We start from the raw sequence: 114,741 nt of genomic DNA, 5'->3' as shown, positions 1-114,741 counted from the left end.
TGCGCGGATTTTCCCATACCAGAGCGGTGGGTGTGGGCTGCGCGGGGGCGGGCGGTGATTTGCTGGTGGGGCTGGATTATGTCGGCGCGCCCGAACTGGCCCGGATGGATAAATCCAGCGAACGCGCCGCGCCGGGTTTTTATCATTTGCGCTATGGCGGCGGGATCGCGGCCGATCTGGTCGCCACGCGCGGAGGCGGCGTGGCGCGCTTCACCCTGCCGCGTTCCGGGCGGGTGCGGCTCCGCCTTGACCCCAACCATGCCTATGCCAAACGGATCAGCGCCACTTGGCAGACCCGTTCAACACAAGATCTGCGCGCCGAACTGGTGGCGGGGACAGTGTGCGATGCGGGACGCTATCGTCTGTTCACGGCCTCGACCTTGCGGCGCAACGGACGGCGATTGGCGATGCCGGTGCAGATCGGGCCGGACCGGCGCGCTTTTGTGGAACTGGACGTGCGCACGGGCGATGTGATCGAATGGCGCACGGGCCTGTCCTCGGTCGATGGTGATGGCGCGGCCCTTGCGCGCGATACCGAACTTGGCACGCGCAGTTTTGCCGCCTTGCTTTCGCAAACGCGGCTACGTTGGCAGGTCTTGCTGGACCATTGGCGCCCCAGTGGGCCTGAGCCGCGCCGCGCTCTGTTTGCCACTTCCCTGTTTCGCGCGCTGCAAACGCCGGTGGCGGTGGCCGACGGCGATGGCCGCTATCGCGGCGCGGATGGGATCATCCGCCATGCGGCTGCCGGGCATCAGCGCTATGCCAACTGGGCGATGTGGGACAATTACCGCACGCTGATGCCCTTGCTGGCCCTGTCCTATCCGCAACAGGCGCAGGATATCGCCGCCTCTTTGGTCGAACTCTATCAGACGGGCAAACAGCGCTGGGCCACCCAGCAGGAGCCTTTCCTGACTGTGCGGACCGAGCATAGCGGGGTGGCGTTGCTCGATTTCCATCGCAAAGGGATCACTTTTGACGCCAAGGCCGCGCTGACCGGCATGGCAGCGGAAAGCGCTACCCTGGCTCGCACCACGCCGGATGAGCAGATCGAGGCGGCCTATGACGACTGGGCGACCGGGCAACTGGCGCGGGATCTGGGCGATGGGACGATGGCGGCGCGCTATGGCGAGAAAGCGCTGGCCTATCGCGCCATGTGGGCGGATGTGTTTAAGAACCTTGGCGCCGATGCCGATGTGGTCAAAGCGCGCGGCCTTTATCAGGGAACGCTGTGGCAATATCGCTGGGCGCCGGTGTTTGATCTGCCGTGGCTGGTGGCGCAATTGGGTCCGGCGCGCTTTGATGCCGAACTGAGGCGCTTCTTTGCCGACGATCTCTATAACATGACCAACCAGCCCGATATTCAGACGCCCTTTCTCTTCGCATGGCGCGGGCATCGGGCGCAGAGCGACGTCTTGGTCCACCGCCTTCTCGATCAACCGGTCAACCACCCCTATACCAATGCGGGCAAGCGCCCCATCCCATGGCGCGGGCCCAGTTTTGCGCTGGCGCCGCAGGGTTTTGCCGATGGGATGGATGATGATGCGGGCGGCATGACCAGTTGGTATGTTTGGGCATCGCTGGGCCTTTATCCGCTGGTGCCGGGGGAACCGCAGTATGTGGTGACCTGCCCTTCCTTTGATCGGATGCAGGTTCGCGTTTCGGATGGCTGGGTTGATATTCGGCGGGAAATTGCCGCACATTCCGCTGCTCGCTGGACCGACAGCGCTGGTTTGTCGCGCGCCTTAGGGGCGATTTTGCCCCATGGCGATCTGGCCAAGGGTGGTGTGTTGAACGTGGGTTGCGCGCAGGGGGCGGTGACCGCCCTTTAAGATGCCTTAGCCAATTTCCATTATTGATCTGGCTTTTTGTAAGAATTGGCCCTACCAATGATTCCACCCAACAGAGAAAACATAGTGGGAGTGGACAGGCATGGCACGGAAATGGAACAGCCGATGGGCCTATGGCGCGGCGATGACGGTGATCGCAACAGCGGGCGCCCAATCGGCGCAGGCGCAGACCGCCAACCCTTGGATGACGGCGACCATTATTGCCGAACAGCAGAGCGCCCCCGATGACGCCACGCGCGAGGCGGTGGCAAGGCGGCGCGCGAAATTGCTGATTTCGGCCATGACGCTGGATCAGAAGCTGCAGCAGCTGACCGGGGCCAAGCCCGAGATCCTGCCTGACCTGCCCGCATGCCTTGGCGGGCGCCATGTCACGGGTATTGCCGCGCTCGACATTCCCACCTTTCGCGTAACCAACGGCCCGGTGGGTCTGGGCCAGAACGATTGCGTCTCGCCTGATGCCGGCAAGACCATGCTGCATATGCCCGGTTTCGGTGATATCTCTGCCGCCTATACCCATCCCAGCTCGGCCAAAGCGACTGCTTTGCCTTCGGCCATTGGCGCGGCTGCTTCGTTCGATCCGGCGGTCGCGGGCATGTATGGCGAGGTGATCGCCACGGAAATGCTCGATCTGGGCCTGCATGTGTTCGAGGCCCCCGGCGTCAATCTTGCCCGCCTGCCGATTCTTGGCCGCAACATGGAATATTTCGGCGAGGACCCCTATCTGAGCGGCTCCATGGCCGTGGCCGAAATCAAGGCGATCCAGTCGCGCGGGCTGATCGCCATGGTCAAACATTATGCGGCCAATGAACAGGAAACCAATCGTCAGACCATTCAGGAGACAGTGGACAGACAGACCCTGCGCGAACTGTACTTGCTGCCGTTCGAAATGGCGGTCAAGGACGGCAAGGTTGCGGCGGTGATGTGCGCCTATAATTACGTCAACGGTCAGTCCTCCTGCGAAAATCGCACGATGCTCGACGATGTGTTGCGCAAGGATTGGGGCTTTACCGGCTATGTCCAATCCGACTTTTTCGCGATGAAAAGCACGGTGGCAACACTCGCCAATGGCGCGGACCATGAAATGCCCCTGCCCCTGCACTGGGCGCCCGCCAAGATCCGCGCCGCGCTTGACAAGGGCGAGTTGACGCAGGCGCGTGTCGATGAGGCGCTGGAGCGGCGTTATACCCAGACCTTCAAGCTGGGCATTTTCGACCGCAAGCTGGAACGCCGCCCGATCGACTTTGCCGCAGGCGGCCACAAGGCGCGCGAGATTGGCGGGCGGGCCACCGTATTGCTGCAAAACAACGGCGCGCTGCCGCTGCGCAAGGATCTGCACAAGCTGGTGCTGATTGGCAAGGCCAGTCAGGTCTATGCCCAGCAGGCCGTGGCGGGCGGCGCGGTGGTGGGCGAGCCGATGGGCGCGGGCGGCGGCAGTTCAGACGTTGTGCCCAATTACACCGTCACCCCGCTGGCGGGCCTGCGCGCGGCGCTGGCGGATCTGGGCAATGGCGGCGCTTCAGTCCGGCTGATCCTTGTCGATGACGCCAACACATCGGCCACCATCGACGGCCAAAGCGCCACTTTCGCGCAGGTGCAGGCCGAAGCCGCCGGCGCCGATGCCGTGGTGATGATGGCGGGCACGATTTCGGAGGAAGGCGCCGACCGCGCTACCTTCACCGACCAGACCGGCCACCAGCTTGCCGCCCCGGCCTCGGCGGGCAGCAGCCTTGACTGGTATGCGGGCCGCTCAAACAAGATCGCCACCGGCGATGGCGACAATCGTGCCAAAAACAGCGGCACCGTGGCGATGATCGAAGCCTTGGTGTCCAACCCCAAGGTTGCGGCCAAATCGGTGCTGGTGCTGAAAGACAATGCAGGCGTTGCCCTGCCCGCCTCGTTGGTGGGCGCCAAGGGGCCTGCGATTGTCGAGGCGTGGTTTCCGGGACAAGAGGACGGCAATATCGTGGCCGATGTCCTGTTCGGTCGGATCAACCCCTCGGGCAAGTTGCCGGTCAGCCTGCCTTTCACCGGCAACGGTTTCCTCGATCATGTCAGCCCCACACAGTTCCCCGGCACGATGTCGGCCGATGGCAAACTGCAAACGGTGACCTACAGCGAGCAACTGGCGATCGGCTATCGCTGGTATGATGCCAATATCGGCGGGGCTTGCCCGGTCAGCAACGGGGCGAACGCCTGCCTCGCCTTCCCCTTCGGCCATGGCCTGTCCTATACCAGCTTTGCGGTGGGCAAGCCGGTGGTGGCCCGTGCGGGCGGCGGTTGGCAGGTTTCCGCCAGCGTCACCAATACCGGCAAGCGTGAGGGCGCGCAGGTGGTTCAGGTCTATGTCGGCCTGCCCGCCAGCGCCGACAAGTTGGGCGCCAAGCAGCCGCCGCGCCGCATGATCGGCTATCAGCGCATCGCTCTGGCGCTGGGCGAGACGAAGCAGGTTGCCATCTCCATTGATCCGGCGGCCAGCCACCATCCGCTGGGCGTCTGGGATGAAAAGGCCCATGGCTGGGTGATCCCCAAGGGTGACTTCACGGTCTGGATCGGGACGTCTTCGGCGCCGGGCGATCTGAAAAAGGCAGGGATTATCGCGCCTTGACGCGATAAGGGGCAGGCGGCCGTGATGGCTGGCGGCCTGCCCCCACCTCTTACTGCGCCGCGCCCTTGCCCGCGCCGCGATAGCGTTGCAGCCAATAGCCATAGGGGTTGGGCAGCAGCGATGCAGGCTTTTCCTCACCCAGCGCGATGGCCAGTTCATAGGGGTAATGCGGATTGGCCAGCATCGCGCGCCCCATCATCACCACATCCATCTGGCCATGGGCCACGGCATGTTCGGCATCATGGGCCGCATCGATGCACCATGCCGAACCCACCGGCATGGCCAGCGCCGAACGCACCCGTTCGACCACCGGGGCAAAGAAGGCCGGGCCCCATGGCACTTTGGCCTCGATGGTGGAAAAACCCATGGAAACGCTGAGGAAATCCAGCCCACCATCGCGCATTTTGGCCGACAGGTCGATGGCATCGCTCAGCGTTTCCTCATCATGGCCATCATATTCCACCACGCCGAAACGCGCCGTCAGCGGCAGGTTCTCCGGCCATATGGCGCGCACCGCCGCCAGCGTTTCGAGCATGAAGCGCCCCCGTCCCGCCGCATCGCCGCCATAGGCGTCGGTGCGCTGATTGGCGTGGCGCGAAAAGAAGCTCTGCGCCAGATAGCCATGGGCGAAATGCAGTTCGAGCCATTCGAAACCGGCGGCGCGGGCGCGGCGGGCGGCGGCGGCGAAATCGGCCTGAACGCGGGCAATATCGGCCAGCGTCATTTCACGCGGCACGCGCGGCAGCCCCCCGCCAAAGGCGATGGCCGAGGGCGAGATGGTTTCCCAATAACGCGGATCTTCGGGGGCGATATGATCGTCGCCATCCCACGGGCGGTTGGCATTGGCCTTGCGACCTGCATGGGCGATCTGGATGCCCGGCACGGCGCCGGCAGCCTTGATCGCGGCGGCAATCCGGGCAAGGCCCGCGATATGCTCGTCGCTCCACAGGCCAAGGCAATCGGGGCTGATCCGGCCATCGGGCGAAACACCGCTGGCCTCGACAATAACCAGACCCGCGCCGCCGCGGGCAAGGCCCGCGTAATGCGCCAGATGCCAGTCGGAAACGAAGCCCGCCGTGGCGCTGTACTGGCACATGGGCGGCACCCCGATGCGGTTGCGCAGGGTCACGTCTTTGAGGGTAAAGGGGGTAAACAGGGCAGACATTGGGGGCTTCCTTATGCGGGGATCTTGCGATTTTCGCGGGCGGCGGCGATCATGCCTTTGATCCAGTCCTGATGGCCGTTGATCATCGGATCGGGTCGCGCGGCGGCCAAAGCCCGCGCGGGGCCGCCATTCTGGGTTTCCTGCGTCAACACGCGGACGCGGCCTTGGTCCAGATCCTCGATCGGCCATGCGTGGTGAACGTCGAGGCGCTCCTCGCCCTGTCCGCACCAGCCATGCCAGGCCACGCGGCCCGGAGTGGTTGCGGTCGACACGATATATTCGGTGACTTCAGCCTCGACGCCAAAGCCGAAGGTGGTGAAGGAAAAGCGCGCGCCTTGGCTCAGCACCGGGCCGTGGGTGTTTTGAAAGGCGATGTCCGCGCAATTTTCGTAATAGGTCGGCCACGCTTTGGTGTTGGCCAGAAAGGGCCAGACCTGCGCGGCGGTCAATCCGACGACGATGAGTTCGTTCGATACGAAATTGTCAGTAAATCCGGGCGTATAACCCGCAGGCCAATGGATGGAATTCTGCATTTGGGGGGGCAAGCCTTGTTGTTCAATCGAGGCTCGCCATCTGAGGGCTGCACCTTTATAAGGCAAATCGTGGTTTGAAATGTGGTCCATCAGCATGAATGATATCAGGCAGCTCGACTTTAATCTTCTCAAGGCTTTCGATGCCCTGCTGGTCGAACGCAGCGTCACCCGCGCGGCTCATCGGCTCAGCCTGACCCAGCCCGCAGTCAGCGGGATGCTGGGGCGGCTGCGCGTGGCGCTGGACGATCCGCTGTTTGTGCGCTCCAGCCATGGCATCGTGCCCACGCCGCGCGCGCTGGCGCTGGCGCAGCCCCTGCGGCGGATGATGAGCGAGGTGGAATGCATGCTCACCCGTCCGCAATTCGATCCGGCCAGCAGCACGGCCAGCTTCTCCATCGCGGCCACCGATTATGCGCAGCTGGCGGTGCTGGTGCCTTGGCTGGAAGGGCTGCGGCGCGCGGCGCCGGGCATCCGCATCGCGATCCACTCCCACGATGATGCGCGGCTGATGGCGGGGTTTGAACAGGGACAGATCGATCTTGCGCTGGTCACCCCCGAAGCCGCCCTGCCCGATCTTCACGCGGTGCGGCTCTATGAGGAAACCTATTCGCTGGCCCTGCGCGAAGGTCATCCGGCGGCGGAGCGGGACATCACTCTCGACGAATTCTGCGCGCTCGATCATGGGCTGGTTTCGCTGCGCGGCGATGCGTTTCTCGGCGTGGTGGACCGCGCGCTGACCGCCATGGGGCGTGAGCGGCGCGTCAGCTTTTCGGCCAGTTGTTTTCTCGTGCTGGTGCAGGTGTTGGCGCGCACCGATCTGGTAGCCACCGTGCCCACGCGGCTGCTCGACGGGGTGGCCGGGCTGGTGCGGCGGCCTTTGCCGCTGGCGGTGCCCGGCTTTACCAAACTGGCCGTATGGCATGAACGCAGCCACCGCGACCCGGCGCATCAATGGCTGCGCGCCGACCTGATCGCCAGCATCCAGGCCGGCGATCAGGAGGCATAGGGCTTAGCGCCGCCCTTATGTGCTGAGCTGGCCCAGCAAGCGCCCAATCCGGGCAAGGCTGGCGCGCACAGCGTCAATATTGGCCGGATTGGGGTCGGCCGGGTCCTCGCCCACCCGCATATAGGCATGGTCGGCGCCTTTGTAGATTTCGGGATAGAAGCGGTTGTTCGCCTGCCTCATTGCCTCTACCGTGGCGGGCAATGCCTTCATCACGCGCGTGTCCTGATCCGGATAGAAGCCATAGACGGGCACCGAAAAATGCTTGACCGGAAAGGTGCCGGGTTCAGGCGTGATGTGGTACTGACCCTGATGCGTGGTGGGCGGGCCGACGTCATAGAACACGAAAACGCCGCGCAGCGCCGGGCTCACATGCGGCCCCGCCACATAGCGAAAGGCCGCCCCGCCGCTCCATGACAGGCCGACAATCGCGAAGGTGCCGTTCGACCGGCCGAGTTTCAGCCCGTAATCGGCCCAGGCGTTGATGTCGGCATCGACCTCGGCATCGGCCAGCGCGGTGGAGGTTTCGCTTGCGCGCGTGCCCATCGAGGATGTGCCGCCGCCATCGGGGGCATAGGCCGAGAGATAATCAGGCGTGATGGTGACATAGCCCATCGCGGCAATCTCAACCGCGGTGTTGAGCGTGGAATCGGTCAGGCCGAACACCTCATGGCCCGCCAGCACGACAGGCCCTTTGCGCGCGGTGGTTGGATAGGTAACCATCGCGCGCAGGGTGCGATTGCCGCGCCGGATCGTCACCCATTCCTTGCGCAGGGGGGAAAGCGCGATCTTGCGGGTGGCCCATGCCTGATTGTGCTGTTGCTGTTCATAGGACTGGGGCCCGCGCTGTTGCGGTCCCGGCTGTTGAGCCAGGACGGGCATGGCCAGCGCCATGAGGCCCGCCATCAACATTCTGCATTTCATCACTATATCGGTCCTCCCGCACAGGTGGGCTGGCCTGCCTTTGCGGTCTTGTGGCCGGGCATTAACAGGCTCGGGCAAACCCAAACCAAACAGGTCTGGGCTGTCCCGTTCCGTGGCCACAGTCAGGCCGGGACAGGCAGGATTGATGTCCACAATTGCGATTCCTTGCCGACCGGCGTGTCGATCTTGCGCAGGAAGGCGAGGGTGCCGTCGGGTCGGATGCGAAACAGGCTGAGGCCCGCCGGGGTCACACCGCCTTCGCGCAGCGGCATGTCGACCATGCTGGCCGCCGCCAGCATCCGCCCATCAGGCGAGATGGCGAAACTGCGCACATGAAAGCCGCGCGGGTCGATCCGCTGCACCAGCTTGGGCAGGCCGGTACGCGGATGGAGTGCAAAGACCGCGATGGAATTGTCGCCCCCCGCAAAGACCTTGCGCCCATCGACTTCAACCGTCGAACTGGCGCGGTTGGATACATAGAGTGTATGGCCGCGCGGATGGACATGGATCGCGCCCACAAGGGTCGTGGCGCCATTAGCATCTTGGGGCGGCTGGTCGGTGGTCGAGGTGATCAGTTCGGGTTCGGGCGCCAGATGAGCGCCGATGATGCGATGCGTGTGCAACTGGTTCTGCCGCTCGATGGCGACATAGGCAATTGGCAGATACGGGTGGAAATCGGCATGGCGCGGGCCATACCCCAGACCGCCCCGCCCCCCCACGGCAATGCTTTGCGCATTGTGCAAATGACCATGGTCGAAATCGAAGGTTTTTAGCGCGCCGGGATCTTCCGGCTTTGTGGCCGAGGCATTGTTGCCCCGCGTCACCAGAAGTACCGATTTGCCCCCCGGCATCATACGGATCTGATGGGCGTAAATCCCAAGGTCGAGCTTCTCGACCTGCGCCACCATTTCGCCCAATGTGCCGTCCGGGCGGATCGTATGGACCGACAGATTGGCGGGCGCATTATAGGCGCAAAGCGCATAATGGCCGCTGGAGTCCACGCTCATATGCACCGGGCGCTGGCTGAGCAGCACCGGTTCGCCATGGGGTGAAAGCGCGCCGCCCCGTCCGATCTTCAGCGCGACCAGCCGATGGATCGATCCGCCCCCCACCGACCCGCCCGGCGCATCCGATGTGGCCACATAGAGAAACCGGCTATCGGGATGGGGCCATGCATACTGGATCGGCGAAGGCAGGGTGATCGAGCCGACCTCACCGCTCGCGCCGGTGGCCGTGTTCAGGCTGCGCCATGCCATCACGCTGCCCGTGGCGGCATAAAGCGCATAGGCGCGGCGCGGCGCGGCGGCGATGGCGGGCGCGCTGGCCAGAGCGGCGACGGCGGCCAGCCCTTTGGAAAAATCGCGGCGTTGGATGGTCATGGCTCTCTCTCTTCCCGAATTGGTCTTACCGTCTGTTTCCCTGCGGAAATCGGCGTGAGGCGGGGATGCCACAGGCGCCGGGCACAGCAAAGCCCGGAGACGCGCCTTGGTGATTGGCTTACATCGCGGGCCGGCGAAAAAGAGCGAGAGCACGCCATTGGCATTGAAAGTCATGTGGTTAAGCGGATTGGGGGCCGGGTAAATTCCAATCGGACTACAATCGCCGACCATTCCATCAAACAGAACGATATTCCTTTTTATTGACATGGGCGACGAGTTCCGCCAGTTTCCTTTTGCAAGCTGCCATCGCCAGACAGAGGAAAATCCATGAACTTCACACGATTGAACCCGATGACGGGCGATGTAGCCTCGTCGGCGGTGGCGATGCAGGCGGGCGATATGGCGGCGATTGCGGCGCGTGCTGCGGCGGCGCAGCCTGCTTGGGGCGCCATGGGCCCGAATGCCCGCCGCGCGGTGTTGCAGAAGGCGGCGGACGCACTGGCGGCCAAGAAGGACGATTTCGTCGCCGCGATGATGGGCGAGATCGGCGCGACCGCCGGTTGGGCGATGTTTAACCTTGGCCTGGCCGTGTCGATGGTGCGTGAAGCGGCCAGCCTGACCACCCAGATTTCGGGCGAAGTGATCCCCTCGGACAAGCCCGGCTGCCTTGCCATGGCGCTGCGTGAGCCGGTGGGCGTGATCCTTGGCATTGCGCCTTGGAATGCGCCGATCATCCTTGGCGTGCGCGCAATTGCAACGCCTTTGGCTTGCGGCAATGCGGTGATCCTGAAGGCTTCCGAGCAATGCCCGCGCACCCATGCGCTGATCATCGAGGCTTTTGCCGAGGCCGGTTTCCCCGAGGGCGTGGTCAATGTCGTGACCAACGCACCTGCGGACGCCGCCGATGTGGTGGGCGCACTGATCGACGCGCCCGAGGTCAAGCGCATCAATTTCACCGGCAGCACGGCGGTCGGCCGCATCATCGCCACCCGCGCGGCGCAGCAGTTGAAGCCCTGCCTGCTCGAACTGGGCGGCAAGGCGCCTTTGGTGATCTGCGCTGACGCTGATCTGGACGAGGCGGTCAAGGCGGCAGCGTTCGGCGCCTATATGAACCAGGGCCAGATCTGCATGAGCACCGAGCGGATCATCGTGGTCGAAGCCGTTGCCGATGTTTTCGCTGCGAAATTCGCCGCCAAGGTCAAGACCCTGACGGCGGGCGATCCGCGTCTGGGCAACACGCCGCTGGGCGGGGTGGTCGATGCCAAGACGGTGGCGCATTGCCTGTCGCTGGTCGATGATGCGGTAGCCAAGGGTGCTGAACTGCTGACGGGCGGGGAAACCACGCTCAACGTCGTCATGCCCGCGCATCTGGTGGACAAGGTGACGCCGGACATGAAGCTGTTCCGCGATGAAAGCTTTGGCCCGGTGGTCGGCATCATCCGCGCGCGCGACGAAGCGCACGCGATCGAACTGGCCAATGACACCGAATATGGCCTGTCTGCTGCGGTCTTCACCAAGGACATCGCCAAGGGCCTGCGCCTTGCCAAGCAGATCAAGAGCGGCATCTGCCACGTCAACGGCCCGACCGTCCATGACGAGGCCCAAATGCCCTTCGGGGGCGTCGGCGCTTCGGGCTACGGCCGCTTCGGCGGTCGTCAGGGCATCGACAGCTTCACCGAAACGCGCTGGATCACCGTCGAAACGCAAGACGGGCATTTCCCCATCTGACCGCCCGCATCATATTCAAAACAAAATCAGAGGATTCCATGCCCCATTACCCCGAACTCGCCATGGTCATCGCCGGACAGAGGGTCGGCATCGACCATCGCGCGACCTTCACCGTCCGCAACCCCGCCACCGGCGAGGCGCTGGGCCAATTGCCCCTTGCCGACACCGCCGATCTTGATCGCGCGCTGGAGGCCGCCGCGCGTGGCTTTGCCCTGTGGCGGCATTCCAGCGCGGCGCAACGCGCCGATGTGCTGCAAGGGGCCGCCGCCCTCATGCTGGAGCGCAAAGAGGCGCTGGCATGGGTCGCAACGCAGGAACAGGGCAAGACATTGGCCGAAGCCCGGGTTGAGGTGATGATGAATGTCGAACTCTTCCGCTTCTACGCGGGCGAGGTGCATCGCCTCTATGGCCGCCAACTGGTGCGCCCCGCCGGCATGCGCTCGACCGTAGCGCATGAACCCGTAGGGCCGGTGGCCGCGTTTGCTCCGTGGAATTTTCCGCTGGGCAATCCGGGGCGCAAACTGGCCGCGCCGATTGCAGCCGGTTGCAGCGTCATTCTGAAAGCTGCCGAAGAAACGCCTGCCTCGGCGCTGGGCGTGCTGCAATGCCTTTATGATGCGGGCCTGCCTGGCGATGTGGCGCAGGCGGTGTTTGGAGATCCGGCGCAGGTGTCCGACTATCTCCTCGCATCGCCCGTTATCCGCAAGCTCAGCTTCACCGGATCGACCGCCATCGGCAAACATCTGATGAAACTGGCCGCCAATGATCTGAAGCGGACGACGATGGAACTGGGCGGGCATGGGCCGGTGCTGGTCTTTGGCGATGTCGATCTGGAAGAAGTCCTCGACAAGGTGGTGCCTCATAAATTTCGCAATGCAGGGCAAGTCTGCGTCGCGCCCACGCGTTTTATCGTCGAGGATGCGATCTATGACCACTTTGTCGCCGGTTTCGCGCAAAGGGCCGCGGCGATTCCGGTCGGGCCGGGTTGGCAGGATGGCGTGCAAATGGGGCCGATGGCCAATCCGCGCCGCCCCGAAGCGATGGAAAAGCTGGTGGCCGATGCGATTGCGCGCGGCGGGCGGTTGATGACCGGCGGGGCAAGGATCGGCAATCAGGGCTGCTTCTTTGCCCCCACCGTGCTGGCCGACACGCCGCTGGACGCGGAAATCATGCAGGAGGAGCCCTTTGGCCCGGTCGCGCTGATCAACCGTTATGCCGATGAGGCGGCGATGATCGCCGAGGCCAACCGTCTGCCCTATGGCCTTGCCGCCTATGCCTGGACTCAGGACTATCGCCGCCAGCGCCGTCTGGCCGCCGAGTTGGAAACCGGGATGCTGGCGATCAACACGACCACCATCGGCGCGGCCGATGCGCCCTTTGGCGGGGTCAAATGGTCGGGCCATGGCCATGAGGACGGGCCGGAGGGCTTGCAGGCTTGCCTCGTTACCAAGACCATCCACGAGGGATGAGGCAGGACGTTGCCGGGAGGGACTACCTGCCCGGCAACGTATCCATCAACCGAAACGCCGCGCGAATCGCGCGAACAGACCGCCCTCGCGCAGCAGCGCTATCTGTCCCGCCGAGCCTACATCGGCCCGCGCGAGAAAGCGGCGCGTCCCTTCGCCCGGCGTGTTGATTTCGATAATCAGATCGCGCTGATCCGGACTCAGCCCTTCGATGCCAAGGATCGCGATCCGACTGTCGGCGCGAACCAGCACCGCCGCATCCTGATCCCACACCACCGGCAGCACACCCATCGCCACCAGATTGGCGCGGTGGATGCGTTCAAAGCTGCGCGCGATCACCGCGCCTATGCCCAGCAGCGCGGTTCCCTTGGCCGCCCAGTCGCGCGCCGATCCGGTGCCGTAACGCTCCCCGGCAAAGACCAGCAGCGGGATGCCCTGCGCAGCAAAGGCCTGCGCCGCCTCGAACACGGACTTCTCCACACCATCCGGCCCCAGCGCCCGATTGCCCGGCCCGCCCGCCAGATGGTTGACCAGCCGCGCATTGTCGAAAGTCCCGCGCAGCATCACGCGGTCATTGGCGCGCCGCTCGCCATAGCTGCCCGGATTGCCCTGTCCATGCGCGCGCAGCCATGCGGCGGCGGGCGACGAGGCTGCGATCCTGCCGATGGGCGAGATATGATCGGTGGTTACATTGTCGCCCAGCACCAGCAGCGCCCGCGCGCCAAGCAGATCACCCGTCAACCCCTGCGCCGCACGCGCGAAAAAGGGCGGGGGCAGGACCATGGTCGAGGCCAGGGTCCACGGGAATTGCGCGCCATCAGGAGCTTCAAGGTCGGCCCATGTCCGATCCGCTGATGGCATCTCCATCCTATCGGGCAGGCCTTGCAGAATCTCCGTCACCTCCGCCGCATCGGGCCAGAGATCACGCAGAAACACGGACAGGCCATTGCGATCCGCGCCCAAGGCATCCTGCGCCAGATTGACGCCCATCCGCCCGGCAAGCGCAGCGGCCACCACCAACGGGGGCGAGGCAAGGTAATTGGCCCGGATGGCGGGATGGATGCGGTTTTCAAAATTGCGATTGCCCGACAGGATCGCCGCCAACAGCCCCTTCCCCGCCTCAGGTTTAAGATCGCCCGAATTGCCGACGCATGTGGTGCAGCCAAAGCCCACCAGATGAAAGCCCAGCGCATCAAGGCTTTCCTGCAATCCGGCATGCTCCAGCATGGCCGCGATGCGCGGCGATCCGGGGGCCAGCGAGGTTTTGACCCATGGCGGCACCGACAGGCCGCGCGCCACTGCCCTTTGCGCGATCAGGCCCGCGGCCACCATCAGCGCGGGATTGGCGGTGTTGGTGCAACTGGTAATGGCGGCAATGGCGATCAGGGCATCATCCTCCTGCGGGAAAGACTTACGCAGATTGTCCGGGACCGCTGCGAGAGGGACGATCTGTTGCGGCCTGCTGGGCCCGGCCATCACCGGCTCCACCACGCCCAGATCGAGGATCAGGCGCCGCGAATAGAGCCGGGGCGGGCCGGCGTCGCGCCACAATCCGGTCTGGCGCGCATAGGCCTCATAATCATCCACCGGGCGCCCCATCGCCGCCATATAGGCAAGCGTGGCCTCATCCACCGGGAACAGCGCGGCGGTGGCGCCATATTCGGGGCACATATTGGCCACCGCCGCCCGGTCGGGCAGCGTCAGATGATCGAACGCGGGGCCGGAAAATTCGACGATCTGATCCACCACATCGGCGCGACGTAAATGGGCGGTGATGAACAGCGCGGCATCGGTGGCCGTCACACCCGGCGCCAATCGCCCTTCCAATCGCACCTCAACCACGCGCGGCAGGGCAATCGGCACCGGCGCGCCCAGCGCGGCCAGCTCCGCCTCGATCCCGCCCACGCCCCAGCCCAGCACGCCCAGCGCATTGACCATCGTAGTGTGGCTGTCGGTGCCGATCACGGTTTCGGCCATCCATCGGCCCTCGCGGCGGACGCAACCGCTGGTCAGCCGCTCAAGATTGATTTGATGGCAAATGCCTTGTCCCGGCGGCACGATATTCAGCCGGTCAAAGGCGCGCTCGGCCCATTTGAAGAACCGGTAGCGTTCGCCGTTGCGGGCATATTCCAGCGCCAAATTGCGCGCGGCAGCATCGGGCGAGCCGCTGTGATCGACATGGACCGAATGGTCGATCACCAGATCGATGGGGATGGCGGCATCGACCGTTTCCGGGGCAAAACCATGCGCGGCAGCATGATCACGGAGCGCCGCCAGATCGGCCAGTGCGGCAACCCCCGCCGTGTCCTGCATCAATATGCGCGAGGGGCGAAAGGGGATTTCCGCCTCCACCGCGCCATGATCAAGCCATTGACGAAAATGGGCGATATAGGGCGCGGGATCGGTCTCATGGGCCAGAATGTTTTCCAGCAGGATGCCCAGCGAGCGCGGCAAGGCGGCCAGTGCCGCACGGTCCGCCGCATTCAGACGCGACAGCATGGGATCAGGCCGCCGCCATCCGGGCGCGCAGCCTGCGCAGGCTGCCCCCGGTCTTGATCTTGCCCGGCAAGGGATGACCCACGATGTTTTCGGCAAGCCGCGCGCATTCCGCCAGCTTTTCCAGATCGATCCCGGTCTCGATACCCAGTTCCTCGCACAGGAACACGAAATCCTCGGTGGCGATATTGCCCGCCGCCCCGCCATGGGCGGCAAAGGGGCATCCGCCCAGCCCGCCCACCGCCGCATCATAATGGCGCACACCCATCTCCAGCCCCGCCATCGCATTGGCGATCCCCAACCCGCGCGTGTCATGCAGATGGAGAGAGAGTTCGAGATCGGGCCATTTTGCCCGCACCGCACCCACCACCCGGCGGATGCGCTCGGGCGTGGCCCATGCCATCGTGTCGCCAAGGCCCATCAGGCTCAGGTTCTCGCCATGATCGGCGGCGATGGAAAGCATGTCGCCCACCAGCCCCACCACGCGAGCCGGATCTACATCGCCTTCGAAATTGCAGCCAAAGGCGGCGGTAACAAAGCCGGTGCGCACCGGGATGCCATGGGCCTGATACATGGCGATCAGGGCTGGCTGGGCCTCGCGCTGTTGCTCGGGCGTGCGGTTCTGATTGCGCTTGAGGAAGACGTTGGATGCATAAAGCGTCAGCTTGCCTTCCAGATAGAGACGGCCGGTGGCAATCGCCCGTTCCAGCCCGCGCTGGTTCAGCCACAGGCCGCTGTAGCGCACCCCCGCGCGCGGGGTCATGCCCGCCACCACGGCTTCGGCATCGGCCATGCCCGGCACCTTTTGCGGATGGACAAAGGAGGTCACCTGAATAAGGCCAACCCCGGTGTCGGAGAGCGCATCGACCAGCCGGATCTTGTCGGCGGTGGGAATAGGCGCACGCTCGATCTGGAAACCTTCGCGCGGGCCTTCCTCCTTAATGAAGACGCGGGGGGGCAGGTTGGTCATCTTTCTTCTCCCGAAACGGAAATGGGCAAAATTGGGCGGGGCCATTGACATTTCGCATCTTTGTTCTGCTATACAGAACATCGAGACAAATGAGTGCAAGGCGAAACCGGAACATGAATTCAAAGCCTGGGGTGGCGGCGGTTGATCGCGCGCTGGACATTCTCGAAGCCTTTCGCGCCGGCAAACCGGTGCTGACGCTGGCCGAGATCGCGCGCATCACCGGGCTTTATAAAAGCACGATCCTGCGCCTGCTGGGCAGTCTGGAGCGCTATGGCTTTGTCTGGCAGCGCGCGGACGGCACCTATCAACTGGGCGCCAGCCTGCTCTCCTTCGCCTCGGTGTTTCAGGATTCGTTCGATCTGCGCCAATTTGTCGAGCCGGTGCTTGAACAACTGGTGGCCGACACCTCGGAGAGCGCGACCTTCTATATCCGCGACGGCGAGGATCTGGTCTGCCTGTTCCGCGCCGATGGCAGCAATGTGGTGCGCGATTACAGCGTGCGCCCCGGATCGCGCCGCGAATTGAACAAGGGCGCGGCCAGCGCCACCTTGCTGCAATTTGACGCCGGATTGCGTGCGCCCATCACGCGCGATGCGATGCTGGTGGTGTCGGTAGGCAATGTCGATCTGGACATGGCGGCCATCGGCGCGCCGGTGTTCGGCGCCAATGGCGTGCTGCAAGGGGCGATTACCCTGTCCGGCCCAAGCCTGCGCTTTACGCCGGAACATGTCGCGCGTCTGGCCCCGGTGGCGGTGGAGGCCGCGATTGGCCTGTCGCTGCGGCTGGGGGCAGCGCCGGGTCTGCTGCCCCTTCCTCTGGCCGCCGAATAAGGCCGCCATCGTTCAAACCGCCCCGCCGGCCCTGAGGCGGTCGAGCGCGGCCTGATCGCGGCCCAATTCGCCATAGATCCGCGCGTTATGCTCGCCCAGCCATGGCGGGGGGCAACGCGCTGCGGGCTGGCTGTCGGCAAGGTCGAAGCCTGCACGCACCACGCGCACACCGCCGAAATCAGCCTCAGGCATGGCGATATCCTGCAACAGATCGCGCGCGGCGATTTGCGGATGGGCCAGAATTTCGGGCACGCTCAGGATGCGCCCCGCCGGAATGCCATGCGCGTTGAACAGGCTTTCCCATTCCTGCGCGCTTTTGGCGGCCAGCGCCTGCTCCAGCTCGGCATTGATCGCCGCGCGGTTGGCCTTGCGCGTCTCGCGCTCGGCAAAGCGCGGGTCGGTGGCCAGATCGGGGCGCCCGATCAACCCGCACAGGGTCTCGAACTGCTCCTGCTTGTTGGCGGCAATGTTGATCGGCCCGTCGGCGCAGCGGAAGGCGCCCGATGGCGCGGCGGTCGCGTTCTGATTGCCGATGGGCTGCGCCTCTACCCCGGCGATCAGGTAATTCGACACAGCCCAGCCCATGGCCGACAGCGTGGCGTCCAGCATCGAAAGGTCGATGAAGGCCCCCTCGCCCGTCCGCTCCCGTTTGACCAGCGCGCTGACCACCGCAAAGGCGGCCGCCATCCCGCCCAGCGTGTCGCACAGCGGATAGCCCACGCGCAAGGGCGCGGTATCGGCGTCGCCGGTAATACTCATCACCCCCGACATGCCCTGCACGATCTGGTCATAGGCCGGATTGCCCGCCAGCGGCCCGTTCTGACCAAAGCCGGAAATCGCGCAATAGATCAGCGCCGGATTGGCCGCGCGCAGGGCTTCATGGCCAAAGCCCAGCCGGTCCATCACGCCGGGGCGGAAATTTTCCACCAGAACATCGGCGCTCGCCACCAGATCGCGGAACAGCGCCTTGCCCTCGGGGTGTTTCAGATCGACCGTCACCGACAACTTCCCCGCGTTCTGCGCGAGGAAGCTGGTGCCCATCAGCTGCGCGTTGAGCGCGGGCGAAGCGCCCAGCTTGCGCGCCAGATCGCCATCCTTCGGGTTCTCGACCTTGATGACCTCCGCCCCCAGCAGCCCCATCTGATAGGTGGCATAGGGGCCGGAGAGGATATTGGTCAGATCAAGAACCCGAAGCCCTGAGAGCAGATCGGCGGGGGGCCGCTGCGAATGGTCCGCCACGTGTCAGATCTCCGCCGTGTTCACGTCATAGCGATAGAGCCAGTCATAGCGGTCGCGGATCGGATCGCGGCTCCATTCGCTCTCCATATAGGCCATCGCGCCTTCCTCGGTGGCCAGCGCCGATTCATGGAAGCGTGAGGTATTTTCCTTGGCCCCGCGCACCATCGCGCTGGTCCGCTCGACGCGGGCCTGTTCATAGCGGTGCAGCGCCTCGACCGGATCGGCATATTTGTCGAGGCAGCGGCCCAGCACCACCCCGTCCTCGATCGACATGACCGCGCCCTGCGCCAGAAAGGGCAGCGTGGCATGGCAGGCATCGCCCAGCAAAGTGGCCCGACCCACGCTCCACGTCTGGCGCGGCGCGCGCTCCATAAAGGCCCATTTCATCACCGAGGGCGCGGCGCGGATCAGCGTCTGGACATCCTCGTGCCATCCGGCGAAATCGCGGGCGCATTCCTCGTTGGAGCCTTGCGTGTACCAGCTTTCCACCTGCCAGTCGTCGCGCTCGATCGTGCCGATCATGTTCATCAGCTTGCCCCCGCGCAGGGGATAGTTGACGAGATGCCCGCCCGGGCCGATCCACGTCCAGCCCAGCATGTCGCGCAGCCTTTCAGGCAGGCGGTCCATCGGGATCACGCCGCGCCATGCGATCATGCCGGTGAACTGCGCCTCGTCATCGCCGAAGAGGCAGCGGCGCACGGTGGATTTCACCCCGTCCGCGCCCACCAGCAGGTCGCCCTCGGCATGGGTGCCATCGGCGAAATGCAGGGTCACGCCATCCTCGCGCACGTCGATATTGCTGACCGCTTTGGCCAGATGGACCGCGTCGTGCTTGATCGCCCGCACCGCGTCGATCAACGTGGCGAGCAGATCAGGACGATAGACCGTCAGATAGGGATAGCCGTATTTCTCAATCGCCTCCGGGCCAAGGTCGAACATCGGCCATGCGCGGCCCGTGTTCCACAGGCGGAATTCCTTGCGGCGCGGTGCGCAGGAGGCCGCTTTGAGCGTTTCAAACACGCCCAGCGCATCCAGGGCGCGCGATCCGTTGGGGCTGATCTGGACGCCCGCGCCCACTTCGCCCAGTTCGGGGGCCTGTTCATAGACCTCGACATCATAGCCCCGGCGCAGCAGCGACAGGGCCGCCGCCATGCCTCCGATACCGCCGCCCGCAATCAGCACTTTGAGAGATTGTGTCATATATGCTCCCCAAACTTATGAATTTCTTGAAAGGAATGATGGCGGATCAATCTGCCTCGCAGCGCAGCCAGTCGAAGGCGGCCATCACCGGCGCATCCGAAACCTTGAGCAACAGCGCGTCGCTTTGGGCGCGGTGGCGATAGGGTCGCCATGCCGGGATCGCGATCGTGTCGCCAAAGCTCCAGTCAAAGGTCTGACCGTCGATCTCTGTGCGGCCATGGCCTTCGACCACGGCGTAGATGATGTTGGCCGTGGTGCGGCATCGCGCGGTTTCCCGTCCGGCGATCAGCCTTTGCATATCCAGCCGGATGGTCTTGAGCGCCGGATCGCCCAATTGCACCGAGGCATGGGCATCATCCACCGCCGACGCCGTTTCAAGCCGCGCCAGTGTATCTTCACGCCGAAAGGCCAGCGGCGAACTGTCGACCGGCACGGGATCGGACTCGACCCCATCGGGATGGGGCTGATAGAACATCGGTTCGAGCAGATGGACCAGCGGAACGTCGAGAAAATCCATCCAGTAGCAATCGTCCGGCCCGACATTGTCATGCGAATGCCATGTCCATGCAGGCGTCAGCAGCACGTCGCCCGGCCGCATTTCTACCCGGTGCCCATCGACCACCGTATAGGTTCCCCGCCCCTCCAGAATGAGACGCAGGGCGTTGGGTGTGTGGCGATGGGCGCGGGCCATCTCGCCGGGGCGGATCATCTGATAGGCCGCCACCATCGAGCGCAGCGTCGAATAGACATTGCCCTCCACCGGGTTGAACATGGTCAGATTGCGACGCTCGGCCTTGTCGGTACCGATCAACTCGCCAGCGCGGGCAAGGATCGGCTTGGCATCCGCATAGCGCCACTGGTGCGGCAGGAAATTGGCGCGCGGCTGCGGCCAAAGCGCGGGGAACCGGCGGTGCCAGCCCCCCTCCATGTTAAGCTCGGTGAAGGCGGCGTAGAGATCATCCAGCGTGGCAATGTCGGCCATGATGTCCTCAATTCTGCTTGATGATGGGCGGGACATAGGCCGCCGCGAAAACCTCGCTGGCCCCTTCTTTGCCCTGCACGACATCGACCGTCATTTCGCCAAGGCGGGTGATCGTTATGCGCACTTTGTCGCCATCCGTGATCGGCCCCACGCCCTGCGGCGTCCCGGTGGCGATGATGTCGCCTGGCTGCAGCGTCATCACCGCCGAGGCCGTCTCGATCATGCCGGGAATGTCCAGCACCAGATCGCGCGTATTGGCATGCTGACGCAGCTCGTCATTGACCCAGAGGTTCATTTCAAGCTGGTCGGGATCAGGCACGTCATCGGCCGTGGTGATCCACGGGCCGACAGGGCAAAACGTGTCATAAGCCTTGCGGAACACGCGCTCCTCGCGGCCGCGCACCACCATGTCCATCAGGCAGGCATAGCCGAACACCGCCTCGCGCCAGTTTTCACGCGGGACCGAGCGGCAGGTCTTGCCGATGATGATACCCAGTTCGGCCTCGTGATGAACCTCGCGCCCCGGCACATGGGGCAGGACGACCGGATCGTTCGGGCCAGACACCGAAGAGGACGGCTTGAGGAAGAAGCCCTGATTGGTGGCGCGATAGGTGGCCTGCATTTCACGGCCATGGGCATGATAATTCACCGGATAGGCGATGACCTTATTGGGCCAGGGCACCGGCGTTTCCAGCCGCACATCGGCCAGCGCCTTACGCGGGGCCGTGGCCAGCGCGGCCTCGATCCGGGGGCGCAGAATGACGAAATCGCGGATCAGCACCAGCGGGCCGACCGGGGGCCATTGCGCGGGATTGATCCCGCAAACCTCTGTCACATCGGCGATTTCATCACCCACACAGACCCCGATCCGGCCACCATCAAATCTTGCGAGACGCATTGGTCGTCTTCCTGTTCTATTTAACGGAACGATGTTCTTTTTATAAACGAGTCGACGATGAAATCAACTGTATTCATGGGTGCGGAAAGGTGATTTTCTCCGCTCGCCCTATCGGGCACAGCCAAACAAAAGGGCGCGCGAAAGCCGATCGCGCGCCCCTTCCCATCACCCCTTTATCGAGGCTTTAGACTTTAGAATTTGGCGCGCAGACGGGCGCCCCATGTGCGCGGCGGCGCAATGTCATGGCCATTGTAATTGGCGATGAAGGGGTATTGCTGGGTGCCGGTGTAAACGGCGGTATTGCCGATGTTGCGGACAAAGGCCTGAATCGAGAAACGATCACCTGGCGCGTAATAGGTCAGGCTGGCGTTGAACAGGGCATAGGCATCGGCCCGCGCATTCTCGACAAATTCGGCCGAAAGCCAGCGCGAGGAGGCAAAGCTCATATCCGGCGTGAATTCCACCCGCGCGCCATCCTTCAGGTCAAACGTGTGGGTGTAATTGACATTGCCCGAGAACTTGGGCGTGCGCGGCAACTGGAAGCCGTTGCAATTGACGGTCCAGTAACCGATCCGCGCATTGCCGCCCGGAATGGCCGTCACGCCGCAGGTGGTCGTCGGATCGGGGCTGGCCGCGCGATAGACCTGATAGGAGAAGTCCTTGTACTTGCTCTCGGTATATTCGACGCCGACATGGAAGGAGTCATTCATCGTCGGGCGCAACGTGGCCTCCAGCGTGATGCCCTTGGCCACGGCCTTGCCCGCGTTGAACAGCGAGGACACCTGCGCGCCGCCGCGATCAAGCTGCGAGAAATTCTCCTGCCGGTTTTTGTAGTCCATATAGAACAATTCGGCGTTAATCAGCAGCAGACGGCCAAAGAAGCGGTTCTTTGAACCGATCGTATAGGCGGTCACGTCCTCGGGCTTATACGGGTCGATGTCGGCGTTGGACTGACCACCCGATTTGAAACCGGTGACGACGCTGGCATAGAGCATGTTTTGAGGGGCCACGTCGAATTCGACGCCCGCCTTGTAATTCAGCCGCTTGGCCGAATAGGTGCCCTTAACCCATGTGCCCGAGGACGTCAGGATCTCGCAGGAACCGCCAATCGCCGTGCCGCCCGCCGGACAGGCAAGGCTGCCCGCGATGGCATAACGGTGGCCGTCGACCGACTTGGTTTCGTCGGTATAGCGCAGGCCCGCCGTGGCGCGGAAACGGCTGGTCAGCGAATAGGTCGCCTCGCCAAAGGCGGCATAGGCGCGGGTGTTCAGCTTGGCGATAAAGGCGGTGTCGGAAGCGCGGCCAAGACGGACGGCATTATAGCTGTCCTGATCCTCGTTGAAATAATAGCCGCCCAGCACCCATTTGACGCGGTTGTCGGCATGGCCAAGGCGCACTTCCAGCGTCTGGCCTTCCGAGACGGACGGCGCTCCGGTGAAATAGTTGTTCGTGCCGAAATAGAGCGCGGGCATGACCAGCGAGTCCTGCGTAACGCGCTGATAGGCGGGGATCACGGTCAGCACGGCCGGGCCAAGGTTCCAGTCGATATGGCCATTGATGCCCAGCACGTCGACGTTCTGATAGACCTTGCTGGTATCCAGCGGATAAATGCCCGGAGGCGCCGTCACGCTGCCGATCAGGCTGTTAAGCGACTGGTTGATCGAGGTCCAGCGGTTGGCCGGGGTGATCGGCTGGGGATTGGTGATACCCGGCGCGTTGGGGGCGGTCGGCTCATAAACCACCTTGCCCGGACCGCGCCCGCCCAGATGCTGATAATTGACGCCAAGGCGCAGGGTCAGCGCTTCGGTCGGCTGGGCCTTCACCTGAAGGCGCAGCGCGTGGTGCTTGTCGTCATCGGTGCCGTCGGTGATATAGCCGTCGCGCGAAACGCCCTGGAACGAGGCGCGCACCGCCACCTTGTCGCCCAGCGGGATGTTGACCGCACCTTCGGCATTATAGCCGTTGTAATTCTGGAAACCCGCGCTGACATAGCCCTCGAACTGGCCCAGCTTGGGCTGAACCGGGATGATGTTGAGCGCGCCGCCCGTGGCATTGCGGCCATAGAGCGTGCCTTGCGGACCCTTCAGCACTTCGACGCGCTCGAGGTCATAGAAAGTGGCCGCGACAAACTGGCTGCGCGCGGCGAACACGCCGTCATAGGCCTGCGCCACAGCGGGGTTGGAATAGCCGGTGGTCGAAAAATCGCCTGCGCCGCGGATATAGACCTGAATCGCGCTGCCGCCCTGAGTGATCTGAACGCCGGGTGAGAGGCGGGCCAGATCGGTCGCCTGGGCCACACCCGCGCGGGCCAGCGTTTCGGCGGACAGCACGTCGATGGAAACGGCGGTTTTTTGCGCGCTTTCCTTGCGGAACTGGGCGGTGACGACGATTTCCTCGCTGGAGGGCGCCGGAGCCTTTTCATCGGCGCGGGCCAGCGCGGGCAACAGGGCGCTGGCCGCAACGCCCAGCAGGAACATCGCCGCGCGATCGCAACGTTTCATCTCAATCCTCCCCAATCATTTCATGGTTATCACAGTTTGGCTTCACCAGAAGGAGCGGCTTTAGTCGCGTTCTTTCTAGTGGAATGCCATTCTTATAAAATGCGATTCTTGCCCTGTCAATCAAAGATGATTACAGATGTATTCAATCATATTCCACTGATTTCCGCCATTTTCGCGCTTTCGATCACCCGTCTGGACAGCTCGCCCGACTCTCGATAGAATGGTGTTCTATTTTCAGCGCGACTCCCCCCAACGCGCCTTTGGGAGACGATGACATGACAACATTCCCCGACGTTCCGGCCTTCACCGGCTTCAACACCCCCTCGCGGGTGGAGGCGAACGTCCATGACCTTGATGTACGCGGCACGATCCCGCCCGAAATGGACGGCTGCTTCTATCGCGTTCAGCCTGAGCATCAGTTTCCGCCCCTGCTGGGCAATGACATCGCGTTTAACGGCGATGGCATGATATCGATGTTCCGTTTCAAGGACGGCCGGGTCGATTTCACACAGCGCTGGGCGAAAACCGACAAGTGGAAGCTGGAAAATGAGGCGGGACGGGCGCTGTTCGGCGCCTATCGCAATCCGTTGACCGATGATGAAAGCGTCAAGGGCAAGATCCGGGGCACCGCCAACACCAACGCCTATATCCATGGCGGGCGGCTCTATGCGCTCAAGGAAGACAGCCCCGCGCTGGTGATGGATCCGGTCAGCCTTGAGACACAGGGCTACACCGATTTTGACGGGCGGATGAAGGGTGAAACCTTTACCGCTCATCCCAAGACCGACCCGGCCACGGGCAATATGTGCGGCTTTGGCTATGCTTCCAAGGGCCTGCTGACCCGCGACATGACCTATTACGAGATCAGCCCCGAAGGCGAGCTGCTCTATGACGTGTGGTTCGAGGTGCCCTATTACTGCATGATGCATGACTTCGCGATCACACCCGATTATGCGCTGTTCTCGGTGATGCCGATGACCAGCAGTTGGGAACGCCTGAAGGCGGGCAAGCCCCATTTCGGCTTTGACACAGCCCAGCCCACCTATCTGGCCGTGATGCCGCGCAAGGCGGGAACCACCGCGCAGGACATCCGCTGGTTCAAGGGCGGCAATTGCTTCACCGCCCATGTGATGAACGCGCATCAGGATGGCACCAAGCTACATCTCGATCTGCCCGTGGCCGCCAATAACATGATGCCCTTCTTTCCGGACATCAACGATGCACCCTTCGATCCGGCGGCTGGAGCGACCTATCTGACGCGCTGGAGCGTCGATCTGGCGCAGAACGAGGAGGAGTACCGTTCGCAGCGGCTGTCCGACATGATCGGTGAATTTCCCCGCATCGACGACCGCTTTACGGGGCAAAAGAACCGCTACGGCTGGATGGTCGTGATCGATCCTTCGCAGCCGGTCGAAGCCAAGGGCGGCAGCGCGGGCGGCTGGGTGATGAACACGCTGGGCTTTGTCGATCTGGAAAGCGGCACCGAGCAGAAATGGTGGTGCGGCCCGGTCTCCTCGATCCAGGAGCCCTGCTTCGTCCCCCGTCCAGGCTCTGAGCGCGAAGGCGACGGCTGGATCGTGATGGTCTGCAACCGTCTGGAAAACCGCAGCAGCGACCTGCTGATCTTTGAGGCCACCGATATCGCGGCAGGGCCTGTCGCTACTATAGCCATCCCGGTGCGCCTGCGTTTCGGCCTGCACGGCAATTGGGCCGAGGCCAGTGCGGTCAAGGCTTTGGAAGAAGCGTGAAAGAAGGAAAGGGCGAGGGCTTGGCTCTCGCTCTTTTTCTTGAGGAACGATGCCTCCGGCGGGCAAAGGGTCGAAACCCTTTGCAATCCCATTACTGTCTATGGCGCGTCCATTGGCAACCTGTGGCCGATTAACGCTATGCCTGAAAATTGAAAGCCTGCGGCGCAGACAAGCATAAGTTGGCCGCGCCGCAGGCTTTAATTATTTCAACGAGGCAGCCAACCAAGCACCACCCCATTAACGGGTTTGCAAAGGGTCGAGACCCTTTGCCCGCCGGAGGCATTCTTTACCCCTCGATCCCCCGACAAACCATATCGGCCAACATGCCCACCGCCTCATTCCAATCAAGCGAGGCCAGATCAAAGCCCATCACCCCGGCCAGACGCTCACCGCGCGCGAGGGGGTAGATATAGACGCCCAGCACCACATTCATGGCCAGGAAGAAGCGTGCCTCGTTCAGATCAGGCAGACATTGGCGCAGCAGGCCGATCAGCCGCCGTCGCACCGGCTCGGCCAGTTGGCGGGTGATGACGCGGGCCTCCTCGGAAGGGTCAACCAGCGCGAGGCTGTAGATACGGTGGCTTTTTTGCACATCGGCCCCCTCGCCCAGCATGGCCGAGCCGAAGAAGGCGGCAATCACCGCGCGGGCCGAGAGTTCGCCCGAGGCCTCCAACGCATCAAAACCGGCGTTTTGCGCGGCGTGGATCGGGTCGAAATGGCGACGAAACACCTCGGCGAACAATTCCTGCTTGCCGCTCCAGTTGCGGCTGAGCGAGGCAAGGCTGGTGCCCGCCCGCGCGGCGATGGCGCGGATGGTGCAGCGGTCATAGCCGCTTTCGATAAATTGGTCGTCAGCCGCGATCAGGAACCGATCGCGGCTGCTGCCTTCGGGCGTTTCAGCCATCCACGCCCACCCGGCCATAGCGCCCGTCGACATAGACCAGCGGTTCACCCCCGCCCACGATCACTCTTTCCACCAAACCCGTCACCACCCTATGGCTCCCGAAATCCGCTGCTTGTTCAACGCGGCACAGGATAGTGGCAACGCAGGATTCCACAAGCGGCAGCCCGCCTTCGATCCGCCAGTCCAGCGTATCAAAGCGCCGATCGGGCGGTGTGGTGACGAAGGCCTGACAGGCGGCGGCCTGATCGGCGGCCAGAATATTGACCATGAACCGCCCATTTCCCTGCAACGGCGCCAGCAAGGACGCGGTGCGGTTGATCGCCAGCAACAGCGAGGGCGGCTCCATGCTGAGCGACATGAAAGCCGTCATCGCAATGCCGCAGGGCGCGCCCGCTTCGTCCAGCGTGGTGACAAGCGCCACCCCGCTGGCCAGCAGGCGCATGGCGGCGCGGAAGTCTCCTTCCAGCGCCGCGACCATCTGCCCGCTCATTTCCAGTCCACATTGGGCATCGCGCCCGACTTGGCCAGAAATTCGCGTACCTGACCCCATTCGCCGTCGCGCTGGGCCACCATGTGGTCGCCGATGCGGGCTCGGCCCTGGCTGGTCAGATAGAACATCTCGTAAAGCTCGATACGGCTGCCCAGCGCCGATCCGGCAAAATCCCATGCCGTGCGCATGATGCTGGTGCGCTGTTCAGCGCTCATCCCCGCCGCGCCGGGCAGGTATTTGCGCAATACATCCCCGATTTCCGGGTTTTCGAACAAGGCCAGCGAGGGCGTGCAGAGCAGGTTATGCGAACCTATGGCCCGGATGATCTGGTTCACACGCGTCATCCAGCCCGGCATCACGCACCGCAGCACCGAAAGGTCGCGATGCGGGAAGAAGGCCCCCGCGCCCCAGTCATGCGCCCGCGCCTCGGCCGCCACGATGGCCGAACGGGTGAGCGTGAGATAGGCATGGATTTCGCCCAGCATTTCGGCCGCATCGGGGCGGGCGAGGCTGTTCGACACCTTCAGGATGCTGGAACACAGGTCATAGGCGAATTCCAGCTTCACCATCGCGCGGATCGCGGTCTGTTGCAGCGTGTTGCCCGGCGAAACGCCCTGATTGAGGTTGTTGTAGACGTTAAGGTCGCCTTCGCAGAACACGCGTTCATAGGGCACTTCCACATCGTCAAAGATGACAAAAGCATCCTGCTCGTCAAAACGCGACGAGAAAGGCGCGTCCTGCACGCTGGCCCCGGTGCCGTAATGGTCGCGGCAAATCTGGATTACGCCCTTGGTCTTGACCGGGATCGAGAAGATCAGCGCATAATCTTCCCCGCCCGACGGGATCGGCGCCGAGGAATAGACGTAGAGCTCATCGGCCAGCGGCCCCAGCGTGGCGAGAACCTTGCCTCCGCGCACGATGATGCCGTTTTCATTGCGGCCCACCACGCGCAGCGTCAGATCGGTGTTCATCCCCGCCAGATCGCCCACACTCTTGTCGATATTGGCATGGACGATAGTGTGGGTCATCGAAAGGTCGCCCTCGATCACCTCGCGGTGGAATTTTTTGAGGCGTTCATAGCCTTCCGGCTTGCCCCGCGCCCAGATGTCGGCGCGTGCTGTATGGCCCGACAGCACGACATTGACGTAATCGGGCGTGCGCCCCAGCATGCCGTTGGAATAGCGCGACAGCCGCTCCAGCCCGCGATGGCGGATCGCCAGATCTTCCGCGCTTTTGGGCAGCATCAGGCTGACATTCATCTTTTCGCCTGATCGCTCCGGATCGGGGATCAGGCATTCCTCGGCATAGGTGTGCTGCCAGTCGAAATAACCCGCCATGCCGTCAATCGAACCGGCAAGGCGCGGATCATTTGCCACATCCACCTTGCCATCGCCCAGATAGACCACCCGGTCATCCTTCAGTCCTGCCTTATATTCGGCCCCTGTGCGAGCAGCCATTGCATCTTCTCCCAAGACGTGGAAACAAGTGTATTCACGAATCGTCAAATGCTCAATGAAACACCATTCTGTCAAGTGGAACTTTGGGCATTGACGGCAAGGAGCCCCATTCATAGAATGGTGTTCTGTTTTCAAAGCCTCCGGTTATGAGGGGCGCAAAGACTTGGGAGAAGCGTTTCATGTCAGCCGCGATTGCGCCCGCTGCGCCGGACCTTGCCACGCTGTCCTCGGCGTGGGAATGTTTTGCCGCCCTGCTGGGGACCGAAGGCGTGCTGGATGATCAGAGCGGCCTGCGCGCCTTTCATGATCCGTTTGAAGGCCCCGCCCCGCATGGCCATCAACCCGCGCTGGTCGTCCAACCGGCCAATGTCGAGCAGGTTCAGGCCGCCCTGCGCGTGGCCACCGAAAGGGGGCTCCATGTGTGGACCTCGTCCAAGGGGCGCAATTACGGCTATGGCGGTTCGGCGCCGGTTTCCGATGGCGCGGTGGTAATCAACCTGTCGCGGATGAACCGTATTCTGGACATTGACGCCACCCATGGCACTGCCGTGATCGAACCGGGCGTCAGCTTTGCCGACCTCTATGCCGCGCTGCGCAAGGACGACATTCCGCTGATGATGTCCGTGCCCGATCTGGGTTGGGGAAGCATCATCGGCAATGCGCTGGAGCATGGCATCGGCTATAATGTGATGGGCGATCATGCCTCGGCCCTGTGCGGACTGGAGGTGGTGCTGCCCGATGGGTCGCTGCTGCGTACGGGACAAGGCGCCCTGCCCGACAGCCCGCTGTGGCACCGGCACAGGCGGGGCTTTGGCCCGGCGGTCGATGATCTGTTCAAACAGTCCAATCTGGGCATCGTCACCAAGGCCGGGCTGCATCTGATGCCCCGGCCCGAAGTGATGGCCACCGGAACGATCCGCTGCGAGACCGAGGAGGACATCGTGCCCCTGATCGGCATGGTGCGCCGCCTGCTGCAATCAGGTGTGCTTCAAGGCGTGCCGATGCTGGTTTCCTCGCCGCCCATGGCCACGGGATCGGGCGCAGGGCGCTTTACCGCCGAAAATCTGCGTCAGGTGCTGCGGCCGGGTCGCTGGAATTTGCGTTTTGGCCTTTATGGCCATGAAGCGCTGGTTTCGGCCCGCCGCTCTGTGCTGGAGCGTGAAGTGGCCGCCATTCCCGGCGCGGTGATGGAACTGCGCCAATATCCGGGCGATGCCGGGCCCGAGGATGTCGAACCGCGCGACCTTATCGCTGCGGGAATCCCCAATCAGGTGCTGCTCGACCGGCTGAAAGGCGTGTTTGGCGACAGTTTCGGCCATATGGATTTTTCGCCGGTGCTGCCCATTGATGCCGATTATGCCCGCCGCACGGAAACCCTGCTGGGCGAGACCATGGCGCGCCATGGACTGATCGGCGCCTTTGGCCTGCTATGCTTTCCGCGCAGCATGGTCAGCGCCAGTCTGGTGATGTTTGACGCGACCGATCAGGCCCGAGTCGATGCCGCCCGCGCGGCGGTGCGCCATCTGTGCGACGAAGTGGCGAAATGGGGCTGCGCGCCCTATCGCGCCCATGTTGCGCTGGTCGATCATGTGCAGGACAAATTCGCCTTTGGCCAAAACGCGATGGCCCGTTTCTACACCAGGCTCAAGGATGCGCTGGACCCGGCCGGCCTGTTGGCGCCGGGCAACCACGGCATCTGGGCCGGCGGGCAGCGCGCAGCGCAATGACCTTGGGCCGGATTCGAAAATCATTCGATTATAAAAACATATGGGATGGGCCGCAGACATGCTCCACCCCGCGAGGAGAAAGACCATGAGTGGAGAGCGTATCTCCGTTGCCCAGGCGCACCGTCTGGCGCGCATGAATATAGTCGCCGGATTCCTCGTGTGGGGCATTGCTCTGGCGGGGGTCTCGATGATGATGCCGGTGATGTACAATTCCATTCTGGAATCAATGCATTGGACGATCGGCGAGACCACCCGATTCATGGCGATCAAGTCGGCCACATCGGCGCTGGGCGGTCTGGTGGCGGGCTCCTTGTTGGTGCGCGTAGGGGCCAAGCGGGTGCTGGTGCCCTCGATCTTTGTGATCGGCATTGCCACCAGCCTGCTTTATTTCGCCAAAAGCCTGCCCTTCTATTACGCGCTGGCGGCGGTTTCGGGCGTCTGTTCGGTGTGGAGCGTGATCGCCATTCAGGTGACGCTGGCGCGCTGGTATTCGGCCAGTCTGGGGCGGATGACGGGCTTTGCCATGCTGGGCGGGGCCTTGGCCGGTTTCATAGTGCCGATGAGCACGCGCATGGGCGTCACCCATTGGGGATGGCATGCCACAGCGGGCGTGGCCGGGCTGGTGGTGCTGGTTCTGGTGGGCCTTTCCATCTCGCTGCTGGTGCATGAAACGCCCGAGGCCTATGGCTATACCGCCGACGAATTGGACCCCGGCAAGGCCCGCCCCGGCGGCGCCCCGGCCGATCCGGGCGAGGATTTCGCCTCTTTCCGCAAGACGCCGCAATTCTGGATGCTGATTCTGGCCACCGCACTGTCGGGCGTCATCAGTAACGGGATCAACGAATATATCCCGCTGTTTATCGAAAAGCACACCGCGCTGGGCGCGACGGCCGCGGCGCTGGGCTTTACCATCGTCATGCTGATTTCGGGGCTGGGCAAGATCCTCTTTGGCTGGGTGTTCGACCGGCTCTCAACGCGGGGGGTGGCCTTGTGCTGGGCTCTGTGCGGGGTAGCGGCGCTGGCAACCTTTCCGATGGGGATTAAAGGGGCGCTGCCGTTGGTGGGTTATGCCACTTTCCTTGCCTTCACCATCCTGCGCGGCGTGTCGCATGGCGGGGTGATCGTTCAGGCGCCGGTGCTGGCGCGCCACATCTATGGCGTGCGGGCGCTGCCTCAGGTGATCTCGCTGTTGACGGCGGCCTTCCACCTTGGCGCGGCGGCCGGGATTGTGGCCATCGGTGCGGGCGTGGACAAGACCGGCGGCTTTACCCTGCCCTTCATCGTGGTGGCCTGCGTGGCCTTCGTCGCGGCGGGCATCGGTTGGCAATTCCATCCGCGCCACTGGGCCGGTCAGCAAGCCGCCGCCAAGGCCTGAGGGAGGATCTATGTCGATCTTGCTGCCTGCGGGCATGAATGGCGCGGCTTTTGACCGGGCGCTGGGCGATTTCCGCCGCGCGATTGGCGATCCATGGGTGCTCTCGGGCGAGGAGGACCGCCAGACCTATATCGACCCTTATGCGATGGGCGACGGGCTGGACCATGATTGCAGCGCGATCCTGGCCCCCGGCTCGGTCGAGGAAGTGCAGGCGATCATCCGCATCGCCAATCAGCACAAGACCCCGCTCTGGCCGGTCAGCCGCGGCAAAAATCTGGGCTATGGAGCAGCCTCGCCCAAGGAAAAGGGTAATCTCATCCTCGACCTTTCGCGGATGAACCGCATTCTGGATGTGAACGAGAAGCAGGCCTCCTGCCTGATCGAGCCGGGCGTGGGCTATTTCGACTTGTTCCGCCATCTGCGCGAACGCAATCTGCCGCTGTGGATGAGCGTGCCGGGCAATTCATGGGGCAGCGTGATCGGCAATGCGCTGGATCGCGGCATCGGCTACACCCCCTATGGCGACCATTGCGAGACATTGTGCGGGCTGGAAGTGGTGCTGCCCGATGGATCGCTGCTGCGCACCGGCATGGGCGCGATGATGGGGGCAAAGGGCTGGCAGAGCTATAAATATGGCTATGGCCCCGGATGGGACCAGATGTTCATGCAATCGAACCTTGGCGTGGTGGTCAAGGCGGGCCTGTGGTTGCAACCCGAGCCGGAGATGACGGCCAAGATCACGCTGGCCCTGCCCCGCTTCGACGATGCAGGCTGGGCGCTCGACATCCTGTGCGATCTGCGCCGCCGGGATATTATCCAGCACAATATCGTGTTCGGCTCGCCTGTGCGCGCGGCCTCCACCATGTCGCAGCGCGCCGATTGGTACACCGGCCCCGGCGCCCTGCCTGACAGCATCTCCGAACAGATGATGGCCAAGTTGGGGCTTGGCTGGTGGAATGCCAAGATCAGCCTGTTTGGCGATGAGGGCAGCGTGATGGCGCAGGTCGCGCTGATCCGCCGCCTGTTCGAACCGCGTCTGGGCGGTCCCTTGCAATTCGAGGTCTGGAAACGCGGCGAGCCGCTGGAAAAATCGGCCACCGGCATCCCCACCACGATGGGTCTGCAATCGGTCAACTGGTATGGCGGGCGCGGCGGGCATCTCAGCTTTGCCCCGGTCCTGCCGCAGGATGGCGACATGGCGCTGGCCTATGCCAAAAAGATCAAGGCCTATTACGAGGAGGTGGGGCAGGACTATTACGCCAGCTTCACCATCGGGCGGCGCCATATCAACAATGTCAGCCTGATCCTGTATAACCGCGACGAGCCCGAAGCCGTCACGCGGGTGGACAAGCTCTATCGCCACCTGCTGAAGGAAGCCGCCGCCAGCGGTTTTGGCGAATATCGCGGCCATATCTCCTATATGGACGAGGTGGCCGCCACCTATGACTTCGCCGATGGTGCGCTGGCGCGCCTCAACAGCCGCGTCAAGGCGGCGCTCGACCCCAACAATATCCTCGCGCCGGGCCGCAACGGTATCGGCAGCCGCACCCATGGGGGAGACAGGACATGATCCGCATCCTTGCCTTTGTGCTTGGGCTGATCCTCGCCCTGGCGCTGATCGCCATGCCCGCCGATGCGCAAGGCCCGGCGGCCCCGAAATCGGTTAATGCCACGCCCATCGCCACCACCGCGCTGGGGGCGATCTCTTACGGCGCGCAATCGGCCAATCCGGGCGAAAAGCTGTTCGGCCGCAAATGCGCCTTTTGCCATATCGGCCCCAGCACCGGCAAATTCATGCTGGCCCGCCGAGTGCCCAAGGGACAGGCTGAATTGCCTGATCGGCGCGACCTGACCGCCGATTATGTCAAGGCGGTGGTGCGCAATGGTCTGGTCAACATGCCCACATTTACCCGCGTGGAATTGACCGACCGCGAACTGGCGCAGGTTGCCGACTGGCTGGCGCGAAAGGGCCGCAAATGAGCGGGCCAAACATATCGCGCCGCGCCATGCTGGGGGCCATGGCGGTGTTGCCGGGGATGGGCATGGCGCCGCGCGCGTGGGCTGCGGGAGCGTGTCATTTCATCCTCGACGCGCGCCTGCCCGAAGCCGCCGCGATCCGGGCAAAGGCCGAAGCTGCAGGGCATCGCAGCGCTGATCCCGAAGGCGAGATCGTCCGCCTCTTGCTGAGCGACGAAGGCCGCCAAATGGCGGGCACGATCATCGGCCTGACGACCTACAGCGATTACATTCTGGCCCGCGACATACTGCGCATGCGGCATCGTCAGGTGGATCGACCCCATGCTCTGCCGGACGGCGATGCAGGCGATCTCCGCCTTGCCTCTCTGCGCGATGCCTGTGCGCGCCGCTGCGCCTCGCGGGCGACCTCCTTTCTCTGGCTGGCCTGAACCGGCGCCGACCCAAGGAATCCCAAAGTGTCCAAGTTAGAATTCGACTATATCATCGTGGGCGCCGGATCGGCAGGCAGCGTGCTGGCCAACCGGCTGAGCGCTGACCCGCAAAACCGCGTCCTCCTGGTCGAGGCCGGCGGCAAGGCGGACCATCCCTATATCCGCATGCCGCTCGGCTTTCTTCAGGCGCTGCGCAATCCGACGCTGACCTGGCAATTCGCCTCCGAGCCTGAGCCGCATCTGGAGGGCAAGGTTTTCCCTCTGCCGCGCGGGCGGGTGCTGGGCGGCTCGTCCTCGATCAATGGCACCGTGCATTTCCGGGGCCATCCCTTCGATTTCGACGATTGGGCCGAACTGGGCTGCACCGGCTGGGATTACAAAAGCGTCCTGCCCTATTTCAAACGCAGCGAGGACCACTGGACCGGCGGCAATCCATGGCGCGGCAAGGGCGGACCGATCGGCGTAAAGCCGGTCGATGTATCGCGCCTGATGGCCGGTGAATTGCGCGCCTCGGCGGCTTTGCAGGGCTATGCCTATAATCCCGATTATGACGGCATCGCCAACGAGGGCTGCGCCGATGTTCAGGTCGCGCTGAAAAATGGCGAGCGTTGCGGTGGGGCCAAAGCCTATATCGAGCCTATCCGTGGCCGTGCCAATCTCCATATCCTCACCCATGCGCAGGTCAGCCGCATCCTGTTTTCCGGCAAACGCGCCACCGGCATCGCCTTTGAACGCCATGGCGTGAACCAGACCGCCATCGCCCGACGCGAGATCGTGCTGTGCGGGGGGGCCTATGGCTCGCCCCAATTGCTGATGCTTTCGGGCATCGGCCGGGCGCCGGATCTGGCCCGACATGGCGTGGGCGTGGTGCATGAACTGCCGGGCGTCGGGCAAAATCTGCAGGAGCACGTGCGTCTTGCCCACCAATATGACGCCGCCCCGCCCCACAGCTTTGCCCAGCAATTGCGCTTTGACCGCGCCGCTTTGGCTTTTCTGCGCTGGTATTTCCTGCGTTCCGGCCCCTTTGCCAACCAGATCGCGGCGGCCTGCATCCTCGCCCGTTCTCAGGATGGGCTTGACCGCCCCGACCTTCAGATCATGTCCAGCCCGGTGCGGGTGGACGCCAATATCTGGTTCCCCGGTTTCGCCAGGCCCAAACAGGATTGCTTCTACAATTCGATCTGCCTGCTGCGCCCGAAAAGCCGGGGCAGCGTAACCTTGCAGGACAGCGATTTCCGCTCGGCCCCGCGCATTCATCTCAACCTGCTGGGCGATGAACGGGACTGGGATGTGCTGAAAAAGGGGCTGGGCATTTCGCGACGGATTTTCTCGAATGGGCCGATTGCCGATTACATCATCGAGGAAACCCTGCCTGGCGCCCATATTACCAGCGACGAGGCGCTTGATGCGATGAAGGCGCAATTGTCGGGCGTGGTGCATCATCCGGTGGGCACATGCGCGATGGGCATTGAGACCGATGCGGTCGTCGATCCGCAATTGCGGGTGCATGGCATTGGAAGCCTGCGCGTGGCCGATGCCTCGATCATGCCGCTGCTGGTGGGGGCCAACACCAATGCCGCCGCCGTGATGATCGGCGAGAAAGCCAGTGACCTCATTCTGCAATCCGCGCGTCAGGAGCAACAAGCATGAACCCGATTTTCGACACCGCCCGCGCGCGCATCGCCGCCCTGTCGGGCCATTTCATCAACGGCGCATGGCACGAAGGGACGGGGGCGACGATCCCGGTCCTCGACCCGGCCACCGAAACGGCCATCGGTGCGATTGCCGCAGGCGGGGCGCAGGAGGTCGATAAGGCCGTCCGCGCCGCTCGCCGCGCCTTTGACGCACCATCATGGTCCGCCATGCCCGCCGCCGAGCGCGAACGCCTCCTGCTGCGCCTTGCCGATCTGGTGGAGGAGAACCGCGACGAACTGGCCGCGATGGAAACCATCGACAATGGCATGCCCTATGGCGTGTCGCGGATGATGGCTGTGGGCAGCGCGATCAGCGCGATCCGTTATCACGCAGGCTGGCCCCGGCGATTGACGGGGGAAACGGTGCCCATGTCGGTGCCGGGCAACTGGCATGGCTATACCACACATGAAGCACTGGGCGTCGCGGCGCTGATCGTGCCGTGGAACGCGCCCTTTGCCATCACCTGCACCAAGGTTTCGGCGGCGCTGGCGGCGGGATGCACGGTGGTGCTCAAGCCTGCTGAACTGGCGCCCATGTCGGGGCTGCGTCTGGCCGAGCTGGTGACGCAAGCGGGCTTTCCCGAAGGCGTGGTCAATGTGGTGACCGGGACCGGCGCGGAGGCGGGTGCGGCGCTGGTTGGCCACCCCGGCATCGACAAGATCAGCTTTACCGGATCGACCGCCACCGGCAAGGCCATCCTGCATCAGAGCGTGGGTGATCTCAAACGCGTCAGCCTCGAACTGGGCGGCAAATCGGCCAGCATTGTTTTTCCCGATGCCGATCTGGCGCGCGCCATTCCCGCCGTGGCCATGGGCATTTTCGGCAATAGCGGGCAGGTTTGCGCGGCGGGATCGCGCCTTTTCCTGCACGATACGATCTTTGATCGTTTCATTGAGGGGCTGGTTGCCTTTACGCAAAATCTGCGCGTTGGCCCCGGCACGCAGGATGGCGTGGCGCTCGGCCCGCTGATCTCCGGGCCGCAGCGCGACAAGGTGATGGCCTATATCGAGGCGGGCCGCGCCGAAGGGGCCACGTTGATTGCCGGAGGCGATGCGCCATCGGGGCCGGGCTATTTCGTCAATCCCACGATCTTTGTCGATGCCGATCCGTCCATGTCCATCGTGCGCGAGGAGATCTTTGGCCCCGTCCTGTCGGTCATGAAATTTGGCGATGATGATCTCGACGATCTGGCCGCGCGCGCCAATGACAGCATCTATGGCCTGTCGGCCTATGTCTGGACCGCCAATCTGGGCCATGCCCATGCGATGGCGAAAAAGCTGCGGTCGGGATCGGTCAAGATCAATGGTTCGGGCATGGAATTCGCCCTGCCCTTTGGCGGCTTCCGGCAATCGGGGCTGGGCCGCGAACATGGGCGGCATGGGGTCGAGGCCTTTACCGAGGTGAAATCGGTGATGGTGGGCTGGTAAGGGATCGGGGCCGTTCAATCCGGCCCCACCTTCACCTCTCGAACAGGCGGTCGGCCAAAGGCTCGCGCGCCTGCCAGCCTTTCTGCTCCAGTTCGGGCGTGTCCGAGGCTTCCTGAGGGTAGCCGATGCACAGCAGCGCGATCAGCGACCAGTGATCGGGCACATCGAGCATCACCCCCACCGCATGAGGATCGAGGATAGACACCCAGCCCAGCCCGATACCGCGTATCCGCGCCGCCAGCCACAAGATCTGGATCGCCCCGACGCAGGAATAGCGCAGCATTTCGGGCATGGTGGCAATGCCCAGGCCATGCCCCGCGCTGGCCTGTTCATCGCAGAATACGGCCAGCAACTCAGGCGCCTCGCGGATGCCATGCAGTTTGAGCGCAAGATAGTCGTCATGGCGCGCCTCGCCCGCATAGCGCTGGGCGGCGCGCAGGTTTTCGGCATCGACATGGTGGGCCAGCCTATCGCGCAGTTCCGGCGAACGCAGGCGGACAAACCGCCACGGCTGGGAATGGCCGACCGAGGGCGAGAGCGCCGCCTGTTCGAGCAATTCGGCCATATCCCGTTCGGGCAGAGGATCGGGCGCGAAATGACGCACATCGCGCCGCCAGCGCAGCAGCGTATCGAATTTCTGCGCAAATTCCGCGTCAAACCGTGGCTGCGTCACGAGGCAAGGCACTCCCTTCGCATCACTATATGTCGATGATCAGCCCCTGTCTTGCGGATAATGCCCCGCTCAGTCCTGATCCTCTTCGCCCACCACCCAGTCGTGCAGATCCGGCGCATTGCCGATCAGGGCAAGACCATGGGCAATCGAGGTCAACTCATTGCCGGCGGCCAGACGGCCTTCGCCAAAGCGGCGCTCGAACAGGCGCCGCACCGCCGGAATCAGCGAGGAGCCGCCCGTCAGAAAGATATGATCGACCTGATCCGCGCTCAACCCCGCGCGCTCCAGCACCGTATCGACCGTTTCGCCGATCCGGCGCAGGTCAGGTTCGATCCACGCCTCAAACTCTTCGCGGCTGACATCGGCCTCAATGGTCAGATCGGCATCGGCAAAGCGGAAATTGGCATGGGTCTGGCTGGAAAGCGCCCGTTTAAGCTGGCCCACCGCTTCATACAGGGCATAGCCCAATTCCTGTTCGACGATGGTAATCATGCGCCCAATCGCGGCCGGATCGCTGGCGCTGCGCTTCAGCTTGGCCAGTTGTTCGAGCGTGCGCCGGTTGCGCATCAGCGCCAGACGCGACCAATCGCCGAAATCGGCGAAATGACCGGCAGGGATCTCCAGCACCTTGTCGAAGGAGCGATAGGTGCCGCCTTTGCCCAAAAGGGGCAGCACCAGATGATCCATGATGCGATAGTCAAAGCGGTCGCCCGCAATGCCAATGCCCGCCGAAGCCAGCGGTATGCAGCGCCGCGCAGCGCCCGGCGCCTCAACCCGGACAAGCGAGAAATCGCTGGTGCCCCCGCCGAAATCGGCCACCAGCAAGGTCGCCGGATCGCTCAACCGCGAGGCGAAGCTATAGGCCGCGCCCAGCGGTTCATAGACATAATGCACCGGCCGTCCCAGCATGGCGAACATCGCATCATAACGCTTGCGCGCCAACGCCACATCGGGCCGCCCCCCTACATAGCGCACCGGGCGCCCCACCACGACGCATTCAGGCGCATCCTTCATCGGATCGCCGCCATGCTGCATCAGATGGCTCAGGAAAATCTGCCCAAGTTCCTCAAACTTCAGCCGCTTTTCAAACAGATTGGCATGTTCGAACGAGGCGCTGGCCGCCACCGATTTGAACGATTGCAGGAACCGGCTGCCCTGAGGAAAATCGAGATATTCGGCAATTGCCCAAGGCCCCGCCTCATGCGCCAGCCCGCCGCGAAACGCCTCGTCCTGCCAGAAACACAGGGCCGAGCGGAACACCGTGCTGGGCCCATCGGGGGCGGCATATTCGATCATCTCGGCATGGTCCGTGCCCGATGCACGGGCGATGACCGAATTGGTCGTGCCGAAATCGATCCCGATGGCGCGCGTACCGTTCATCTCAGCGCTGCTTCTTCGCAATGGTCGCGGTGAAATCGGGATCTTTATTGGCCACCCAATCAACAAATTTGCGCACCGCCGGATTGGCCAGCAAGGCTTCGACATCCATCCCGTAGCGCTGCAATTCGGAATTGGTGAAATTGGTGATCAGCGTCTGCTGGCAAATGCCATGCATCGGCACGACATCGCGCCCGCCCCGGCTCTTGGGCACAGGATGGTGCCAGACGATCGTCGATCCGGTGGGCCGCCCGCAAAGCCAACAAGGGACGACCTCGACAGGGGCCTCCTCTTCCTGATGCATGTCGCCATAGGGGTCACGTTTTGAATGTTTGCGGGCCATGTCTGCTTCCAACTGGTTTGCCTCCCCTATACCGGCCCGGCCCGGCAAGGCAAATCGCTGAACAGGCGGATCAACAGGAACCCAGCGCCCCGCGCTCGCACAGCGCACACATCGCATGGATCACGCCCGAGATGACCGGATCCTTCAGCCGATACCAGCGTGTCTGGGCCTCGATGCGGACATGGACGACATCCTCGGCGCGCAGCAGGGCCAGATGCTGCGACACGCCCGATTGCGACAGGCCGGTGATCGCCACCAGTTCGTTGACGCTCACCTCGCCCTCATCCATTCGGCACAGCATCAGCAGGCGTTCGGGATGGCTCATCACTTTCAGGCGGCCCGCCATATGGTTGGCATGGACCTTCAGTTGGGAAAGATCGGATGGTTTCATACCGTCTCCTCGCCCAGAGGAACGCCGTCATCGCGCAGCACGACATAGATCGCCGGGATCACCAGCAGCGTCAGCAGCGTCGAGGATGCCAGCCCAAACAGCAGCGAGATCGCCAGCCCCTGAAAGATCGGATCGGTCAGGATCACGCCGGCCCCGATCATCGCCGCCGCCGCCGTCAGGGCGATGGGTTTGACGCGGATGCGCCCGGCCTCGATCAGCACTTGGCGCAGACTCTTGCCGGGCGATGCCGTATGGCGGATGAAATCGACCAGCAGGATCGAATTGCGTACGATGATCCCGGCCAGCGCGATAAAGCCAATCATCGAGGTGGCCGTAAAGGGCGCGCCAAACAGCATATGCCCCGCCACGATCCCGATCAGTGTCAGCGGCACGGGCGTGAGGATCACCAGCGGCAGTTTGAAGCTGCCGAACTGCCCCACCACCAGCACATAGATCGCCAGCAGCGCCACCATAAAGGCCGCGCCCATGTCGCGGAAAGTCACCCATGTGATCTCCCACTCGCCGTCCCAAAGGATCGAGGGGCGGCTTTCATCCTCAGGCTGGCCATGCATCAGGATCGCAGGTTTCACCATGCCACGCCCGGCCCAGTCATAGGCCTCCACCGCCCGGTCCACAGCGATCAGACCATAGATCGGCGCTTCATAGCGGCCCGCCATATCAGCCATCACCATGGTCGCGCCTCGGCCATCGCGGCGGAAAATCGCCTGCCCGCCCGCCTCGCGCCGCGCGTCCACCACTTCGCCAAGGCTGAGCAATTGGCCCGAGGGCGTGGCGGCCACCGGCGTTGCCGCCAACGCTCCCGACCAACTCCGCTGCGCCTGATCCAACCCGATTTCGACCGGCAAGGGATCGCGGTCGGCCCCGCGCGGCACATAGGCCAATGTCTGCCCGCCCATCAGCGCGCCGATGGAATCCAGCACCTGGCCGCTGGACACGCCGTAATGGTCGATCCGGTCGCGGTCGGGCACCAGCCGCAAAGTGGGCCGTGCCTCGCCAAAGCTGTTGTCGGTATCGACGATGAAGGGCACCGAGCGGAAGATCTGTTCCAGCACCAGCGCGGTCTTTTGCCGCGTGGCCTCATCCGGCCCGTAAACCTCGGCCAGCAAGGTGGCCAGCACCGGCGGTCCGGGGGGCGTTTCAACCACTTTGATGACGCCGCCCCTGGGCAGGGCCACCGCGCCCAGTCGCTCGCGCAGGTCCACGGCAATGGCATGGCTTGACCGGCTGCGCTCGCCCTTGGGGGCCAGCGTGACCATCACATCGCCCATTTCGGGTCGCGCGCGCAGGAAATAGTGGCGCACCAATCCGTTGAAATTAAAGGGCGCGGCGGTCCCGGCATAGACTTCCATCGCGGAAACCTCGGGGATCTGGCGGGCGACGGCGGCGGCCTGTTCGGCCATGCGCCCGGTCGTCTCCAGCGATGTGCCCTCAGGCATATCGAGGACCAATTGCACCTCGCTCTTATTGTCAAAGGGCAGCAGCTTGACCGTCACCGCCTTGAAATAGAACATCGAGCAGGCGATCAGCGTGGCCACCCCTACCCCGATCAGGAAACGCTTTGCACTGGCCCGTGTGGCGATGACGCGCGTGGCATAGCGGGCATAGATCGCCCCCAGACGCCCACCGCCCCCCTCATGGTCATGGCCATGGGCCAGCGCCTCGCGGGCAAAGCGGATCATCAACCATGGCGCGATCACCACGGCGACAAAGAAAGAGAACACCATCGCCGCGCTGGCATTGATCGGGATCGGCGCCATATACGGCCCCATCAGCCCCGAGACGAACAGCATCGGCAACAGCGCAGCCACCACCGTCAGCGTGGCGATGATCGTGGGATTGCCCACCTCGGCCACGGCGTCGATGGCGGCCTGCTGGCGAGATCGGCCACCGTCCATAGACCAATGCCGGGCGATATTTTCGATCATCACAATCGCGTCATCGACCAGAATGCCGATGGAAAAGATCAACGCAAACAGGCTGACCCGGTTGATCGAGAAGCCCATGATGCGGCTTGCAAACATGGTCAGCATGATCGTGGTGGGAATAACAATCGCCGTCACTCCCGCCTCGCGCCAGCCAATGGCAAAACCGATCAGGATGACGATGGAAACCGTGGCCAGTGCCAGATGGAAGATCAGTTCATTGGCCTTTTCATCCGCGCTCTCGCCATAATTGCGCGTGACATTGACCGCCACGCCCGCCGGGATCAACCCGCCCTCCAGCGCCTCCACCCGCGCCACTACGGCTTGCGAGACATTGACCGCATTGGCCCCGCCCCGCTTGGCAATGGCGATGGAAACCGCAGGCGCCATCGACCATGCGCCGCCCTCGCGCGCCCAGCGCCAGCTATGCGCCTGGTCCTGCGCCCCGCCTTGCTCCACCCGGGCCACATCGCCCAGCAACACCGGCGCCCCGCCCGCCGCGCGTACCGTCAAACGGCGCAGTTCATCAACGCTGGTCAAAGGCGCGCCTGCGGTAACGGCCAGCGCCGCCCCATCCTCGCGCACTGCGCCCGCCGGGAAGGACCGCCCGCCCTGCCGCACCGCCTCCATGACCGAGGACAGAGGCGCATGGGCCGCCGCCAGCCTTGCCGGATCGGGGATCACGCGGATCGCCTCGCGCTGGCCCCCGGTGATGAAGGTCAGCCCCACGTCGTCCACCTTGGCCACCTCGCTCCGCAGCTTGGCAGCCAGCGTATAGAGGCTGCGCTCATCCCATCCCGCGCCCTTGGGGGTCAGGGTCAGCACGAGGATCGGCACGTCAGAAATGCCGCGCACCGTGATCTGCGGCGGCAGGACGCCTGCGGGAATCTTGTCGATATTGGCCTTGATCTTTTCATCCACACGGGTCGCCGCCGCCTCGGGGTCCTGCCCCACGGCAAAGCGTGCCGTGACCATCACGCCATGATCCTCGGCTTGCGTATAGACATGCTCGACGCCGTCGATGCTCTTGACGATCTGCTCCAGCGGCTTGCCCGCCAGTTCCACCCCGTCCGCCGCCGAAAGCCCCGGTGCGGCCACGCGAATATCGACCATCGGCACCTTGATCTGCGGCTCTTCCTCTCGCGGGATCGTCACCGTGGCGATCAGCCCGACAAGGATCGCGGCCAGCAGAAACAGAGGGGTCAGGGGCGAGGCAATGGTGGCTTTCGTGATGCGACCCGAAAGACCCGGATTCATCGCCCCGCTCCCTGATCGACGCCGACCAGCACATCGCCATCCCGGACGCCGGAAAGAATTTCAACCATACCATCGGCGGCAGGCGTGATCTGCACCGGCACTTGCGAAGCGGCGCCTTTTGGCCCGATCACCGTGGCATAATCCAGCCCATAGCGCGTGGAAATGAAGCCGCGCGGCACGATGATCGCGCGATGGGTGCCCACCTCTAGCTGCGCGGCCACCCGCCGCCCGATCAGGGCGGCGTCAAGCCCTGGGAGCGCCACATCGGCGCTGACCTGACCGGCCTGAACCGCCGGATAAATGCGCGTGACGGTGCCGTTCATCCCTTCAGCGCGGACTTTGGCGCCGGGGCGGATTTTGGCGGCCAGCGCTTCGGGCATATCCAGCCGCAGGACCATCGGGCCGGATGTGACCACCGCCACCACCATGCCCGGCGCCACCGGCGCGCCCGCCGGCACATCGGCGCGCAGCACGCGGCCATTTGCGGGGGCGATCACTGCACCATTGCCTGCCATGGCACGGATGCCGGCCTGCTGGGCGCGGGCGGCCTGTGTCTGGGCGCTGGCGGCCTGCGCGCCCGCCTCGGCCTGTTCCAGCCGCGCCTTGGCATAGACGCCATTGGCGGCAAGGAATTTCACCCTTTCCAGTTCGGCATGGGCCTGCGCTGCCTGCGCCTGCGCGGCGGCGGCCTGCGCGCCATAGGCGGCGGATTGGTAGGAGAGCTGATTGTCGATGATGCGGCCGATTACCTGCCCTTTATGCACACTGTCGCCCGCCCGCACGGAAAGGGTGGACAGGACGCCGGGAATACGCGCCAGCACCTGCGCCTGATCCTGACTGGTCACTTCGGCCGACACGCTTTGCCAATCGGGCGTATCGCCGGCTTTGACGGTCAGGCGCGGCCCGGCGGCGGCCCTGGCCGTTTCAGGCGCAGGCTGATCCGAACCGCATCCCGCCAAAGCAGCCGCCATCGGCAATGCCATCGCCAGCCATCCACGCATCCGCCCTCTCCCCTTTTATGCTTCAGCGCTCGACCGGCAGACCAGCCTTGGTCCATGCGCCGAAACCGCCCGCCAGATGGGTATCCACACTGGCCTGCGCGGCGGCGCATTTATCCAGCGCCATGCCCGAACGCTTGCCGCCAAGGCAGGTCAGCACCAGTTGGCGCCCTTCTGGCGCGGGCAGGCGGCCGGGCTGAAAGGTGGACAGCGGCATGTTGATCGAACCGGGAATATGGCCGCCTGCAAATTCGTCCGGCTCGCGCACATCGACCACCACCGCCTGATTCGCGGCCAGCATATTGGCCAGTTCATGGGCGTTGATTTCGCGGTGCTGGGCCGAATTTCCAAAGCCGAAGATCATGACATTGCATCCTTATGCCCCGGGCAGAACGGCCCGACAAAAACACCACTTGCTTATATGCCTTAAATATAATATTAGTCAAGCAGGATTGAAAGCGGCTACATTCCCTTGCCGCCGCCAAAATCCACAAATCGCTGGGCCCGCACAGCATTGGGAGAGCAGAACCATGTCCTTGCCCGGAACCACTTTGCCCCGAATCGTTGTGCTGGGAGCCGGCCTTGGCGGCACGGTCGCGGCCTATGAAATCCGCGACGCCACAAGGGGTCGCGCTGAAGTCACCGTTATTTCCGACAGCGACGATTACTGGTTCGTGCCATCCAACCCATGGGTGGCGGTGCGCTGGCGTGAACCCGATGCGATCCGGGTGCCGCTGGCCCCGGTGATGAAGAAAAAGGGCATTGGCTTTACGAGTGTCGGCGCGTTGCGCGTGCATCCGGCCGATCAGCGCATCGACCTGCGCGACGGGACCAGCATGACCTATGACTGGCTGGTAATCGCCACCGGACCGGAACTGGCCTTTGACGAGATCCCCGGTTTCGGGCCCGAAGGCCACACCGTTTCGGTATGCCGCACCGATCACGCGGCCGATGCCGCCGACGCTTTCGATGCCTTTTGCGCCGATCCCAAGCCCATCGTGGTGGGCGCGGCGCAGGGGGCGTCCTGTTTCGGCCCGGCCTATGAATTTGCTTTGATCCTCGACACCGAATTGCGCCGCCGCAAAATCCGAGACCGCGTGCCGATGACCTTTGTCACCAGCGAGCCCTATATCGGCCACCTTGGCCTTGACGGCGTGGGCGACACCAAAGGCCTGCTGGAAAGCGAGATGCGCGAGCGGCATATCAAATGGATCACCAATGCCCGCGTCACCGCGGTCGAACCGGGCATGATGCATGTCGAGGAATTGGGCGAGGACGGCGCGGTCAAAAAGACACATGATCTGCCCTTCGGCTATTCGATGCTGTTACCCGCGTTTCGGGGCGTCAAGGCGGTCTATGGCATCGAGGGCCTGACCAATCCGCGCGGCTTCATTCTGGCCGACCGACATCAGCGCAACCCGACCTTCAAAAACATCTATTCGCTGGGCGTCTGCGTGGCGATCCCGCCCATCGGGCCGACCCCGGTGCCGGTGGGTGTGCCCAAGACCGGCTTTATGATCGAGAGCATGGTAGCGGCGGTGGCCCATAATATCGCCGCCGAACTGGACGGGCGCGAACCCGACGAGGTGCCAAGCTGGAACGCGGTCTGTCTGGCCGATTTCGGCGACGGCGGCGTCGCCTTTGTCGCCCAGCCCCAGATCCCGCCGCGCAACGTCAACTGGGCGTCCCATGGCAAATGGGTCCATCTGGCCAAGGTCGGTTTCGAGAAATACTTCCTCCACAAAGTCCGCTCCGGAACCAGCGAGCCGCTTTACGAGAAGCTCGCGCTAAACATGCTGGGGATCAGCAAATTGAAAGAAACAACCAAGGAGAGCCTGCGATGACACTTGATACCGCTGTAATGCGTTTTGCCGGTACCGTCGTTCTGGCCAGCGCGCTGGCCGCCCATTTCATCCACCCGGCATGGATTTACCTGACCATGTTTGCCGGAGCCAATATGCTTCAGGCCAGCGTGACCGGTTTTTGCCCCGCCGCGATCCTGTTTCGGGCCATGGGCGTCAAGCCGGGCACGACGTTCAAGTAAGAAGGGTTGGGTATGCGCCGCTTACTCATACTGCTGCCGCTGGTGGCGGCGGTTCCGGCATGGGCCAATGCGGCGCAGGCCAATGATCTGAACACAGCAATCGCCGATGCTCTGGCCCATGCCCCCGCCCTTGCCGAAGCGCAGGCGGGGCAGGCCGAGGCCAAGGCGCGGCTGGACGGAGCGCGGGCGCAGAGCAATCCCATGTTCAGCGTTGATGGACAGATCGGCGCGGGCCGCATCGACAATGGTGGTTTCTTTGGCTTTACCGCGCGCAATGTGACGCCTCTGGCGCTGCGGGCGGGGGCGGAAATGCCGCTCTATGCCGGGGGCCGCGTATCTGCCGCCATCGATCAGGCGAAGGGGGGTAAGGCCATGGCCGACCTCGCTCTGGCCGATGCGCGATCGCGCGTGGTGGTGGGAGCGGTGGCCGCCTATGCCGAGGTCTTGACCGCACGGCGGATCGAGGCGCGGTTTCAGCAACTGACCACCGAGCTGGCCGAGGTTGAGCGGCAGGCCCAATTGCGCTTTCACGCGGGCGAGATCCCCGCCTCCGACCTTGCCGCCGCCACCGCGCGCCGGGCCGAGGGCGAGGCGGGCCTTGCCGCCATGCAGGGCCGCCGCATCACCGCCGAGGCCCAATTTGCGCGGGCCACCGGGCATGAGGCGGGCAATCTGGCCCCGCTGCCGCCCCTGCCCGCCACGCCGCCGACATTGGACGAGGCGACGGAGAGCGCGCACCGCGCCAATCCCGCGCTGGCGCAGGCGGAAAAAGGCATCGACATCGCGCGAGCCGGTGCCCGAGGCGCAAGGGCCGAAAGCCTGCCCACCCTCGGCGCCTTTGCCGAGGCGACGCGCACGCGCGACCAGTTCTTTCCCGATTACCGCGCGGATGCGATGGCCGTGGGCGTCCGGGGCCGCTGGACCATCTGGGCAGGCGGGCGCACGGCGGCGAAGATCCATGAGGCCGACGCCGGAGTGGACGCCAGCGAAGCCCGCGCCCGCGAGGCCCGCGAACAGATCGACACCGCCGTCATTTCGGCATGGACCGGCCTGAAAACCGCCCAGCGCATGGTCGAGGCCAGCGCCGCCCGTGCGATCGCCGCCGCCGAGGCGCTGCGCAGCGTGCAGTTGGAGGCCAAGGTCGGGGCCAAACCCACGCTGGCCGTGCTGGACGCCGAGCGCGAGGCCACCGCCGCCGAGGCGGGCAGGATCGAGGCCGAGGGGCAACGCCTGCTCGCGGCATGGCAGCTTAACGCATTGGCGGGCGCGCTGGCGCCGTAAAGGAGGTTTACCATGAACAAGGACTGGCCGCAGATGGCCAAGGATCTGTCGGGAGCAATCAAGGAAGTGCGCATCGGCGCGCCCGATGTGATGAAGAACTTCTCCGCCATGGCCAGCGCCGCCACCGCCAATGGCGCGCTGGACAGCAAGACCAAGGAGCTGATCGCGCTGGGCATTGCCGTGGCGATCCGCTGCGATGGCTGCGTGGCCTTTCATGCGCAGGCCGCGCTCAAACATGGCGCCACGCGGGACGAGGTGATGGATGCCATGGGCCTTGCCGTTTATATGGGCGCCGGCCCCAGCCTGATGTATGCCGCGCAGGCGGTGGAGGCCTATGATCAGTTCGCGGCCGCCAAGGCCTAACGGGCGCGGTAATCCAGAGTGAAGCGCCGCAGCATTGCGTCGTGTTCTTCCTGCGGCTCGGCCTGATCGTTTTTGTCGCCTTGTGCAAAAAGGATCAGATGCTCAACGATCCATGCCAGCGCCTTGTCGCTGTTGTTCGCGCAATGCCATTGCACCACCTGTCGGATGGCGGGCATGGTAAAGGGCAATTCGGCGATCTGCAGCGGAAAGATCCGCACCATGCGCTCGGCCTGACGGCGGTGCATCGTGGCTACGCGATCAGTGTCCAGCACCAGCAGCGGCAGCGAAAGGAAATTGGGCGCGACCACCTCGACCCGGCGGGTCTGGCGTTGGCGGCGGGTGAACCATTCGTCGAAGGCGGGCATATGGCCGCGCCCCAACCGCGCGGTGACATGGCCAAGGCCGAAATAGATCTCGGGCGTGAGGGGGCGCGACAGGGTGCGGTTGGAGCGACAGCCCACCACCACATAATCATCCTCGAACAGGAACCGGCTGGGATGATCGGGCGAGACGGCGAAGTCGATAGTGATGAGAAGGTCGGCAAAGCCGCGATCCACCGCCTCGACCGGCTTGCGCCCCATCGGCTGCAATTCGAACCGCAGTCCGGGCGCCAGTCTGGCAAAATCGGCCAAGGCATCGGCCAGCAACACCTGCGTCGTATAATCCGAAGCCATGATGCGCACCTGCCGATCGGCGCTGGCCGGGTCGAAGGGTTGGGATACGGTGATGGTGGAACGGATCTGATCCAGCACCGCGCGCACCGGCTCGATCAGATTTTCCGCGCGCACAGTCAGCGTCATTTGCCGCCCCTTGGTAATCAGCAGTTCGTCGCCGAAATATTCGCGCAGCCGGGCCAGCGCGCTTGAGGCCGCCGATTGCGACAGAAACAACCGCTCGGCGGCCAGTGAGACGCTGCGTTCGGCCAGCAGCACATCGAGCGCCACCAAAAGATTGAGATCAAGCCTTTCAAAACGCATCGCTTTCCCCCGACTTCCAAGCTCCGTATTGCCGTCTGACGCAGCATTCAGGCCCCAGTTTCCTCGCCCAATCGCCAGCAAAGCGGGCCCGCTGTCAATCCTATCCGATCTCTCATGCCGATCCGAACCTATCGGTTTGCCGCAAAGGCGGGCGCCGCGCTAGGAAACTCGAACCCCTGCAGCGCAACGGACGGACGCCGCAGGAACAGCCAAAAAACAAGCCGAGCCGGGCCGTTGCGCCTGATGCCGGGAGGGAGACGATCATGCTGCGCCGGCACCGCCTTTGCGCCTTTGCAACCTTGCCTGTGATGGCGTTTATCGTCGCGACGGGGGCGGGCATAGAAGCCGCCGACATGACTGCCATTCTGGGCCATGCGCCCGAAACCGGGGCGGACATGCGCAAGATCCGCGAGCATATCTATGGCCCGCCCAATTATGCCGTGGTTTCGGCCACCGATTATGACAGCCCTGCCCTGCCCGCCGGGCTGGATTATGCGCAAGGGATTGCCCGCACCGCCGCGCTGGCGCGCAAGGCGATGCCCGATGCCGGGTTGCAACTGGTGGAAATTCGCGGGTTTGCGGGGCAGGTGGCGGGCCATGCAAAGATGGACGGGCGCGACCTGATCTTCGACCTGGCCGATGGTCGCCCGCTGCCCGATGCCGCCTTGCCATGGGATCAGCCGCCGCCCGACATGCGATCCACCCGCAGCGATTTAAAGGAGTGGCACCGGTTAGGGCATTTCGGCCTGCTGGCGGCCTCGGTCAATGCGCTGGCGGGGCTGGCCATCGCGGTGATGATGGTTACGGGGCTGGCGCAATATGTTCGGCTCTATCGGGCGCGGGCGAAGATCGGGCGTCATGCGCCTTTCTGGGGCGGCGGATCGCGCTGGCGGGTGCTGCATCGCGCGGTCGCGCTGACCGCTGCCCTGCCGGTGCTGTGGCTGGTGGCCAGCGGATTGGCGCTGGCGGTGGACAATGTGGCAGCGGGGGTTGAGCTTATGATGGCCCCGCCCGCCGCCCGTGGTCCCGATCCCTTTGCCGGGGATTTCAGCACGCCGATGCGCGATGATGAATTGGCCGGGATGAGCGCGGCCACCTTGCGCGCTTTTGGGGCGGATCATCCCGGTGTGGGGATCAAGGTGCTGCGGCTGCGCTATTTCGCTGGCTATCGGCAGGGGATCGTTATCGCCGCCGACGCCGACACTTCGCAAAACATCTATGACACCAACACCGGCCGCACGCTCTCCATGAACGAGCCGGGCTATCCACGCCTGATCTTTCCCACCGGATGGGAATGGCATCAACGGCTCAAGCGCATCCATCGCGGCGATTTTCTGGGGATGCCGGGGCGCGTGATGGCGGGGCTGGCGGCGCTGGGGCTGCTCTATCTGATGATCTCGGGCGCGGTCATGTACGCCCAATTGTGGACGCGGCGGCGCAAGGCAGGCCGGACCGAATGGGTCTGGAAATAAAATCAACCATAAGGGAGGGGAATATGAGAATACATCTGATCCGCACATCGGGTCTGGCCGCGATGGCCTTCATGCTGATGACGAGCGGGGCGCGGGCCGCTGAAACGTCCGCCGCCAAGACAGACAATGGCATTCAGGAAATTCTGGTCACCGCCGAGCGCCACGTTTCCTCGGTCCAGAAGACGCCGCTCTCGATCACTGTGCTGGGCGAGGATGCGTTGCGGCAGAAGGGCATCACCACCGGACAGGATGTGGCCGATGTCGTGCCCGGCGTGAAGGTGATGCACGAAATGGGCGTGACCAATGTCTATATTCGCGGGGTCGGCAACACCGCCTCCAACCCCTATGCCGACAGCGGGGTGACCTTCAACCTCGACGGCGTGGCGCTGACGCTGCCCTCGGGCGCGGGCGGGCAGATGTATGATCTGGCGCGGATGGAGGTACTGAAAGGTCCGCAAGGCACGCTCTATGGCCGCAACGCCACGGCAGGCGTGATGAATATCGTGACCCGCGATCCCGATTTCGTGCGGGGCGGCTATGCCAATGTCACTTTCGGCAATTACGACAATGTCGAGACCGAGGGCGCTTTCAACCTGCCCTTGTCCGATACGCTGGCGGCGCGCGTGGCGTTTCACACCTCGAACCACAAGGGCTATCTGACCAATGGCAACAATGACGAGGACGGACGCGGGGCGCGTCTCAAGCTGCTGTGGAAGCCTTCGTCGGGCACGCGCCTGTTGCTGGGCGTGGATTTCGACAATCAGAGCGGCAAGGGCGCCCAGCGCGTTCCGGTCAAGAGCAGCGACGGCAGCTTCTATTTCAACGCCGCGCTGGGCATCAACAACCCGTGGTATATGCAGAACACCATGCCCTCGCCGGTGGGCGGCAACACCCAGATTGTGCCTTCTGACGCCCATGTCATCAACCGCAACTGGGGCATCTTTGCCCAATTGGATCAGGATGTCGGCATTGGCGTGCTGACCGTTCTGCCCAGCTATCGCGAATATAAACAGGACTGGAAAAGCGCCGACGACGGCTTTGCCTTTCAGCAGAATGTCAGCGACAAATCGAAGAGCATCGAGGTCCGTCTGGGATCGCATGATGATCGCGGCAGCCGGTTGAAATGGGTGCTGGGCGCCTATGGACTGAGCGAGAGCCTGCCCAATATCGTCAGCGTGCAGCAAAGCTTCCCGATTATCGGCGCGACCTCGCCCGAACAGGCGAACATGTATCTGCAGACCACCGGTACGCCCTATGACAAGACCGATTCCTATGCTTTCTTTGCCCAGGCCACCTATCGCGTGCTGCCGGTGCTGAGGATCACCGGCGGCATCCGCTATACCCATGATTCCAAGCATGAAACCGGCTATACCAGCAATGACATCAGCTATTCGCCCTACAGCCAGTACACATTCAAGCTGGACTGGCGCGCGGTCAGCCAGAAGGCGACATGGCGGGTGGGCTTCGATCTCGATCTGGCGCCCCAGTCGATGCTCTATGGCAATATCGCCACCGGTTACAAGGCGGGCGGCTTCGGCGCGGGGCCGACGCCCGGCCTGACGCCGGGGTTGAGCGTGGACCCGACGCTGGTGCCCTTGCTGACCTATAAGCCCGAGGAGCTGACCTCCTACGAATTGGGGATCAAGAACAGTTTCCTTGACCGGAAACTTCAGGTCAATCTTCAGGGTTTCTACTGGAATTACAAGAACCAGCAGATCCAGACCATCTTCCTCTTCCCCCTGCCCTCGCTGCCGCCGGTGATCGTGCCCTCGGTGGTCAATGCGGGCGCAGGCAAGACCTATGGCGCGGATCTGGACATCACCTATCGCTTTTCGCCACATGACCAGATCGGCGTTTCGATGGAAGTGCTGGGGTCGAAATATGACAATTTCAACTATCCCTTCCTCTTCACCAGCGGCCTCAATCAGGACAAGAGCGGTCGTCCCTTCAACTATGCGCCATCCCTGTCCGGGGCGGTCGATTATTCGCATGTCTGGGATCTGGCCAATGGCGGCAATGTCACGCTGCGCGCCGGGGTGCGCTTCAGCGCCAGCTATTGGATGAGCTATAATTACGACGGCGCCTCGCGGCAGGGGGCCTACAGCAAGACCGACCTGAGCCTTGAATATGCCGCGCCCGATCATGCATGGTTTGCGCGGGCCTGGGTGCGCAATCTGGAGAACAGCGCGGTGCTCAGCTATGTCGGCGGGTCGGTCCCCGGCACGTCTCTTGCCCCTGCGCCATCGGGCGTATCATGGGCCACGATCCAGCCGCCCCGCACCTTTGGCGCCAGTTTCGGGGTCAAATTCTGATGGTAAAGGCTTCCATCCGCGCGCTGCACACATCAGTCCTCCCAAAGGCCTGAGCGGATGGAAGGCGGGCGCAGCCGACGGCTGCGCCCGTCATCATGCAGGCAGCGTTTCATCGGCGCGCACGGCCTGACGGGCCTTTAACAGATCGTGGCGAGTCACCATGCCGATCACGCGGCCATCGGCGGGAGACAGCACAGGAATGCGCCCTTTGCCGGTTTCCAGAATAAGATCGGCCAGCACGCCGATAGGCGTCTGCGGCCAGACATAAGGCTCCGAAGCATCCGAGAGGACATCGCGCAGGCACAGGTCCGCCTCCCTCCCGCCGCTTTGCCAGCTCAGCGCATCCCCGCGTGAAACCATGCCCACAAGCCCCCCCGCCGCATTGACCACCGGATAGGAGCGATGCCACGCACCATCGGCAAAGAAGGCCAGCGCATCGGACACCAGCATCGTGTCGGCCATGGTCTGGGGCGCGGGGGTCATGATCCGCTCCACCTGAAACAGCTCCAGCGGATCGACGCTATATTCCTGCCGGATATGACGGCCGCGCCGGGCAATCTTTTCGGTCAGAATCGAGCGGCGCATGACCAGTACACTGACCCCATAGGCGCCGATCGCGCAGGCCAGCGTAAGGGGCAGAGCCTCGAAATGCCCGGTCAGTTCGGCGGCGAACAAGGCCCCCGTCAGCGGCGCGCGCATCGCCCCGCTCATGATCCCGGCCATGCCGATCATCGCCCAGACGCCCTCGTCCCCCGGCAGCCACAGGCCCGCCAGCGCGCCCAGCGCCCCACCCAACATCAGCAAAGGCGCCAGCACCCCGCCCGATGTGCCAGACCCCAGCGCCATCAGCCAGACGGTGGCCTTGACCGCCAAGAGCAGCGCGATCGCCCGCGCGCCCATCGCGCCATCCAGCAGCGCCTGAATATTGGCATAGCCCGCCCCCAGCACACGCGGATCGATCAGCGCGCCCAGCCCCACCACCAGACCGCCGATCGCGGGCCACCACATCCAATGAACCGGCAGCCGGTGGAAACCATCCTCCACCCGATAAAGCGCGCTGGAAAGCAGCGCCGCCATCCCCCCTTGCAACAGCCCAAGCCCAAGCGCCGCCGCCAGCGCCCAGAACCCGGCAGGCATCGTCAGGCTGGCCGGAAACATCGGCCCTGCGCCAAGCCAAACTCCGCGCAGCACATGGGCGACCAGACAGGCCAGCACCACGGGGACAAAGCTGCGCGGTTTCCATTCGAACAGCAGCACCTCGACCGCCAGCAGGACCGCCGCCAGTGGAGTGCCGAAGATCGCCGTCATCCCGGCTGCCGCGCCCGATACCAGCAGCGTTTTACGCTCGGCGGCGCTGAGGTGAAAACGCTGGGCAAAGAGGGAGCCGATGGTCCCGCCGGTCATGATGATGGGGCCTTCGGCGCCAAAAGGTCCGCCGCTGCCGATGGAAATGGCCGAGGACAGGGGCTTGAGAATGGCCACTTTCAGCGACAATCGGCTCTCGCCATAGAGGATGGTTTCGATAGCTTCGGGAATGCCATGCCCCCGAATCTTTTCCGAACCATAGCGCGCCATCAGTCCGACGATCAGGCTGCCCAGAACAGGCATCAGCACGATCATCGCCGGATTGGCCCCCGCCGCCATGGGCGGGGCATCCACCGACAGGCGCCCATACCAGAACAGATTGGTGGCCAACGCGATCAGCCGCAGCAGCACCCACGCCCCGGCAGCGCCCCCTGCGCCCACCGCCAGCGCGGCAAGGGCCAGCAACACCATGCGATGATCGGCGGTATGATCGCGCAGGTTTGGCAAGTCTGGGGCGAAATGGGATGGCGGCAAGGGGGCAACGGACATAGATGGCTCCGAATTGTGCATCGCGCAACTATATCGCAGTACGATATAAATCAAGAAGAGGAAATGCCGTGTCTCAACTGGAGGAAGCCGATTATGCCCTGCTGGCGCAATTCCGGCATACGCTGCGCCAGTTTCTGGTGTTCAGCGAGGACAAGGCGGCAAGCTTTGGTCTGACGCCGCAACAGCATCAGGCCTTGCTGGCAATTCGCGCCGCGCCCGAAGGCGGGGCGACCATCGGCTATGTGGCCGAAAGGCTTATCCTGAAGCCGCACAGCGCCAGCGGGCTTGTCGACCGGCTGGAAACGCAGGGTTGGTTGACGCGCGCGCCCTCGGCGCAGGATCGGCGTCAGGCCATGCTGCTCCTGACCGACAAGGCGCGTGTGGCGCTGGAGGGGCTGAGCGCCACCCACCGCGAAGAAATCCGCCGCCTGCGCCCGATGCTGTCCGATCTGCTGGAGCGTCTGGGATAGGCTGTGCCGCAAAAGCTCCAAGATGAATATCTTACGACAATTACATTCAGCTTGTCGGAAGTTCACCCACGCTAAAACCGTCTCATCGGCACGTTGCCGATACGGGAGAAGTGACATGCGGCATTGGATCGGAGCAATGGCCATCGGGGCGGCGGGTCTGGTGATGGCGGGGAGCGCGCAGGCGCAAAGCTGGGGCGTTTATGTCGGCAATGGGGCGCCTGCCCCCTATGCGGCAGGCTGGCACGACGAAGGCGCGGACCGGATGATGCGCTTCATCTGTTCGGGTCAGCGCGCCCATGGGCTGGAAAACCGGCTGGATCATGAGGTGGACGAAGGCGATATCGACCCCGGCACCGCCAATCGCATCCATGCCGCCATCGACGGCCTTGAAGACCGCCAGCGCCATGAATGCGCCGAGGGCGACGTCCGCTCGGTGCGCGAGATCGGCTGGCGCTATGACCGGATCGGCCAGTGGATGGAGAGCGCCGCCCATGGCGATGACGGCCCGCGCTGGCGTCCTCGCTGGTAAAAGGCCCGCCGGTAAGTCTCAAAGATATTTGGCGAGTTCCGACAGTTGCGCCAGTTTCTCGCGCAGTTCCGGCGTCAGTTCGCCCAGCGTATCGGTCAGGTGATGTTCGATATGATGGGCCACCAGCCGCGTCTTGGCTTTGTCCAGCGCGGCCACCACAGCGGCCAGTTGCTGGGCCACATCAAGCGCGCTGCGGTTATCCTCGATCATCGTGATGATGCTGGCGAGGTGACCGTTGGCGCGCTTGAGGCGGTTGGTCAGGTCCTTGTCGGTGGCGTGGCTCATCGCGCCGGTTCAGAGCAGATGGCGCGCGCCGTCAAGCGCAATCACCGCCCCCACGATCAGGATCACCGCGCCCGAGATCAGCGGGGCCCTGCGCACCGCATCGCCAAATCCGCTCCAGCGCTTTTCCAGATGGCGCAGCGAAAGCGCCGCCAGCACGCCTGAAGCCACCATCGTCAGCGCCAGCCCCACCGAGAAGCCCGCCACCAGCACCGCACCCAGCGCCACCCGGTGCAATTGCAGACAAAGCATCAGCACCGTGATCGCGCCGGGGCAAGGCACCAGTCCGCCCGTCAGGCCGAAGATCACAATCTGACCCGTGGTGACCGAGCGACCCGAAAAGCGGCGGCGGATGTCCTCGGCATGGGCGGCCTCATGGGCATCGACATAGCCGCCGGTGGCCAGTTCCAGTTCGTGAATTTCTTCCTCGGTGGGTTCGTGGTGGTGGTGGCCATGCCCGTGGTGATGATCGTGGTGATGGCCATGATGATGATCGTGATGATCGTGTCCGTGATGATGGTCATGCGCATGGGCCGCGCGCAGGTCGGCGCGTGCGCGCCAGATCATCCAGATCGCCATGGCCACAATCACCGCGCCCGAGGCCAACTGGAAATAGGGTTCGGTGTCCTCGGCCCGGAATGAGCCGAAAGCCCACATTCCCCCCATCGCCACCAGCCAAACCACCAGCGTATGCGACAGCGTGGCCGCCAGCCCCAGCAGCACCGCCTGACGCACTGTGCCTTTTACGGCGATGATGAAGGCGGCCATCATCGTCTTGGAATGGCCCGGCTCCAGCCCGTGCAGCGCGCCCAGCACGATAGCGCTGGGAATGAAGAGCCAGCCATGGGCGGCATCCTGGGCGATAAGGGCGGTGAGATCGGTCATGGGCGGGGCAAATATCCCCCCTGGGGGGATATGGCAAGAGCGATAATGCAGATCCCGGACCATCGCCTGAACGATCACGGATCCTGCACAGGACGATTGCGACAGGGCGCCTTTGTCGTTATAGGAAACATATTGGCATTGAGCATCGGCACTGGGCCGGCATGCCTGCAGGAGGATAAAATGGACCGGAAGGCGCGCTGATCAAGCCCGTCCTGTTTTGCAATTTTCCGGTGTCATTATGCCTGCGTTTCTCACTCTTGATGGCGTTTCCATCGCCACGCCCGCCGGGCGCGTGCTGTTTTCCGATCTCTCTCTCAGCCTGAATCGTGAATGCATCGGCCTTGTCGGACGCAATGGTTCGGGCAAATCCAGCTTGCTGCGCGCGATCATGGGCGAAATCTCGCCTCTGTCGGGCCATATCACGCGGATGGGCACCATCGGCATGGTGCGACAGAACCCCGCGTCGGAAAGCCTGACAGCAGGCGAAGCGCTGGGGATTTGCGATGCGCTGGCCCGGCTGGAACGGATCGAGGCCGGGAAGGGCAGCGAAGCGGATTTTGCCGAAGCAGACTGGACCCTGCCTGCGAGGCTCGACGAGGCTTTGGCCGCATCCGGCCTTGGCCCGGTGGACCATGCCCGCGCCCTGTCGACTTTCAGCGGCGGAGAACGGACCCGGCTGAGCATAGCGCGCCTGTGGCTCGATGGGCCCGACCTGTTGCTTCTGGACGAGCCGACCAACAATCTTGATGCCGACGGGCGTGAGGCGATGGCGGGCCTGTTGGCCGACTGGCGCGGCGGGGCGCTGATCGCCAGCCATGATCGCGCCTTGCTGGATCATGTCGATGGTATCCTGGCCCTATCGCCCACCGGCACGACATGGCATGGCGGCGGATGGTCCTCCTATGTCGAGGCGCGCGATGCAGCGCAGGCCCGGATGGAGGCCGATGTCGAACAGGCCGAGCGCGAAAGGAGCGCCGCCGCGCGGCAGGCGCAACAGGTCCGCGAACGTCAGGCCCGCCGCGACCGCCGCGGCGAGGCCTATGCCGCCAGCGGCAGCGCGCCCAAAATCCTGCTGGGCCGTCAGCGCGAGAGGGCGCAAAACACAGGCGGACGGGGCCGGGTGTTGTCCGATCAACAGGTTGTCGAGGCTTCGGCCCTGCTCGCCAATGCCAAGGCACGGCTGGACATCGCGACACCGCTGAAAATCGAACTGCCTTCCTCGCTTTTTCCCGCCCATCGACAGTTGCTGTCCTTTGACCATGTTTCATGGCATGCGGCGGGGCGGAAGGTGGTGGATGACCTCTCCTTCACTCTGCAAGGCCCCGAGCGGGTCGCTCTGACCGGGCGCAATGGGGCGGGCAAGAGTACGGTGTTCAAGCTGGCCTGCGGGCAATTGGCGCCGCATTCGGGGGCGATCAGGCGGCCCGATGAGCCGCTGGCCATCCTCGATCAGCATGTCGACATTCTCGACCATGGCGCCACGATCCTCGACAATATGCGACGGCTCAATACTGCTCTTACCGAAAATGAGGCGCGAGCGGCATTGGCCCGATTTGCCTTTCGCAATGTTGAGGCGGACCGCATCGTGGCCGGATTGAGCGGCGGGGAATGTCTGCGCGCGGGTCTGGCCTGCATCCTTTCGGCGCGTTCCATGCCGCCTCTGCTGTTGCTGGATGAACCGACCAACCATCTCGATCTGCCCTCGATCGAGGTCATGGAGCGCGCGTTACGCGCCTATGACGGGGCGATCTTCGTCATCAGCCATGATCGCGCCTTCCTCAACGCCATCGGCATCACCCGGGAAATCGTACTGCCCCATCCCTCCGGTTGACATGCGGGCCGGAAAGGGCCAAAGCGCGACCTCCCTTGGGGAGTAGCCATCCGCATTTTCAGCGGAGCGCATGTCAACAAACTTGGCCTCGGCCATGGCATGTGCGGCCTTTACGGTTCGGCGAGACCATGGATCGGCATGCACTCGGGGTCGGGCGCGTGCCCGGTTCATGTGTCCAATACCCGGCCCTGTGGAATCTGTTCATGTCTTCTTTGACGATCACCATCGCGCTGCTGCTCGGGTCAGCTGTCGTGATCTATCTGGCCTGCGAATATTTCGTGAATGGCGTCGAATGGGTCGGCGAAAAGCTGGACGTGGGCCAGAAGGCGACCGGCACGATTCTGGCCGCTTTCGGCACCGCCCTGCCCGAAAGCGTGGTCACGCTGGTGGCGGTGGCCTTTGGCACGGGGGCTGCGGCCAAGGAACTGGGCGTGGGCGCGGCGCTGGGCGGCCCGCTGGCGCTCTCGACCATTGCCTATGCCACGGTGGGCGTGGTGCTGCTGCTGACGGGGCGGCGGCTTGCTGCCTCACCTGAAATCGCGCACACCTTTCTCCATCTCAGCAAGGATCAGGGCTGGTTCCTCGCCATCTTTGCCGCCAAGATCACGCTGGGCCTGATCGCCTTTGCGTGGAAACCTTGGCTGGGCGTGCTGTTCCTTGCCGCCTATGCGCTGTATGTCCGTCAGGAGTTGGGCGGCGAAGGCGATGATGCCGAAGAAGGCATCGAACCGCTGAAATTCCAGTCCCGGCGCGCGGTGCCCGCCACGGGCATGGCCATCTTTCAGGTACTGGCGGCGCTGGTGGTGATCTTTGTCGCCTCGCAGACTTTCGTGCGGCAATTGGAAGCGCTGGGGCCGGCGTTGGGCCTGCGTCCGCAATTGCTGGCCCTGCTGTTCAGCCCGATCGCCACCGAATTGCCTGAAACGATGAATGCCATAATCTGGGTGCGTCAGGGCAAGTATAGGCTGGCGCTGGCCAATATTTCGGGCGCGATGATGATTCAAGCAACGATCCCCACCGCGCTGGGCCTGTTCTTCACGCCATGGCTGCTCACGCCGCCCCTGCTGGTGGCCGCAGGCGCAACGATGGCGGCGATCCTTATCATGTTCCTTGTGTTCCGGCGCGGCATGGCCTCACGTGGGCTGCTGGCGGGGATGGGGCTGCTCTATCTGGTGTTTGCGGGCGTCATCGCGGCGCTGCATCTGGGTTAAGCGGCGAAGGATCGCGCCCCAGAAACAGCCGCGCAATCAGCGAGCGCAGCCAGATCACGCCCGGATCGTCCTGCACCCGCAAATGCCAATATTGCGCGATGCCGATCAGCGGTGCGGCAAAGGGCGGATCGATCAGACGCAGCGGGGCCATACTGGCAAAAATGGCCCCCACCGCCTTGGGCACGGTGCTGATCAGATCCGAGCCGGCCACCAGCAGCGGCACGCTCATGAAATGGGGTGATTGCAGCGCGACACGGCGGCGCAGTCCCATGGAATCGAGCTGTATCTCGAACAGTTCCTGACTGCGCCCGCTGGAGGAAACGACGATATGGCCCAGCGCCAGAAAGGCCTCCTGCGTCCAAGGCGCATCCAGCGCCGGATGCCCCTCACGCATGATGCAGGTGAAGGGATGGTCGAACAGCTTTTGCGTCATGAAAGGCCCCTGCCCCAAATCGGGGAAATAGCCCAGCGCCAGATCGACCGCCCCGGCTCCCATCGCCTGCACCAGATCGGTCGGGCGCAGCGAGCGGCATTCGAGCGTCACCTGTGGCGCGGCGCGCTCCAATTCCTGCATCAGGCGCGGCAGAAACACCAGCTCTCCAATATCCGAGGTGGAGAGCACAAAATGCCGCGTGGCGCCCGCCGGATCGAAATGACGCCCGGCCAGAATGTCATGCTCCACCCCATGCAGCAGGCGGCGCAACGGATCGCGCAAGGCTTCGCCCAGTGCCGTCGGGCGCATCCCCGCCCCGTCGCGCACCAGCAGTTGATCGCCCATCGCCCGGCGCAATTTGGCCAGAGCAAAGCTGACATTGGGCTGGCTCATGCCCAGACGGCGGGCCGTGGCATGGACGCCGCGCTCCTCCAGCAAGGCGTCGAGCACCACCAGCAGGTTTAGGTCAAAGCGGCGATAGTCCATGCATCATAATCCGTCTGGCTGATTATCATGATTATATCAAACAGTCTGACGGATTATGCCAGATGCTTCTAATCTCCCCGCAACCGCAGGGAGAGAGAAGCCACATGACTACCAAGCCATTCCTTCGCAACATCTGGTATGTCGCGGGCTGGGCCGCCGATCTGGCGCCCGGCGCGCGGGTGGCGCGCACGTTCTTGAACCGCCTGGTCGTTCTGTGGCGCAGCGAGGCGGGCAAGGTCTTCGCGCTGGACGACCGCTGCGCCCATCGCGCCATGGCGCTGTCGAGCGGGCCGGTGGTGGGCGAAGCGATCCGTTGCCCCTATCATGGCATGGAGTTCGGCGGAGACGGGCGCTGCACCCGCATTCCGGCGCAGGATAAGATCCCCGATATCGCCCGCGTCCGCGCCTATCCCCTGATCGAGCGGCAGGGCTTGCTGTGGATCTGGATGGGCGATGCGGAGAGGGCCGATCCGGCGCTGATCCCCGATTATCCGGTGCATGACGATCCCAAACTGGCCTGGCGCAGTTCCTATTTCCATGTGGCGGGCAATTGGCAATTGCTGGTCGATAATCTGATGGATCTCTCGCACCTGCCCTATATCCATGCCCACACGATCGGCGGCGATCCGGACCTGCATTTCCGCACCAAAACCCAATCGGAAAAGCTGCCCAATGGCGTGCGCGTCCTGCGCCATATGCCCGATTCCGATCCGCCGCCCACCTATGTTGCCGCCGCGGGCTTTACCGGCAAGGTGGACCGCTGGCAGGAGATCGAGTTCGAACCGGTGATGATCCGCATCCACACCGGCGCCTGCGATCCGGGCACGGGGGCCTATGACGGGCGGCGCGAGCATGGTTTCTCGATGCTGGGCTTTCATGGCATCACGCCGGAAACCGAAACGACCACGCATTACTTCTGGTCGATGGCCACCAACATCCTGACCGACGGCATTCCCGACGAGGTCTTTGATCAGACCGCCCGCACCTTTGCCGAGGATATGGAAGTGCTGGAATTACAGCAGGCGCGGATGCGCGACATGCCTGACCTGCCGATGATCGACATCGCCAGCGATGCGGGCGGGCGCCACACCCGCCAGTTCATCGCCCGATGCCTGACGCGCGAGCATGAGGGCTGATCAGCCCCGCCCTTCGCGCTCTTCCATCACGCGCTCGGCCCATTGGGTGAAACGCTCGATCAGCCAGATCAGCGCCGGGTCCTCGGCGCGGGCGCGGTGGCATTGGATCGCCTCGTCCATGGTGGGGATGGTCACCGGCAGCGGCCAGTAACTGATGGGCAGATATTGCGCCGCCTTGCGCGCCAGCGATTCATGCAGGATCGCCAGACGCCCCGTGCCGATCAGCAATTGCGGCACCGCGGCAAAGGTCGTGGTGGTCAGCGCGCTGTTGATGGTGATGCCCATCTGGCTCAATTCGTGGATGGCGAAGGATGAACTGACCGTCCGCCCGATCTGAACCGAGATGAAGCTGGCATCCAGCATATCCTCCAGCGTGGTCGGGCGGGCCATGAGGGGATTGTCGTTCCATCCGGCCACAACATGGCGCTCCTTGAAAAAGGACACCGCCGGATGCTTTTCGCTGACATAATTGCGCGGGGTGATCAGCAGGTCGATCTCGCCCGCCTCCAGCATGGCGATGGCCTGATCGTGGGGCGGCACGATGACGAAGCGCAGTTCCGGGGCCTCGCTCTCGATTTGCGGCAAGAGATCGCCCAGCACCGCGACAAGGATGAAATCCGAAACCATCATACGGAACACCCGCGTGGATGTGGCCGGATCGAAATGGGCCGGTGTGCCCACCAGCGCGTCCAGATCGCCCAGCACTGCCTTGAGCCCCGGCTGCAGCCGCAGGGCAAAGGGCGTGGGCACCATATGCTTGCCGTGCTGAACCACCAGCGCATCGTCAAAATGGCGGCGCAGGCGCGACAGGGCCGCGCTGATCGCGGGCTGGCTGACATGCAGTTGCTGGGCCGCACGGGTCACGCTGCGCCGGTCGATCAGCACATCGAGAACCTGAAGCAGATTGAGGTCGAGTCCTTTGAAGCGCATATTCTCATTCGTTTTTGTTATTCATTGGATAAATACAAAATATTTCTCTTATGCAACAGCCCCTGCCATCCTTGCCCCATAAAAATCACATGGGGAGATGAGCATGCACTTGAAATATCTGCTGATGGCGTCCGCCTTGATCGCCGGGCCGGCGATGGCGCAAAGCCCCAATGTGGGCCAAAATGCGGGCCTGCAGGACATCGTGGTGACCGCTCAGCGGCGCGAGGAAAATCTGCAAAAGGCCGCCCTTGCCGTCAGCGCCGTTACGGGCGACACGCTGGTCAAACAATCGGTGACGCAGGCGACCGACCTGTCGCGTCTGGTGCCCGCCTTGCAGGTGGCCCCTGCGGCCTCCTTCACCCAGATCTATATGCGCGGCATCGGCAGTTTCGGCGCCAATGCCTTTGCCGAGCAGGGCGTGGCCTTCAACCTCGACGGTATTTACCTGTCGCGCCCGGCCGCCCCTGCCGCGCTGTTCTACGATCTGGAACGGATCGAGGCGCTGAAAGGTCCGCAAGGCACGCTCTATGGCCGCAATGCCAGCGGCGGCGCGCTCAATGTCATCACGGCCAAGCCCAAGCTGGGCGAGACGGGCGGTTTCGTGAACGCCGAATATGGCAATTACAATGCGTTCAAGACCTCGGCGGCGATCAATCTGGCGCTGGGCGAACAATGGGCCGCGCGGCTTTCGGGCCAATATGCCCGCCACGACGGCTATATGAGCGATGGCTATGACGATGAAAACACCGGCGCCCTGCGCGGTCAGGTGAAGTTCGACAATCGCGCCGGGATCAATGCCACGCTGATGCTGGATTACGGCCATGTGGGCGGCAAGGGTTCGGGCGGCACGATCATGCCCCTGCTCGGCAATGGCCGCCTTGGGCCGAGCGATCCGGCGGTGGTGGCCGCCTATTTGAGCAAGAGCCCCACCGCGCCCGTGCCCCAGATCACCGCCAAGGGCGACGGGTTTCAGGACAACAGCTATTATGGCGCGGCGCTGACCGCCAATGCCGATCTGGGTTTTGCCACGCTGACGGTGATCCCGGCATGGCGCAAGACGGACCTCAATTTCCTGTCCTATGCCTCCTCCTTCCTGATCCGCGACATTGAAAAATCGCGTCAGGGTTCGGTCGAGGCGCGGCTTGCCAATCGCTCCGGCCCGGTAAACTGGGTGGCGGGCGCCTATTGGTTCAACGAACATGTCGACGCCAACCAGCGCTATGATCAGGGCAGCAACGGGTTGCAGGTCAATTCGCTGCTCGATACGCAAAGCCTCGCCGCCTTTGGCCAGGCAACCGTGACGCTGGCGCCCACGTTCCGCGTGACGGGGGGCCTGCGCTATACCGATGATCGCAAACAGCAGGCGACCAATTTCACCACCATGCCCTTCGTCGGCTTTGTCAGCCCCGGCACCGGCAATTTCACACCCATTTTCGCCAGCATCCCTGCGGTGGCCACAACGGACATCCATTTCCGCAAGGCCACATGGAAAGCAGGCGTCGAATATGACGTCGCCCCGCGCAGCCTGTTCTATGCCTCGGTGGCGACCGGGTTCAAATCGGGCGCGCTCTATGCCGCATCGGGGCAGAACTATTCCGCGCCCGAAAACCTGACCGCCTATACGATCGGGTCCAAGAACCGCTTTCTCGACAACCGCCTGCAATTGAATGTCGAGGCCTTCTGGTGGGATTATCGCAACCAGCAGATTTCGCATCTCGGCCCGGTTCAGGTGGCGACAACGCCGGGCGGTGCGGTCTATGCCCCGGTGTTTCTGACCGAGAACGCGGGCGGGGCCAAGCTCTATGGTCTTGAGGCCGAAGTGCTGTTCAAGCCCACGCCCCATGACCTGCTGACCGCCGATATTCAGTGGCTTCACGCGCGCTACAAGACCTTTGGCTATTACGCCTATTCCTCGTCCGGGGCGACGCCTGCGGCCGGTTGCGCGGTTGCGCCCACCTCGCGCATTGCCGCCACCACGGGCGCGGCCATCTTCAGCGTTGACTGTTCGGGCCGTCCGCTGGTCAATGCGCCTGACTGGACGATCAATCTGGCCTATGAGCATAAGTTCGATCTGGCGGACGGAGCCAACCTGACCTTTGGCGCCGACACCCGCATCCAGAGCGCCAGCTATGTCTCCATCGACTATCTGCCCGATGGGCGTCAGGGGGCCTATACCACCAGCAACGCCCGGCTGGCGTATGAACCGGCGGGCGGGCGCTATACGTTGACCGCCTTTGTCAACAATATCGAGGATACCAGGGTCTTTTCCGCCAGCTTTCAAAGCCCGGTCAAGAATGGTGTGCTGTACAATCAACTGCGCGCGCCGCGCACCTTTGGCATTCGCGGATCTCTGCGTTTCTGATGCGTTTGGGGGAGGCGGTCGCCTCCCCCAAACGAATTACCGGTGACGGTGGCCGCCGCCACCTCCGCCCCCCTGCCTGCCGCCGCCCCCACCACCGGGGAAATGCGGCATCTGCATCCGCTCTCCGGGCGACATGGATCCATGGAAGGGCTGGAAATTATGCGGTCCGCGCGGCGCCTCACGCATGAAATGGCCTCGATCACCTCGGATATACACCCGGTCGCCAAGCCCGCGACGGTAATAGAAATATCCGTCATTGCCCCAGTAACCGTCATAGATCGAGCCGTAATAGCCATCATACCACCCGTTATAGGCATAGGGCCCCGGCCCATAGCCCGCGCGGACGCCATAGCCATAATCATCCGCGCAGGCCGCCAGAGGCAGCGTGCTGAGGCCCAGCAGCAGAAGCGAGAAGGTTCTTTTCATCGTCATGACAGCCTCCATGATCCAATCGTGGTCCGCCCTGCGCGACATATTGTTTTTATGCCATCGCGCCGGGATGGCCAAAGGGATATGGCCAGACCGTTAATCTATTATCCGACCGCGACTGTGACTTGTGGCTGAATGAACGGTGCGAAAAGCCAAGCTATCGCGAGAGGAATTTGAGGTCCGAGGCCTGATCGATGCTCAGCGTCTCCACCTCTGGCCCAACCACGCCGCTGGCGGAATCGCGGCGGAACACTTTGACCCCATGGCTGCGCTGATTGGCGATCAGGACAAAGCGGCCATCGGGCGAAAAGGCGAATTCACGTGGCTCATTGCCCTCGACCGCCCGGCGGTCGGCCAGTTTGAGCGATCCATCAACCGGCGAAATCGCATAGCTGAGCAGGTGATTGTCGCTGCCGCGATTGGTGACCGTGAGGAAACGGCCGTCGGGCGAGAAATGCAGCGCCGCAGCACCCACCTTGCCCGCAAAGCCTTCGGGCGCCAGCGTGACCGTCTGACGCAGCGTCAAATGGCCCTCGCTATGGTCCAGCACCGCCACCTGTCCGGTCATTTCCAACGTGACATAGGCATGGCGGCCATCGGGCGAAAAAATCAGATGGCGCGGGCCCGATCCTGCTGGCATTTCAGCAAAAGGCTGATCGCGCAGCGCCGAGAGCGGCATCTCGCGCCGGGCCGGGTCATAGCGATAGGCATAGATCCGGTCGCCCCCCAGATCCTGAACGAAAACAAACCGGCCATCGGGCGAGGAAACAACCGAATGGACATGGGGCGAGGCCTGTCGCGCGGGATTGACCATGCTGGCGCGATAGGTCTTGATTTGCGTGGCCGGCCCCAGCGCCCCGCCCTGGCCCACCGGCAACACAGCAAGCGTGCCGCCCGGGTCCGCCGACACCGCATAATTGGCCACGAACAGATAGCGCCCGTCCTTGCTCAGGCTGGCATGGGTCGGCTCGGCCCCCAGCGAAGATGTGCGGTTGATGAAGGTCAGTCGCCCGCTGGCCGGGTCCATCCGATAGGCCGAGGCGCGGCCCACCGGATCGCGCCCGCCCTCGCCGTTTTCATCCACCGCATAGAGCAGACGATGATCACCCGACAGCACCAGCCATGACGGGTTTTCCGCCGGGCTGACCTGCGTCGGGCGCGGGTCGATATGGCCGGTGCGATCATCGAATTGATAGAGGTAGATGCCCTTGCTCTCGCCCCCGGTATAGCTGCCGATCAGCAGCGGCGTGGCCAAAGCCGAAGAAGCACCCAGCATCACACCGAGCGAGCCGAGCAAAACCTTGAAAACCATGATCTGTATCCTGCCAAATGCGGCGCCATTGGTGGCCGGTTCACGCATCAGCGTCAAGCAGGCAGGAGAAACGGGAAAACTTCGCGATCCGGGTGGCTCTGCGCATCGAAAAGGCGTATCGGCCGCGATCATCGGCCCCGGGGCCGGATGCTCTGAGGGGGCGACCCGCATCATGATGGATCTCAACGATTTTGCCTTTTTCGCCGCCGTGGTCGAGCATGGCGGCTTTACCGCCGCATCGCGCGCGACCGGCGTTGATAAGGCCCGGCTGAGCCGCCATGTCGCCGCGCTTGAGGAAAGGTTGCATGTTCGCCTGCTCCAGCGTTCAACCCGAAGCGTTGTGCTGACCCAGGCGGGCAAGAGTTTTTATGAAGGCTGCATGCTGGTGATCGACGGGGCGCGGGTGGCCTGCGAAAGCGTGCTGGAATTTCAACGCGAGCCATCGGGCACCATTCGCGTGGGCAGCCCGGTCATCATCGCCCAGAATTTCCTCGCCCCCATCCTGCCACGCTATCTGGCGGCCCATCCCAAAGTGTCTGTGGTGGTCGAATCCACCGATCGCCAGCTTCACCCGCTGGAGGACCGTTTCGATGTGATCCTGTCGGCACAAGCACAATTTCCCGATTCCAGCAGCCTTGTCGCGCGCGAAATCGGGCGCATTCGGCGCATCCTCGTGGCCCATCCCGATTTTCTGGCCCAGCATCCGCCCTTTCGCGATCCGGCCGATCTGATCGACATGCCGATCATCGCGCGCCATACCGACATGGTGGATGAAAGCGCCCGCTGGACCATGCTCAATGAGGAGGATGTGTCCTTCAAACTGGATTTCCAGCCGCGCCTGGTGACGGGCGATCTTCAGATCCAGATTGAGGCGGCCTGTTCAGGGCTTGGCCTTGCGCTTTTGCCCGAACCGCTGGTCGATGCGCGGCTGGATGATGGCGATCTGGTGCGCGTGCTGCCCGACTGGTTCACGCCCGAATACAGCCTGTTCATTGTCTATCCCACCCCGCGCGGCATCCTGCCTTCGGTGCGCAGTTTCATCGATTTCGCGCTGGCCAATATCACGGTCGGGCCCAAAAAAGCCCGCGGACCAGCGGATGGTGCTGGTCCGCGGTGACAGCGGCCAAGGCGCATTGGGGGGTGGACGGAGCATTGGCCGGCGTTGAACCGGTCCATGCGCGCGCGCTTGGCCGAAAGGTCAGATTTTAGAAGCGGTAGGCAACGCCGGCAAAGATCTGGTGACGGTCAAACCGGCCATTGCCTTCGCTGAAATCGCTGTAGCGATATTCGACGCGAGCCGAGACCTTGTCGGTCAGCTTGCGCTCGACACCGCCGCCAAGCAGCCAGCCATCGCGATCATCAGAGCTATGGATGTTGCCGATATTCGCACCGACCAGCGCGTTGGTGTAGCCACCGCGTACATAGGCCAGCGTCTTGGGCGTCACCAGATAGCCGGCGCGCAGCGACAAATCGACCGAACGCTTGGGCGAGATTGCGGCCAGCCCGTTGCCAAAGCGCGAGCTGATCGGAAAGTTCACTTCGGCCTGCGCGCCCACGACGATGCGGGGATAGACTTCATGGTCATAGCCCATGAACACGCCCAGCGTACCGGTATCGCTGGTCTGGGCCAGAGGGGTGACGCCAAGCGCGGTGCCGGGGTTGCGCACGTCATTTTCTTCCCAGCCGCCCTGAACGCCGACGAAGGGGCCGGTAAAGCTTTGGGCATTGGCCGCAGCGGGGGCGGCAACAGCGGCCAGAGCGACAGCAGCAACGGCAGTATAGATGACAGACTTCATGATATTCCTCCTGCGCCCGCTGTCTCTTATTGCCCTTTGGCCCGGCTCCTGACAGGTCAGAAAACCGTTGAACCACTGGTGTTTGGCAGCGGGTGTGGCCGCCAAATGGGCCTGTCGAGGCCTGATGATAAGACGGCAATTGCGTAAAGGATTGTTGTTGTGATGATGATAATCGAGCGCAGCGGGCTGCAAAAGAGCCTGAGCCATCATTTCCATGGATAATCAAAATCCAGATCCATGCGTTTCTCTCCCGGCGGCCCTTGCGGCATAGAAGCAGGCAGAAAAAATTAGGGGCGAGAGAGACATGTCGGTGAATGCGAAATCCTTCCTGATCGTGGGGGGCGGGGTCGGTGGCATGTCGGCGGCCATTTCGCTGCGCCAATGCGGCGCGGATGTGGAATTGATCGATGTCGATCCGCAATGGCGTGCGCTGGGCGCGGGGATGACGATCACCGGGCCGACCTTGCGCGCCTTTGACAGGCTGGGCCTGCTCGATAGTGTGCGCGAAAAGGGCTATCTGTCGGACAGGACCAAGTTCTTTTCCAAGGATGGGGTGTTTCAGCGTGAAAATCTGGCCCCCTCGCTCGAAGATGGCCTGCCGCAGGCGGGCGGAATCCTGCGGCCCGATCTTCACGCGATCTTTTCGGCCAGAGTGCTGGAACTGGGCGCCAAAGTGCGGCTGGGCATCACCATCACCGATATTGCCCAGGATGATGACGGCGTCACCGTGCGTTTCAGCGATGGCGGCCGCGGACGCTATGACGCGGTGGTGGGTGCCGATGGCTTCGGCTCGGCCACGCGCGGCATGATCCTGCCCGACGCGCCGCGCGCGCGGTTTACCGGACAGGGCTGCTGGCGCCTGCTGGCCGACCGCCCGGCCCATGTCACCAGCCCGGAGATCTATTTCGGCCCGGATTACAAGGTGGGGGTCAACCCCTGCTCGCCCGACAAGATGTATTTGTTTGCCAATGTGAAAATGCCGGGCAACCCACATGTGCCCGATGGCGAGCTGGTCGAAAGAATGCGCGCGCTGCTGGCCCCGATCGGGGGGACGATTGCCGGGCTGCGCGAGGGGATCGGGCCGGATTCGGCCATCAACTACCGCCCGCTCGAAGCGATCCTGATCCCCCTGCCCTGGCACAAGGGCCGCGTGGGGCTGATCGGCGATGCTGTGCATTCGACCACGCCCCATCTGGCATCGGGCGCGGGCCTGTCGGTCGAGGATGGGCTGCTGGTGGGCCAGATGCTGGCTGGGGCGCAGGATGTCGAGGCGGCGTGGCGCGCCTTTGGCCAGCGCCGCTGGGAACGCAGCCGCATGGTTGTGGAAAACAGCGTGCTCATCGGCCAATTGGAGCAGGAAGGCGGCCATGACCACCGCATCGCCCAGATCATGGGCGAAAGCGTGATCGCCCTGTCGCAGCCGGTGTAAGATCAGCCCCGCAGACCGCCGGCTGTTTCGGCAAGCACGCCGACCAGCCAGCGGATCGCCTCGTCGTCGTCGTTGCTGATCCGCCATTGCACAGCCTCGCGGATGGGCGGAATGGCAAAGGGCAATTCGCGGATGACCAAAGGCATGAAGCGGGCGAGCTGCTCGGCCAAGTGGCGATAGGTGACGGCGATCCGCCGCGATCCGGCAATCAGACCAGCCTGTTCGACAAAGGAGGGCGCGACCATTTCGACCCGCCGCTTCCTGATCCGGCCCAAATAGGGTTCATCGAAAGTCGGCACACCGGCGCGGCCAAAGCGGCATACGACATGGCCCAGCGAAAAGAACAGCGCCGAATCCATCTCTTCGCGCATCGCGCCATTACCCGCCCAGCCCAGAATCACATGATCGTCGGCAAACAGAAACTGGCTGGGATGATCGGGACTTAGCGCGGATTCCAGCGTCAGCAACAGGTCGATATGCCCGCGTTCGAGCGCCTCATGCGGCGCATCGGCCATAGGCAGGATGGCGATCCGCAGCAAAGGCGCGAGCGTTTCAAGGCGGCGCAGCACTGGGGCCAGCAGCACATGCGCGGCATAATCGGAAGCCATGATGCAAATCTGGCGATCGGCGGTAACGGGATCGAAACGCGGCGTGGCGGTGATGGTCGCGGTGATTGTGGCGAACAGCGCGCGCACCGGCTCGACCAGTTCCTCCGCCCTTGGGGTCAGCACCAATTGCCGCCCCTGCATCACCAGCAGATCGTCGCCGAAATAGAGCCGCAGCCGTTTGAGCGAATTGGAAATGGCCGATTGGGTAAGACAAAGCCGATCCGCCGCCACGGTCACGCTACGCTCTGTCAGCAGAATGTCGAGCGCAACCAGCAGGTTGAGATCGAGATCGAGAAAGCGCATCAGGATCGCCCCTAGTAGGGCACGGGAACATGAAGTCCCCGTGCCCACACCCGGATCAGAACTTGGCCGACAAACGCAGGCCAAACGTACGCGGCGCCGAATAATGGGCGATGGCAAAACCCATGGGCGAGGATTGCGGGGCCAGATTGCGGCGCTTGTTCTCAAGGTTCTGGACATAGGCGGTCAGCGACCAACCGCCCTCGGCGCTGCGCAGGGCCAGCGAGGCGTCGGTGGTCCAATAGGCGGCCACATGTTCGAAATCGAGGAATTCAAAAGCCGCCCACTGATCGTCGCGCCATGCGGTGTTCACATTGGCAACCAGTTCGCGCTTCTCATCGACGCGAATGACCTGTTCGGCGCCCAGATTGACCGTCCATTTGGGCGAGAACAGCAAGGGTCGCCCCGAACAGTTGAAGCTTTTGACCGGCGCGCCATTGCTGAAAGTGCCGGTCAGGCTGGAGGGGCAATTGAAATTGTCAAAGGGCGAGGCCGAGGTCAGATGCAGGTCATTATAGACCGTATCGAGATATTGCACCTTGCCGCTCAGCGTCGTGCCCGAGGCGGGTTTGACCACCAGATCGACATCGAAGCCCTTGATCGTCGAGCGCCCGGCGTTTTCATTGGAATTGATCAGCGTGCCGTTGGAATCGACGGTGAAATAGGCGATCTGCTGATCGCGATATTTCCAGTAGAAACCCTCAAGGTTCAATTGCACCCGGTTGTTGAAGAAGCGGTTTTTCGATCCCACGGTGAAGGCCGTGATGAATTCAGGCTTATACTGGATCTTGCTGGGTGAATCGACCATCTGATAGCCGCCCGCGCGATATCCGGTTTCCACCGTGGCATAGAGCAGGCTGGTGGGCGCAACATCATATTCGGCCGAAACCTTCCAAGTCACGCGGGAAAAGGGCGAGCTTTGCTTGATGTTATTATAGGTTTTGACGATCTGCCCTGCGCCGCTGTTCAACCCGTAAACCACCGTACCAGCAGTCGCATTGCTGCCCGGAACGGTGAAACCCGCCGACGGATTGATATAGCCATTGCTGCCCAGCCAGCCAATCGCCGCATCGGCACTGAACAGGTTGGGCATATGCGGCATCTGGCCGATGCAGAAGGGCGGCGTGGTCGTGTTGGCGCAGGAAACGATGATATTGTTGATCAGGCCGTCGATCGACTTGGTATCATGCGTATAGCGCGCCCCGCCCACCAGACGGAAGCTGTTGCCGATATGCGCGGTCAATTGCCCGAACAAGGCCCAGCTTTCAGTGGTAACGCGATAGTTCTGGATCGGCAGGACGAATTCCTGATTGTATATGTTGCTCGCCCGGATATTCTCCTTGAAGTAAAAGCCGCCCAACACATAGTCCATCATGCCGCGTTTGCCTGCAAGCCGGGTTTCAAGGCTGGTCTGATTGGTGCTTTCATTGACGCTGCCGGTGTTGAAGGCGGGAGCGTAGATGATCGAATGTTCCTGCGTGTCGCGATAGGCCGGGATCACGGTCAACTTGCCGATGGAGGTTTGCACATTGGCCTCGGCATGGACGCCCCAATAAGTGATGTTCTGGCTGAGCGCGCTTTGCATGGCCTGGCGGAAATCCATGCCTGGCCCGCCAAGCTGGGTCTTGCGATAGGCATTGCTGGCCGCGCTGTTGAACCCCTCGCCCGCACTCAGGCCCGATGGGGTGAAGACATAACCCGTGGCCGATGGCGCGAAGGAGCCAAGATAATCGCCCCCAACGCCCAATCCGCCAACATGGCTGTAGTCCCCACCGATGCGCAGCGACAGGTCACTTGACGGCTCATAAAGGAACTGGGCGCGCAGCGATCGGCGCTTGGCATCATCGGTGCCATCTTTGTTATAGCCATCGTGGGAAAAGAGCGCGCCCGCGATACGCAGCGCGCTATGCTCGCCGGTGGCCAGATTGACATGGGCATCAACATCGACCTGATTGTAATTGCCATAGGCCAGATTGACGCCCATCCCGTTCTTGCCCAGTTCCGGGCGCGCGGGCAGAACGTTGATCGCGCCGCCCGTGGCATTGCGGCCATAGAGGATGCCCTGCGGGCCTTTCAGCACCTCCACCCGCGCCAGGTCATAGAAGGCGGCGCCAAACATGCCTCCGCTGCGCCCCAGCACGACGCCGTCGAAACTGGGCGTGACGGCGGGGTCGTTATAGCTGCTGGTGGTGATATTGCCCACGCCGCGGATGAAGATCGAGGCGACCGAGCCGCCGGGCGCGGGAATGCTCAGCGCCGGAACCGCCTTGGTCAGATCGGCCGCATTGGAAATCCCGCGCTGGACCAAGGCATCGCCGCGCACGGCGTCAATCGGGATCGCCGCCTTTTGCAAAGATTCCGCCCGGCGCTGGGCCGTGACGATGATTTCGCCAATGCCCGCGCCGGTTTCGGCCTGCGGTGTTTGGGCCGATGTCTGCGCATGAGCGGCCCCGGCCAGAGCAAAGACCGAGATGGTGGTGGCAAGAAAGGTGATGTTTTTCATCTTGTAATCCTCCCCGTATAGACGGATTTATTTTATTGTAATTTAGTGATTTATCCGGGATCAGATGCCGCCCAGCGCGACATATTTGGTTTCCAGATATTCCTCGATGCCGACATGCGCGCCTTCGCGGCCAAGGCCCGATGCCTTGACCCCGCCAAAGGGAGCGACCTCGGTGGAGATCAGCCCTTCGTTGACCCCGACCATGCCGAACTCCAGCCCCTCGATCACGCGGAAGATCCGGCCCGCATCGCGCGCGCAGACATAGGCAGCGAGGCCAAATGGCGTGTCATTGGCCAGCGCAATCGCCTCACCCTCAGTGTCGAAGCGGAAGACCGGGGCAACCGGGCCAAAGGTTTCCTCGGCAAAGACTAGGGCGTGGCGAGGCACGCCGCTCAAGACCGTAGGCTGAAAAAAGCTGCCGCCAAGAGGATGGCGCGCGCCGCCTGCCGCGATTGCGGCGCCTTTGGAGAGGGCGTCGGCGATGTGCTCCTCAACCTTGGCCACGGCGGCAGCGTCGATTAGCGGTCCGATGGCCACGCCCTCTGCCGTGCCCTCGCCCACGGTCAGTTTCGCCGTTTCCTCGGCAAGCCGCGAGACGAAGGCGTCATGGATGCCCGATTGCACCAGAAAGCGGTTGGCGCCGATGCAGGACTGGCCCGAATTGCGATATTTGGCCATCATCGCGGCACGGATCGCGCCTTCCAGATCGGCATCGTCAAACACGATAAAAGGCGCGTTTCCGCCCAGTTCCATGCTGGTCCGCTTGATCGTAGGCGCGCATTGCTCGAGCAGGAGCGCGCCGATTTCCGTCGATCCGGTAAAGGACAATTTGCGCACCGTGGGATTGGCGGTCAATTCCCCGCCAATCGCCCCGGCCGACCCGGTAACGACATTGCACACGCCTGCGGGCAGCCCCGCGCGCTGCGCCAAACCGCCAAGCGCCAGCGCGGTCAGCGGGGTCTGGCTGGCGGGTTTGATGACCCCGGTGCAGCCCGCCGCCCAGCCCGGCCCGGCCTTGCGGGTGATCATCGCGGCGGGGAAATTCCACGGCGTGATCGCGGCAAACACGCCCACCGGCGCCTTTTGCACCAGAATGCGCCGTCCGGACAGGTTTTGCGGAATAATCTCGCCATTGATGCGCTTGGCTTCCTCGGCGAACCATTCGATGAAACTGGCGGCATAGAGCACCTCGCCGCGCCCTTCGGTCAAGGGTTTGCCTTGTTCCGAGGTGATAAGCAGGGCCAGATCGTCGATATTCTCCATCATCAGATCATAGAACCGGCGCAGGATGGTCGAACGTTCCTTGGCCAAAGTCGCGCGCCATGCGGGCAATGCCCTTTCCGCCGCCTCAATGGCGCGGCGCGTTTCGGCCGCACCACCCTTGGGCACGCGCGCGATCAGCGCATCATTGGCCGGATTGCGCACATCCAATGTTTCGCCACTGTCGGCCTGAACCCATTGCCCGCCGATCAGCATCGCGCTGCGCAGCAGGCTGGGGTCCTTCAGCGGGAGGGGGATGGGATTTTCCATAACAGTTCCCCCCTCAGGCCGGATTGCGGCCGATAAAGAATAATTCGTCGGCATCGCTGGTGGGATTAAGGCCCGCGATCTCTTGCCCGCGCCGCAATGCCATCATGTCGCGCTGATAGACCCGCGCCGTGGGATGGCGCAGCGGGCCGCCATTATAGCCCTGAAGCCAGCCTTCATATTTCCACATCATCCGGTTGATCAGGCCATTGCCCGCCTGCGGCACGCCGGCAAAAGCCTTGCGCGCGGGGTCGATGCGGTGGAACTCGGCGGTGGCCTCGTCGAAGCGGCCATCGCGGATCATGTTGAAAATTCCGGGCAAAACCGGACCAAAGAAAGCAGAAAAATTGGTCCCGCAAAAGGGCACATCGATCAATTGCGCCAACGGGATGAACTCATGCTCCATCGGAAAGGAGATGACGACTTCCTCATGAAAGGCGCGATGCACCTCGATCGGCCCCATGATATGCGGCATCCCGCCCTCGGCCTTGATCGAGACAACATTGGGGCAATCATCGACCAGACGCCGCAGCAGATCGACCGGCATATCGATCGGACTGAACCGGCCAAAGCCCCATGTCGGGATCGGAAACAACATCACCGCCATATCGACCGCATCGCAAAACGCCTTGGTATAGGCGTAAACATCCTCCAGCGATTTGGGATAGAAGAAGGGCGGATAACCCAGCAAAACCAGCTCCGCACCCGCCTGCTGCGCCAGCAGGGCGGCCTCGATATTGTCCTCCAGCGTGTTGAACACGGCATGATGGACGACAAAGATGCGCCCGGCGGCCTGTTCGACCATGACCTGCACAAATCGGTGATACTCGGCCAAAGTCATCGCCACTTCGGAACAGGCAAGCGTGCCGACGAAGCCGTGTTCGATGGTCTTTTCGATGTCGTGGCGGGTGGCGATCTCGTTCAGTCCCTTGAAATCGCCGGTCATGGTCGGGATAACCACATTGGCAACCCCAAGCATCTTTTCACGCGCCCATGCGCGGGCCTCGGATCTGGTATAGCTGGGCATAATCGACCTTTCGAAAGGGGTTACTTACCCTTGTTCACCGGGATGATCGGGGCAGGGATTGTAGTGCCGAGGCCCGCCACACGGGCCCTTTCCGCGCAGAGCGAGGCCACGGCCAGATCCTGAATCGCCGCGCCGACCGATTTGTAGAGTATGACCTGATCGGGTGCGCTCCGTCCCGGATGCGTGCCGGAAATCACATCGCTCAGGCTTACCAATTTGGCGATGAACTTAACCCCAGCCTCGTCCGCAGCGATCATATCGCCAGTATCATGGGCGACCTCTTCGACCATATCGGCCACAATCAGATCGGCCCGCGCAATCGCTTCGGGATCAAGCTCACGCTGCTCCGGCAATGTCGAGCCTATGGACACCACCGTCATGCCGGGGCGCAGCCATGCGCCCATCATGGTCGGGCTTTCGTCACGCGAACGCGCAGCGCAAATCACCAGTTCCGCGTTGGCAATGGCCGCCTGCGCGCTATCAACCTGCTTCACGACGATACCTTTTTCCGCCATGGCGCCGCAAAAGGCGGCCCGACTGGTCTCACGCGGACTGTAGACCAACACCTCGCCCAGCGGGCCAGAGCGGGCCATGGCCTCCAGATGGGTTCGCGCCTCAAAGCCCGAACCAATCACAGCTATGCTGGGCGCGGGGCTGAGGCAAAGCCGTCGAGCCGCCAAAGCGGAAGTCGCCGCCGTACGCAGGCCCGTCACCGAGGCCCCATCCATCAGCGCGGTCAACTCCATCGTCTCGCCATCGAACAGCGGGATGAGATAGGAGGCGGCGCGCGCCGTCATCGAAGCGGCGATCATTTTGGCCCCGATCACCTTCTGCCCCGGCATCACCCCGGTCAGCGTACGCAGCCACAGGCCATCTCCGCGCGCCATACTGCGCGGCGGAAACTGTGCCTCGCCCGCCGCAGCGCCATAGGCCTGCCCCAGCGCAGCGACCGCCGCGCCCCAGTCAAATGCGGCGCGGACGTCAGCGTCGGAAAGCAGAAGTGTATTATGCAAGCCCATCCCTATTCCCTCGGATATTTTTCGGATCGGACAGCAACGCCGCCCGGATCGATGCACATGACATAATTACACATTTGATGCGCGTCAATTTGGCAAATGAATTTATTTCCGCACCGCAATTCATATGCTACCCGCAAGGTCATCAGGAGGAAGAATTGCCCGAAACCGACCTAGCCCGCTTGCGGACCTATCTGGACCAGACGCTCGAACGCGGGGAGGAGCGCCTGCCCCCCGAACCCAGACTGAGCGAAGAGCTTGGCGTATCGCGCGGACGGCTGCGCACCCTGCTCAAACGGCTGGAAGCCGAGGGGGCGATCTGGCGCCATGTCGGCAAGGGCACCTTTATTGGCCCGCGCAAGCTGATCGACGCACCGGCGGCCAGCTCCTCCTTCAGCATGGACGATATTCTTCAGGCGCGCTTGCTGCTCGAACCCCCGCTGGCGGCCGAAGCAGCGATGCATTCAACTGCGGAAGACCTTGCAATAATGGACAATTGTTTGGCAGAAATGAAGCTGGCCGGGTCGATGTTGCAATGGAAAAGACTGGATGAAAAGCTGCATCGCACCATTGCGCAGGCGACGCGTAATTCGCTGATGCTGACGCTCTATGACACTTTGCGCGCCCAGATGAAGTTCACGCTCGACCGCCGGATCGACCAGGTGTTTGGCGCCGAACCCGGCCCCAAGGAAAACACCGATGACGAGCATAGCCTGGTTGTCGAGGCGATTCGCAACCATGATCCGGTCGAGGCCGAGCGGCAGATGCGTGCACATCTACACTCACTGCGAGGAAAACTGTTCGGCCTGCGCTAAACCTCGCTGACAGAGCACAAAGGAAGCCGGACACCCTCCGACCCTATGGCCGGAGGGTGTTGTCATATATGCGCGATTCGTTTTGCATGGGCAATTGATGCGAATGACAGGCAAAAATACCACCGCCCAAGTTTAACTCAATACTTCATTGACACACATCAATATTGATTTTAGCAGGGCTCAAACAAAAGCAGGAGAGAGCCTTGGCCACCAGACGCCTGTTCCTTCAGGGAGCGGTCGGCACCGCCGCCCTCGCTGGCACCCCCGCCATCGGAACCACCTTACCAGCCAACCACAGCTACAAACTGCTCGCCTTTATCGACATCGCACATGCGCAGGGCGGCCCCTTTGCCGCCGCTGCGCATGCATGGGGCGCCCGCACCGTCGCCCTGCGCGGCGACCCGCTGGCGCTGTGGCATGATGCCGTGCTCACAAGCGCAGTCCAGCCTAAGGCCATCCTTGGCCTGACAACACAGGGCACTCTGTTCTGTCTGGAACGGCTGGGTTGGGAATTGGGTCTGCGGGTGCGCCGGCGCATCGATCACCTGCCCGCGCCCGATGGGACATGGCGCCATGTCGCCCATACCGATCTGCCTGCTTGGGCGCCCGGCATGCTGGCCGGAGCAGGGTCCGACTTCGGACTGGCCGCCGCCAGCAGTGCTTTCAACAGTTCCGGCAGCGCGGGAGATTGCACTCACGCCGCGCCCCCGCCCCATCCTCATCGCAACAGCACACCGCTTGTCACCTGGCTGCTGGCCGCGCCCGACCGGGCCTGATTTTCAAGGAGCGCTTCGATGCCTCTCCCCCCTCACCTCTCGCCGCAACTCTGGCAGGAGGCGCTCACCCGGTTGCGCGCCGCCGTTGGCCCTGATGCTCTCTTCACCGCTGACGAGGATGTCACGCTTTATCGCGACGCCTATTCCCCCGTCTGGGGGGAGCCCGAAGAGCGGCAGGCCTCCGCTGCGGTCGCCCCCAATTCCACCGATCAGGTGCAGGCGGTCGTACGCATCGCCCATCATTTCGGCATCCCGCTCTTCCCCATCGCGACCGGGCGCAACCTTGGCTATGGCGGCTCGGCACCCAATCTCTCGGGCAGCGTGATCGTCGATCTCAAGCGGATGAACCGCATCATCGAGGTCGATGACAAGCGCCATTTCGCCATTGTCGAGCCGGGCGTCTCCTATTTCGACCTCTATCGCCACATTCAGGAACGCGGCCTCGACGTGTGGATTGACGTGCCCGATCCGGGCTGGGGCAGCGTGATGGGCAATGCGCTCGATCACGGGGTGGGCCACACATGGTCCTCCTATCGCGATCATTTCGGATCGCATTGCGGGCTGGAGGTTGTGCTGCCCAATGGCGAGGTGATGCGCACGGGCATGGGCGCGATGTCCTCGGCCAAGACTTCCGGCGATTTCCGCTATGGCTTTGGCCCCTATGTCGACGGCCTGTTCGCTCAGGCCGGTTTCGGCATCGTCACGCGCATGGGCATACACCTGATGCCGCGCCCGGAATGCTTCCTCCACCGCCGTGTGCTGGCCTATCGGCGGCAGGATATCGTGCCGCTGGTCGAGGTTGCCAATAAGCTGGAGGATGCCGGGCTGGTTGGTATGCCTTTATATGAATCGCCCATGTTCGGCGCGCAATTTGCCGACAAGGCGCTGCGCGACATCGCCACTGCGTCTGATGTGTGGAACGGCAATGCCATCGACCGCTATGCTGCCGAAAAAACGATGCCGGCCTGGCAACTGGGCCTCAGCTTTTACGGCCCTGCCGAAGTGGTCGAGGCCAGTTGGCGCCATGCGCAAGCGCAATTTGCCAAAGCCATACCCGGCGCAAAATTCGAGACTATCGAAACCTTGCGCTTTCCCCTCAGCCCGCAGGCAGAGGAGGAGGCCCTGCACAAGGTGTTGATCGGTGTACCAAATCTCAACATCTTCGCCATTGGCGCGCGCAGCGCCACCAACCCCGAACCCGCCGATGGCCACCTCCTCTTTTCCCCCATGGTCGCGCGCAGCGGCGAGGAAGTGATGAAAGCCCAGCGCCTGTTCACCGAGGGGATGCGCGAAATGGGCACTGATTTTCCCATGTCTTATGGCCCCTTCACCGCGCCGTTCACATGGATGCCGCGCATCTTCGCCCTGACCACGGGCCTGCCCGTTTCGCGCTCCGATCCAAAGGTCAACCAACGCTCGCGCGAAACAATGCGCAAGCTGATCGAACTGGGCGCGCGCCATGGTTACGGCGAATATCGCACCCCGCCGCTGTTTCAGGATCAGGTGATGGGTACCTATGATTTCAACGACAACGCGCTGCGCCGGTTTTGCGAGACATTGAAGGATGCGGTCGATCCCAAAGGGATCATCGCGCCGGGACGCGGCGGTTTCTGGCCCCGCGCGATGCGAAAGGAAGCATGATGCGTTGGTTCCTCCTTGCCGCTGCGCTTTCGTCCGCGCCCGCCCTGGCCGCTGATGCTGAGCCTCAGGGGCAGGCGATTTTCATCCGCAATTGCGCGCCTTGTCACGGGCCGGGCATCGGCAATCCGGGCGAAAACCAAAAGCCCGGCACCGCAGCCCTCGCGGCCAAATATGGCGGTAAATTGCCCGCCTTGCTCGAAGAGCGCCGCGATCTGACCCCCGAACTGGTCGCCTTCTTTGTCCGCAACGGCGCCACTGTGATGGCCCCCTATCGCAAGACCGAGATCAGTGATGCCGATCTGGTCGCGCTGGGGGCCTATCTGTCGCGCAACAATCCAAAATTCTCGGGCCGCAAAATCAGGAAGACCTCATGACCAACGCCATAGAAACGCCCTTTGCCGACTTGGCGCGCGGGCAACAGCGGTTGATCGGGCGGATCGCGGTCATCACCGGGGCTGGGGCGGGCATCGGCCGAGGCTGTGCGCGGATGTTTGCAGCGCAGGGGGCAATTGTCCACGCGCTGGACGTTGACGCCGATGCGCTCGATGCACTGGCGGCCGAATGCGGCGGGGCGGTGGTCGCCCAACCCTGCGATGTGCTGAACGAGCAGGCGGTTTTCGCCACTGTCGAAACTATCGGCCAAAACCACGGACGTATCGACGCGCTGATCCCGGCTGCCGCCATTTCGATCTTCCGCTGGGTCGAGGAGATGACCTATGCCGAATGGCAGCGCACCCTTCAGGGCGAACTCGACATCGTCTTTCTGGCCACACGCGCCTGCTGGCCATGGCTGAAGCGAAGCGGCAGCGCCTCGGTCATCAATTTCGCCTCGGCCAATGCGCATGGCGCGCTCAACGGCTCGCCCGCGCTGGCCCATTGTGCGGGCAAAGGCGGGTTGCTGGCCATGACCCGCCAACTGGCGATGGAGGGTGCGCCTCACGGCATTCGCGCCAATTCAATCTCGCCGGGCCTGATCCTCTCACAGCAAACCCAGCGGCATATGGCCTTTGACCCGCAATTCGAATTCGAAGCGCTCAAAGCCATGATGATCAAACGGATCGGCCTGCCCGAGGATATCGCATGGTGTGCGACTTGGCTGGCGAGCGCCGAGGCAAGCTATGTCACCGGGGCCGATATCCGCATCGACGGGGGCGCCACTGCCTGGTGAAGCCGGATCGGGGTGGCCCTCATGCTCCATCCTCGTTATCAGGGCGCATGGATATGTTTGCAGCGATCAGGGCCTTTGTGGCTGTGGTGGAGGAAGGCGGCTTTGCCCCGGCGGCGCGGCGCGCCGGACAGGCTGCATCCTCCTATACCCGCCATGTCGATGCGCTGGAGGCAGAACTGGGCGTTATCCTGCTCAACCGCTCGACACGGCGATTGTCGCTGACGCCCGCCGGAGAAGCCTATTATCCGCAGGCCGTGGCCATTCTGGCCGGGCTGGAAGAAGCCCATCGCAGCATCCGTGAACGTGATGGGCCTCCACGCGGCCTGCTGAGGGTCAGCCTGCCGACCTCCTTTGCCCGGATGCATATCGTCCCCTTTCTCCCCCGCTTCATGGCCGAACATCCCGGTGTGGAACTGGACCTGCTGATGAGCGATGAGGTCATCAATCTGGTCGAACGGCGCGTCGATGTGGCGATCCGTCTGGGGGCTCTGGATTCCTCCAGCCTGATCGCGCGGCGCCTGGCGCCGCATCGGCGGATCGTCTGCGCCAGCCCGGCCTATCTGGCGCAAAGGGGCACGCCCGAAACCCCCGCCGACCTTGCCGATCATGCCTGCCTCACCTTCGCCTTCACCGATGGCGAGCGGCGCTGGCGCCTGACCAAAGGTGAGCACGTCGAGCAGATCCGCGTCAAAGGCCCGCTGCGCGCCAATCAGGCCGAGGCGTTGAAGGAGGCCGCGCTGGCCGGTTTCGGCGTGGTGATGCTGCCCACATGGCTGGCGGGCGAAGAGATCGCGCAAGGCAGCCTGCGCCCCCTGGTGAGCGAATGGCACGCCGATATTGGCCGGGCCGGCGCGGCGCCATCCGGCGAATCAGGTATCCATGCGCTCTACCTGCCTGATCGTCGCGGCTCGCCCAAGGTGCGGGCCTTTGTCGATTTTCTGGCCGAACGTTTTGGCAGCCCGCCCTATTGGGATCGCGCCCTTTGATCTTTGCATCAAATGCAAAGATGATCGCGAAAATCACCGGATTATCAGCAAACGAAAAAAGGCCCACTCCATGGACATCCCGCCGGACCTTCCTATAGGCCCTGCCCCCATGGAGTTCCACCCAATGCCCCACACATCCGACACGCTCTTCGCCCCCATCCGCATCGGCGCCCTCGATCTGCCCAGCAGGATCGTGATGGCGCCCCTCACCCGCTCGCGCGCCGCCCCCGGCAATGTGCCCTCCGATCTGGCCGTCGATTATTATCGCCAGCGCGCCTCGGCCGGGCTCATCATTTCCGAAGGCACGCAGATTTCCCAGCAAGGTCAGGGCTATGCCTGGACGCCGGGCATCCATTCGCCCGAGCAGATCGCAGGCTGGGCCAGGATCGCGCAGGCAGTGCATGAAGAAGGCGGCCGGATTTTCCTCCAGCTCTGGCATGTGGGCCGCGTATCGCATAGCGTATTCCAGCCCGGCGGAGCACGACCCGTTGCCCCCACCGCCATGCCCGTCCCCGCCAAGGCCTTCATCCCCGGCCCGGATGGCAAGGGCACCTTTGCCGATGCTCCCGAACCGCAGGAACTGACCATCGCGGGTATCCAGATGATCGTCGCCGATTTTGCGCAGGCGGCCCGCAATGCCATCGCCGCCGGGGCCGATGGGGTCGAAATCCACGGCGCCAACGGCTATCTGCTCGACCAGTTCCTCAACAGCGCCAGCAACTGGCGGACCGACCGCTATGGCGGATCGCCGGAAAACCGGGGACGGCTGATGCTTGAAGTGGTCGATGCCGTCATCGCGGCCATCGGCAGCGCGCGGGTCGGCTTGCGGCTGGCCCCGTTGGGCAAGGGTTTCGGCATGAACGAGGCCGAGCCGGAGGCCGTGTTCGCCCATCTGATCAGCGAACTGGACAAACGCGATCTGGCCTATCTCCATCTGGTCGAGCCAAGAGTGCAGGGCCGCGACATCGCCACCGACATCGACCCGCAGGCAGAGGCCCTGATGCAGGACATTCGCCGCCGCTTTTCCGGCCCGATCATTCTGGCCGGCGGCTATACGCGCCAAAGCGCCGAGGAAGCGCTGGCGCAGGGGCGCGGCGATCTGATCGCCTTTGGCCGCCCCTTCATCGCCAATCCCGATCTGCCCGCGCGTCTGCGCCTTGATGCCCCGCTCAACGAGGGCAATCCGGCCACCTTCTTCGGCGGCGACGCACATGGCTACACCGATTATCCCGCGCTGGCCGATGAGGCGGTGTCATGAGCGCCCCGGCAAAGCCTCTGGGCGCAGGCCTGACCTATGCCATGGCGGCCACCACCGGGCTGGCCGTCGCCAATATCTATTATAATCAGCCGATGCTGGGCCTGATCCAGCGCGACCTTCCCGGCGCGATGACCGCACTGGTGCCCACGGTGACGCAGCTTGGCTATGCGCTCGGCCTGTTCCTGCTGGTGCCGTTGGGCGACCGGGTGGAGCGGCGCGGGCTGATCACCGCCCAGTTTGTGGCTCTGGCGATGGCTCTGGCGGCAACCGCCATGGCGCCGGGCGCGGCGGCCCTGCTGCTGGGTTCGCTGGTGGTGGGTGCACTGGCCACGGTGGCGCAACAGATCGTGCCGTTGGCCGCCCATATGGCCCCGCCCGAAAGGCGCGGCGCGGTAATCGGCAAGGTGATGGCAGGCCTGCTGGTGGGCATCCTGCTCAGCCGCACGCTGGCGGGTCTTGTGGGGCAGCAGGCCGGGTGGCGCGCGATGTTCTGGCTGGGCGTGCCGCTGGCGCTGATGGCGGGTGGATTGCTGCGCGCGATGCTGCCCGTCTCGCGGCCCCAACAGGGGCCATCCTATCCCCTGCTGCTTGGCTCGCTCTGGCATTTGTGGCGTGATCTGCCGGTGCTGCGCCGGGCGACGATGACGCAGGCGATGCTCTTTGCCGCCTTCAGCGCTTTCTGGAGCATTTTGGCGCTCTATATCCAGCAACTGGGTCAGGGCCCGGCGGTGGCCGGTTCCTTCGGCGTCATCGGCGCGGCAGGCGTGCTGGCCGCCCCGCTGGCGGGCCATCTGGCCGATCGGCGCGGGCCGCGCGTGGCGATCACGGCCGGGACGGTGCTGGCCATGGTCGGCTGGGCCGTGGCTGGAGTTTCAGGCGGGTTGGTTGGGCTGGCACTGGGCTGCATCGTGCTGGATCTGGCAGTGCAGGCGGCGCTGATTTCGCATCAGCACATGGTCTATGCCCTGCGCCCCGAGGCGCGCGCGCGGCTCAATACCCTGTTCATGGGCGGCATGTTCCTTGGCGGGGCGATGGGTTCGGCACTGGCCATGGTGGCGTGGCGGGCAATGGGCTGGCATGGCGTGGGTCTGATGGGGATTGCGCTGGCCGCTCTGGCATTCGCGTCCCACCACTCGGGCCGGGCAAGGTCGGACCGGGCGCCGTATGCGGCGTGATGGGCCATATTCCAGCGCCGCCAAGGCCGTTGGTCTTACGCCTGCGGGATTGCGTCGCACTTCGCGCCTGCGGTTCATATTCGGCTAATCTGGATAAGGGTCCTGCCGGTCTTTTTATGAAAATTGAGCGGTGACATGTCCATATTTGACCGGATTTCTTATGCCTCATCCGATTTGGCGATCGATCTCGGCACGGCCAATACGGTGGTCTACGTGCGCAACCGCGGGGTGGTGATAGCCGAGCCTTCGGTGGTGGCCCTGCAAACCATCCATGGCGTGACCAGCGTGCTGGCCGTCGGCAATGACGCCAAGCTGATGATGGGCCGCACGCCTGAAAATATCAGGACGGTTCGCCCCCTGCGCAACGGCGTCATTTCCGACATCGATGTTGCCGAACAGATGCTCAAACATTTCATCCGCAAGGCGCAGGGCCAAAGGGGACGGATGCGCGGCAGCCCGGAAATCATCGTCTGCGTGCCTTCCGGCTCCACTTCGGTCGAGCGGCGCGCGATCCGCGATGCGGCCTCCAACGCGGGCGCGCGCAAGGTCTGGCTGATCGAGGAGACCATGGCCGCCGCAATCGGGGCCGACCTGCCCGTGACGCATCCGATCGGATCGATGGTGGTCGATATCGGCGGCGGCACGACCGAGGTGGGTGTGATCGCCACCGGCGGGATCAGCATGTCCATGTCGGTCCGCGTAGGCGGAGACAGGATGGACGATGCGATCGTCTCCTATGTCCGGCGCACCCACAACCTGCTCATCGGCGAGGCGACCGCCGAACGGGTCAAACTTCTGCTGGGCGCGGCGCGGCTCTCGGAGGATGGGGCCGTGCCCTCCGCCGTGGTCAAGGGGCGCGATCTGGTGCGGGGCGTGCCGCTGGAAATCACCATTTCACAGACCGAGATTGTCGAGGCGCTGGCCGAACCGGTAGGCCAGATCGTGGCAGCCGTGCGCAGCGCGCTGGAAAACACCCCGCCCGAAATCGCCGCCGACATTATCGACGGCGGCATCATCATGACCGGCGGCGGGGCGCTGCTGGCCAATCTCGACAGGCTGCTGGCAGCGGAAACCGGATTGCCGGTGCGTGTGGCGGACAATCCGCTTGATTGCGTAGCTTTGGGCGCGGGGCGTGTGCTGGAGGATCCGTCCTATCGCGGCGTCCTGCATGCCACATAGACCCAACGGCCAGTGTTGATGTGGGCAAGATATTCTTAATCAAAATCCTATATAAACACTTAGGGTCGCGTAAAGTATCAGGACGGTCGCATTGGGATTTGGTCATGCTCTTGGCGGGGCGTGGGGCTTTGCCCTTTCCCGCTTTTCCAAACGCTTGCGCCAAGACGCCTCGGGCGGGCCGACGGTGGAATTCGCCATCATCGCCCCGGCCTTTATTGCCCTGCTTCTGGCGATTTTGCATATTGCGCTGATCTATCTGGCGCAGGAAGGGCTGGAAACGGCGGTTGAAGCCTCCTCGCGCCTGATCCTGACCGGCGCTGCCCAGACCCTGCAACTGGGCAGCGGGACCAGCGCCTATACCGGCATGAAGGCCGCCGATTTCAAAACCGCCGTATGCAGCGGCATTTCGGGCAAGGATTCGAGCGGAGCGGCGGTGACCTATCCCGCATCGCTGCCGCCTTTTCTCACCTGCAATCGGCTCTATGTGAATGTTCAGGTCGTGCCCGCCACCTGTACGACACCCACCATCGCCGCGCCGACCTTTACCTATACCAACGGCACGCTGACCAGCACCGGCACGGGATATGGCCAATCCAATTGCGCGGGCACGACCAACACCAACGGCGGGATCAGCGGCACCCAAAAATCGCTGGTGATCGTTCAGCTCATCTATCTGTGGCCCACGGTGTCGGCCCCGCTGGGGCTGAATTTCGTCAATCAGGCCAATGGCAACCGGATGCTCGTGGCCACCTCGGTGGTCACGGTCGAAGGCTATCTCTGCGCCACAGGGGTCACTTCGTGCTAACTCGTCACCCTGTATGTCATCTGGCGCGCAGCCGCGATGGAGCGGCGTTGGTCGAATTCGCCTTTGTGCTGCCGGTGCTGCTGATCATCTTCATCGGCGGCTATGTGGTGGCCGACATGATTGCCTGTTCGCGCAAGGTCACCGTGGCCACGCGGGCGCTCTCCGATCTGGTCGGGCGCAATGTGTCGCCCTCCACCACCGTCACCTCGGCCACGCTGACCACCTATATGAACTCGGCCCAATTGGTGATGACCCCGATGCCGGCGGCCCAGACCACGCTGCAGATCTCCAATCTGCGCGTGTGCGACGCCACTCACGCCTATGTTGTGTGGAGCCAGGCCCAGACCAATGGCGCCACGGTCGCCTCCTCGCTGACCGTGGGCAGCGTAGTGTCCATTCCGGCCAATCTGATCACCACGCCGATGGTGCCCACCTCGCCCGATGGCTCAAACGTCTGCCAGAACACCACCAGCGGCGCCAACAAGGTCGTGGTCGGCACCGCAGGCGGCTACATCTTTCTGGGCCAGATCAGCTTTTCCTATACCCCGCCCATCGGTCTTGGCGCGCTCACCTCGATAAAGCTGAGCGATCAGGACTATATGATCCCACGCCTGCCATAGGTCGCGCGCCATGAGCTTTCGCTTCTCTTCCATTTTCTGTTCCCTGCGCGGGGATGGGCAGGGCAATGTGATGGCGATGACGGCGCTGGCCATCATTCCGCTGATCTTTGCCACCGGATTTGGCGTGGATTACAGCCGGGCGCAAAGATTGCAGACCAAGCTGAACGCGGCGGCCGACGCGGCGGTTCTGGCTGCGGTGGTCCCGCAAATGCTGAACCAGACTGATGCGGCAGCCCAATTGGCCGCCCAAAACATGTTCGACCAGCAGGTCAACGGCCTGAGCGGGCTGAGCAATGTCAGCCGCACCGTGACGATCACCAGCACCCAATCGGGCAGCCTTGGCACGCTGCGCCTTGCCAAGATCACCTATACGGCCAGTTCCAGCAATATTTTCAGCAGCATCCTGCGCGTCGCCACCCTGCCCATCAGCGGCAGCGCCAGCGCCAGCGCATCCCAGCCGCCCAGCATCAATTTCTACATCGCGCTCGACACATCGCCCTCGATGCTGCTGCCCACCACCACCACCGGGATCACCAATCTGACGGCGGGCGCGCGCTGGAATGGCGAGCAATATTACTATGGGCGCGTCGATGGCTGCGACTTTGCATGCCATTCGAACAATATGCATCAATGGAACGCGGGCACCTATGTGGTGGATTCCAGTTCGCGACCGATTTACCTCAACAACAACGCGTCGAGCAGCATCACCTTTTACCGCGTGGCCTGCGACGGCACGGTCTATGACAACAATGGCACCAAGCTGGGCACGGGCGGCGGGCTGGGCGGGTCGGCCACCTATTGTTCGGGCTATAATCCGGCGGCCAATCCGGTAAATCTGACCTATCTGCCCACAGGTGCCTCAAAAACCACTACGGTCAGCGTCAATTTCCCCGACACATGGTGGCTGGCGCGCAATTACGCCACGGTCAATCCCGGCCAGTCAGCCATCACGCTGCGCACCGATGCCGAGGGCGATGCCGCCGCAGGCGTCATCCAATATGCCTATCGCGTCGAACAGCAATATGCCACCGCCAGCGTCCCACCGATCTACAAGATGCAGTTCTTCACGTTTAACGTGGGCAATCCGGCGCCGCTCTCCACCTCACCCTTTGGCACGATGACCGATGTGGCCACGCTGCAAGGCCTGACTTTTCCAAACATGGGCGCGCAGGCCCCCTTGCTGGCGGCCAATTCCTATTGGACCAGCCTGAGCACCTATACCGGCAATGCTGATACCAATTTCACCTCGATGTTCACCTGGATGCAATCGACCATGCCCAGCACATCGGGCAGCGGCACGCAGGCCTCGCCCCAGAACGTACTGATATTGGTGACCGACGGGCTGGAGGATGACAATACGGGCGATGGCATTACCCAACTCAATGCCAACAACATCTCGCAATGCAATGCCATCAAGGCGACCGGCACGCGCATCGCCATTCTTTACACGCAATATCTGCCCGCCACGATCAACTACACGCTGCATCCCACCTTCAACAGCACGGCGGCCAACAACGTGCCCTATATTCAGCAGCAGTTGCAGGCCTGCGCCAGCCAGAATACCGATGGTACCTATCTGTTCCAGACCGTTTCCACCGACGGCAGCGTTTCAACCGCGCTCAACACGCTGTTTGCCATGGTGGTGCAATCGGCAAGGCTGGTGAAATAGCAAGGCAAAGGCGGCCCCGGCGGGAAGGGCCGGGGTCGCCTCGCGGGGGCTGACAGAGGGGATCAGAACGCAGGGTCAGACAGCAGGATCATCGTCAATGGGCGAATTGAATTCGTGCCACAGCCCGTTGATGATGCCAAAGCCCACCGCAAGGCCCAGACCCAGCACCCATGTAAAATACCACATGGCATGTTCCTTTCAGTAGAAATCAGGGTTGGAGCGCACATCGCGCAAGGTGACCCGACCGCCCAGCATCTTCATGACCCATGCCGTATAGGTCAGCACCACCGGCAGGAAGATGACCGTGACGATCAGCATGATGAACAGCGTCATATGGCTGGACGAGGCATTCCACACCGTCAGGCTGGAGCGCGGATCAATTGAGGACGGCAGGATGAAGGGGAACATCGAACAGCCCACCGTGGCGATAATCCCCGTAGTGGCCAGCGCCGTGCCCGCCAGATTGAGCCACCCTCGCCGCGCCGTGATGCCCACCAGCGCCAGCATCGGCCCCACAAGCCCCAACACCGGCGCCAGCGCCATCCAAGGATGCGCCGTGTAATTGTTCAGCCATGCGCCGGCCGCGCCCACACTGGTCGAGAGCAGCGGGTTGGACGGGCCTTGGGTGTCAACCACGCCCCGGATCGCCATGCCCATGCCCCCGCGCGCCACCATCAGCCCGCCGATCAGGAACAGCGCGATCGTTGCCACCGCCGCGATCCGAGCCATGGCGCGCGCGCGGACCAGCACCGGCCCCTCCTCGATCTTGACCGCCAGCCATGCCGCGCCATGCAGCGCCAACATCGCCACCGAGAGCAGACCGGTCAGCAGGGTAAAGGGCGTAAACAAGCCAAGCAGCGAGCCTTCATAGGTCATGCGCAGATCGCTGTCGAAACGGAAGGGTGCCCCGATCAAAACATTGCCCACCGCCACGCCAAACACCAGCGCAGGCACGAAACCGCCTACGAACAGCGCCCAATCCCAACGGTTGCGCCAGCCCGCATCGGCGTGTTTGGAACGATATTTGAACGACACAGGCCGCAGGATCAACGCCGCCAGCACGAGAAACATGGCAAGATAAAAGCCGGAGAAGCTGACCGCATAGACAAAGGGCCATGCGGCAAAGATCGCCCCGCCGCCAAGGATGAACCACACCTGATGGCCCTCCCAATGAGGCGCGATGGCGTTGATGACCAGACGGCGCTCCTCATCGTTCCGCCCCACAAAGGGCAGCAGCGCGCCCACCCCCAGATCATAGCCATCGGTCAGCGCAAAGCCGATCAGCAGCACGCCCAGCAGCGCCCACCAGATCACCCGCAGCGTTTCATAATCAAGCGGAATATGCATGGATCTTACCCCTTATTCGGCGGGCAGCGGGGCAAAGCCCTGTGTCTGCGCCATGGGTTCGTGGTGATCGAGCGGGCCTTTGCGGATGGCCGCGATCATCAAACGGATCTCGATCACGGCCAACGTGCCGTAAAGCACGGTAAAGCCGATGATCGTGGCCCAGATCTGCGGCACGCTCAGCGAGGACGCGCCAAGGAAGGTCGGCAGCACGCCGTCGACCGCCCATGGTTGCCGCCCGATTTCGGCCAACACCCAGCCCCCCTCAATCGCGAGCCACGGCAGCGGGATCATGACCACTGCAATCTTGAGGAACCAGCGCTTGGAAAACCGGCAGGCCGAAGCGCAGTAAAAGGCCATGGCAAAGAAGACGATAAAGCCAAAGCCCAGCGCCGCCATCCCGCGAAACAGAAAAAACATCACCGGCACATTGGGCACCGTATCCCATGCTGCTTTCAGGATCTGTCTGTCATCGGCCTTGCGCGGATCGGGCATATAGCGCTTGAGCAGCAGGGCAAAGCCGATGTCGCGCTTATGCGCCTCAAAGGCGGCGCGGGCGGCGATATTGCCGCGATCCACCTTCAGCTTTTCCACCGCATCATAGGCGATGATCCCGCTGTGAATGCGCTCATCGGCGCGCAGCACCAGCTCCTCAATCCCGTCGATTTTGCCCGACAGGCTTCGCGTGCCGATGATGCCCATCACATAGGGCAGCTTTACCGCATAATGCGTGGTCCGCCCCGCCACATCGGGCAGGCCAACCAGCGTGATCGCGGCGGGCGCGGGCTCGGTTTCCCACATGGCCTCGATGGAAGCGAGCTTCATCTTCTGGTTGTCGGTCAGCGCATAGCCGCTTTCATCGCCCAGCACGACCACCGACAGCGCCGAGGCCAGACCAAAGGCCGAGGCCACCATCATCGAGCGGCGCGCCACATTGGTCCATTTGCCGCGCAGCAGATAGATCGCCGAAACGCCCATCACGAATGTGGCGGCGCAGACATAGCCCGCGCTGGCCGTGTGGACGAATTTGGCCTGCGCCACCGGGTTGAACAACACCTCCTTAAAGCTGGTCACCTCCATCCGCATGGTTTCGGGATTAAAGGCCGCGCCCACCGGATTTTGCATCCAGCCATTGGCGATCAGGATCCACAAAGCCGAAAGATTGGTGCCCAGCGCCACCAGCAAAGTCACAAAAAGATGCTGAACCCGGCTGAGCCGGTCCCAGCCGAAGAACATTACGCCCACCATCGTGGCTTCGAGGAAAAAAGCCATCAACCCTTCGATGGCCAGCGGGGCGCCGAAGATATCGCCCACATAATGCGCGTAATAGGCCCAGTTGGTGCCGAACTCGAACTCCATAGTCAGGCCCGTGGCCACGCCCAGCACGAAGTTGATGCCGAAAAGCCGCCCCCAAAAACGGGTGATCACCCGCCAGATGGGCCGCTTGGTGATGACATAGACGCTCTCCATGATGACCAGCATGAAGGAGAGGCCAAGCGTCAGAGGTACGAAGAGAAAGTGGTACATGGCTGTCAAAGCAAATTGCAGCCGCGATAGTTCGATAACCGCCATATCCATCGGACATGTCCCTGTTAGGGCCGCGCAACATGCGCAGCCATTGACCAGCGCATCAGGCGCAAGGCAGGCAAATGGCAGGCGGGCGTATCAGACAGACTCGCTTGCTAATTGCAGGGCATCCTAATATGAGCGATTTGTAATATGGTCAAGCCATCTTCCCTTCCCTCGCCACGACCGGCCCTCGTCCCAAGCCTTTGGTGGATAATGGATACCGTTGGCGCGATTGTCGGGGCTATGGGGCTGGCATGGGTGATTTCGGGCGCCGTTTCGAGGGGGATCGCCGGCTTTGCCCCCTTCGTGCTGCTGGCGGGCGGGTTGATCCGGGCGCTGGCCCAATCGCAAGCGCATCATACCGGCATCGCCGCCGCCATCCGCGCCCAAACCCGCTGGCAGGCCGCTCTGTTGCCCGCCCTGCTGCCCACCCGGCTGATGCGGGATCGGTTGGTGGGCGAGGATATGCATCTGGCCATTGAGGCGCCCGCCGCCACGCGCGGCTATGTGGCGCGCTATCTGCCGCTGCGCATCGCCTCGGGGGTCTCCCCGCTGCTGGTGATGCTAGCCGCATGGTCCGCCAGCCATGTTGCCGCCACGATCATGCTGGCCACGCTGGCACCCTTCATTCTGGGCATGGTGCTGGCCGGATCGGCCGCCGCCCGCCGGGCGCAGGTCCAGCATCAGGCGCTCGAACGCCTGTCGGGCCTGTTCATCGACCGTTTGCGCGCCCTGCCCACCATCCTTGCCTTTGGCGCGGAGGAGCGGGTGTCTCGCCACCTGGGCGCCAGCGCCAGGGATGCGGCAAAGCGGACCCTTTCAGTGCTGGCGATTGCCTTTGCCTCCGGGGCGATCCTTGAATTTTTTGCCGCGCTCTGCGTGGCGCTGGTGGCGGTCTATTGCGGCTTTTCGCTATTGGGATTGCTCCCCTTTCCGGCGCCTGAAACGCTCGATTTGCGCAGGGCCTTCTTTGTGCTGGCGCTGGCGCCCGAATTTTATCTTGGCCTGCGCCGTCTGGCCTCCGCCTATCATGAAAAGCAGAGCGGCGAGGCAGCTCTTAGCGCGATGGATGAAGCGATGGACGCCCTGCCCGCCCCGGTGCCCGTAACCGCCCCGCCCCGGCGATGGACGGGCCAAGGCGTCATCCTGACCCATCGCGAAGGCGCACAGATCGGCCCGCTCAACTGGGACTGGCACGGGCCGGGGCTGCATGCGATGACCGGTCCCACGGGCAGCGGCAAATCGTCGCTGCTGCTGGCCCTGATCGGGCAGGTGCCGGTCGGAGAAGGCCGGATTACCGCCGACGGGACCGATTTTCTGCCCGGCTCGGCCAATCCCTGCATCGGTTGGGCCGGGCAATCGGTGGCCCTGCTGCCCGGCACATTGCGCGACAATCTGTCGATGGGGATGGCCGATGACGGGGCGATGCTGGCAGTCCTTGAAAGAATGGGCCTTGGCGAAATGATGGTCGCGCGCGGCGGGCTGGGCATGGTCATCGATCATCGCGCTTCGGGCCTTTCGGGCGGAGAGCGGCGGCGCATCGGCCTTGCTCGTGCGATCCTGTCGAGACGCCCGATTTTGCTGCTCGACGAACCCACCGCCGATCTTGACGCCGCCACGGCCGCCACTATCCGCATCCTGCTGATCGAGGTGGCGCATACCCAAATGGTCATTACCGCCACCCATGATGCCGATCTCATCGCTCAGGCCGCCACCCAATGTTCCATCGACCCGGAGATCGAGCAATGAGCAGCCTGCTTGACGCACCTTTGGCCGGACAGAGGCGCGCGTTGCGCTGGGGCATGGTCTGCGCGGGCGGCGCGGCTATGGCAGCAATCGGCCTGCTGAGCGCGGCAGGCTGGTTTCTGGTCGGCGCATGCGTGGCGGGCATGACCGGGCCACTGGCGGTCGCCGGGTTCAACTATCTGTTGCCCAGCGCCGCCATTCGGGCCGCCGCCATCGCCCGCACCGCAGGCCGCTATGGCGAGCGCATGCTGGGCCATCGCGCCGCGCTTTTTGCTCTGGCCGACCTGCGCGCCCATCTGTTTGCACACATGGCGCAGGACGCGCTGAACGGTCGCGATCCGGGGCGGAGCGGCGCGATGGCCGCCCGCTTTGGGCGCGATGTCGATTTACTGGAGGATGCCGCAATCCGGCGCGTGGCGCGCGTAGGCGGCTGGATGGCGGGCGCGGCAGGGCTGGTGATGGTGGCGATGTTGGGCTGGCGCGCGGGTTTGACCATGGCGCTGGGCATGGCGGCCATGCGTTTGACGGCCCGGTCTTTGGCCGCCAGATTACCCGGATTGCAGGCGCAGGTGGCACAGGCCCATGCCGCCGCGCAAGCCGATTATGCCGATATGGCCGGCCCCGCCGCCGATATAACGGTTTACGATCTGGCTCCGCAACTGGCCGCCGTGCTGGAAGGCAGCGTCAGGGCACAGGCACAGGCCGAACGTATGCTGGCCCGCATCGAAGGGAGCATCACCGCTTCGCAAACCATGCTTGCCGGCCTTATTCTGGCCCTGATCGCTGTAAATGCACAGGCATCTGCGGCCATGCTCGCATTGGGCCTATTGGCCGCCATGGCCGCGCTGGAAATATGGGCAGGACTTGCCGCCCATGATGCGCGCGCCCCGCAACTGCGTCAGGCCGAGGCCCGTTTGCGGGCTATCGAAGCCGCGCAAAAGCCGGTGCCGGTGCCCGTTTCCCCGCATCCCATATTGCATATCGCCGGGCAGGATTTCGGTCCGCGCGCGCGGGTCCTCCTCTCCGGCCCGTCGGGCATCGGCAAGACGCGGTTGCTTGAAACGCTGGTCGGATTGCGCGGCGACGCGCCGCAGGCCTTGCGGGTGGACGGTGTTGATCCGCGCATTTTGGGACTCGCGAATTTGCGCGGGACTTTTGCCGTCATGGCGCAGGACGCCCCCCTGATCGCGGGCAGTCTGGCCGACAACCTGGCCTTGGCCCGCCCCGGCATCGAGCAGGCGGCCATGGAGCGGGCGCTGTGGGTGGCCTGCGCGCAGGATATTGCCCCGTTAGATCAATGGCTGGGCGGCGATGGAGCGCGCCTGTCGGGCGGACAGAGGCGGCGGATCGCACTGGCACGAGCCTTGCTGGCAGGGCGGCCGTGGCTGTTGCTGGACGAGCCGAGCGAAGGGCTGGACCGCGCGACAGAGGCTTTATTGCGCCAGCGCCTGAGGCAATGGCTGGATCAGACCGGAACCGGGCTGGTCCTTGTCAGCCATCGTCCGACCATGGCGCAACTGGCCGCCGAGACGGTCAATCTGTGACCGGCGAGGGCCTCAGCGGGGCCCGGCTAAGCTCATTGCCCTCGGTGGTCATCTTGCCCAACAGGGCGGTGAAACCCGCGCGTTCCTCGTTTGAGAGGGCGGACAGGATGTCCTCCTGCACCAGATCAACCCATGGCGCGGCGCGGACCAGCATAGACCGCCCCTCGTCGGTCAGCGTCAGCACGCGGGCGCGACGGTCGGTCGGGCTGGTCTGGCGCTCGACCAGCCCTTTTTGCTCCAGCCGGTCGATCACTCCGGCAATGGTCACCCGGTCATAGGCGATCAGACCCGCAAGGGTTTTCTGATCCAGCCCCGGATGATCGCGCAGCGTCATCAGCGCGGCAAATTGCACAGATGTCAGATCCAGCCCCGCCTCGCCCATGCGGGCGGTGAACAAAGAGACCGAGATCTGCTGCAGGCGGCGGATGAGATGGCCGGGGAGATGTTCAAGGTCGCTCATAGCGCTTTAACTAGCGCGAAAGAACGGGCGATCTCAAGCCTTTTGCCCGCCTCATCCAGCCTCCAATATCCCTGCCATGAATTGCGCCAAGGCGTCATGTCCGTCGAGCGGCAGGACATGGGCCACGAACTGATCCGGGCGGACGAGCACCATGCAGCCCTGATCGCGGTCGATGCCGCGCAGGTTGTAAATGTCCGTCGTCGGGTCTGCGCAAAAGGCCTTTTCATAATCGCGCAGGCCATAGCGCCCCTTGCGCGGCCACAGCAGGCCCGGCAGCGCATCCATCGAGAGCATATCGTGGCGCGCCTGAAACACCGCCCGCACATCAAAGAGGGCATCAATATCCTCCCCCTTGGGTGTATGGCGCAGCAGGGGCGAGGTCGGCTCCATCTCCAGGGCATGACACAGCCGCGAGAGGGCCGCGTCCGGCGTCATCCCATCCCGGTCGGCAAAGAGATAGATCCGCCAGCGCCCGTCCGCCTCAGCCGCATGGCCCAGATGCATAGGCCGCGCGTCGGCCAGTCGGATCACGGGGGCCGAATGAAAACGCATCCCCACGGGGAAGCCTGTGGCCAGATGCTGATGCATGTCCGGCCCGATGAGCAATGAGGACGGATAATGCGTTGCCGTGCCGGCGGTAAAGCGGCCTTGTTTGACAAAATAGCGTTGAAATTCCGCCGGATCGACGCCTTCTTCTCCCTGGGCGCTGCGCGGTTTGGCGCTGAACATTTTGGCAAAGGCGCGGTCAAAGTCGATCAACTCGCGCGCAATCGCCTGCCGCTCGGCGGAATAGGTGTGCAGCAGGTCGGGGCCTGCTTGCGCTTGCAGGACAGCGGCCAGTTTCCAGCCCAGATTGAACGTGTCCTGCATCGACACATTCATGCCCTGCCCAGCCTTGGGGCTATGCGTATGACAGGCATCGCCCGCGATGAACACGCGCGGATGGCGGTTGGCCTCATCGCCTGCGGCCACATCGTCGAACTTGTCGCACAAACGCTGCCCGATTTCATAGACTGACCACCACGCCACCTCTTTCACATCCAGCGTATAGGGATGGAGGATGCGCTGGGCCGCCGCGATCAGGCGGTCCACGGTGATGTTCTTCGCGCTCACCCGCTCATCGGCATCCAATTTGTCCAGTTCGATATAGAAGCGGACCAGATAGCCGCCCTCACGCGGGATGATGAGAATATTGCCATCGTGACTGGAATGGATCGCGCTTTTCAGGCGGATGTCGGGGAAATCGGAATAGGCCAGCACATCCATCACGCCCCAGGCCTGATTGGCCGATTCCCCCTCCAGGGCCCGGCCCAGCCCCTTGCGCACCTGACTGCGCGCGCCATCGCAGCCCACGACATAGCGGGCAGAAACAGTCTGCATCCCTTCATCCCCCGTGGCATCGACCGGTTGCAGGCGCACGATCACCCGCCCTTCGGGGTCCTCCGGCACGGTCAGGTCAACCACACGCAGACCATAGTCAGGCTCCAGCCGGGTCGGGGATTGGCGCATGAGTTCCAGATAGAAATCATGCACCCGCGCCTGATTGAGGATGACATGGGGAAATTCGGAAAGGCCCTCCTCGGTGTCGCGGATGCGGCCATGACGTGCGATGCGGGCGGCGTCTGTTTCGTCAGGCTTCCAGAAGGTGGTTTCGTTGACCCAATAGGCCTCTTTCATCACCCGGTCGGCAAAGCCGAAGGCGTTGAACATTTCCATCGTGCGACAGGCGATGCCATCGGCCTGTCCCAATTGCAGGGGGCCGGATTTCTGCTCGACGATGCGGGTGCGGATGGTGGGGAAACGGGAGAGCTGAGCTGCGAGCGTCAGCCCGGCCGGGCCGCAGCCCACGATCAGGACATCAACCTCATCGCGCGATTCGCAGGGCGCGGCGGCGGGCATGAGGGCCGGATCGCCTTTGTGAAAACCATTTAGATGGAATTGCATACTCGCGCGCTCCTGTGAGTCGTGGCCGGGGAATAGTCATCGGCTTTGAATATAAGAAGTATACTTCCTATATTGTCTTGTCAATGTTGCTGTGGAGTGGCGCGCCTGTGCCCGGAGTATCCCTTCCCGAAAAGTCAGGTCGCCTTCAACGCGCAGCACGCGCAAAAAAGCACCCATGGTCGCTGCTCACGCTCCCTCCCTGACGCGATGCGCTGTCCTTACCGTTTGGTATGACGGCGCATGTCCGCTGTGCCTGCCCGAGATCGCGCTGATGCGCCGATGGGATCGTGATGGCCTGATTACCTTCATCGATCTGACCGACCCGGCCCAGCCCTGCCCGCTCGACCGACGGCTGATGCTCGAACGTTTTCATGCCCGGCAAGGCGATGTGATCTATGATGGTGCTGCCGGTTTTGCCGCCATGTGGCGCGCCATTCCGCGCTTGCGTCTGCTTGGTCAGGCGGCGCGGTTTCCCCCGTTACTCTGGTTGCTGGAGGCGGCCTATCGCGGGTTTCTAAAGCTCCGCCCGATGCTGCAAGGCTGGCTGCGATGAGCGTGGCGGCGGTTTTCGGCGCGGGCGGGGCGATTGGCCACGCGCTGGTGGAACGTCTGGCGACGTCGGGTCTCTATCAGCGCATCCACGCCGGATCGCGCCGGACATGTCGCGATTTTGCCCCTTGCGTCTCGCCTTTCACCTTCGACATCACCGACGAGGCCAGCATTGCCGCCGCCGTGGGCGGGATCGAACACGCTCCCGAACTGGTGATCCTGAGCAGCGGCCTGCTGCATGATGCCACGCGCGCCATTGCCCCGGAAAAGTCGCTTCGGGCCATCGATGCCGCCGCGATGGCCCGTGTGCTGGCGGTCAACACTATCGGTCCGGCCCTGATCGCCAAACATATCCTGCCCCGCCTGCCGCGTGACCGGCGGTCCGTGTTCGCGGTGCTCTCAGCTCGCGTGGGTTCGATCGGCGACAACCGATTGGGCGGTTGGCACGCCTATCGCGCCAGCAAAGCGGCCCTTAACATGCTGATCGCCAATTTTGCGATAGAGATGCGCCGCACCCACCCCCATGCGATCCTTGTCGCACTGCATCCCGGCACGGTGGACAGCGCGCTTTCCGCCCCGTTTCAAGGCGCGGTGGCGTCGGGTAAATTGTTTACGGCGCAAACCGCCGCTGCGCATCTCATGGCTGTGATCAACGGGTTGACCACAGCGGACAGCGGCGGATTTTTCGCGTGGGATGGCGCCAGAGTGCCATGGTGACACCAGACGCCAGTTGCCGTTCAGGCAAGTCCGGCCAGAAACGCCTCGGCGTCCTGCTTTAGCTGCTCCTGCTTTTCAGGCGAGAATTTTTCCCATGTCCGCACCATTTGCGCCATGCGCGGATTGCGGCGCAACCGCTCGGCGTGGCGCGCGATGAAATGCCAGTAGAGCAGATTGAACGGACAGGCATTGGCCCCTTCCTTTACCTTCACATCATAAGTGCAGGTCCCGCAATAATCGCTCATCCGCCCGATATAGGCGCCACTGGCCGCATAAGGTTTGCTGGCCAGCAGACCGCCGTCGGCAAACTGGCTCATGCCGATGGTGTTGGGCAATTCGACCCATTCAAACGCATCGGCATAGACGGCCAGATACCATTCGTGGAGCTCATGGGGATCGATGCCCGCCAGCAAGGCGAAATTGCCGGTAATCATAAGACGCTGGATATGATGGGCATAGGCTTCCTCGCGCGTTTGCATGACGCAGGCGCGAAGGCAGGCCATGGGCGTATCGGCGCTCCAGTAAAAACCGGGCAGCGGTCGATGGGCATCAAGCGCATTGGAGCGCGCGTAGTCTGGCCCGCGCCACCAATAAATGCCCCGAACAAATTCGCGCCACCCGATGATCTGGCGAATGAACCCTTCGGCGCTGTTGAGCGGCACTCGCCCCGCGCGCCATTCGGCCTCTGCGGCCTGACACATGGCCAAGGGATCGAGCAGGCCAAGATTGAGATAAGCCGACACCGCCGAATGGCACAAAAACCGGTGGTCGATCAACATGGCATCCTGATAGCGCCCAAAATCGCGCAGGCCATGGCGCAGGAAATGGGCAAAGGCGGCCTCGGCCTGCGCCCGGTCTGTAGCGAACCAGAAGGGCGAGAGATCACCGAAATGATCGGGAAAGCGGCGCTGCACCATGTCCAGCACCTCGCCCGTTATCGCATCAGAGGCAAATTGCATCGGCTGTGGCAGGCCCAGTGCGCCGGGCGGCGGGGCGCGATTGTCGGCATCGAAATTCCACTGTCCCCCGGCGGGCGCTTCGCCCTCCATCAACAGGCCGGTTTTGCGGCGCATCAACCGATAGAAATGCTCCATCCGCCCGCCGCCGCCGGGCCGCAACCGCCCTTGCGCCCAAACGGCAAAACCATGGCGATCGGCCAGAAAGCGCTCGTCGGGCAGCAGAGTGGCGGCGGGCCATTTCTCTATATCCTGCATCAGCCGCCATTCGCCCGGCTCTGTGACGATGACATCGGCCGTGGCATGGCGCGCGCAGGCCCGCATCACTTCGCCGCGCAGGCTGCCGGTGTTGGCCGGATCATCCAGCGTGATGTAATCCACATGCCAACCATCCGCGCGCAATTCGGCGGCGAAATGGCGCATCGCGGCCAGAACCAGCGCAATCTTCTTCTTATGGTGCCGCACATAGGTGGCTTCACCCATGACCTCGGCCATCAGCACCACATCGCGCGCGCGATCCGCCGCCCGCAACGAGGAGAGCGTGCGTGTCAACTGATCGCCAAGAACCAGAACAATCCGTTTCATCAGGCCGGATTAACCCGCCCACGCCCTGCGTGAAGCCTGACCTGATGGGCAAATGGGTCGAACCGGCCATCCCCTTTTGCGGAAATGGCCGGTTCAATCGCCCCCCTTAAACCCCGTCGACCGCCTTGCTGACCAGCACATTGACCGAAACGCGGCGGTTCTGCGCCTTGCCTTCGGGCGTGTCATTGCTGGCCAGAGGATCGGCCTTGGCCATGCCGGTCGGGGTCAGCATGCGATAGGGCTTCCAGTGGCACGCCTGCTGGAGATAGTTGATCACGCTGCTGGCGCGCTTTTCGCTCAGCGTCTGGTTGAAATCGTCGCTGCCGGTCGCGTCGGTATAGCCCACCACCAGCAGGAGCGCATTGCTGACACCTTCTGCCTGGCTGGCCGCGTTGCAAAGCTCGGCCTTGTCCTGCGCCGAGAGCACCGCCTTGCCGGTGTCGAAATGGACATTGGTCGTGCTCTTGACGTTGTAATTATCAATATCGGCCATACGCCCGCGCAACGCCTCGGTCGCCGCCTCGTTGGAGGCAAAGCGCTGATCGGTGCCATGGCGGACCATATTCGCCATCTTCAGGTCGCCTTGACGCAGCGTGATCTGGCTGGCCAGCAGGCCGCCGGGAAACTGCATCGTGCGCACCGTCACGGGCAGACCGTTGAGCAGCGCCCCGCCGTCCATCTTGTTGCTGCCGAACAGGCCCTTGCTGGCCTTGATCACGGTGGATTCGTTATAGGCGATCACCGACTTGGTGCCGTCGGGGCCGGTCACCTGCACCCGGTTTCCGCCGCGCGCCGAGATGAAGCCCTTGATCTCAGGCCCCGGCGTCATTTGCGAGGCATCCGGGATCGGGGTGCCGTTGACGGTGATATCAGCCTTGGCAGCATCGGGCTGCTGGGCCGCAAGACCGGTCGACATGGCAACAGCGCTGGTGGCCAGCAGAACAAGAATTCCCGACTTTTTGGACATGACACGCATCACACAACTCCTTTTCAGATTTCGCACCAGAGCGGCGTGTCAGTTCGATCATTTCTCGCAGATGAAGGTTGCATTCAAGCAGCAGTCAGGGAGGACAGAGCGGTTACAACTTGCGACGAATTGCGTCTGGACAGGGTATTTTTGACCCATATCGACTCATCTTTTGCTCCCCTCAGGCACGCAAAACAGCCCGAGCAAGCCCGAAAGGAGCAGCAAAAGCGCGGCCAGTGCGAAACTTGCCCGATAGCCCAGATGATCGAACAGCACGCCGCCCACCGCCGCGCCCAGGGTGATCGCCATCTGGATCACCGCCACCATCAGGCCGCCGCCCGCCTCGGCATCATCGGGCAAGGCGCGGGCCATCCACGCCCACCACGCCACAGGCGCCGCCGTGCCGATACAGCCCCACAGCGCCAGCAAAACGCCCGTGGCCAGAGGTTGATGGCCCCAGCGGATCAGACCCAGCGCCACCAGAGCCAACAGAACCGGCATCACCAGCAAGGTGCCCAGCAAGGACCGCGCGACAAACCGCCCGATCACCGCATTGCCCACCAGCCCCGCGCCACCCAGGCCCAGCAGGATCAGCGAGAGGGTCGAGATCCCTACGCCGGTGACATGCTCGAGAAACGGGCGGAAATAGGTGAAGGCCGCGAATTGCCCCATGAAGAGCAGGGCCGTGGCCGCCATGCCGATGGCCACTTTGGGCTTGCGCAAGATGCCGAAAACCCCCGCCTGATCCGCCGCCATCGGCGCGGGCAAGCTGGGCAAGGCGAAGTATTTCCACGCAAAGGTCAGCGCGGCCAAGGGCACGACCACAAAGAAGGCCCCGCGCCACCCGATATATTGACCCAGAAAACTGCCCAAGGGCGCAGCGAAGGTGGTGGCCAGCGCATTGCCGCCATTGAGCAGCGCCAGCGCGCGCGGCACATCGCGCGCGGGCACAAGGCGCATGACCGTGGCCGCCGACATCGACCAGAAACCGCCGATCACCACACCGATCATCGCCCGCCCGACCATCAGGACCATGAAATTGGGCGCCGCCGCCACCACCACGCCCGACGCCGCCATCAGAGCAGTCAGCCCCATCAACAGATGCCGCCGGTCCACCCCCGCGCTGAGCCGCGCGACGCACAGGCTGGTAATGACGGCAAACAGGCCGGAAATGGCGATCGCCTGCCCCGCCGTGCCCTCCGAAAGCGCAAGGTCGCGGGCGATGGGGGTGAGCAGGCTGACCGGCATGAATTCCGAGGCGATCAGCGTGGAAACGCACAGCGTAAGGGCAAAAACCGCGCTCCATCCGGGCTGCGGGTCGCGCAGGTCCGACCGGATATCGATCAGGGCGGCGGGGGCAGGATTGGACATGGTTTTCCTTTACGGGCGCAAAATGGCCTTGATCGCGCGGCGTTCATCCATCGCACGATAGGCATCGGCTACTTGCGAGAGCGGCAGGTCGAGGTCGAACACAAGGCCGGGGTTGATCGCCTTGGCCCACACCTTGTCGATCAGATCGGGCAGATAGCGGCGCACCGGCGCGGGGCCGCCATGCAGATGGGTATGGGCAAAGAACAGATCCTCGCCGCGCAATTGCACGCCATGAGGCACACCGACAAAGGACGTATAGCCGCCCGGACGCACCGCCTTGATCGCCTGATCCATGCTTTGCTGGGTGCCCACGCATTCCAGCACACTGTCCGCGCCGACGCCCTTTGTCATGTCGCGGATAATGGCCACGCCTTCCTCGCCGCGCGCATCCACAATGTCGGTTGCGCCGAACTGGCGGGCGATGGCCTGGCGGGCGGGGTGTCGGCTCATGGCGATGATGCGTTCGGCGCCCATCAGCCGCGCCGACAGCACCGCGAGCAGCCCCACCGCCCCATCGCCCACCACCACCGCCGTGGCGCCGGGCCCGACCTGCGCCGCATCGGCGGCGAACCAGCCGGTGCCCATCACATCCGACACGGCCAGCAGGCTGGGGATCAGATCGGCGCCGGGCGTCTCGGGCGTGGCCACCAGCGTGCCGTCGGCCATCGGCACGCGCAGCAGCGGCGCCTGCGCCCCGCCCACGAATTCGCGGTTCTGGCACGATGACTGATAGCCGTTACGGCAATGCGGACAGGTGTTGTCGCTGGCAAAGAAGGAGCCGATGACGAACTGACCGGGGCGGATCGAGGTGACGGCGCGGCCAACTTCCTCAACCACGCCGCAATATTCGTGGCCCATGGGTGTGGGTTGGCCGTAATCCTGAATGCCCCGCCACGGCCACAGGTCCGACCCGCAGACGCAGGCCGCCGTCACGCGGATAATGGCATCGGTGGGCTGCTGGATGATCGGATCGGGCACATCCTCGAAACGGACATCGCCCGCGCCGTAAAGCACGGTAGCGTACATGGGACAACCTTTGCGTTGGGAGACAGGCCCCTTTTTAGCGCCCGTCGCCCCGCCGCATCAGCCCCCGCGCATTCCATGCGGCGTTGAGCAAATTTCATCAAAGGCTGAAAATCAAAACCCCAAAGGCCGCATCTCGCGGATCAGTTCGACCAGCAGGCGCAGCCCCACCGGCAGATTGCGCCGCCCCGGATAATAGATGTGCAGCGCAGGCCCGGGCGATACCCAATCAGCCAACACCTGTTGCAAGGCGCCGCTGGCCAGATGATCGGCCACACTGTTTGCCGGCACATAAATCAGCCCGCCCCCGCCCAGCGCCATGCCCACAGCAAAGGAGGTGGAATTATGCGTCACCGGCCCCGGCACGCTCAGATTGAGGATCTCCTCGCCCCGCTCGAATTCCCAGCGATAGGTGCGGTCATCGCCCAGACGCACCTGAAGACAGCGGTGCACGGCCAGATCGCGGGGATGGAGCGGCACCCCGAATTGCGCAAAGTAGGCGGGCGATGCGGCAATCGCCCATTGCACATCGGCGCTGATCCGCTGGGCGATCATGTCATCGGGCACCGTTCCGCCAAATCTTATGCCCGCATCGAACCCTTCGTCGAACACATCCAGCAGTCGATTATCGACACAGATATCGAGCTCAACATCGGGCCACCTTCGGTTAAATTCGGGCAGCACCGGGGCCAGCACCATATTGGCCACCACATCGGGCACATTGAGCCGAATCCGCCCGCGCGGCGTATGGCGATGGCGGTTGAGCACATCCTCGGCGGCCAGCACCGCCGCAAAAGGAGCGCCCAGCCCGGCCAGCAGATCCTCGCCCGCCGCGCTCAGCGTCACCGAGCGATTGGTCCGGTTGACCAGCTTGACGCCCAGCCGCTCCTCCAGTCCCTTCAGGGCATGGCTGAGCGCCGAGGCGCTGACGCCCAGTTCCAGCCCCGCCTGGCGAAAATTGCGGTGGCGAGCAATGGCGATAAAGGCGGCAAGATCCGCAAGATCGGTTCGGGCAAAGGCCATGGGGGCCTATACCGCGTTCAGGCCGCCAAGGTAATCCTCCTGACTCACATGCTCCAGCCAGTGGACCGGCGTGCCGTTCAGCGATTCCTGCACCGCAATATGAGTCATGGCGGTGGTGCTGGTCGCGCCATGCCAGTGTTTATGGCCCGGCGGACACCAGATGACATCGCCCGCACGGATGATATGCACCGGCTCGCCCTCGCATTGGGTCCATCCGCAGCCCGCCGTCACGATCAAGGTCTGGCCCAGCGGATGGGTGTGCCATGCGGTGCGCGCGCCCGGCTCGAAAGTGACCGCAGCGCAGGAATGGCGCGCCGGCTCTGGCGCGACATTGAGCATGTCGATCCGCACCGCCCCGGTAAACCAGTCGGCAGGGCCGATTTGCGAAGGGATCGATCCGGCAGGTTTGAGCAACATCGGCCATTTCCTCAAAAATTGACAAGGCCCGCGATTAGCATACCGACATCACGCGATTGAGATGCAAAGCGCTTCACGCCGCGTTGAACGCTTTTCATCATGCCCCGCCGGATACGCGCAGGCCCGCCGGCACGCCATAGCCCCATTCCTCATACATGCGCGCGATGACCGATCCCATCAGTTCCAGTTCGGGCGAGGTATCCCCGGCGCGATGGCTCATGATGATGGGCGAGGTCGCCGGTTCGGCCAGTTCGCGATAGGCGACATCGTGGCTGCGCGCGCGGCGCACCGATTCCGGCACGATCGCGATGCCCTCCTCGGCGGCGACCAATCCGATGGCAATCTGCAATTCGCGCGCTTCATGGACGATGCGCGGCTCGATGGCATGGTCGCGGAACAGCGAAATCACCTGATCGGCATAGCTGGGGCGCGGCGAGCGCGGATAGAGGATCTGCGGCTCATCGGCCAATTCCTTGAGCGAGACCGGTCCCGCCTGCCGGGCCAGCGGGTGGTCCATCGGAAAGGCCGCGATCAGCCGTTCATGGCGCAGGATGATCCGGCGCACGGCGGGATCGTCGAAACGTATCCGGCCAAAACCGATGTCGATCCGCCCGTCTTTAAGCGCGGCGATCTGATCCAGCGTGGTGCTTTCCACCATCACCAGTTCGACATCGCTGGCCGCCTTGCGAAATTCGCGGATCAGTTCAGGCAGGCGCGCATAGATGGTCGAGGCAACAAAACCCAGCACCAGCCGCCGCCGCTTGCTGGTGGCCGCCGCGCGCACCATGGTTTGCAGATCCTCCATCCGGGCCAGCATCTGGAGGGCCTGCGAATAGAGCAGCTTGCCCACCGGCGTCAGCCGCAGGGGCCGTGCGGTGCGGTCCAGCAAGGATGAGCCGACATCGACCTCAAGCTGTTGTATCGCGCGCGACAGGGGTGGCTGAGCGATATGCAGCCTTTCGGCCGCGCGGTGGAAATTGCCCTCTTCGGTCACGGCGACGAAGTAGCGCAGGAGCCGCAAATCGATCATTTCATACCTCACAGGTATCAGGCTGACACCGCATTGATCTTTGCCGAAGGGCGCCGGAAAAACTACCAAGATCCCCAAGTCAACTAATCCTTACGGAGAGTCGCCGCAATGGCTACCCTGGATCTTTCCGATACCTATATCGTCGATGTGCCGACCATCCGCCCGCATGTGCTGGCCATGGCCACCATGCATTACCAATCGATGGTCATCGTCCGCCTGATCGATGCCGATGGGGTCGAAGGGATCGGCGAAGGCACCACCATCGGCGGCCTGAGCTATGGCGAGGAAAGCCCCGAAAGCATCAAGTCGGCCATCGACGCCTATATCGTCCCGGTCCTGCAAACCTGCGACATTGCGCAGGTGGGCGCGACGATGGCCAAGGTGGCCAAATGCGTGCGCGGCAACCATTTCGCCAAATGCGCGGTGGAAACGGCGCTGCTCGATATGGCGGGCAAGCGTCTGGGCGTGCCCGTTTCTGAGCTGATCGGCGGCGGGCGGCGGCGCGAGAGCCTGCCGGTGGCATGGACGCTGGCCAGCGGCGATACGGCGCGCGACATTGCCGAAGGCGAGGAAATGCTCGACCGGCGCCGCCACCGGATCTTCAAACTGAAGATCGGCAAGCGCGAGGTGCGCGAGGATGTTGCCCATGTCGGCGCTATCTGCAAAGCGCTGGGCAATCGGGCCAGCGTGCGGGTCGATGTCAACCAGAACTGGAGCGAAGCCCAGGCCAAGCTGGGCATGGCGATGCTGCATGATGTGGGCTGCGAACTGGTCGAACAGCCGATTGCGGGCGATGACATTGCCTCCATGGCGCGCCTGTCGCAATCGCAACCCGTGGCGCTGATGGCCGACGAGGCGCTGCACGGGCCACGCAGCGCGATGCGCATCGCCTCGGCCCATGCGGCGGGCGTCTTTGCGCTGAAGATCGCGCAATCGGGCGGGCTTTTCGCCACCGCCGAGGTCGCCGCCATCGGCGCGGCATCGGGCATCGGCCTCTATGGCGGCACGATGCTGGAAGGCGGCATCGGCACCATCGCCTCGGCCCATGTTTTTGCCACGCTGCCCGAACTGGCATGGGGGACCGAGCTGTTCGGCCCCCTGCTCCAGACCGAGGAAATCCTGTCCGAACCGCTGGCCTATGGCGATTTCTCGCTGAGCCTGCCGCAAGGCCCCGGCCTGGGCGTCACGCTCGATGCAGACAAGCTGGCGCACTTCCGCCGTGATCGCGCCGCCCCCACCCTTCACCCCATCGGCGCAGGAGCCTGAACCCCATGCTGTTCATGGTCGAAATGGACGTCAACATCCCCCACGACTTTGACCCGGTCGAAGCGGACCGGATCAAGGCCGAGGAAAAGGCCTATTCCCAAACGCTTCAGGCATCGGGCGTATGGCGCCATATCTGGCGCAAGGCCGGGCTCTATTCGAATGTCTCGATCTTTGACGTCGAGAGCAATGCCGCGCTCCACGATCTGCTGATCGCGCTGCCGCTTTACCCCTTCATCACCATGACGGTGACGCCGCTGTGCCGCCATCCTTCGGCCATCCATGAGGATGACCGTTAACCACTTTACCGGGAGAGTATAAAATGGACGTTAGCTTCGTAAAAACCCCCGAAATTCAGCAGTTGCTCGACCGCGCCGCAGGCCTGAACGAGAGCGGCGGCAATCCCCGTTTCAAGGCCATCATGCGCGACCTGTTTCAGTCGGCGATGGAACTGATCGTGCGCCATGATATTTCGGAAAGCGAATTCTGGCTGGCGATGAAGTTTCTGGCCGATGGCGCGGGCGAAATCGGCCTGATCGTGCCGGGCACCGGCATCGAGCATTTCCTCGACCTCTACATGGACGCCAAGGATGCCGAAGCAGGCCTGACCGGCGGCACGCCGCGCACCATCGAAGGCCCGCTCTATGTCGCAGGCGCCCCGCTGGTCGAGGGCAATGTGAACCTGAGCACCGACCCCGACGAAGGCACGCAGGTGCTGCACATGACCGGCGCCGTGACCGGGCCGGATGGAGAACCTGTCCAGAATGCCATTCTTCACGTCTGGCACGCCAATTCGCAGGGCTGGTATTCGCATTTCGACCCCACCGGCGAGCAGACCCCCTTCAACAACCGCCGCCGCATCAAGCTGGGCGGGGACGGGCGCTATGCCTTTCATTCCAAGCAGCCGAGCGGCTATTCCGTGCCCCCGCAGGGCGCGACCGATCAGCTGATGCAGGCGCTGGGCCGCCATGGCAACCGCCCCGCCCATGTCCATTTCTTCATCGAGGCGCCCGGCTATCGCACGCTGACCACGCAGATCAATTTCGGCGACGATCCCTTTGCCGCCGACGATTTCGCCTTCGGCACCCGCGAGGGCCTGCTGCCCGTGCCCAACCGTCAGGGCGATGCGGCCTATATCGCCTTCGATTTCCAGCTTCAGCGCGCCCATGACGCAGGCGATGAAGGCTTCTCCTCGCGCAGCCGGGCGCAGGCCCAGCCCGCCGTCGAAAACGCCTGAGGGGAGAGGGACCATGGACGAAGGCCTGATCCAGCGTATTGCCGGCGCCGTGGTGGATGATCCGGCAACCGGCATCTTCCGTTGCCGCCGCGATGTTTTCACCGACCCGGAGCTGTTCGAACTGGAGATGAAATATATCTTCGAGAGCAATTGGGTCTATCTGGCCCATGAAAGCCAGATCGAGAACAAGAATGACTATCTGACGGCGTGGATCGGGCGCACGCCGGTGATCCTGAACCGGGCCAAGGATGGCGCTCTGAACTGCCTGGTCAATGCCTGCGCGCATCGCGGCGCGAAACTGTGCCGTCGCAAGCGGGGCAATCAGCCGCTTTTCGTATGTCCCTTCCACGGCTGGAGCTTCAAGACCGACGGCAAGCTGCTGCGCGCCAAGGACGCCAGCACCGGGGCCTATCCCGATAGCTTCAACCATGAAGGTTCGCATGATCTGACCCGCGTGCGGGTGGAAAGCTATCGCGGCTTCATCTTCGGCTCGCTCAACCATGATGTCCTGCCGCTTGCCGATCATCTGGGCGAGGCCAAGGTCATCATCGACCAGATGGTCGATCAGGCGCCTGAAGGGCTCGAAGTGCTGACCGGCAATTCGACCTACACGTTCGATGGCAATTGGAAGATGCAGATGGAGAATGGCTGTGACGGCTATCACGTCAGCTCGGTCCACGAAAACTATCAGTCCACCATGGGCCGCCGCGCCGAGGGCGGCACCAAGGCGGTCGACGCCAATGGTTGGTCCAAGGCTCCGGCCAGCGGGGTCTATGGCTTTGAACATGGCCATATTCTGCTCTGGACCCAGGTGCTGAACCCTGAAGTGCGCCCCGTGTGGCATCTGAAAGATCAGCTTGAGGAACGCCTCGGTGCAGACCGGGCGCGGTTTATTCTGGAGCAGACGCGCAATCTGGCGCTCTATCCCAATGTGTTCCTGATGGATCAGTTCTCCACCCAGATCCGCGTGGTGCGCCCCATCGACGTCCACACCACCGAAGTCACGATCTATTGCTATGCCCCGCGCGGCGAAAGCTCCGAAGATCGCGCCCATCGCATCCGGCAATATGAGGATTTCTTCAACGTGTCGGGCATGGGCACGCCCGATGATCTGGAGGAATTTCGCTCCTGCCAGTCGGCCTATGAGGGCGCAGGCGGCCTGTGGAATGACCTGAGCCGGGGCGCCTCCCGCTGGATCGCGGGGCCTGACGCCAATGCCGCCGCGATGGGCATGAACCCCCTGCTGTCGAGCGAGCGCAGCGAGGACGAGGGCCTGTTCGTGCGCCAGCATGAATTCTGGGCGCAGATCATGATGGAGGGCCTGACCCGCGACGGCCATGCGATGATGGAGGCGGCGCAATGACAATCGCCCTCGAACAATCCCTGTCCTATGCCGAAATCTGCGCCTTCCTCTACCGCGAGGCTCGGCTGCTGGATGACCGCGATTTTGACACGTGGCTGGAATGCTATGCTGAAAATTCCGAATATTGGATGCCGGCATGGACCGACGATGACGCGCTGACCACCGACCCGCAGCGCGAGATCTCGCTGATCTATTACGCCAACCGCAAGGGGCTGGAGGACCGGGTCTATCGGCTCAACACTGAACGCTCCTCGGCCAGCACGCCCGAGGCGCGCACGGCCCATTTCATCGCCAATGTCGAGGTGTTGGGGCATGGCGAGGGAACGCTCGACCTGCGCTATAACTGGCACACGCTCAGCCATCGCTATCAGCAGACCGCGCAGTTTTTCGGGACCACGTTCCTGACGCTGGACACGAGCGGGGCGGCGCCCAAGATCCTGAAGAAGAAGATCGTGTTGAAAGACGATTATATTCATCAGGTTATCGACATCTACCACGTCTGAGGAGCAAGCGCTGTGATCTTTCAGGGACGTTTCGCGGGCAAGGTGATGGTCGTGACCGGCGCGGCGCAGGGGATCGGCGCGGGCGTGGCGATCCGCGCGGCGGCCGAAGGCGCGCATGTCGCGCTGATCGACCGCGCCGATTTTGTCACCGAGGTCGAGGAAGCCATCATCGCAACGGGCGGCAAGGCCATCTCGGTCCTATGCGACCTTGAAACCTATGAAGGCGCGGCCCGCGCCATGGCGGCGGCCATCCAGGCGTTTGGCCGGATCGACATTCTGGTCAACAATGTCGGCGGGGCGATCCGGATGCGGCCCTATGCCGAGTTTGAGCCAGCCCAGATCGACGCGGAAATCCGTCGCTCGCTGATGCCCACGCTCTATGGCTGCCATGCCGCGCTGCCCGCGATGCTGGCCCAAGGGCGCGGCACCATCGTCAATGTCTCCTCCAACGCCACGCGGGGCATCCGACGGGTGCCCTATTCGGCGGCCAAGGGCGGGATCAACGGGATAACACAGGCGCTGGCCATGGAATATGCCGCGGCGGGCATCCGCGTGGTCGCCACCGCGCCGGGCGGCACCCAAGCGCCCCCCCGCCGCACCCCGCGCAACGCCGAGGGCGACAACGCGCAAGAGCAGGCATGGATGGCTGAGGCGGTCGAACAGGTCACGCAATCGGCCTTCATGAAACGCTATGCCACACTGGAAGAGCAGATCGCCCCCATCCTGTTCCTCGCCTCGGACGAGGCCAGCTATATCACCGGATCGGTGCTGCCCGTGGCGGGCGGCGATCTGGGCTGAGGGAGTTCATCATGCCTTTTACGGATGTGCCGGGCGCACGGATCTATTGGAAACGCGATGGCCGCGATGATGCGCCCGCGCTGGTGCTGCTCAATTCCATCGGCACGGATATGGATCTGTGGGATGGGGTGCTGCCCTTCCTGCGCGAAGATTTCGCCCTGCTGCGTATCGATACGCGCGGCCATGGAGCGTCCTGCGCCGAACCGGGGGATATGTCGCTGGCGATGCTGGCGGATGATGTGCTGGCGGTGGCCGATACGGCGGGGCTGGGACGTTTTGCGGTGGCGGGCGTCTCGCTGGGCGGGATGACGGCCATGGAGCTGGCCCTGCGCGCACCCAAAAGGATCAGCGATCTGGCGCTGATCTGCACCTCGGCGGCGATGGATGCGGCATCATGGAACGACCGCATCGCCAAGGTCCGGACCGAGGGCATGGCCGCCATTGCCGATCTGGCTATGGGGCGCTTCCTGTCCGATGCCGCCGCCCCTGCGATATGGCAGAGCGTGCGCCGTCAGTTGCTGGCCATGGAGGCCGAGGGCTATGCCGGATGCGGCGCGGCAATTCGCGATATGGATCTGGCCCGGCGTATCGCGGGCATCGCCTGCCCCACGCTGGTGATCACCGGCACGCGCGACACGTCCACGCCCCTTGCCGGACATGGCGAGCATCTGCTGGCCCATATTCCGAACGCGGCGCATCGCTCGCTCGACACCGCCCATCTTGCCCCGCTTGAGGCGCCCGAGGCGCTGGCCGGGGCCTTGCTGTCTTTTCTGCAGGTTCAGACCCATGGATAAAGCCGATATCGTCATCGTGGGCGCAGGACATGGCGGGGCGCAATGCGCGATCGCCCTGCGGCAAAACGGCTTTACCGGCACGATCACCGTGATCGGGCGCGAGCCGGAATATCCCTATGAACGCCCGCCGCTGTCCAAGGAATATTTCGCGCGGGAAAAGACATTCGAGCGCCTCTACATCCGCCCGCCCGCGTTCTGGGCGGAAAAGGACATTACCTTTATGCTGGGCCGCGAAGTGGTGGCGGTGGATGCCGCGGCCAAGGTGCTGACCCTCGATGATGGCAAGGATTTTGCCTATGGCCGTCTGGTCTGGGCCACCGGGGGCGATCCGCGCCGGTTGTCCTGCGCGGGGGCTGAACTGGAGGGAGTCCACGCTGTGCGCACCCGCGCCGATTGCGACCGGTTGATGGCGCAGGTGGACGATGGCATCCGCAACATCGTGGTGATCGGCGGCGGCTATATCGGGCTGGAGGCTGCGGCAGTGCTGTCCAAACCCGGTCTGCGCGTCACCCTCCTCGAAGCCTTGCCCCGCGTGCTGGCCCGTGTGGCGGGCGAGGAACTTTCCGCCTTTTATCAGGCCGAACATCGCGCGCATGGCGTCGATCTGCGCCTTGGCGCGGCGGTGGAAAGCTTGAAGGGCAAGAGCCATGTCACCGGCGTCAGGCTGGCCGGTGGCGAGGTGATCCCGGCAGATGCGGTGATCGTGGGCATTGGCATCGTGCCTGCGGTCGGCCCGCTGATCGCAGCGGGCGCACGCGGCGGTCCGGGCGTCGAGGTCGACGAATATTGCCGCACCAGCCTGCCCGACATCTATGCCATCGGCGATTGCGCCTCCTTTGCCTGCGCTTATGCCGGGGACGCGGAGATGCGGGTGGAATCGGTGCAGAACGCCAATGACATGGCAACCTGCGCGGCCAAGGCGATCTGCGGCAATGCCCAGCCTTATAAGGCTTTCCCATGGTTCTGGTCGAACCAGTATGACTTGCGCCTGCAAACCGCCGGGATCAGCCGGGATTTCGATCAGACCGTCCTGCGCGGCGATCCGGCGAAGCGCGCCTTTTCGGTGGTTTACCTGAAGGATGGCCGCGTCATCGCCCTCGATTGCGTCAATATGGTCAAGGATTACGTTCAGGGCCGCAAGCTGGTCGAAGCGGGCGCTAGGCCAGATCCAGCAAGCCTTGCCGATGTATTGCAGGCTTTGAAGGATCTGGCGCCGACGGCCTGAGGTTTACAAAACCGCTGCACGCGCCGATTGAAGCCCCGCGGCATCATCCAGCCCCAGCGCTCGGATGGCGGCGGGGCGGTTGCGGCACCGCTCGACATAGGCGTCGATCAGTGCGCTGGCCGGGAAAGCCTTGCGGCCGAAATTGAGCGCGCTGGCGATCAGCAGGTCGGCAATGGTGAAATCCTCGCCCAGCACATAATCGCGATACGCCAGCGTAGTTTCCAGACGGCGCACCACCGCATCATAATCGCGCTGCTTGTTGGGCGAAGCGGCCAGCGCACCCGACATGGCCGCAAACATCGCCGGTTCCATCTCGCAGGCATACCACGCCAGCCATGTGCAATAGGCCCCGCGCCACGCGCTGCCCACCGCCGGGGCCAGACCCGCGCCCGGCATGGCATCGCCAAGGTAAAGCGCGATCCCGACCGATTCCGTAATCAGCGCATCATCATGTTCGATGGCGGGCACCCGCTGATCGGGGTGAGGGTTGGCCGGATCGGGATGGCCATGCCCGGTCATCGGACGATAGATAGACACGGGCGCAATCGTATAGGTCGCGCCCAGTTCCTCCAGCAGCCAGATGATGCGCGAGGAACGCGATTGCGGGGCGTGATAGAGCGTGATCATGAAAACCTCCTGTTGATCGGATGCCCCCCTTGTGCGCCGACCCTACTGACAGCATTATGTCAGCAAGGAGAAGCCTGATGCGCCGCGCCGACCGATTGTTTCAGATCATCCAGATCCTGCGCCGATCTTCGCGTCCCATCACCGCGCAGGACATCGCGCAGGAATTGGAAGTCTCGGCCCGCACCGTCTATCGCGACATTGCCGACCTGATCGGTCAACGCGTGCCCGTGCGCGGAGAGGCTGGTTTCGGCTATATTCTCGACGACAGTTTCGACATGCCTCCGCTGATGCTCACGCCCGAGGAGATCGAGGCCGCGGTGCTGGGCGCGCAGTGGGTGGCCGGACGCGGCGATCCGGCGCTGGCGGCGGCCGCGCGCGATCTGATCGCCAAGATCACCTCGGTGGTGCCGGAGAAATTGCGCCCCTTCATCGCCCATCCGGCCACCGGTGTGCCCTCATGGTCCGATACGCCGCCCGACGGCATCGACCTTGCCCGCACCCGCGTCTGGATCCGCGAGGGGCGCAAGATCGCCCTGTCCTATCGCGATGAGAAAGGCCCGGTCAGCCAGCGCGTGGTCTGGCCGGTGATACTTGGCTATTTCGAGACCGCGCGGATGCTGGCTGCATGGTGCGAGATGCGGCAGGATTTCCGCCATTTCCGCACCGACCGCATCGTCTCTGCGCAATTTCTGGACGAGGCCCATGGCCAGCGCCCCGGCGAATTAAAGCAAAGGTGGAAGCGCCAGATGGAGCAGCAACGCCAGATGGAGCAGCAACGAAAGCCTTAGAGCAATTGCAGATCACTGATCC

General features: G+C 63.4%; 102 protein-coding genes and 1 riboswitch (2 of these 103 only partly in view). Of the genes, 53 read left to right on the top strand and 49 right to left on the bottom strand.

The genetic code is table 11. From position 1 onward, the window contains the following. A protein-coding gene (locus FHW96_RS07100) for a glycoside hydrolase domain-containing protein (protein ID WP_172339846.1) crosses the window boundary here: on the top strand, positions 1-1,829 show its 3' portion. Its footprint begins 223 nt before the window's first position; the window shows 1,829 of its 2,052 coding nt (coding positions 224-2,052); the start codon falls outside the window, past its left edge; the stop codon is at positions 1,827-1,829. A 100-nt stretch (positions 1,830-1,929) separates the two neighbouring features. Next, a complete protein-coding gene (locus FHW96_RS07095) occupies positions 1,930-4,452 on the top strand; it encodes a beta-glucosidase (RefSeq protein WP_216650808.1) in 2,523 nt (840 codons plus the stop codon). Between the two features lie 49 nt (positions 4,453-4,501). Here FHW96_RS07095 and FHW96_RS07090 read toward each other — a convergent pair whose 3' ends face one another. Together FHW96_RS07090 and FHW96_RS07085 are read right to left on the bottom strand one after the other, a co-directional pair. Continuing rightward, positions 4,502-5,617 carry an NADH:flavin oxidoreductase/NADH oxidase gene (locus FHW96_RS07090; protein WP_172339845.1) on the bottom strand — a complete coding sequence of 372 codons (1,116 nt, stop codon included), beginning with the start codon at positions 5,615-5,617 and terminating at the stop codon, positions 4,502-4,504. 11 nt (positions 5,618-5,628) lie between these two features. After that, complete coding sequence (locus FHW96_RS07085) at positions 5,629-6,150, bottom strand: SRPBCC domain-containing protein (RefSeq protein ID WP_172339844.1); 522 nt, start codon at positions 6,148-6,150, stop codon at positions 5,629-5,631. Positions 6,151-6,244: 94 nt separating this feature from the next. Between FHW96_RS07085 and FHW96_RS07080 the strand changes: the two genes are divergently transcribed. Continuing rightward, a complete protein-coding gene (locus tag FHW96_RS07080) occupies positions 6,245-7,156 on the top strand; it encodes a LysR family transcriptional regulator (RefSeq protein ID WP_172339843.1) in 912 nt (303 codons plus the stop codon). A 15-nt stretch (positions 7,157-7,171) separates the two neighbouring features. Here the strand turns inward: FHW96_RS07080 and FHW96_RS07075 are convergent, their stop codons facing one another. Together FHW96_RS07075 and FHW96_RS07070 are read right to left on the bottom strand one after the other, a co-directional pair. Beyond that, positions 7,172-8,077, bottom strand: a complete 906-nt coding sequence (locus FHW96_RS07075; RefSeq protein WP_253950809.1) for a dienelactone hydrolase family protein — start codon at positions 8,075-8,077, stop codon at positions 7,172-7,174. A 122-nt stretch (positions 8,078-8,199) separates the two neighbouring features. Continuing rightward, a complete protein-coding gene (locus FHW96_RS07070; RefSeq protein ID WP_172339841.1) occupies positions 8,200-9,456 on the bottom strand; it encodes a beta-propeller fold lactonase family protein in 1,257 nt (418 codons plus the stop codon). 327 nt (positions 9,457-9,783) lie between these two features. Between FHW96_RS07070 and FHW96_RS07065 the strand changes: the two genes are divergently transcribed. Continuing rightward, positions 9,784-11,184: an aldehyde dehydrogenase gene (locus FHW96_RS07065; protein ID WP_172339840.1), complete on the top strand. Its 1,401-nt coding sequence runs from the start codon at positions 9,784-9,786 to the stop codon at positions 11,182-11,184. 38 nt (positions 11,185-11,222) lie between these two features. After that, positions 11,223-12,653, top strand: coding sequence for an NAD-dependent succinate-semialdehyde dehydrogenase (locus FHW96_RS07060; protein WP_172339839.1), 1,431 nt, complete (start codon positions 11,223-11,225; stop codon positions 12,651-12,653). A 45-nt stretch (positions 12,654-12,698) separates the two neighbouring features. Here the strand turns inward: FHW96_RS07060 and acnA are convergent, their stop codons facing one another. Together acnA and FHW96_RS07050 are read right to left on the bottom strand one after the other, a co-directional pair. Beyond that, on the bottom strand, positions 12,699-15,149 hold the full coding sequence (acnA, locus tag FHW96_RS07055; protein WP_172339838.1) for an aconitate hydratase AcnA: 2,451 nt from the start codon (positions 15,147-15,149) through the stop codon (positions 12,699-12,701). A 4-nt stretch (positions 15,150-15,153) separates the two neighbouring features. Continuing rightward, positions 15,154-16,116, bottom strand: a complete 963-nt coding sequence (locus FHW96_RS07050) for a hydroxymethylglutaryl-CoA lyase (protein WP_172339837.1) — start codon at positions 16,114-16,116, stop codon at positions 15,154-15,156. A gap of 113 nt (positions 16,117-16,229) precedes the next feature. On the opposite strand from FHW96_RS07050, the gene FHW96_RS07045 reads away from it, so the two are divergent. Next, positions 16,230-16,946 (top strand): IclR family transcriptional regulator, encoded by a 717-nt coding sequence (locus FHW96_RS07045; protein WP_172339836.1) that lies wholly within the window; start codon positions 16,230-16,232, stop codon positions 16,944-16,946. A 12-nt stretch (positions 16,947-16,958) separates the two neighbouring features. On the opposite strand, the gene FHW96_RS07040 is transcribed toward FHW96_RS07045, so the two are convergent. The 5 genes from FHW96_RS07040 to FHW96_RS07020 form a co-directional block, all read right to left on the bottom strand. Further along, positions 16,959-18,185, bottom strand: coding sequence for a CoA transferase (locus FHW96_RS07040; protein ID WP_172339835.1), 1,227 nt, complete (start codon positions 18,183-18,185; stop codon positions 16,959-16,961). 3 nt (positions 18,186-18,188) lie between these two features. Then, positions 18,189-19,385: an FAD-dependent monooxygenase gene (locus FHW96_RS07035; protein WP_172339834.1), complete on the bottom strand. Its 1,197-nt coding sequence runs from the start codon at positions 19,383-19,385 to the stop codon at positions 18,189-18,191. A gap of 46 nt (positions 19,386-19,431) precedes the next feature. Further along, positions 19,432-20,367: a cupin domain-containing protein gene (locus tag FHW96_RS07030; RefSeq protein ID WP_216650807.1), complete on the bottom strand. Its 936-nt coding sequence runs from the start codon at positions 20,365-20,367 to the stop codon at positions 19,432-19,434. A 7-nt stretch (positions 20,368-20,374) separates the two neighbouring features. Further along, positions 20,375-21,265 (bottom strand): fumarylacetoacetate hydrolase family protein, encoded by an 891-nt coding sequence (locus FHW96_RS07025; protein WP_172339832.1) that lies wholly within the window; start codon positions 21,263-21,265, stop codon positions 20,375-20,377. A gap of 191 nt (positions 21,266-21,456) precedes the next feature. Further along, the gene (locus tag FHW96_RS07020) at positions 21,457-23,766 is read right to left on the bottom strand and encodes a TonB-dependent receptor (RefSeq protein WP_172339831.1); all 2,310 of its coding nucleotides are present in this window, start codon (positions 23,764-23,766) and stop codon (positions 21,457-21,459) included. Between the two features lie 275 nt (positions 23,767-24,041). Between FHW96_RS07020 and FHW96_RS07015 the strand changes: the two genes are divergently transcribed. After that, on the top strand, positions 24,042-25,514 hold the full coding sequence (locus tag FHW96_RS07015) for a carotenoid oxygenase family protein (protein WP_172339830.1): 1,473 nt from the start codon (positions 24,042-24,044) through the stop codon (positions 25,512-25,514). A 286-nt stretch (positions 25,515-25,800) separates the two neighbouring features. Here FHW96_RS07015 and FHW96_RS07010 read toward each other — a convergent pair whose 3' ends face one another. The 3 genes from FHW96_RS07010 to FHW96_RS07000 are packed head-to-tail and all read right to left on the bottom strand — an operon-like array spanning position 25,801 to position 28,365. Next, on the bottom strand, positions 25,801-26,418 hold the full coding sequence (locus FHW96_RS07010) for a TetR/AcrR family transcriptional regulator (protein ID WP_172339829.1): 618 nt from the start codon (positions 26,416-26,418) through the stop codon (positions 25,801-25,803). Further along, complete coding sequence (locus FHW96_RS07005; RefSeq protein WP_172339828.1) at positions 26,411-26,908, bottom strand: flavin reductase family protein; 498 nt, start codon at positions 26,906-26,908, stop codon at positions 26,411-26,413. Before FHW96_RS07005 ends, FHW96_RS07010 begins: the two co-directional genes overlap by 8 nt. Beyond that, positions 26,905-28,365, bottom strand: coding sequence for a 4-hydroxyphenylacetate 3-hydroxylase N-terminal domain-containing protein (locus tag FHW96_RS07000; RefSeq protein WP_172339827.1), 1,461 nt, complete (start codon positions 28,363-28,365; stop codon positions 26,905-26,907). The genes FHW96_RS07005 and FHW96_RS07000 overlap by 4 nt, the downstream gene beginning before the upstream one ends. 179 nt (positions 28,366-28,544) lie before the next feature. Here FHW96_RS07000 and FHW96_RS06995 point away from each other — a divergent pair, with 179 nt between their 5' ends. The 7 genes from FHW96_RS06995 (at position 28,545) to FHW96_RS06965 (ending at position 36,997) form a co-directional block, all read left to right on the top strand. Then, positions 28,545-30,092, top strand: a complete 1,548-nt coding sequence (locus tag FHW96_RS06995) for an FAD-binding oxidoreductase (RefSeq protein ID WP_172339826.1) — start codon at positions 28,545-28,547, stop codon at positions 30,090-30,092. A gap of 85 nt (positions 30,093-30,177) precedes the next feature. Further along, the gene (locus FHW96_RS06990; protein ID WP_172339825.1) at positions 30,178-31,467 is read left to right on the top strand and encodes an MFS transporter; all 1,290 of its coding nucleotides are present in this window, start codon (positions 30,178-30,180) and stop codon (positions 31,465-31,467) included. Between the two features lie 10 nt (positions 31,468-31,477). Further along, on the top strand, positions 31,478-33,037 hold the full coding sequence (locus tag FHW96_RS06985) for an FAD-binding oxidoreductase (RefSeq protein ID WP_172339824.1): 1,560 nt from the start codon (positions 31,478-31,480) through the stop codon (positions 33,035-33,037). Next, positions 33,034-33,447 (top strand): cytochrome c, encoded by a 414-nt coding sequence (locus tag FHW96_RS06980; RefSeq protein ID WP_172339823.1) that lies wholly within the window; start codon positions 33,034-33,036, stop codon positions 33,445-33,447. Before FHW96_RS06985 ends, FHW96_RS06980 begins: the two co-directional genes overlap by 4 nt. Further along, complete coding sequence (locus FHW96_RS06975) at positions 33,444-33,872, top strand: hypothetical protein (RefSeq protein ID WP_172339822.1); 429 nt, start codon at positions 33,444-33,446, stop codon at positions 33,870-33,872. The genes FHW96_RS06980 and FHW96_RS06975 overlap by 4 nt, the downstream gene beginning before the upstream one ends. Positions 33,873-33,899: 27 nt before the next feature. Then, positions 33,900-35,525 (top strand): GMC family oxidoreductase N-terminal domain-containing protein, encoded by a 1,626-nt coding sequence (locus FHW96_RS26685; protein WP_172339821.1) that lies wholly within the window; start codon positions 33,900-33,902, stop codon positions 35,523-35,525. Then, complete coding sequence (locus FHW96_RS06965) at positions 35,522-36,997, top strand: aldehyde dehydrogenase (RefSeq protein WP_172339820.1); 1,476 nt, start codon at positions 35,522-35,524, stop codon at positions 36,995-36,997. The genes FHW96_RS26685 and FHW96_RS06965 overlap by 4 nt, the downstream gene beginning before the upstream one ends. Before the next feature lie 31 nt (positions 36,998-37,028). On the opposite strand, the gene bluB is transcribed toward FHW96_RS06965, so the two are convergent. From bluB to FHW96_RS06930, 7 genes are all read right to left on the bottom strand, one after another. Continuing rightward, a complete protein-coding gene (bluB, locus tag FHW96_RS06960; protein ID WP_172339819.1) occupies positions 37,029-37,670 on the bottom strand; it encodes a 5,6-dimethylbenzimidazole synthase in 642 nt (213 codons plus the stop codon). 69 nt (positions 37,671-37,739) lie between these two features. Beyond that, the gene (locus FHW96_RS06955) at positions 37,740-39,050 is read right to left on the bottom strand and encodes an Hsp70 family protein (RefSeq protein WP_172339818.1); all 1,311 of its coding nucleotides are present in this window, start codon (positions 39,048-39,050) and stop codon (positions 37,740-37,742) included. 1 nt (position 39,051) lies between these two features. After that, positions 39,052-39,390, bottom strand: a complete 339-nt coding sequence (locus FHW96_RS06950) for a hypothetical protein (RefSeq protein ID WP_172339817.1) — start codon at positions 39,388-39,390, stop codon at positions 39,052-39,054. Positions 39,391-39,460: 70 nt separating this feature from the next. Beyond that, positions 39,461-39,781, bottom strand: a complete 321-nt coding sequence (locus FHW96_RS06945) for a helix-turn-helix transcriptional regulator (protein ID WP_172339816.1) — start codon at positions 39,779-39,781, stop codon at positions 39,461-39,463. Continuing rightward, positions 39,778-42,981 carry an efflux RND transporter permease subunit gene (locus tag FHW96_RS06940; RefSeq protein ID WP_172339815.1) on the bottom strand — a complete coding sequence of 1,068 codons (3,204 nt, stop codon included), beginning with the start codon at positions 42,979-42,981 and terminating at the stop codon, positions 39,778-39,780. Before FHW96_RS06940 ends, FHW96_RS06945 begins: the two co-directional genes overlap by 4 nt. Further along, a complete protein-coding gene (locus tag FHW96_RS06935; protein WP_172339814.1) occupies positions 42,978-43,982 on the bottom strand; it encodes an efflux RND transporter periplasmic adaptor subunit in 1,005 nt (334 codons plus the stop codon). Before FHW96_RS06935 ends, FHW96_RS06940 begins: the two co-directional genes overlap by 4 nt. 22 nt (positions 43,983-44,004) lie before the next feature. Continuing rightward, on the bottom strand, positions 44,005-44,343 hold the full coding sequence (locus FHW96_RS06930) for a rhodanese-like domain-containing protein (RefSeq protein WP_172339813.1): 339 nt from the start codon (positions 44,341-44,343) through the stop codon (positions 44,005-44,007). A 166-nt stretch (positions 44,344-44,509) separates the two neighbouring features. Here FHW96_RS06930 and FHW96_RS06925 point away from each other — a divergent pair, with 166 nt between their 5' ends. The 4 genes from FHW96_RS06925 to FHW96_RS06910 are packed head-to-tail and all read left to right on the top strand — an operon-like array spanning position 44,510 to position 47,667. After that, on the top strand, positions 44,510-45,823 hold the full coding sequence (locus tag FHW96_RS06925) for an NAD(P)/FAD-dependent oxidoreductase (protein ID WP_172339812.1): 1,314 nt from the start codon (positions 44,510-44,512) through the stop codon (positions 45,821-45,823). Next, a complete protein-coding gene (locus FHW96_RS06920) occupies positions 45,820-46,023 on the top strand; it encodes a DUF2892 domain-containing protein (RefSeq protein WP_172339811.1) in 204 nt (67 codons plus the stop codon). The genes FHW96_RS06925 and FHW96_RS06920 overlap by 4 nt, the downstream gene beginning before the upstream one ends. A gap of 12 nt (positions 46,024-46,035) precedes the next feature. Then, the gene (locus FHW96_RS06915; protein WP_172339810.1) at positions 46,036-47,304 is read left to right on the top strand and encodes a TolC family protein; all 1,269 of its coding nucleotides are present in this window, start codon (positions 46,036-46,038) and stop codon (positions 47,302-47,304) included. 12 nt (positions 47,305-47,316) lie between these two features. Next, a complete protein-coding gene (locus FHW96_RS06910; RefSeq protein ID WP_172339809.1) occupies positions 47,317-47,667 on the top strand; it encodes a carboxymuconolactone decarboxylase family protein in 351 nt (116 codons plus the stop codon). Here the strand turns inward: FHW96_RS06910 and FHW96_RS06905 are convergent. Next, positions 47,664-48,644, bottom strand: a complete 981-nt coding sequence (locus FHW96_RS06905; RefSeq protein ID WP_172339808.1) for a LysR substrate-binding domain-containing protein — start codon at positions 48,642-48,644, stop codon at positions 47,664-47,666. The genes FHW96_RS06910 and FHW96_RS06905 overlap by 4 nt on opposite strands. A gap of 263 nt (positions 48,645-48,907) precedes the next feature. Between FHW96_RS06905 and FHW96_RS06900 the strand changes: the two genes are divergently transcribed. Both FHW96_RS06900 and FHW96_RS06895 read left to right on the top strand, forming a co-directional pair. Then, complete coding sequence (locus FHW96_RS06900) at positions 48,908-50,116, top strand: PepSY-associated TM helix domain-containing protein (RefSeq protein WP_172339807.1); 1,209 nt, start codon at positions 48,908-48,910, stop codon at positions 50,114-50,116. Positions 50,117-50,139: 23 nt separating this feature from the next. Next, positions 50,140-52,428 (top strand): TonB-dependent receptor, encoded by a 2,289-nt coding sequence (locus FHW96_RS06895; protein WP_172339806.1) that lies wholly within the window; start codon positions 50,140-50,142, stop codon positions 52,426-52,428. Between the two features lie 93 nt (positions 52,429-52,521). Here the strand turns inward: FHW96_RS06895 and FHW96_RS06890 are convergent, their stop codons facing one another. After that, entirely contained in the window at positions 52,522-54,204 is a 1,683-nt protein-coding gene (locus FHW96_RS06890) for a chloride channel protein (RefSeq protein WP_253950797.1), read from the bottom strand. A gap of 155 nt (positions 54,205-54,359) precedes the next feature. Between FHW96_RS06890 and FHW96_RS06885 the strand changes: the two genes are divergently transcribed. Further along, on the top strand, positions 54,360-54,752 hold the full coding sequence (locus FHW96_RS06885) for a MarR family winged helix-turn-helix transcriptional regulator (protein WP_253950806.1): 393 nt from the start codon (positions 54,360-54,362) through the stop codon (positions 54,750-54,752). A gap of 115 nt (positions 54,753-54,867) precedes the next feature. Then, positions 54,868-55,281: a histidine kinase gene (locus FHW96_RS06880; RefSeq protein WP_172339803.1), complete on the top strand. Its 414-nt coding sequence runs from the start codon at positions 54,868-54,870 to the stop codon at positions 55,279-55,281. A gap of 18 nt (positions 55,282-55,299) precedes the next feature. Here FHW96_RS06880 and FHW96_RS06875 read toward each other — a convergent pair whose 3' ends face one another. Both FHW96_RS06875 and FHW96_RS06870 read right to left on the bottom strand, forming a co-directional pair. Continuing rightward, positions 55,300-55,566: a metal-sensing transcriptional repressor gene (locus tag FHW96_RS06875; RefSeq protein WP_172339802.1), complete on the bottom strand. Its 267-nt coding sequence runs from the start codon at positions 55,564-55,566 to the stop codon at positions 55,300-55,302. Positions 55,567-55,575: 9 nt separating this feature from the next. Next, on the bottom strand, positions 55,576-56,448 hold the full coding sequence (locus FHW96_RS06870) for a nickel/cobalt efflux transporter (protein ID WP_172339801.1): 873 nt from the start codon (positions 56,446-56,448) through the stop codon (positions 55,576-55,578). A gap of 238 nt (positions 56,449-56,686) precedes the next feature. Between FHW96_RS06870 and FHW96_RS06865 the strand changes: the two genes are divergently transcribed. Continuing rightward, complete coding sequence (locus FHW96_RS06865) at positions 56,687-58,279, top strand: ABC-F family ATP-binding cassette domain-containing protein (protein ID WP_172339800.1); 1,593 nt, start codon at positions 56,687-56,689, stop codon at positions 58,277-58,279. Positions 58,280-58,308: 29 nt separating this feature from the next. Then, positions 58,309-58,467, top strand: a riboswitch (yybP-ykoY riboswitch). Positions 58,468-58,482: 15 nt separating this feature from the next. Beyond that, positions 58,483-59,490, top strand: a complete 1,008-nt coding sequence (locus FHW96_RS06860; protein ID WP_172339799.1) for a sodium:calcium antiporter — start codon at positions 58,483-58,485, stop codon at positions 59,488-59,490. Here FHW96_RS06860 and FHW96_RS06855 read toward each other — a convergent pair. Then, positions 59,465-60,409: a LysR family transcriptional regulator gene (locus FHW96_RS06855; RefSeq protein WP_172339798.1), complete on the bottom strand. Its 945-nt coding sequence runs from the start codon at positions 60,407-60,409 to the stop codon at positions 59,465-59,467. The two genes, FHW96_RS06860 and FHW96_RS06855, sit on opposite strands and share 26 nt — an antisense overlap. 104 nt (positions 60,410-60,513) lie before the next feature. On the opposite strand from FHW96_RS06855, the gene FHW96_RS06850 reads away from it, so the two are divergent. Next, positions 60,514-61,545 (top strand): aromatic ring-hydroxylating dioxygenase subunit alpha, encoded by a 1,032-nt coding sequence (locus tag FHW96_RS06850; RefSeq protein ID WP_172339797.1) that lies wholly within the window; start codon positions 60,514-60,516, stop codon positions 61,543-61,545. Here FHW96_RS06850 and FHW96_RS06845 read toward each other — a convergent pair whose 3' ends face one another. Then, positions 61,546-62,475, bottom strand: coding sequence for a LysR family transcriptional regulator (locus tag FHW96_RS06845; protein WP_172339796.1), 930 nt, complete (start codon positions 62,473-62,475; stop codon positions 61,546-61,548). Between the two features lie 103 nt (positions 62,476-62,578). Between FHW96_RS06845 and FHW96_RS06840 the strand changes: the two genes are divergently transcribed. Continuing rightward, the gene (locus FHW96_RS06840; RefSeq protein WP_253950796.1) at positions 62,579-64,837 is read left to right on the top strand and encodes a TonB-dependent receptor; all 2,259 of its coding nucleotides are present in this window, start codon (positions 62,579-62,581) and stop codon (positions 64,835-64,837) included. Between the two features lie 36 nt (positions 64,838-64,873). Here FHW96_RS06840 and FHW96_RS06835 read toward each other — a convergent pair whose 3' ends face one another. Beyond that, a complete protein-coding gene (locus FHW96_RS06835) occupies positions 64,874-65,269 on the bottom strand; it encodes a hypothetical protein (RefSeq protein WP_253950795.1) in 396 nt (131 codons plus the stop codon). Positions 65,270-65,423: 154 nt separating this feature from the next. Then, the gene (locus FHW96_RS06830; protein WP_172339794.1) at positions 65,424-66,578 is read right to left on the bottom strand and encodes a lactonase family protein; all 1,155 of its coding nucleotides are present in this window, start codon (positions 66,576-66,578) and stop codon (positions 65,424-65,426) included. Between the two features lie 172 nt (positions 66,579-66,750). Between FHW96_RS06830 and FHW96_RS06825 the strand changes: the two genes are divergently transcribed. Continuing rightward, the gene (locus tag FHW96_RS06825) at positions 66,751-67,695 is read left to right on the top strand and encodes a LysR family transcriptional regulator (protein WP_253950794.1); all 945 of its coding nucleotides are present in this window, start codon (positions 66,751-66,753) and stop codon (positions 67,693-67,695) included. Positions 67,696-67,783: 88 nt separating this feature from the next. Here the strand turns inward: FHW96_RS06825 and FHW96_RS06820 are convergent, their stop codons facing one another. Beyond that, entirely contained in the window at positions 67,784-68,374 is a 591-nt protein-coding gene (locus FHW96_RS06820) for an outer membrane protein (RefSeq protein WP_172339793.1), read from the bottom strand. 304 nt (positions 68,375-68,678) lie between these two features. Here FHW96_RS06820 and FHW96_RS06815 point away from each other — a divergent pair, with 304 nt between their 5' ends. Beyond that, positions 68,679-69,803, top strand: coding sequence for an FAD-dependent monooxygenase (locus FHW96_RS06815; protein WP_172339792.1), 1,125 nt, complete (start codon positions 68,679-68,681; stop codon positions 69,801-69,803). 2 nt (positions 69,804-69,805) lie between these two features. Here FHW96_RS06815 and FHW96_RS06810 read toward each other — a convergent pair whose 3' ends face one another. From FHW96_RS06810 to FHW96_RS06790, 5 genes are read right to left on the bottom strand one after another with little or no spacing between them, the layout of a single operon-like run. Continuing rightward, positions 69,806-70,714: a LysR family transcriptional regulator gene (locus FHW96_RS06810; protein WP_172339791.1), complete on the bottom strand. Its 909-nt coding sequence runs from the start codon at positions 70,712-70,714 to the stop codon at positions 69,806-69,808. Between the two features lie 55 nt (positions 70,715-70,769). Then, a complete protein-coding gene (locus FHW96_RS06805) occupies positions 70,770-73,214 on the bottom strand; it encodes a TonB-dependent receptor (protein ID WP_172339790.1) in 2,445 nt (814 codons plus the stop codon). Positions 73,215-73,274: 60 nt separating this feature from the next. Beyond that, positions 73,275-74,744: an NAD-dependent succinate-semialdehyde dehydrogenase gene (locus FHW96_RS06800; RefSeq protein ID WP_172339789.1), complete on the bottom strand. Its 1,470-nt coding sequence runs from the start codon at positions 74,742-74,744 to the stop codon at positions 73,275-73,277. Positions 74,745-74,757: 13 nt separating this feature from the next. Further along, a complete protein-coding gene (locus FHW96_RS06795; RefSeq protein ID WP_172339788.1) occupies positions 74,758-75,768 on the bottom strand; it encodes a dihydrodipicolinate synthase family protein in 1,011 nt (336 codons plus the stop codon). A gap of 20 nt (positions 75,769-75,788) precedes the next feature. Then, positions 75,789-76,781 (bottom strand): ornithine cyclodeaminase family protein, encoded by a 993-nt coding sequence (locus FHW96_RS06790; RefSeq protein WP_216650806.1) that lies wholly within the window; start codon positions 76,779-76,781, stop codon positions 75,789-75,791. A 161-nt stretch (positions 76,782-76,942) separates the two neighbouring features. Between FHW96_RS06790 and FHW96_RS06785 the strand changes: the two genes are divergently transcribed. The 12 genes from FHW96_RS06785 (at position 76,943) to FHW96_RS06730 (ending at position 88,876) form a co-directional block, all read left to right on the top strand. After that, positions 76,943-77,599, top strand: a complete 657-nt coding sequence (locus FHW96_RS06785) for a FadR/GntR family transcriptional regulator (protein WP_253950793.1) — start codon at positions 76,943-76,945, stop codon at positions 77,597-77,599. Between the two features lie 203 nt (positions 77,600-77,802). Next, positions 77,803-78,375 carry a hypothetical protein gene (locus tag FHW96_RS06780; RefSeq protein WP_172339786.1) on the top strand — a complete coding sequence of 191 codons (573 nt, stop codon included), beginning with the start codon at positions 77,803-77,805 and terminating at the stop codon, positions 78,373-78,375. A gap of 18 nt (positions 78,376-78,393) precedes the next feature. Continuing rightward, positions 78,394-80,016, top strand: coding sequence for an FAD-binding oxidoreductase (locus FHW96_RS06775; RefSeq protein WP_172339785.1), 1,623 nt, complete (start codon positions 78,394-78,396; stop codon positions 80,014-80,016). Beyond that, positions 80,013-80,390: a cytochrome c gene (locus FHW96_RS06770; protein ID WP_216650805.1), complete on the top strand. Its 378-nt coding sequence runs from the start codon at positions 80,013-80,015 to the stop codon at positions 80,388-80,390. Before FHW96_RS06775 ends, FHW96_RS06770 begins: the two co-directional genes overlap by 4 nt. Next, complete coding sequence (locus FHW96_RS06765; protein ID WP_172339784.1) at positions 80,387-81,184, top strand: SDR family NAD(P)-dependent oxidoreductase; 798 nt, start codon at positions 80,387-80,389, stop codon at positions 81,182-81,184. The genes FHW96_RS06770 and FHW96_RS06765 overlap by 4 nt, the downstream gene beginning before the upstream one ends. Before the next feature lie 47 nt (positions 81,185-81,231). Continuing rightward, positions 81,232-82,170, top strand: a complete 939-nt coding sequence (locus FHW96_RS06760; protein ID WP_172339783.1) for a LysR family transcriptional regulator — start codon at positions 81,232-81,234, stop codon at positions 82,168-82,170. A 124-nt stretch (positions 82,171-82,294) separates the two neighbouring features. After that, the gene (locus tag FHW96_RS06755) at positions 82,295-83,428 is read left to right on the top strand and encodes an alkene reductase (RefSeq protein ID WP_172339782.1); all 1,134 of its coding nucleotides are present in this window, start codon (positions 82,295-82,297) and stop codon (positions 83,426-83,428) included. Then, complete coding sequence (locus FHW96_RS06750) at positions 83,425-84,603, top strand: MFS transporter (protein ID WP_253950792.1); 1,179 nt, start codon at positions 83,425-83,427, stop codon at positions 84,601-84,603. The genes FHW96_RS06755 and FHW96_RS06750 overlap by 4 nt, the downstream gene beginning before the upstream one ends. Before the next feature lie 135 nt (positions 84,604-84,738). Further along, the gene (locus FHW96_RS06745; RefSeq protein WP_172339781.1) at positions 84,739-85,782 is read left to right on the top strand and encodes a rod shape-determining protein; all 1,044 of its coding nucleotides are present in this window, start codon (positions 84,739-84,741) and stop codon (positions 85,780-85,782) included. 154 nt (positions 85,783-85,936) lie between these two features. Then, a complete protein-coding gene (locus FHW96_RS06740; RefSeq protein WP_172339780.1) occupies positions 85,937-86,587 on the top strand; it encodes a TadE/TadG family type IV pilus assembly protein in 651 nt (216 codons plus the stop codon). After that, positions 86,581-87,207, top strand: coding sequence for a TadE/TadG family type IV pilus assembly protein (locus FHW96_RS06735; protein ID WP_172339779.1), 627 nt, complete (start codon positions 86,581-86,583; stop codon positions 87,205-87,207). Before FHW96_RS06740 ends, FHW96_RS06735 begins: the two co-directional genes overlap by 7 nt. Before the next feature lie 10 nt (positions 87,208-87,217). Continuing rightward, positions 87,218-88,876 carry a pilus assembly protein TadG-related protein gene (locus FHW96_RS06730; RefSeq protein WP_172339778.1) on the top strand — a complete coding sequence of 553 codons (1,659 nt, stop codon included), beginning with the start codon at positions 87,218-87,220 and terminating at the stop codon, positions 88,874-88,876. A gap of 75 nt (positions 88,877-88,951) precedes the next feature. Here the strand turns inward: FHW96_RS06730 and cydX are convergent, their stop codons facing one another. The 3 genes from cydX to FHW96_RS06715 are packed head-to-tail and all read right to left on the bottom strand — an operon-like array spanning position 88,952 to position 91,798. Next, a complete protein-coding gene (gene cydX / locus FHW96_RS06725) occupies positions 88,952-89,062 on the bottom strand; it encodes a cytochrome bd-I oxidase subunit CydX (RefSeq protein ID WP_084391181.1) in 111 nt (36 codons plus the stop codon). A 12-nt stretch (positions 89,063-89,074) separates the two neighbouring features. Then, positions 89,075-90,223 (bottom strand): cytochrome d ubiquinol oxidase subunit II, encoded by a 1,149-nt coding sequence (gene cydB, locus FHW96_RS06720; protein WP_172339777.1) that lies wholly within the window; start codon positions 90,221-90,223, stop codon positions 89,075-89,077. Positions 90,224-90,235: 12 nt separating this feature from the next. After that, positions 90,236-91,798 (bottom strand): cytochrome ubiquinol oxidase subunit I, encoded by a 1,563-nt coding sequence (locus tag FHW96_RS06715; protein ID WP_172339776.1) that lies wholly within the window; start codon positions 91,796-91,798, stop codon positions 90,236-90,238. 204 nt (positions 91,799-92,002) lie between these two features. On the opposite strand from FHW96_RS06715, the gene FHW96_RS06710 reads away from it, so the two are divergent. Together FHW96_RS06710 and FHW96_RS06705 are read left to right on the top strand one after the other, a co-directional pair. After that, a complete protein-coding gene (locus FHW96_RS06710) occupies positions 92,003-93,538 on the top strand; it encodes an ATP-binding cassette domain-containing protein (RefSeq protein WP_172339775.1) in 1,536 nt (511 codons plus the stop codon). After that, positions 93,535-95,079 (top strand): ATP-binding cassette domain-containing protein, encoded by a 1,545-nt coding sequence (locus FHW96_RS06705; RefSeq protein WP_172339774.1) that lies wholly within the window; start codon positions 93,535-93,537, stop codon positions 95,077-95,079. The genes FHW96_RS06710 and FHW96_RS06705 overlap by 4 nt, the downstream gene beginning before the upstream one ends. Here the strand turns inward: FHW96_RS06705 and FHW96_RS06700 are convergent. Together FHW96_RS06700 and FHW96_RS06695 are read right to left on the bottom strand one after the other, a co-directional pair. Further along, positions 95,069-95,539, bottom strand: coding sequence for a MarR family winged helix-turn-helix transcriptional regulator (locus FHW96_RS06700; RefSeq protein ID WP_172339773.1), 471 nt, complete (start codon positions 95,537-95,539; stop codon positions 95,069-95,071). The two genes, FHW96_RS06705 and FHW96_RS06700, sit on opposite strands and share 11 nt — an antisense overlap. Before the next feature lie 51 nt (positions 95,540-95,590). After that, complete coding sequence (locus FHW96_RS06695) at positions 95,591-97,483, bottom strand: FAD-binding monooxygenase (protein ID WP_172339772.1); 1,893 nt, start codon at positions 97,481-97,483, stop codon at positions 95,591-95,593. A 271-nt stretch (positions 97,484-97,754) separates the two neighbouring features. Here FHW96_RS06695 and FHW96_RS06690 point away from each other — a divergent pair, with 271 nt between their 5' ends. Both FHW96_RS06690 and FHW96_RS06685 read left to right on the top strand, forming a co-directional pair. After that, positions 97,755-98,036 carry a DCC1-like thiol-disulfide oxidoreductase family protein gene (locus tag FHW96_RS06690; protein ID WP_253950791.1) on the top strand — a complete coding sequence of 94 codons (282 nt, stop codon included), beginning with the start codon at positions 97,755-97,757 and terminating at the stop codon, positions 98,034-98,036. Then, positions 98,033-98,749: an SDR family NAD(P)-dependent oxidoreductase gene (locus tag FHW96_RS06685; protein ID WP_172339770.1), complete on the top strand. Its 717-nt coding sequence runs from the start codon at positions 98,033-98,035 to the stop codon at positions 98,747-98,749. Before FHW96_RS06690 ends, FHW96_RS06685 begins: the two co-directional genes overlap by 4 nt. Before the next feature lie 20 nt (positions 98,750-98,769). On the opposite strand, the gene FHW96_RS06680 is transcribed toward FHW96_RS06685, so the two are convergent. The 7 genes from FHW96_RS06680 to FHW96_RS06650 form a co-directional block, all read right to left on the bottom strand. Beyond that, the gene (locus FHW96_RS06680) at positions 98,770-100,290 is read right to left on the bottom strand and encodes a cryptochrome/photolyase family protein (protein ID WP_172339769.1); all 1,521 of its coding nucleotides are present in this window, start codon (positions 100,288-100,290) and stop codon (positions 98,770-98,772) included. Between the two features lie 106 nt (positions 100,291-100,396). Then, positions 100,397-101,266 (bottom strand): OmpA family protein, encoded by an 870-nt coding sequence (locus tag FHW96_RS06675; RefSeq protein ID WP_172339768.1) that lies wholly within the window; start codon positions 101,264-101,266, stop codon positions 100,397-100,399. A 156-nt stretch (positions 101,267-101,422) separates the two neighbouring features. Continuing rightward, positions 101,423-102,628, bottom strand: coding sequence for an MFS transporter (locus FHW96_RS06670; protein ID WP_172339767.1), 1,206 nt, complete (start codon positions 102,626-102,628; stop codon positions 101,423-101,425). A gap of 9 nt (positions 102,629-102,637) precedes the next feature. Beyond that, complete coding sequence (locus tag FHW96_RS06665) at positions 102,638-103,654, bottom strand: zinc-dependent alcohol dehydrogenase family protein (RefSeq protein ID WP_172339766.1); 1,017 nt, start codon at positions 103,652-103,654, stop codon at positions 102,638-102,640. A gap of 111 nt (positions 103,655-103,765) precedes the next feature. Then, on the bottom strand, positions 103,766-104,674 hold the full coding sequence (locus FHW96_RS06660; protein ID WP_172339765.1) for a LysR substrate-binding domain-containing protein: 909 nt from the start codon (positions 104,672-104,674) through the stop codon (positions 103,766-103,768). Positions 104,675-104,680: 6 nt separating this feature from the next. Continuing rightward, positions 104,681-105,091, bottom strand: a complete 411-nt coding sequence (locus FHW96_RS06655) for a cupin domain-containing protein (protein ID WP_172339764.1) — start codon at positions 105,089-105,091, stop codon at positions 104,681-104,683. 97 nt (positions 105,092-105,188) lie between these two features. Continuing rightward, positions 105,189-106,118, bottom strand: a complete 930-nt coding sequence (locus FHW96_RS06650) for a LysR substrate-binding domain-containing protein (protein WP_172339963.1) — start codon at positions 106,116-106,118, stop codon at positions 105,189-105,191. A gap of 111 nt (positions 106,119-106,229) precedes the next feature. Between FHW96_RS06650 and FHW96_RS06645 the strand changes: the two genes are divergently transcribed. The 8 genes from FHW96_RS06645 to FHW96_RS06610 are packed head-to-tail and all read left to right on the top strand — an operon-like array spanning position 106,230 to position 113,304. Beyond that, a complete protein-coding gene (locus FHW96_RS06645) occupies positions 106,230-107,387 on the top strand; it encodes a muconate/chloromuconate family cycloisomerase (protein ID WP_172339763.1) in 1,158 nt (385 codons plus the stop codon). 5 nt (positions 107,388-107,392) lie between these two features. After that, on the top strand, positions 107,393-107,683 hold the full coding sequence (gene catC, locus FHW96_RS06640; RefSeq protein ID WP_172339762.1) for a muconolactone Delta-isomerase: 291 nt from the start codon (positions 107,393-107,395) through the stop codon (positions 107,681-107,683). Between the two features lie 23 nt (positions 107,684-107,706). After that, positions 107,707-108,621: a dioxygenase gene (locus tag FHW96_RS06635; RefSeq protein ID WP_172339761.1), complete on the top strand. Its 915-nt coding sequence runs from the start codon at positions 107,707-107,709 to the stop codon at positions 108,619-108,621. A 13-nt stretch (positions 108,622-108,634) separates the two neighbouring features. Continuing rightward, positions 108,635-109,984 (top strand): Rieske 2Fe-2S domain-containing protein, encoded by a 1,350-nt coding sequence (locus FHW96_RS06630; protein ID WP_172339760.1) that lies wholly within the window; start codon positions 108,635-108,637, stop codon positions 109,982-109,984. Continuing rightward, positions 109,981-110,487 (top strand): benzoate 1,2-dioxygenase small subunit, encoded by a 507-nt coding sequence (benB, locus tag FHW96_RS06625; protein ID WP_172339759.1) that lies wholly within the window; start codon positions 109,981-109,983, stop codon positions 110,485-110,487. The genes FHW96_RS06630 and benB overlap by 4 nt, the downstream gene beginning before the upstream one ends. A 12-nt stretch (positions 110,488-110,499) precedes the next feature. After that, positions 110,500-111,285, top strand: coding sequence for a benzoate diol dehydrogenase BenD (benD, locus tag FHW96_RS06620; protein ID WP_371815656.1), 786 nt, complete (start codon positions 110,500-110,502; stop codon positions 111,283-111,285). A gap of 11 nt (positions 111,286-111,296) precedes the next feature. Then, a complete protein-coding gene (locus FHW96_RS06615) occupies positions 111,297-112,079 on the top strand; it encodes an alpha/beta fold hydrolase (RefSeq protein WP_172339758.1) in 783 nt (260 codons plus the stop codon). Further along, positions 112,072-113,304: an NAD(P)/FAD-dependent oxidoreductase gene (locus FHW96_RS06610; RefSeq protein WP_172339757.1), complete on the top strand. Its 1,233-nt coding sequence runs from the start codon at positions 112,072-112,074 to the stop codon at positions 113,302-113,304. The genes FHW96_RS06615 and FHW96_RS06610 overlap by 8 nt, the downstream gene beginning before the upstream one ends. Positions 113,305-113,307: 3 nt before the next feature. Here the strand turns inward: FHW96_RS06610 and FHW96_RS06605 are convergent, their stop codons facing one another. Then, positions 113,308-113,931, bottom strand: a complete 624-nt coding sequence (locus FHW96_RS06605; RefSeq protein ID WP_172339756.1) for a glutathione S-transferase family protein — start codon at positions 113,929-113,931, stop codon at positions 113,308-113,310. Positions 113,932-114,008: 77 nt separating this feature from the next. Here FHW96_RS06605 and FHW96_RS06600 point away from each other — a divergent pair, with 77 nt between their 5' ends. Then, positions 114,009-114,719, top strand: a complete 711-nt coding sequence (locus FHW96_RS06600) for a YafY family protein (RefSeq protein ID WP_172339755.1) — start codon at positions 114,009-114,011, stop codon at positions 114,717-114,719. Here the strand turns inward: FHW96_RS06600 and FHW96_RS06595 are convergent. Then, positions 114,716-114,741, bottom strand: partial view of a DUF1501 domain-containing protein gene (locus FHW96_RS06595; protein ID WP_172339754.1) — the final stretch only. The gene runs 1,198 nt beyond the window's last position; the window shows 26 of its 1,224 coding nt (coding positions 1,199-1,224); its start codon lies beyond the right edge, outside the window; its stop codon occupies positions 114,716-114,718. The genes FHW96_RS06600 and FHW96_RS06595 overlap by 4 nt on opposite strands.

The organism is Novosphingobium sp. SG751A, assembly GCF_013149295.1.
Classification (GTDB): Bacteria; Pseudomonadota; Alphaproteobacteria; order Sphingomonadales; family Sphingomonadaceae; genus Novosphingobium.
This window is presented reverse-complemented; position numbering and strand designations above follow the sequence as displayed.

Excerpts from the sequence above, each read along its gene's own strand:
- FHW96_RS06690 (WP_253950791.1), top strand. The coding sequence starts at position 97,755 with ATGCGCCGATGGGATCGTGATGGCCTGATTACCTTCATCGATCTGACC.
- FHW96_RS06730 (WP_172339778.1), top strand. The coding sequence starts at position 87,218 with ATGAGCTTTCGCTTCTCTTCCATTTTCTGTTCCCTGCGCGGGGATGGG.
- FHW96_RS07020 (WP_172339831.1), bottom strand. The coding sequence starts at position 23,766 with ATGAAACGTTGCGATCGCGCGGCGATGTTCCTGCTGGGCGTTGCGGCC.
- FHW96_RS07025 (WP_172339832.1), bottom strand. The coding sequence starts at position 21,265 with ATGCGTCTCGCAAGATTTGATGGTGGCCGGATCGGGGTCTGTGTGGGT.
- FHW96_RS06880 (WP_172339803.1), top strand. The coding sequence starts at position 54,868 with ATGCGGCATTGGATCGGAGCAATGGCCATCGGGGCGGCGGGTCTGGTG.
- FHW96_RS06760 (WP_172339783.1), top strand. The coding sequence starts at position 81,232 with ATGGATATGTTTGCAGCGATCAGGGCCTTTGTGGCTGTGGTGGAGGAA.
- FHW96_RS07065 (WP_172339840.1), top strand. The coding sequence starts at position 9,784 with ATGAACTTCACACGATTGAACCCGATGACGGGCGATGTAGCCTCGTCG.
- FHW96_RS06940 (WP_172339815.1), bottom strand. The coding sequence starts at position 42,981 with ATGAATCCGGGTCTTTCGGGTCGCATCACGAAAGCCACCATTGCCTCG.
- FHW96_RS06710 (WP_172339775.1), top strand. The coding sequence starts at position 92,003 with ATGGATACCGTTGGCGCGATTGTCGGGGCTATGGGGCTGGCATGGGTG.
- FHW96_RS06655 (WP_172339764.1), bottom strand. The coding sequence starts at position 105,091 with ATGTTGCTCAAACCTGCCGGATCGATCCCTTCGCAAATCGGCCCTGCC.
- FHW96_RS06830 (WP_172339794.1), bottom strand. The coding sequence starts at position 66,578 with ATGGTTTTCAAGGTTTTGCTCGGCTCGCTCGGTGTGATGCTGGGTGCT.
- FHW96_RS06670 (WP_172339767.1), bottom strand. The coding sequence starts at position 102,628 with ATGTCCAATCCTGCCCCCGCCGCCCTGATCGATATCCGGTCGGACCTG.
- FHW96_RS06600 (WP_172339755.1), top strand. The coding sequence starts at position 114,009 with ATGCGCCGCGCCGACCGATTGTTTCAGATCATCCAGATCCTGCGCCGA.
- FHW96_RS06795 (WP_172339788.1), bottom strand. The coding sequence starts at position 75,768 with ATGCCCAGCTATACCAGATCCGAGGCCCGCGCATGGGCGCGTGAAAAG.
- FHW96_RS06910 (WP_172339809.1), top strand. The coding sequence starts at position 47,317 with ATGAACAAGGACTGGCCGCAGATGGCCAAGGATCTGTCGGGAGCAATC.
- FHW96_RS06845 (WP_172339796.1), bottom strand. The coding sequence starts at position 62,475 with ATGCGCTTCAAAGGACTCGACCTCAATCTGCTTCAGGTTCTCGATGTG.
- FHW96_RS06915 (WP_172339810.1), top strand. The coding sequence starts at position 46,036 with ATGCGCCGCTTACTCATACTGCTGCCGCTGGTGGCGGCGGTTCCGGCA.
- FHW96_RS06605 (WP_172339756.1), bottom strand. The coding sequence starts at position 113,931 with ATGATCACGCTCTATCACGCCCCGCAATCGCGTTCCTCGCGCATCATC.
- FHW96_RS06990 (WP_172339825.1), top strand. The coding sequence starts at position 30,178 with ATGAGTGGAGAGCGTATCTCCGTTGCCCAGGCGCACCGTCTGGCGCGC.
- FHW96_RS06875 (WP_172339802.1), bottom strand. The coding sequence starts at position 55,566 with ATGAGCCACGCCACCGACAAGGACCTGACCAACCGCCTCAAGCGCGCC.
- FHW96_RS07095 (WP_216650808.1), top strand. The coding sequence starts at position 1,930 with ATGGCACGGAAATGGAACAGCCGATGGGCCTATGGCGCGGCGATGACG.
- FHW96_RS06770 (WP_216650805.1), top strand. The coding sequence starts at position 80,013 with ATGATGCGTTGGTTCCTCCTTGCCGCTGCGCTTTCGTCCGCGCCCGCC.
- FHW96_RS06850 (WP_172339797.1), top strand. The coding sequence starts at position 60,514 with ATGACTACCAAGCCATTCCTTCGCAACATCTGGTATGTCGCGGGCTGG.
- FHW96_RS07050 (WP_172339837.1), bottom strand. The coding sequence starts at position 16,116 with ATGACCAACCTGCCCCCCCGCGTCTTCATTAAGGAGGAAGGCCCGCGC.
- acnA (WP_172339838.1), bottom strand. The coding sequence starts at position 15,149 with ATGCTGTCGCGTCTGAATGCGGCGGACCGTGCGGCACTGGCCGCCTTG.
- FHW96_RS06905 (WP_172339808.1), bottom strand. The coding sequence starts at position 48,644 with ATGCGTTTTGAAAGGCTTGATCTCAATCTTTTGGTGGCGCTCGATGTG.
- FHW96_RS06835 (WP_253950795.1), bottom strand. The coding sequence starts at position 65,269 with ATGACGATGAAAAGAACCTTCTCGCTTCTGCTGCTGGGCCTCAGCACG.
- FHW96_RS06815 (WP_172339792.1), top strand. The coding sequence starts at position 68,679 with ATGTCGGTGAATGCGAAATCCTTCCTGATCGTGGGGGGCGGGGTCGGT.
- FHW96_RS06945 (WP_172339816.1), bottom strand. The coding sequence starts at position 39,781 with ATGAAACCATCCGATCTTTCCCAACTGAAGGTCCATGCCAACCATATG.
- FHW96_RS06610 (WP_172339757.1), top strand. The coding sequence starts at position 112,072 with ATGGATAAAGCCGATATCGTCATCGTGGGCGCAGGACATGGCGGGGCG.
- catC (WP_172339762.1), top strand. The coding sequence starts at position 107,393 with ATGCTGTTCATGGTCGAAATGGACGTCAACATCCCCCACGACTTTGAC.
- FHW96_RS07045 (WP_172339836.1), top strand. The coding sequence starts at position 16,230 with ATGAATTCAAAGCCTGGGGTGGCGGCGGTTGATCGCGCGCTGGACATT.
- FHW96_RS06775 (WP_172339785.1), top strand. The coding sequence starts at position 78,394 with ATGCCTCTCCCCCCTCACCTCTCGCCGCAACTCTGGCAGGAGGCGCTC.
- FHW96_RS06820 (WP_172339793.1), bottom strand. The coding sequence starts at position 68,374 with ATGAAGTCTGTCATCTATACTGCCGTTGCTGCTGTCGCTCTGGCCGCT.
- cydB (WP_172339777.1), bottom strand. The coding sequence starts at position 90,223 with ATGCATATTCCGCTTGATTATGAAACGCTGCGGGTGATCTGGTGGGCG.
- FHW96_RS06995 (WP_172339826.1), top strand. The coding sequence starts at position 28,545 with ATGTCAGCCGCGATTGCGCCCGCTGCGCCGGACCTTGCCACGCTGTCC.
- FHW96_RS07035 (WP_172339834.1), bottom strand. The coding sequence starts at position 19,385 with ATGACACAATCTCTCAAAGTGCTGATTGCGGGCGGCGGTATCGGAGGC.
- FHW96_RS06935 (WP_172339814.1), bottom strand. The coding sequence starts at position 43,982 with ATGCGTGGATGGCTGGCGATGGCATTGCCGATGGCGGCTGCTTTGGCG.
- FHW96_RS07080 (WP_172339843.1), top strand. The coding sequence starts at position 6,245 with ATGAATGATATCAGGCAGCTCGACTTTAATCTTCTCAAGGCTTTCGAT.
- FHW96_RS07060 (WP_172339839.1), top strand. The coding sequence starts at position 11,223 with ATGCCCCATTACCCCGAACTCGCCATGGTCATCGCCGGACAGAGGGTC.
- FHW96_RS06825 (WP_253950794.1), top strand. The coding sequence starts at position 66,751 with ATGATGGATCTCAACGATTTTGCCTTTTTCGCCGCCGTGGTCGAGCAT.
- FHW96_RS07010 (WP_172339829.1), bottom strand. The coding sequence starts at position 26,418 with ATGGCTGAAACGCCCGAAGGCAGCAGCCGCGATCGGTTCCTGATCGCG.
- FHW96_RS07090 (WP_172339845.1), bottom strand. The coding sequence starts at position 5,617 with ATGTCTGCCCTGTTTACCCCCTTTACCCTCAAAGACGTGACCCTGCGC.
- FHW96_RS06810 (WP_172339791.1), bottom strand. The coding sequence starts at position 70,714 with ATGCGCTTTCTCGATCTCGATCTCAACCTGCTGGTTGCGCTCGACATT.
- FHW96_RS06630 (WP_172339760.1), top strand. The coding sequence starts at position 108,635 with ATGGACGAAGGCCTGATCCAGCGTATTGCCGGCGCCGTGGTGGATGAT.
- FHW96_RS06715 (WP_172339776.1), bottom strand. The coding sequence starts at position 91,798 with ATGGATATGGCGGTTATCGAACTATCGCGGCTGCAATTTGCTTTGACA.
- FHW96_RS06680 (WP_172339769.1), bottom strand. The coding sequence starts at position 100,290 with ATGAAACGGATTGTTCTGGTTCTTGGCGATCAGTTGACACGCACGCTC.
- FHW96_RS06695 (WP_172339772.1), bottom strand. The coding sequence starts at position 97,483 with ATGCAATTCCATCTAAATGGTTTTCACAAAGGCGATCCGGCCCTCATG.
- FHW96_RS06870 (WP_172339801.1), bottom strand. The coding sequence starts at position 56,448 with ATGACCGATCTCACCGCCCTTATCGCCCAGGATGCCGCCCATGGCTGG.
- FHW96_RS06615 (WP_172339758.1), top strand. The coding sequence starts at position 111,297 with ATGCCTTTTACGGATGTGCCGGGCGCACGGATCTATTGGAAACGCGAT.
- FHW96_RS06930 (WP_172339813.1), bottom strand. The coding sequence starts at position 44,343 with ATGATCTTCGGCTTTGGAAATTCGGCCCAGCACCGCGAAATCAACGCC.
- cydX (WP_084391181.1), bottom strand. The coding sequence starts at position 89,062 with ATGTGGTATTTTACATGGGTGCTGGGTCTGGGCCTTGCGGTGGGCTTT.
- FHW96_RS06745 (WP_172339781.1), top strand. The coding sequence starts at position 84,739 with ATGTCCATATTTGACCGGATTTCTTATGCCTCATCCGATTTGGCGATC.
- FHW96_RS06950 (WP_172339817.1), bottom strand. The coding sequence starts at position 39,390 with ATGGCCCGCAAACATTCAAAACGTGACCCCTATGGCGACATGCATCAG.
- FHW96_RS06895 (WP_172339806.1), top strand. The coding sequence starts at position 50,140 with ATGAGAATACATCTGATCCGCACATCGGGTCTGGCCGCGATGGCCTTC.
- FHW96_RS07070 (WP_172339841.1), bottom strand. The coding sequence starts at position 9,456 with ATGACCATCCAACGCCGCGATTTTTCCAAAGGGCTGGCCGCCGTCGCC.
- FHW96_RS06675 (WP_172339768.1), bottom strand. The coding sequence starts at position 101,266 with ATGCGTGTCATGTCCAAAAAGTCGGGAATTCTTGTTCTGCTGGCCACC.
- benB (WP_172339759.1), top strand. The coding sequence starts at position 109,981 with ATGACAATCGCCCTCGAACAATCCCTGTCCTATGCCGAAATCTGCGCC.
- FHW96_RS06865 (WP_172339800.1), top strand. The coding sequence starts at position 56,687 with ATGCCTGCGTTTCTCACTCTTGATGGCGTTTCCATCGCCACGCCCGCC.
- FHW96_RS06800 (WP_172339789.1), bottom strand. The coding sequence starts at position 74,744 with ATGGAAAATCCCATCCCCCTCCCGCTGAAGGACCCCAGCCTGCTGCGC.
- FHW96_RS06860 (WP_172339799.1), top strand. The coding sequence starts at position 58,483 with ATGTCTTCTTTGACGATCACCATCGCGCTGCTGCTCGGGTCAGCTGTC.
- FHW96_RS06705 (WP_172339774.1), top strand. The coding sequence starts at position 93,535 with ATGAGCAGCCTGCTTGACGCACCTTTGGCCGGACAGAGGCGCGCGTTG.
- FHW96_RS07015 (WP_172339830.1), top strand. The coding sequence starts at position 24,042 with ATGACAACATTCCCCGACGTTCCGGCCTTCACCGGCTTCAACACCCCC.
- FHW96_RS06840 (WP_253950796.1), top strand. The coding sequence starts at position 62,579 with ATGCACTTGAAATATCTGCTGATGGCGTCCGCCTTGATCGCCGGGCCG.
- FHW96_RS07005 (WP_172339828.1), bottom strand. The coding sequence starts at position 26,908 with ATGAGCGGGCAGATGGTCGCGGCGCTGGAAGGAGACTTCCGCGCCGCC.
- FHW96_RS06975 (WP_172339822.1), top strand. The coding sequence starts at position 33,444 with ATGAGCGGGCCAAACATATCGCGCCGCGCCATGCTGGGGGCCATGGCG.
- FHW96_RS06805 (WP_172339790.1), bottom strand. The coding sequence starts at position 73,214 with ATGAAAAACATCACCTTTCTTGCCACCACCATCTCGGTCTTTGCTCTG.
- FHW96_RS06855 (WP_172339798.1), bottom strand. The coding sequence starts at position 60,409 with ATGGACTATCGCCGCTTTGACCTAAACCTGCTGGTGGTGCTCGACGCC.
- FHW96_RS07030 (WP_216650807.1), bottom strand. The coding sequence starts at position 20,367 with ATGGCCGACATTGCCACGCTGGATGATCTCTACGCCGCCTTCACCGAG.
- FHW96_RS06645 (WP_172339763.1), top strand. The coding sequence starts at position 106,230 with ATGGCTACCCTGGATCTTTCCGATACCTATATCGTCGATGTGCCGACC.
- FHW96_RS06925 (WP_172339812.1), top strand. The coding sequence starts at position 44,510 with ATGTCCTTGCCCGGAACCACTTTGCCCCGAATCGTTGTGCTGGGAGCC.
- FHW96_RS06955 (WP_172339818.1), bottom strand. The coding sequence starts at position 39,050 with ATGAACGGTACGCGCGCCATCGGGATCGATTTCGGCACGACCAATTCG.
- FHW96_RS06765 (WP_172339784.1), top strand. The coding sequence starts at position 80,387 with ATGACCAACGCCATAGAAACGCCCTTTGCCGACTTGGCGCGCGGGCAA.
- FHW96_RS06980 (WP_172339823.1), top strand. The coding sequence starts at position 33,034 with ATGATCCGCATCCTTGCCTTTGTGCTTGGGCTGATCCTCGCCCTGGCG.
- FHW96_RS07075 (WP_253950809.1), bottom strand. The coding sequence starts at position 8,077 with ATGAAATGCAGAATGTTGATGGCGGGCCTCATGGCGCTGGCCATGCCC.
- FHW96_RS06900 (WP_172339807.1), top strand. The coding sequence starts at position 48,908 with ATGCTGCGCCGGCACCGCCTTTGCGCCTTTGCAACCTTGCCTGTGATG.
- FHW96_RS06665 (WP_172339766.1), bottom strand. The coding sequence starts at position 103,654 with ATGTACGCTACCGTGCTTTACGGCGCGGGCGATGTCCGTTTCGAGGAT.
- FHW96_RS06685 (WP_172339770.1), top strand. The coding sequence starts at position 98,033 with ATGAGCGTGGCGGCGGTTTTCGGCGCGGGCGGGGCGATTGGCCACGCG.
- FHW96_RS07000 (WP_172339827.1), bottom strand. The coding sequence starts at position 28,365 with ATGGCTGCTCGCACAGGGGCCGAATATAAGGCAGGACTGAAGGATGAC.
- FHW96_RS06660 (WP_172339765.1), bottom strand. The coding sequence starts at position 104,674 with ATGGCCTTTGCCCGAACCGATCTTGCGGATCTTGCCGCCTTTATCGCC.
- FHW96_RS07085 (WP_172339844.1), bottom strand. The coding sequence starts at position 6,150 with ATGCAGAATTCCATCCATTGGCCTGCGGGTTATACGCCCGGATTTACT.
- FHW96_RS06750 (WP_253950792.1), top strand. The coding sequence starts at position 83,425 with ATGAGCGCCCCGGCAAAGCCTCTGGGCGCAGGCCTGACCTATGCCATG.
- FHW96_RS06920 (WP_172339811.1), top strand. The coding sequence starts at position 45,820 with ATGACACTTGATACCGCTGTAATGCGTTTTGCCGGTACCGTCGTTCTG.
- FHW96_RS06700 (WP_172339773.1), bottom strand. The coding sequence starts at position 95,539 with ATGAGCGACCTTGAACATCTCCCCGGCCATCTCATCCGCCGCCTGCAG.
- FHW96_RS06965 (WP_172339820.1), top strand. The coding sequence starts at position 35,522 with ATGAACCCGATTTTCGACACCGCCCGCGCGCGCATCGCCGCCCTGTCG.
- FHW96_RS06755 (WP_172339782.1), top strand. The coding sequence starts at position 82,295 with ATGCCCCACACATCCGACACGCTCTTCGCCCCCATCCGCATCGGCGCC.
- FHW96_RS06635 (WP_172339761.1), top strand. The coding sequence starts at position 107,707 with ATGGACGTTAGCTTCGTAAAAACCCCCGAAATTCAGCAGTTGCTCGAC.
- FHW96_RS06985 (WP_172339824.1), top strand. The coding sequence starts at position 31,478 with ATGTCGATCTTGCTGCCTGCGGGCATGAATGGCGCGGCTTTTGACCGG.
- FHW96_RS06890 (WP_253950797.1), bottom strand. The coding sequence starts at position 54,204 with ATGGTGTTGCTGGCCCTTGCCGCGCTGGCGGTGGGCGCAGGGGGCGCT.